This window comes from Pigmentiphaga sp. MLSB6-MA01, assembly GCF_058793475.1.
The window spans coordinates 110,981-215,989 of sequence record NZ_JBXAFV010000009.1; the positions used below are offsets into that span (position 1 = coordinate 110,981).

89 protein-coding genes, 3 tRNA genes and 1 riboswitch (1 of these 93 running past the window's edge) are annotated in these 105,009 nt (G+C 67.5%); of the genes, 64 read left to right on the top strand and 28 right to left on the bottom strand.

Going from position 1 to position 105,009, the window contains the following annotated elements; genetic code table 11:
* Together AC1Q6E_RS16120 and mdtD are read right to left on the bottom strand one after the other, a co-directional pair.
* A protein-coding gene (locus AC1Q6E_RS16120; RefSeq protein WP_152798240.1) for a recombination-associated protein RdgC crosses the window boundary here: on the bottom strand, nucleotides 1-466 show its 5' portion. 443 nt of this gene lie to the left of the window's left edge; only the first 466 of its 909 coding nucleotides appear in the window; its start codon is at nucleotides 464-466; its stop codon lies off the left edge, out of view.
* A 51-nt stretch (nucleotides 467-517) separates the two neighbouring features.
* A complete protein-coding gene (gene mdtD, locus AC1Q6E_RS16125) occupies nucleotides 518-1,939 on the bottom strand; it encodes a multidrug transporter subunit MdtD (RefSeq protein ID WP_492573131.1) in 1,422 nt (473 codons plus the stop codon).
* Between the two features lie 140 nt (nucleotides 1,940-2,079).
* On the opposite strand from mdtD, the gene AC1Q6E_RS16130 reads away from it, so the two are divergent.
* From AC1Q6E_RS16130 to AC1Q6E_RS16155, 6 genes are all read left to right on the top strand, one after another.
* The gene (locus AC1Q6E_RS16130; protein ID WP_130359644.1) at nucleotides 2,080-2,295 is read left to right on the top strand and encodes a dodecin; all 216 of its coding nucleotides are present in this window, start codon (nucleotides 2,080-2,082) and stop codon (nucleotides 2,293-2,295) included.
* A gap of 140 nt (nucleotides 2,296-2,435) precedes the next feature.
* Nucleotides 2,436-3,074 carry a PepSY-associated TM helix domain-containing protein gene (locus AC1Q6E_RS16135; RefSeq protein WP_492573095.1) on the top strand — a complete coding sequence of 213 codons (639 nt, stop codon included), beginning with the start codon at nucleotides 2,436-2,438 and terminating at the stop codon, nucleotides 3,072-3,074.
* Between the two features lie 13 nt (nucleotides 3,075-3,087).
* Nucleotides 3,088-3,600, top strand: coding sequence for a DUF2271 domain-containing protein (locus tag AC1Q6E_RS16140; protein WP_152798236.1), 513 nt, complete (start codon nucleotides 3,088-3,090; stop codon nucleotides 3,598-3,600).
* 51 nt (nucleotides 3,601-3,651) lie between these two features.
* Nucleotides 3,652-4,455 carry a DUF4198 domain-containing protein gene (locus AC1Q6E_RS16145; protein WP_492573132.1) on the top strand — a complete coding sequence of 268 codons (804 nt, stop codon included), beginning with the start codon at nucleotides 3,652-3,654 and terminating at the stop codon, nucleotides 4,453-4,455.
* A gap of 187 nt (nucleotides 4,456-4,642) precedes the next feature.
* Nucleotides 4,643-5,572 carry an FAD:protein FMN transferase gene (locus AC1Q6E_RS16150; RefSeq protein WP_492573096.1) on the top strand — a complete coding sequence of 310 codons (930 nt, stop codon included), beginning with the start codon at nucleotides 4,643-4,645 and terminating at the stop codon, nucleotides 5,570-5,572.
* Nucleotides 5,569-7,188, top strand: coding sequence for a sulfite reductase subunit alpha (locus AC1Q6E_RS16155; protein ID WP_296555649.1), 1,620 nt, complete (start codon nucleotides 5,569-5,571; stop codon nucleotides 7,186-7,188). The genes AC1Q6E_RS16150 and AC1Q6E_RS16155 overlap by 4 nt, the downstream gene beginning before the upstream one ends.
* Here the strand turns inward: AC1Q6E_RS16155 and AC1Q6E_RS16160 are convergent, their stop codons facing one another.
* Nucleotides 7,189-8,604 (bottom strand): MFS transporter, encoded by a 1,416-nt coding sequence (locus AC1Q6E_RS16160; RefSeq protein ID WP_152798232.1) that lies wholly within the window; start codon nucleotides 8,602-8,604, stop codon nucleotides 7,189-7,191.
* A gap of 141 nt (nucleotides 8,605-8,745) precedes the next feature.
* Here AC1Q6E_RS16160 and AC1Q6E_RS16165 point away from each other — a divergent pair, with 141 nt between their 5' ends.
* Nucleotides 8,746-9,936 carry an MFS transporter gene (locus tag AC1Q6E_RS16165; RefSeq protein WP_492573097.1) on the top strand — a complete coding sequence of 397 codons (1,191 nt, stop codon included), beginning with the start codon at nucleotides 8,746-8,748 and terminating at the stop codon, nucleotides 9,934-9,936.
* Between the two features lie 25 nt (nucleotides 9,937-9,961).
* Here AC1Q6E_RS16165 and AC1Q6E_RS16170 read toward each other — a convergent pair whose 3' ends face one another.
* Nucleotides 9,962-10,360 carry an ankyrin repeat domain-containing protein gene (locus AC1Q6E_RS16170; protein ID WP_152798230.1) on the bottom strand — a complete coding sequence of 133 codons (399 nt, stop codon included), beginning with the start codon at nucleotides 10,358-10,360 and terminating at the stop codon, nucleotides 9,962-9,964.
* A 341-nt stretch (nucleotides 10,361-10,701) separates the two neighbouring features.
* Here AC1Q6E_RS16170 and glgA point away from each other — a divergent pair, with 341 nt between their 5' ends.
* The 7 genes from glgA (at nucleotide 10,702) to AC1Q6E_RS16205 (ending at nucleotide 26,525) form a co-directional block, all read left to right on the top strand.
* Nucleotides 10,702-12,228, top strand: a complete 1,527-nt coding sequence (gene glgA, locus AC1Q6E_RS16175) for a glycogen synthase GlgA (protein WP_492573098.1) — start codon at nucleotides 10,702-10,704, stop codon at nucleotides 12,226-12,228.
* Nucleotides 12,228-15,278: an alpha-1,4-glucan--maltose-1-phosphate maltosyltransferase gene (locus tag AC1Q6E_RS16180; protein ID WP_492573099.1), complete on the top strand. Its 3,051-nt coding sequence runs from the start codon at nucleotides 12,228-12,230 to the stop codon at nucleotides 15,276-15,278. The genes glgA and AC1Q6E_RS16180 overlap by 1 nt, the downstream gene beginning before the upstream one ends.
* A gap of 42 nt (nucleotides 15,279-15,320) precedes the next feature.
* A complete protein-coding gene (treS, locus tag AC1Q6E_RS16185; protein ID WP_152798227.1) occupies nucleotides 15,321-18,695 on the top strand; it encodes a maltose alpha-D-glucosyltransferase in 3,375 nt (1,124 codons plus the stop codon).
* Nucleotides 18,676-20,877 (top strand): 1,4-alpha-glucan branching protein GlgB, encoded by a 2,202-nt coding sequence (gene glgB / locus AC1Q6E_RS16190; protein ID WP_492573100.1) that lies wholly within the window; start codon nucleotides 18,676-18,678, stop codon nucleotides 20,875-20,877. The genes treS and glgB overlap by 20 nt, the downstream gene beginning before the upstream one ends.
* Nucleotides 20,874-22,961, top strand: a complete 2,088-nt coding sequence (glgX, locus tag AC1Q6E_RS16195; protein WP_492573101.1) for a glycogen debranching protein GlgX — start codon at nucleotides 20,874-20,876, stop codon at nucleotides 22,959-22,961. The genes glgB and glgX overlap by 4 nt, the downstream gene beginning before the upstream one ends.
* Nucleotides 22,958-25,078, top strand: a complete 2,121-nt coding sequence (malQ, locus tag AC1Q6E_RS16200; RefSeq protein ID WP_492573102.1) for a 4-alpha-glucanotransferase — start codon at nucleotides 22,958-22,960, stop codon at nucleotides 25,076-25,078. Before glgX ends, malQ begins: the two co-directional genes overlap by 4 nt.
* Before the next feature lie 148 nt (nucleotides 25,079-25,226).
* Complete coding sequence (locus AC1Q6E_RS16205) at nucleotides 25,227-26,525, top strand: solute carrier family 23 protein (RefSeq protein WP_296555004.1); 1,299 nt, start codon at nucleotides 25,227-25,229, stop codon at nucleotides 26,523-26,525.
* A gap of 65 nt (nucleotides 26,526-26,590) precedes the next feature.
* On the opposite strand, the gene AC1Q6E_RS16210 is transcribed toward AC1Q6E_RS16205, so the two are convergent.
* Together AC1Q6E_RS16210 and AC1Q6E_RS16215 are read right to left on the bottom strand one after the other, a co-directional pair.
* A complete protein-coding gene (locus tag AC1Q6E_RS16210) occupies nucleotides 26,591-27,004 on the bottom strand; it encodes a hypothetical protein (protein ID WP_152800299.1) in 414 nt (137 codons plus the stop codon).
* Between the two features lie 111 nt (nucleotides 27,005-27,115).
* Nucleotides 27,116-28,684 carry a gamma-glutamyltransferase family protein gene (locus tag AC1Q6E_RS16215; protein WP_296555065.1) on the bottom strand — a complete coding sequence of 523 codons (1,569 nt, stop codon included), beginning with the start codon at nucleotides 28,682-28,684 and terminating at the stop codon, nucleotides 27,116-27,118.
* Nucleotides 28,685-28,976: 292 nt separating this feature from the next.
* Between AC1Q6E_RS16215 and gshA the strand changes: the two genes are divergently transcribed.
* Complete coding sequence (gene gshA / locus AC1Q6E_RS16220) at nucleotides 28,977-30,590, top strand: glutamate--cysteine ligase (RefSeq protein ID WP_152800298.1); 1,614 nt, start codon at nucleotides 28,977-28,979, stop codon at nucleotides 30,588-30,590.
* Nucleotides 30,591-30,665: 75 nt separating this feature from the next.
* Nucleotides 30,666-32,330 (top strand): Na+/H+ antiporter, encoded by a 1,665-nt coding sequence (locus AC1Q6E_RS16225; protein ID WP_152800297.1) that lies wholly within the window; start codon nucleotides 30,666-30,668, stop codon nucleotides 32,328-32,330.
* Between the two features lie 13 nt (nucleotides 32,331-32,343).
* Here AC1Q6E_RS16225 and cls read toward each other — a convergent pair whose 3' ends face one another.
* The 4 genes from cls to AC1Q6E_RS16245 all read right to left on the bottom strand — a co-directional run bounded on the left by cls (nucleotide 32,344) and on the right by AC1Q6E_RS16245 (nucleotide 36,312).
* A complete protein-coding gene (gene cls / locus AC1Q6E_RS16230) occupies nucleotides 32,344-33,783 on the bottom strand; it encodes a cardiolipin synthase (protein WP_296555005.1) in 1,440 nt (479 codons plus the stop codon).
* 9 nt (nucleotides 33,784-33,792) lie between these two features.
* Complete coding sequence (locus AC1Q6E_RS16235) at nucleotides 33,793-34,380, bottom strand: GTP cyclohydrolase II (RefSeq protein WP_296555067.1); 588 nt, start codon at nucleotides 34,378-34,380, stop codon at nucleotides 33,793-33,795.
* 210 nt (nucleotides 34,381-34,590) lie between these two features.
* Nucleotides 34,591-35,403 carry an undecaprenyl-diphosphate phosphatase gene (locus tag AC1Q6E_RS16240; protein ID WP_152800294.1) on the bottom strand — a complete coding sequence of 271 codons (813 nt, stop codon included), beginning with the start codon at nucleotides 35,401-35,403 and terminating at the stop codon, nucleotides 34,591-34,593.
* Nucleotides 35,404-35,496: 93 nt separating this feature from the next.
* The gene (locus AC1Q6E_RS16245; protein WP_152800293.1) at nucleotides 35,497-36,312 is read right to left on the bottom strand and encodes an inositol monophosphatase family protein; all 816 of its coding nucleotides are present in this window, start codon (nucleotides 36,310-36,312) and stop codon (nucleotides 35,497-35,499) included.
* A gap of 54 nt (nucleotides 36,313-36,366) precedes the next feature.
* On the opposite strand from AC1Q6E_RS16245, the gene AC1Q6E_RS16250 reads away from it, so the two are divergent.
* Both AC1Q6E_RS16250 and AC1Q6E_RS16255 read left to right on the top strand, forming a co-directional pair.
* The gene (locus AC1Q6E_RS16250; protein ID WP_152800292.1) at nucleotides 36,367-37,137 is read left to right on the top strand and encodes an RNA methyltransferase; all 771 of its coding nucleotides are present in this window, start codon (nucleotides 36,367-36,369) and stop codon (nucleotides 37,135-37,137) included.
* Nucleotides 37,124-38,278 (top strand): PrpF domain-containing protein, encoded by a 1,155-nt coding sequence (locus AC1Q6E_RS16255; protein WP_152800291.1) that lies wholly within the window; start codon nucleotides 37,124-37,126, stop codon nucleotides 38,276-38,278. Before AC1Q6E_RS16250 ends, AC1Q6E_RS16255 begins: the two co-directional genes overlap by 14 nt.
* Nucleotides 38,279-38,338: 60 nt before the next feature.
* On the opposite strand, the gene AC1Q6E_RS16260 is transcribed toward AC1Q6E_RS16255, so the two are convergent.
* The 4 genes from AC1Q6E_RS16260 to AC1Q6E_RS16275 all read right to left on the bottom strand — a co-directional run bounded on the left by AC1Q6E_RS16260 (nucleotide 38,339) and on the right by AC1Q6E_RS16275 (nucleotide 41,025).
* Entirely contained in the window at nucleotides 38,339-39,103 is a 765-nt protein-coding gene (locus AC1Q6E_RS16260) for a UDP-2,3-diacylglucosamine diphosphatase (protein WP_492573133.1), read from the bottom strand.
* A gap of 124 nt (nucleotides 39,104-39,227) precedes the next feature.
* Entirely contained in the window at nucleotides 39,228-39,731 is a 504-nt protein-coding gene (locus AC1Q6E_RS16265) for a peptidylprolyl isomerase (protein WP_152800290.1), read from the bottom strand.
* Nucleotides 39,728-40,294, bottom strand: a complete 567-nt coding sequence (locus tag AC1Q6E_RS16270) for a peptidylprolyl isomerase (protein WP_152800289.1) — start codon at nucleotides 40,292-40,294, stop codon at nucleotides 39,728-39,730. The genes AC1Q6E_RS16265 and AC1Q6E_RS16270 overlap by 4 nt, the downstream gene beginning before the upstream one ends.
* Nucleotides 40,291-41,025, bottom strand: a complete 735-nt coding sequence (locus AC1Q6E_RS16275; protein WP_152800288.1) for a tetratricopeptide repeat protein — start codon at nucleotides 41,023-41,025, stop codon at nucleotides 40,291-40,293. Before AC1Q6E_RS16275 ends, AC1Q6E_RS16270 begins: the two co-directional genes overlap by 4 nt.
* A 197-nt stretch (nucleotides 41,026-41,222) precedes the next feature.
* On the opposite strand from AC1Q6E_RS16275, the gene cysS reads away from it, so the two are divergent.
* From cysS to AC1Q6E_RS16310, 7 genes are all read left to right on the top strand, one after another.
* On the top strand, nucleotides 41,223-42,605 hold the full coding sequence (cysS, locus tag AC1Q6E_RS16280) for a cysteine--tRNA ligase (RefSeq protein ID WP_492573103.1): 1,383 nt from the start codon (nucleotides 41,223-41,225) through the stop codon (nucleotides 42,603-42,605).
* Between the two features lie 33 nt (nucleotides 42,606-42,638).
* On the top strand, nucleotides 42,639-43,316 hold the full coding sequence (locus tag AC1Q6E_RS16285) for a DNA-3-methyladenine glycosylase family protein (RefSeq protein ID WP_152800286.1): 678 nt from the start codon (nucleotides 42,639-42,641) through the stop codon (nucleotides 43,314-43,316).
* A 154-nt stretch (nucleotides 43,317-43,470) separates the two neighbouring features.
* Entirely contained in the window at nucleotides 43,471-44,439 is a 969-nt protein-coding gene (locus AC1Q6E_RS16290) for an acetyl-CoA carboxylase carboxyltransferase subunit alpha (RefSeq protein ID WP_152800285.1), read from the top strand.
* Nucleotides 44,408-45,844 (top strand): tRNA lysidine(34) synthetase TilS, encoded by a 1,437-nt coding sequence (gene tilS, locus AC1Q6E_RS16295; RefSeq protein ID WP_296555008.1) that lies wholly within the window; start codon nucleotides 44,408-44,410, stop codon nucleotides 45,842-45,844. Before AC1Q6E_RS16290 ends, tilS begins: the two co-directional genes overlap by 32 nt.
* A gap of 161 nt (nucleotides 45,845-46,005) precedes the next feature.
* Nucleotides 46,006-47,265: an aspartate kinase gene (locus tag AC1Q6E_RS16300; protein ID WP_152800283.1), complete on the top strand. Its 1,260-nt coding sequence runs from the start codon at nucleotides 46,006-46,008 to the stop codon at nucleotides 47,263-47,265.
* A 102-nt stretch (nucleotides 47,266-47,367) separates the two neighbouring features.
* Nucleotides 47,368-47,459: transfer RNA gene (locus tag AC1Q6E_RS16305), tRNA-Ser, on the top strand.
* 530 nt (nucleotides 47,460-47,989) lie between these two features.
* A complete protein-coding gene (locus AC1Q6E_RS16310; protein WP_492573104.1) occupies nucleotides 47,990-49,633 on the top strand; it encodes a tannase/feruloyl esterase family alpha/beta hydrolase in 1,644 nt (547 codons plus the stop codon).
* 63 nt (nucleotides 49,634-49,696) lie between these two features.
* Here the strand turns inward: AC1Q6E_RS16310 and AC1Q6E_RS16315 are convergent, their stop codons facing one another.
* Genes AC1Q6E_RS16315 through AC1Q6E_RS16330 form a run of 4 tightly spaced genes read right to left on the bottom strand, consistent with a single transcriptional unit; the run spans nucleotide 49,697 to nucleotide 52,924 of the window.
* Nucleotides 49,697-50,116 carry a carboxymuconolactone decarboxylase family protein gene (locus AC1Q6E_RS16315; protein ID WP_152800281.1) on the bottom strand — a complete coding sequence of 140 codons (420 nt, stop codon included), beginning with the start codon at nucleotides 50,114-50,116 and terminating at the stop codon, nucleotides 49,697-49,699.
* 60 nt (nucleotides 50,117-50,176) lie between these two features.
* Nucleotides 50,177-51,148 carry a tripartite tricarboxylate transporter substrate-binding protein gene (locus AC1Q6E_RS16320; RefSeq protein WP_296555010.1) on the bottom strand — a complete coding sequence of 324 codons (972 nt, stop codon included), beginning with the start codon at nucleotides 51,146-51,148 and terminating at the stop codon, nucleotides 50,177-50,179.
* A 28-nt stretch (nucleotides 51,149-51,176) separates the two neighbouring features.
* Nucleotides 51,177-52,052 (bottom strand): polysaccharide deacetylase family protein, encoded by an 876-nt coding sequence (locus tag AC1Q6E_RS16325; protein WP_296555012.1) that lies wholly within the window; start codon nucleotides 52,050-52,052, stop codon nucleotides 51,177-51,179.
* Nucleotides 52,049-52,924, bottom strand: coding sequence for a fumarylacetoacetate hydrolase family protein (locus tag AC1Q6E_RS16330; protein WP_152800278.1), 876 nt, complete (start codon nucleotides 52,922-52,924; stop codon nucleotides 52,049-52,051). The genes AC1Q6E_RS16325 and AC1Q6E_RS16330 overlap by 4 nt, the downstream gene beginning before the upstream one ends.
* Before the next feature lie 85 nt (nucleotides 52,925-53,009).
* On the opposite strand from AC1Q6E_RS16330, the gene AC1Q6E_RS16335 reads away from it, so the two are divergent.
* Complete coding sequence (locus AC1Q6E_RS16335; RefSeq protein ID WP_492573105.1) at nucleotides 53,010-53,675, top strand: GntR family transcriptional regulator; 666 nt, start codon at nucleotides 53,010-53,012, stop codon at nucleotides 53,673-53,675.
* Between the two features lie 60 nt (nucleotides 53,676-53,735).
* On the opposite strand, the gene ribB is transcribed toward AC1Q6E_RS16335, so the two are convergent.
* Nucleotides 53,736-54,401 (bottom strand): 3,4-dihydroxy-2-butanone-4-phosphate synthase, encoded by a 666-nt coding sequence (gene ribB, locus AC1Q6E_RS16340; RefSeq protein WP_296555015.1) that lies wholly within the window; start codon nucleotides 54,399-54,401, stop codon nucleotides 53,736-53,738.
* A gap of 110 nt (nucleotides 54,402-54,511) precedes the next feature.
* Nucleotides 54,512-54,662, bottom strand: a riboswitch (FMN riboswitch).
* 110 nt (nucleotides 54,663-54,772) lie between these two features.
* Between ribB and AC1Q6E_RS16345 the strand changes: the two genes are divergently transcribed.
* Nucleotides 54,773-56,011: an MFS transporter gene (locus AC1Q6E_RS16345; RefSeq protein ID WP_152800276.1), complete on the top strand. Its 1,239-nt coding sequence runs from the start codon at nucleotides 54,773-54,775 to the stop codon at nucleotides 56,009-56,011.
* A 148-nt stretch (nucleotides 56,012-56,159) separates the two neighbouring features.
* On the opposite strand, the gene AC1Q6E_RS16350 is transcribed toward AC1Q6E_RS16345, so the two are convergent.
* The 3 genes from AC1Q6E_RS16350 to AC1Q6E_RS16360 form a co-directional block, all read right to left on the bottom strand.
* The gene (locus AC1Q6E_RS16350) at nucleotides 56,160-56,738 is read right to left on the bottom strand and encodes a MarR family winged helix-turn-helix transcriptional regulator (RefSeq protein ID WP_296555018.1); all 579 of its coding nucleotides are present in this window, start codon (nucleotides 56,736-56,738) and stop codon (nucleotides 56,160-56,162) included.
* Between the two features lie 32 nt (nucleotides 56,739-56,770).
* Complete coding sequence (locus AC1Q6E_RS16355; RefSeq protein WP_492573106.1) at nucleotides 56,771-59,056, bottom strand: beta strand repeat-containing protein; 2,286 nt, start codon at nucleotides 59,054-59,056, stop codon at nucleotides 56,771-56,773.
* A gap of 278 nt (nucleotides 59,057-59,334) precedes the next feature.
* Nucleotides 59,335-60,858, bottom strand: a complete 1,524-nt coding sequence (locus tag AC1Q6E_RS16360) for a ShlB/FhaC/HecB family hemolysin secretion/activation protein (RefSeq protein ID WP_492573107.1) — start codon at nucleotides 60,856-60,858, stop codon at nucleotides 59,335-59,337.
* A gap of 536 nt (nucleotides 60,859-61,394) precedes the next feature.
* Between AC1Q6E_RS16360 and AC1Q6E_RS16365 the strand changes: the two genes are divergently transcribed.
* The 16 genes from AC1Q6E_RS16365 (at nucleotide 61,395) to AC1Q6E_RS16440 (ending at nucleotide 77,542) form a co-directional block, all read left to right on the top strand.
* Entirely contained in the window at nucleotides 61,395-62,192 is a 798-nt protein-coding gene (locus AC1Q6E_RS16365; protein WP_152800273.1) for an MHYT domain-containing protein, read from the top strand.
* Nucleotides 62,193-62,328: 136 nt separating this feature from the next.
* Entirely contained in the window at nucleotides 62,329-62,508 is a 180-nt protein-coding gene (locus AC1Q6E_RS16370; protein WP_152800272.1) for a Flp family type IVb pilin, read from the top strand.
* A 57-nt stretch (nucleotides 62,509-62,565) separates the two neighbouring features.
* The gene (locus tag AC1Q6E_RS16375; RefSeq protein ID WP_296555022.1) at nucleotides 62,566-63,111 is read left to right on the top strand and encodes an A24 family peptidase; all 546 of its coding nucleotides are present in this window, start codon (nucleotides 62,566-62,568) and stop codon (nucleotides 63,109-63,111) included.
* Nucleotides 63,112-63,129: 18 nt separating this feature from the next.
* Entirely contained in the window at nucleotides 63,130-63,762 is a 633-nt protein-coding gene (locus AC1Q6E_RS16380; protein WP_152800270.1) for a TadE family protein, read from the top strand.
* On the top strand, nucleotides 63,759-64,289 hold the full coding sequence (locus AC1Q6E_RS16385; protein WP_296555024.1) for a TadE/TadG family type IV pilus assembly protein: 531 nt from the start codon (nucleotides 63,759-63,761) through the stop codon (nucleotides 64,287-64,289). Before AC1Q6E_RS16380 ends, AC1Q6E_RS16385 begins: the two co-directional genes overlap by 4 nt.
* A gap of 48 nt (nucleotides 64,290-64,337) precedes the next feature.
* The gene (gene cpaB / locus AC1Q6E_RS16390) at nucleotides 64,338-65,300 is read left to right on the top strand and encodes a Flp pilus assembly protein CpaB (RefSeq protein WP_296555025.1); all 963 of its coding nucleotides are present in this window, start codon (nucleotides 64,338-64,340) and stop codon (nucleotides 65,298-65,300) included.
* 14 nt (nucleotides 65,301-65,314) lie between these two features.
* Nucleotides 65,315-66,634: a type II and III secretion system protein family protein gene (locus AC1Q6E_RS16395; protein ID WP_152800267.1), complete on the top strand. Its 1,320-nt coding sequence runs from the start codon at nucleotides 65,315-65,317 to the stop codon at nucleotides 66,632-66,634.
* Between the two features lie 33 nt (nucleotides 66,635-66,667).
* A complete protein-coding gene (locus AC1Q6E_RS16400) occupies nucleotides 66,668-67,951 on the top strand; it encodes a pilus assembly protein CpaE (protein ID WP_152800266.1) in 1,284 nt (427 codons plus the stop codon).
* Nucleotides 67,952-67,994: 43 nt separating this feature from the next.
* Nucleotides 67,995-69,350, top strand: coding sequence for a TadA family conjugal transfer-associated ATPase (locus tag AC1Q6E_RS16405; RefSeq protein WP_492573108.1), 1,356 nt, complete (start codon nucleotides 67,995-67,997; stop codon nucleotides 69,348-69,350).
* A complete protein-coding gene (locus AC1Q6E_RS16410; RefSeq protein ID WP_152800264.1) occupies nucleotides 69,350-70,288 on the top strand; it encodes a type II secretion system F family protein in 939 nt (312 codons plus the stop codon). Before AC1Q6E_RS16405 ends, AC1Q6E_RS16410 begins: the two co-directional genes overlap by 1 nt.
* 4 nt (nucleotides 70,289-70,292) lie before the next feature.
* Nucleotides 70,293-71,261 (top strand): type II secretion system F family protein, encoded by a 969-nt coding sequence (locus AC1Q6E_RS16415; protein WP_152800263.1) that lies wholly within the window; start codon nucleotides 70,293-70,295, stop codon nucleotides 71,259-71,261.
* 1 nt (nucleotide 71,262) lies between these two features.
* Complete coding sequence (locus AC1Q6E_RS16420; RefSeq protein WP_296555028.1) at nucleotides 71,263-72,291, top strand: tetratricopeptide repeat protein; 1,029 nt, start codon at nucleotides 71,263-71,265, stop codon at nucleotides 72,289-72,291.
* 66 nt (nucleotides 72,292-72,357) lie between these two features.
* Nucleotides 72,358-73,152: a DUF3613 domain-containing protein gene (locus tag AC1Q6E_RS16425; protein ID WP_492573109.1), complete on the top strand. Its 795-nt coding sequence runs from the start codon at nucleotides 72,358-72,360 to the stop codon at nucleotides 73,150-73,152.
* Nucleotides 73,153-73,162: 10 nt separating this feature from the next.
* A complete protein-coding gene (locus tag AC1Q6E_RS16430; RefSeq protein WP_296555030.1) occupies nucleotides 73,163-75,310 on the top strand; it encodes a TadG family pilus assembly protein in 2,148 nt (715 codons plus the stop codon).
* A gap of 39 nt (nucleotides 75,311-75,349) precedes the next feature.
* Nucleotides 75,350-76,708 (top strand): sigma 54-interacting transcriptional regulator, encoded by a 1,359-nt coding sequence (locus AC1Q6E_RS16435; RefSeq protein WP_152800259.1) that lies wholly within the window; start codon nucleotides 75,350-75,352, stop codon nucleotides 76,706-76,708.
* A 132-nt stretch (nucleotides 76,709-76,840) separates the two neighbouring features.
* Nucleotides 76,841-77,542, top strand: coding sequence for a DUF2968 domain-containing protein (locus AC1Q6E_RS16440; RefSeq protein ID WP_152800258.1), 702 nt, complete (start codon nucleotides 76,841-76,843; stop codon nucleotides 77,540-77,542).
* A 49-nt stretch (nucleotides 77,543-77,591) separates the two neighbouring features.
* On the opposite strand, the gene AC1Q6E_RS16445 is transcribed toward AC1Q6E_RS16440, so the two are convergent.
* Entirely contained in the window at nucleotides 77,592-78,803 is a 1,212-nt protein-coding gene (locus AC1Q6E_RS16445; RefSeq protein ID WP_492573110.1) for an MFS transporter, read from the bottom strand.
* A gap of 106 nt (nucleotides 78,804-78,909) precedes the next feature.
* Between AC1Q6E_RS16445 and AC1Q6E_RS16450 the strand changes: the two genes are divergently transcribed.
* Complete coding sequence (locus AC1Q6E_RS16450) at nucleotides 78,910-79,821, top strand: LysR family transcriptional regulator (protein ID WP_152800256.1); 912 nt, start codon at nucleotides 78,910-78,912, stop codon at nucleotides 79,819-79,821.
* 137 nt (nucleotides 79,822-79,958) lie between these two features.
* Nucleotides 79,959-80,035: transfer RNA gene (locus AC1Q6E_RS16455), tRNA-Arg, on the top strand.
* A 159-nt stretch (nucleotides 80,036-80,194) separates the two neighbouring features.
* Here AC1Q6E_RS16455 and AC1Q6E_RS16460 read toward each other — a convergent pair.
* Nucleotides 80,195-80,569 carry a hypothetical protein gene (locus AC1Q6E_RS16460; protein ID WP_152800255.1) on the bottom strand — a complete coding sequence of 125 codons (375 nt, stop codon included), beginning with the start codon at nucleotides 80,567-80,569 and terminating at the stop codon, nucleotides 80,195-80,197.
* Nucleotides 80,570-80,611: 42 nt separating this feature from the next.
* Here AC1Q6E_RS16460 and AC1Q6E_RS16465 point away from each other — a divergent pair, with 42 nt between their 5' ends.
* The 3 genes from AC1Q6E_RS16465 (at nucleotide 80,612) to AC1Q6E_RS16475 (ending at nucleotide 83,290) form a co-directional block, all read left to right on the top strand.
* Nucleotides 80,612-80,977: a hypothetical protein gene (locus tag AC1Q6E_RS16465; RefSeq protein ID WP_152800254.1), complete on the top strand. Its 366-nt coding sequence runs from the start codon at nucleotides 80,612-80,614 to the stop codon at nucleotides 80,975-80,977.
* A gap of 310 nt (nucleotides 80,978-81,287) precedes the next feature.
* Entirely contained in the window at nucleotides 81,288-82,016 is a 729-nt protein-coding gene (locus AC1Q6E_RS16470) for a cytochrome c family protein (RefSeq protein ID WP_152800253.1), read from the top strand.
* Entirely contained in the window at nucleotides 82,013-83,290 is a 1,278-nt protein-coding gene (locus AC1Q6E_RS16475; protein ID WP_492573111.1) for a c-type cytochrome, read from the top strand. Before AC1Q6E_RS16470 ends, AC1Q6E_RS16475 begins: the two co-directional genes overlap by 4 nt.
* Nucleotides 83,291-83,318: 28 nt before the next feature.
* Here AC1Q6E_RS16475 and AC1Q6E_RS16480 read toward each other — a convergent pair whose 3' ends face one another.
* Nucleotides 83,319-84,242: a DUF72 domain-containing protein gene (locus AC1Q6E_RS16480; protein WP_152800251.1), complete on the bottom strand. Its 924-nt coding sequence runs from the start codon at nucleotides 84,240-84,242 to the stop codon at nucleotides 83,319-83,321.
* Nucleotides 84,243-84,309: 67 nt separating this feature from the next.
* On the opposite strand from AC1Q6E_RS16480, the gene AC1Q6E_RS16485 reads away from it, so the two are divergent.
* From AC1Q6E_RS16485 to AC1Q6E_RS16520, 8 genes are all read left to right on the top strand, one after another.
* A complete protein-coding gene (locus tag AC1Q6E_RS16485; RefSeq protein ID WP_492573112.1) occupies nucleotides 84,310-86,388 on the top strand; it encodes an ATP-dependent helicase in 2,079 nt (692 codons plus the stop codon).
* 116 nt (nucleotides 86,389-86,504) lie between these two features.
* Nucleotides 86,505-88,898, top strand: coding sequence for a bifunctional salicylyl-CoA 5-hydroxylase/oxidoreductase (locus AC1Q6E_RS16490; RefSeq protein ID WP_492573113.1), 2,394 nt, complete (start codon nucleotides 86,505-86,507; stop codon nucleotides 88,896-88,898).
* A gap of 127 nt (nucleotides 88,899-89,025) precedes the next feature.
* Nucleotides 89,026-89,799: an SDR family NAD(P)-dependent oxidoreductase gene (locus AC1Q6E_RS16495; RefSeq protein WP_492573114.1), complete on the top strand. Its 774-nt coding sequence runs from the start codon at nucleotides 89,026-89,028 to the stop codon at nucleotides 89,797-89,799.
* A gap of 10 nt (nucleotides 89,800-89,809) precedes the next feature.
* The gene (locus tag AC1Q6E_RS16500; RefSeq protein ID WP_152800247.1) at nucleotides 89,810-90,352 is read left to right on the top strand and encodes a MarR family winged helix-turn-helix transcriptional regulator; all 543 of its coding nucleotides are present in this window, start codon (nucleotides 89,810-89,812) and stop codon (nucleotides 90,350-90,352) included.
* Between the two features lie 17 nt (nucleotides 90,353-90,369).
* Nucleotides 90,370-91,224: an enoyl-CoA hydratase family protein gene (locus AC1Q6E_RS16505; protein ID WP_152800306.1), complete on the top strand. Its 855-nt coding sequence runs from the start codon at nucleotides 90,370-90,372 to the stop codon at nucleotides 91,222-91,224.
* A 1-nt stretch (nucleotide 91,225) separates the two neighbouring features.
* Entirely contained in the window at nucleotides 91,226-92,413 is a 1,188-nt protein-coding gene (locus AC1Q6E_RS16510) for an acyl-CoA dehydrogenase family protein (protein ID WP_492573115.1), read from the top strand.
* 20 nt (nucleotides 92,414-92,433) lie between these two features.
* On the top strand, nucleotides 92,434-92,838 hold the full coding sequence (locus AC1Q6E_RS16515) for a RidA family protein (RefSeq protein ID WP_152800246.1): 405 nt from the start codon (nucleotides 92,434-92,436) through the stop codon (nucleotides 92,836-92,838).
* A gap of 77 nt (nucleotides 92,839-92,915) precedes the next feature.
* Complete coding sequence (locus AC1Q6E_RS16520; protein WP_296555049.1) at nucleotides 92,916-93,116, top strand: hypothetical protein; 201 nt, start codon at nucleotides 92,916-92,918, stop codon at nucleotides 93,114-93,116.
* Nucleotides 93,117-93,141: 25 nt separating this feature from the next.
* On the opposite strand, the gene AC1Q6E_RS16525 is transcribed toward AC1Q6E_RS16520, so the two are convergent.
* Together AC1Q6E_RS16525 and AC1Q6E_RS16530 are read right to left on the bottom strand one after the other, a co-directional pair.
* Nucleotides 93,142-93,447: a hypothetical protein gene (locus tag AC1Q6E_RS16525; RefSeq protein ID WP_492573116.1), complete on the bottom strand. Its 306-nt coding sequence runs from the start codon at nucleotides 93,445-93,447 to the stop codon at nucleotides 93,142-93,144.
* 85 nt (nucleotides 93,448-93,532) lie between these two features.
* On the bottom strand, nucleotides 93,533-94,498 hold the full coding sequence (locus AC1Q6E_RS16530; RefSeq protein WP_296555052.1) for a Bug family tripartite tricarboxylate transporter substrate binding protein: 966 nt from the start codon (nucleotides 94,496-94,498) through the stop codon (nucleotides 93,533-93,535).
* 227 nt (nucleotides 94,499-94,725) lie between these two features.
* Between AC1Q6E_RS16530 and AC1Q6E_RS16535 the strand changes: the two genes are divergently transcribed.
* The 6 genes from AC1Q6E_RS16535 to AC1Q6E_RS16560 all read left to right on the top strand — a co-directional run bounded on the left by AC1Q6E_RS16535 (nucleotide 94,726) and on the right by AC1Q6E_RS16560 (nucleotide 101,868).
* Nucleotides 94,726-96,999 carry an ABC transporter substrate-binding protein gene (locus AC1Q6E_RS16535; protein ID WP_492573117.1) on the top strand — a complete coding sequence of 758 codons (2,274 nt, stop codon included), beginning with the start codon at nucleotides 94,726-94,728 and terminating at the stop codon, nucleotides 96,997-96,999.
* Entirely contained in the window at nucleotides 96,996-97,973 is a 978-nt protein-coding gene (locus AC1Q6E_RS16540) for an ABC transporter permease (protein ID WP_152800241.1), read from the top strand. The genes AC1Q6E_RS16535 and AC1Q6E_RS16540 overlap by 4 nt, the downstream gene beginning before the upstream one ends.
* A 4-nt stretch (nucleotides 97,974-97,977) precedes the next feature.
* Entirely contained in the window at nucleotides 97,978-99,444 is a 1,467-nt protein-coding gene (locus AC1Q6E_RS16545; protein WP_152800240.1) for an ABC transporter permease, read from the top strand.
* A complete protein-coding gene (locus AC1Q6E_RS16550; protein WP_492573118.1) occupies nucleotides 99,441-101,351 on the top strand; it encodes an ABC transporter ATP-binding protein in 1,911 nt (636 codons plus the stop codon). Before AC1Q6E_RS16545 ends, AC1Q6E_RS16550 begins: the two co-directional genes overlap by 4 nt.
* 19 nt (nucleotides 101,352-101,370) lie before the next feature.
* Entirely contained in the window at nucleotides 101,371-101,721 is a 351-nt protein-coding gene (locus AC1Q6E_RS16555) for a GFA family protein (RefSeq protein ID WP_296555059.1), read from the top strand.
* Between the two features lie 59 nt (nucleotides 101,722-101,780).
* Nucleotides 101,781-101,868 (top strand) — tRNA-Ser (locus AC1Q6E_RS16560).
* A gap of 152 nt (nucleotides 101,869-102,020) precedes the next feature.
* Here AC1Q6E_RS16560 and AC1Q6E_RS16565 read toward each other — a convergent pair.
* Nucleotides 102,021-102,428, bottom strand: coding sequence for a GFA family protein (locus AC1Q6E_RS16565; protein ID WP_152800238.1), 408 nt, complete (start codon nucleotides 102,426-102,428; stop codon nucleotides 102,021-102,023).
* Between the two features lie 177 nt (nucleotides 102,429-102,605).
* Here AC1Q6E_RS16565 and AC1Q6E_RS16570 point away from each other — a divergent pair, with 177 nt between their 5' ends.
* Nucleotides 102,606-103,577, top strand: coding sequence for a Bug family tripartite tricarboxylate transporter substrate binding protein (locus AC1Q6E_RS16570; protein ID WP_152800237.1), 972 nt, complete (start codon nucleotides 102,606-102,608; stop codon nucleotides 103,575-103,577).
* Nucleotides 103,577-104,944 (top strand): MmgE/PrpD family protein, encoded by a 1,368-nt coding sequence (locus tag AC1Q6E_RS16575; RefSeq protein WP_296555063.1) that lies wholly within the window; start codon nucleotides 103,577-103,579, stop codon nucleotides 104,942-104,944. Before AC1Q6E_RS16570 ends, AC1Q6E_RS16575 begins: the two co-directional genes overlap by 1 nt.
* The last annotated feature ends 65 nt before the right edge of the window (nucleotides 104,945-105,009 follow it).

Genomic DNA, 105,009 nt, shown 5'->3' on the forward strand with positions numbered 1-105,009 from the left:
TCGCCCGGTTCAGAAGCTGCAACAGCTCGTCGCAGCGTGCCGCCGAGGAGGCGTCGATGCACAGCCAGCCATTGCGCGTGTCCATCCACGCGCGGGTGTCGCGCAGGATGCTGAAGGCGCGCGGCAGCAGCGTCTCCTTGACGGTCTCCTTGATCTCCTTCATCTGCTTGCGGCCCGGCTTGAAGCCTTGCTGCTCTTCGATTTCCTGGGCCTTGGCCTTGGCCACCTGGTTGATGACGGTGGTCGGGAGCAGCTTCTTCTCGGTGCGCAGCGTGATCAGCAACTGGCCGTTCACGCCATGGGCCAGCAGGCTGCCGTTTTCGAGCGGAGGCGCCCAGCCCTGCGTTTGCAGTTCCAGGCTGGAGCCGGGGCCGAAGACCTGGGGCCGGAGCAGTTCATCGAGCCCCTCGGGCGTCATGGGCCAGGGGGCGGGAAGGCGATAGATTTGCAGGTTCTTGAACCACATGGCGGGCCGCGCAAAAGGGTCGATTCTATACGACGCGGCCTTCGCCCTTTGTTACCCCAGGTCCAGCGAGTCATCCTTCTTGGATTCGCGCGGCACGTCGGGCGACAGTTGCCAGAAGATCCAGGCCGACGCCGCCGTGAGCAGGCCGATGCAGATGAAGGTGGCATGGAAGGCCGCCAGGGCGTCCTCGGGGGCGCCATGGTCCACGAAGTGGCTGAAGGCGGCGAGGATGCCGCCGGCCACCGTCACGCTCAGGCTGATGGCCAGCATCTGCATCATGGACAGGATGCTGTTGCCGCTGCTGGCGCCTTGCTGTCCCAGGTCCTTGAGCGTGAGTGTGTTCATGGCGGTGAACTGCAGCGAATTCACCGCGCCGAAAAAGGCCATCAGAACCACCTGGGCCCAGACGGGATGCGAGGCGTCGACCAGCGCGAACGAGGAGATGGTCAGGCCGACCAGCACCGTGTTGACCACCAGGACGTGACGATAGCCGTAGCGGGTGATCAGCGAGGTCGCGATGCGCTTGCTGAGCATGCCGGCCGCGGCCACGGGCAGCATCATCAGGCCCGAGTGGGTGGGGGAATAGCCAAGGCTGACCTGCAGCAGCAGCGGCAGCAGGAAGGGCATGCCGCTGCTGCCCAGCCGTGCGAACAGGTTGCCCAGCAGGCCTATCGTGAATGTGTGGATCTGGAACAAGGCGGGCGAGAACAGCGGCGCGGCCTGCCTGCCCGCGCGCAGCCAGTAGGTGACGATGCTGATCAGGCCGAACACCAGCATGAGCACGACGGTCGCGTGGCCCGTGGCGCGGCCCGAGAATCCGTCCAGCGAGAGCGAGATGGCCGCCATGCCGAAGGCCAGCAGGCCGTAGCCCACGCCGTCGAAGGAGGCCGGTTGCGCCTCGCGCTTGTCGATCATGAAGGTGCGCGTGGCGATCGCGCCGGCCAGTCCGACGGGAATGTTGATCAGGAATACCCAATGCCAGGAGAACTGTTCAGACAGCCAGCCGCCCAGCACGGGGCCGATCATGGGGCCGACCATGGCCGGTATGGCGACGAAGCTCAGCGCGGGCAGCAGCCGCTCCTGGGGGAAGCTGCGCAGGATGACCAGCCGGCCTACCGGCATCAGCATCGCGCCGCCGGCCCCCTGGAGCACGCGGGAGGTGACGAGCTGGCTCAGGTTCTGCGACAGCGCGCACAACACGGAGCCCAGCGTGAACAGGACGATGGCCGAGAAATAGACCTTGCGTGTGCCGAAGCGGTCGGCCAGCCAGCCCGAGGCGGGTATCAGCACGGCCATGGTCAGCGCGTAGGAGATCACCACGGACTGCATGCGCAGCGGGCTCTCGCCCAGGCTGGCCGCCATCGCCGGCAGCGCCGTGTTGACGATGGTGGTGTCCAGCGTCTGCATGAAGAGACCGATGGCGACGAGCCAAAGGGTGATGTTCAGCGTTTTTCTGTGGTCCACGGTCGGCATGCAGGGGGGCGGGCGGTGCCATAGGATAGCTTGATTCATGCCCGCGGCTTGGACTAAGGTGGTCTGGCCGGCTTCCGGAGCCGCGACGGTCCCGGGCATGGCCTTTGCTGGCCGGCACCCCAGGCAACCAGGAGACGACGATGTCGGAACACGTGTACAAGCAGCTCGAATTGGTCGGGTCCTCGACGAAATCCAGCGACGACGCGATCCGCAACGCGATCGACCGCGCGGCCCGGACGATGCGCCACCTGGCGTGGTTCGAGGTCACCCAGGTGCGGGGCCACATCGAGGACGGCAAGATTGCGCACTGGCAGGTCGCCCTGAAGGTCGGGGTGCGCCTGGAAGACTCGAAGTAGGACCCCGCGGCAGGGACGGCGGTGGGGGCCGCCGCGCCCGCGCCTCAAGGGGCGCCGGGCGGGCGCTGGCTACAGTGCTTGAGAATTGTTATCATTATTGATCTTAATCATCTCAAGCATGCAGTGCCGCGCACCGCCGTATGGAAAAACAGTCGGATCGCTTCCTGGAGCAGAAGCGTCGCTCATTCTGGTTGAAGCATCTGCATCAATGGCACTGGATCAGCTCGGCGATCTGTCTCGTCGGCATGCTGCTGTTCGCCGCCACAGGCATCACGCTCAATCACGCTTCCCAGATCGAAGCCCATCCCCGCGTCGTTTCCAAGGAAGCGCAGGTGCCGGCCGAACTGGCTCGCGCGCTGGCTCCGGAAGGCGGGGCCGACAAGGCGCCCCTGCCGGCCGCGCTGCGGCAATGGCTGGAAGCGCAGTTGTCGATCGCGATCGGCGACCCGGTGGCCGAATGGTCGCCCGACGAAATCTACGTTTCCCTGCCACGGCCGGGCGGCGATGCCTGGCTGAGCGTCGAGCTGCCCGACGGCGCGGTGAAGTATGAGAGCACCGACCGCGGGTGGATCTCGTATTTCAACGACCTGCACAAGGGCCGCAACACGGGTGAGGCCTGGAAGTGGTTCCTGGACGTCTTCGCGGTCGCCTGTCTGGTGTTCTGCGTGACCGGTTTCTTCCTGCTGCAGATCCATTCGCGCAACCGGCCCGTCACCTGGCCCATGGTGGCGCTGGGCGTCGCCGTGCCGCTGTTCCTGGCATTCGTATTCATCCATTGAAGAGGTTCTGGCTATGCGTACATTGATCCCGGTGGCCGTCACCGGCCTGATGGTCGGTCAGGTCCAGGCCGCCGACCTGGCGGTGAGGATCGAGATCCCGAGGCTGAACGTGGCCGAGTACCACCGTCCGTATGTGGCGGTGTGGGTGGAGGGGCCGGATCAGAAGGTCGCCGCCAACCTGGCGGTCTGGTACGACGTCAAGCTCAAGAACGACGAAGGCACGAAGTGGCTCAAGGACCTGCGCCAGTGGTGGCGCCGCAGCGGCCGCGAGCTGACCATGCCCGCCGACGGCATCAGCGGCGCCACGCGGCCCGTGGGCGAGCATCAGATAGTGTTCAGCGATGGCAAGGCCCCGCTGGGCAAGCTGGCCGAGGGCAAGTACGAACTGGTGGTGGAGGCCGCGCGCGAGGTCGGCGGCCGCGAATTGTTGCGCATCCCATTCCAGTGGCCGCCGCGCGCGCCCGAGAAAGGCGAGGTGCGTGGCCAGCACGAGCTGGGCCGCGTCGCGCTGGAAACCAAACCCTGATTCCCTGGCAACTCTTTCCTAGCAACCCCTTCCGAGGAAAAGAACATGAAGATGTCTCTCAAGTGGGCCGCGCTGGCCCTGGCGTTCAGCCTGCCCCTGTCGGCCCAGGCGCACCGCATGTGGATGCTGCCCTCGGCCACGGTGCTGTCGGGCGCGGATCCCTGGGTGACGGTGGATGCCGCGGTGTCCAACGATCTCTTTTACTTCGAACACTTTCCGCTGCAGCTGAACAACCTGTCGGTGACCGCTCCCGACGGCGCCGCCGCCAAGGCCGAGAACCCGTCCACGGGCCGTTATCGCAGCACCTTCGATGTGCACCTGACCCAGACCGGCACCTACAAGATGGCGGTGGTCAACAACGGCGTGTTCGCGTCGTACAAGGAAAACGGCAAGAACAAGCGCTGGCGCGGCACGCCGGAAAAATTCGCGCAAGAGGTCCCGGCCGACGCGCAGGACCTGCGGGTTACGCAGGCCAACAGCCGCCTGGAGACTTTCGTGACGGTGGGCAAGCCGACCGACACGGTGCTCAAGCCCACCGGCGTGGGGCTGGAGCTGGCGCCCATCACTCATCCGAACGACTTGTTCGCCAAGGAAGAGGCCAGCTTCCGGCTGCTGCTGGACGGCAAGCCCGCGGCCGGCATCGAGGTGTCCATCGTGCCGGGCGGGATCCGCTACCGCGACCAACTGCACGAAATGAAGACGCGCACCGATGCCGACGGCAAGTTCACGGTGACCTGGCCCGAGCCCGGCATGTACTGGCTGGAAGCCGAGACCAAGGATGACAAGACCACCTTCGACAAGGCGAAGGAGCGTCGGTCCAGCTATATCGCGACGTTCGAGGTCTTGCCTGAATAGAATGCCCCCCCCTACGCCCTTCGGGCGCCCCCCAGGGGGCGATGCGGGTGGACCGGCCCAGCCGGATCCACCGCATCCTGGGTCTGGCTCCGCTATCTTGGGGGGGCGCGGGACGCGAGTGCTCATCCCTTTGGCGGTGTCGGAGCAGGCGCGGCGGGGATATGGGGTTGGGGCTCGGGTGGTTTCCATGGGCGGGCCGACGATGGGGACGAGCTGGTCGGTCCGGCTGGTGGATGACGGCGGGTTGCCGCGGGATCTGGAAGCGCGGGTACGGGCGACGCTGGATGGGATCATCGACGAGATGAGTACCTGGCGGGACGATACGGACCTGAGCCGTTTTAATGCCGCGCCGGCGGGTAGTTGGCACGTCTTGCCCGATGCCTTGTTCGTGGTGCTGGAGCAGGCCCTGAGCGTGGCCCGCGAAAGCGGGGGCGCCTACGATCCGACCGTGGGGCCGCTGGTGGATCTTTGGGGGTTCGGGCCACAGGGACCGCGCGCCCGGCCGTCGGCGGACGAGGTCCAGGCCGTGCGGGGGCGGGTGGGCTGGGACCGGATCGAGCTGGACGTGGCGGGCCGCCGGGCGCGGCAGCCGGGCGGGGCCTATGTGGACCTGTCCGGCATTGCCAAGGGATATGCGGTCGATGCCGTCGCCCGCTGCCTGCGGCGCGCCGGCGTGGCTGGCTATCTGGTGGAGATCGGCGGCGAACTGATCGGGCACGGCGTGAAGCCGGACGGCACGCCCTGGTGGGTGGAGCTGGACCGGGCCTGGGACGCGGACGGCGAGTCGTCCGTGCCGTCCACGCTGGTGGCCCTGGAGGGCCTGGCGATCGCCACCTCGGGGGACTACCGGCGCCATGTGTCCGATGGACAGGGCATGTACAGCCACACCCTGGACCCGCGCACGGGCGCGCCCATCGGCAATGGCGTCGTCTCGGTCACGGTCCTGCATCCCGAGTGCATGGCGGCCGATGCGCTGGCGACGGCGCTCACGGTGATGGGGCCGGACGAGGGCCTGCGCTGGGCGGCGCGTCGCGGACTCGCGGCGCATTTCGTGCAGCGCACCGCCCAGGGATACCAGGAAACGATGACGCCCAATTTCGCGGCGATGATGGAATGAACGACAAATCTCGCGCGGTGTCCGCGCGCCAGGCGGGCGTGGCCGTGCTGTTGCTGCTGGCGGCGCTGATCGTGGTGGCCGCCGTGCTCCCGCTGCCGCCGGCGGCGCACCGGGCGGCGGCGGGTTCGCTGGTGGTCGCCTGCTATCTGGGGTTCTGCCTGTGGGTAGGATTGGCGAGGCGCGCGGCGGCCTCTCCGGCCGGCGGTCCGATCGCCGCCGATGCGCTGCTGGTGGCCTATGCCAGCCAGACCGGTTTTGCCGAGCAGATCGCGCGCCGCAGCGCGCAGGCGCTCCAGGCCGCGGGGCTGCCCGTGCATCTGGCCAACCTGGCGGAGATGGGCGGCTCGGCCTTGCAACGTTTCCGCAAGGCCTTGTTCGTGGTCAGCACCACGGGCGAGGGCGATGCCCCCGACGGTGCCGCCAGCTTCGCCCGCAAGACGCTGGCCGGCGATCTGGCCCTGGCGGGCCTCAGCTACGGCGTGCTGGCCCTGGGCGACAGCAGCTACCAGCGCTATTGCGCCTTCGGCCAGTCGCTCGCGAACTGGCTGCACCGGCAGGGCGCCGAGCCCCTGTTCGATCCGATCCTGGTCGACGATGGCGACGAGGGCGCGCTGCGCCACTGGCAGCATTATCTGAACGTGCTGGGGGCGAGCGCCGACATGGAAGACTGGGCGGCTCCGAGCTACCAGCCCTGGACCCTGGCGGAACGCCGCCTGCTGAACGAAGGCAGTCCCGGCGATCCCGCGTATCACCTGGCCCTGGTGGCCGCCGCCGCGTCGCCCGGCGGCTGGGAGGCCGGAGACATCGCCGAGATCGGGCCGCGCAACGATCCGGGCGACGTCGCGTCGCTGTTGGCGGCGCTGGACCTGGATGGCGCCATGCCGGTGGACGACGGGCCAGGCAAGGTGTCGCTGCGCGACGCGCTGGCGGCACGGGTCCTGCCCCACGACGAAGCCGGGCGCGCCGCGTTGCGGGGCCTGCCGCCGTCGCAACTGACGCAGGCGCTGCCACGTATTCCCCATCGTGAATACTCGATCGCCTCGCTGCCGGCCGACGGCCGCCTGGAGCTGCTGGTGCGGCAGATGCGCTATCCCGGCGGCCGCCTGGGGATGGGATCGGGATGGCTGACCCGGCATGTCCCGCAGGGCGGGCAGGTAGACGTGAGGCTGCGGCGCAACAGTGGTTTTCACCCGCCGCCTCCCGGGCGGCCCCTGATCCTGATCGGCAACGGCACCGGCATGGCCGGCCTGCGCGCGCACCTGAAGGCCCGCGCGGCGGTGGGGGCGCGTCGCAATTGGCTGTTGTTCGGGGAACGCACGCCCGACCATGACTTCTTCCATCGCGGCGAGATCGAGGCCTGGCGCGAGCAAGGCGTGCTCGAACGATTGGATCTGGCGTTTTCGCGCGCGGCCGGCTGGCCGCGCTACGTGCAGGACTGCCTGCCTGCCGTGGCCGGCGAACTCCGCGCCTGGGTGGACGAAGGGGCCGCGATCTACGTCTGCGGCAGCCTGCAGGGCATGGCGGCGGGTGTCGCGGCCGAACTCGAACGCATACTGGGCCGCGATCGCCTGGACGAACTGGCCGGGCAGGGCCGTTATCGGCGGGACGTGTACTGATCAGGCCGTGCCGCCGCTGCGCCGGTGTCCGCTGACCTCGGCCCCGGCGTCGCGGCGCAGCCGCACGAAACTCAGCAGGCTGCTCAGGGCCAGCAGGCCCACCACCAGGAAGGTAATGCGGAAGTCCGTGACGTCGTAGGTGGTGCCGCCGGTGTCGCGCGCGGCGGCCGTCAGGTGCAGCACCACGGCCCCGACCGCGATGCCCAGGCCCATGGACATCTGCTGGGTGGTGCTGAACATGGTGTTGGCGCTGCTCATCTGCGGGTGCGGGACCTCGGCGAAGGCCATGGAGGTCAGGCCGGTGAACTGCATCGAGCGGGTCAGGCCGCATACCACCATGATCGCCACGACCAGCGGCACCGGGGTGTCGGGAGACAGCACGGCGCACAGGGCGATGGAGGCTCCGGCCAGCGCGCCGTTGAAGACCAGCACGTTGCGGAAGCCAAAGCGGCGCAAGGCCTGCGTCGTGACCAGCTTCATGCCCAGGTTGCCGAGCATGCTGGCCAGATACAGCATGCCGGCCTCGAAGGCGTTCAGGCCGAAGCCCACCTGGAACAGCAGCGGCAGCAGGAAGGGCATGGCGCTGATCGCCGTGCGGGCGATCGTGCCGCCGACCATGACGGTGCGGAACGACGGCACGGCCATGATCGTGGGGTCGATCAGCGGATGCGGGTGGCGGCGCAGATGCGCGGCCAGCGCGATGCCCAGCGCGATGCTGGCGGCGACGAGCAGGGCGCCCAGCCGCCACCGTCCGCCGTAGCCCAGCAGTTCGACCCCGGCCATCAGGAAACTGAGCGCGAGGCCGCTCAGGGCGAAACCCATCACGTCCAGCGGCCTTCGCGGCTGCGGGGCGGATTCCGGGATATAGGCGCGTATCAGGAACACGCCGGCCACGCCCAGGGGTACGTTCAACAGGAAGATCCACTGCCAGCTCAGGTAGGTGGCCAGGAAGCCGCCCAGCGGGGGACCGATCACGGGGGCGATCAGCCCCGGCCAGACGATGAAGGCCATGGCCCGGACCAGGTCCTCCTTGCCGGTGTTGCGCAGCACGGCCAGCCGTCCCACGGGCACCATCATCGCGCCCGCCATGCCCTGGAATACCCGAGCGGCGGTGAACTGCGCGACGCTGGTGCTGAGCGCGCACAGGATGGAAGCCACGGTGAACGCGGCCACCGCCCAGGCGAAGACGCGGCGGGTGCCGAGCCGGTCCGCGACCCAGCCGCTGATGGGAATGAACACGGCCAGCGTCACCAGATAGGAGGTCATGCCTATGCTGAGGTTGACCGGGTTGGTGCGGAAGGTGGCGGCCATCTGCGGCAGCGCGGTCGCGATCACGGTGCCGTCCAGCGTTTCCATGAAAAAAGCGGCGGCGACGATGAGCCAGATAACGTTGGGCTTGGTGGTGGAAGCGGTCATGGGCGGCACGTGGGATAAGGCCGGATCGGGCCCGGGCAGTATATGCCGTGCGCCGCGATATTTGGCTGGGGCCGGATATCGGGTCCGCCAAATAACTTAGAATCATAAAAAACATCAGACCAGGGACGCGCGCGTACAAGCATGAATGCATTGACCGAGAAGGATGTGCGCCGCAACGCGCTGGTGCTCAGTTGTGCGCAATCGCTGGGCGGCGCCAATCCGTCCATCGTCATTTCGCTGGGCGGGCTGGTCGGGCAGATGCTGGCCACCGACAAGTCGCTGGCGACGCTGCCCGTCAGCCTCTATAACCTCGGCCTTGCGCTGGGCACGATTCCGGCCGCGATCCTGATGCGCAGGCTGGGGCGCCGGGCCGCCTACATGCTGGGCGCGGTGATCGGCGGCGTCGCCGGGCTGCTGGCGGCCTACAGCATTACCGCGGGGGTGTTCGCGCTGTTCTGCGTCGCCACCGCCATCGCCGGTACCTATGGATCGTGCGTGCAGAGCTACCGCTTCGGCGCCACCGACGGGGCCGATGGGGCATTCAAGGCACGGGCGATTTCCTGGGTCATGGTGGGGGGGCTGGTGGGCGCGGTCATCGGACCACAGACCGTCATCTGGACGCGCGACGCGATCGCCGGCATTCCCTTTGCCGGCAGCTTCGTCGGCCAGGCCGTGCTGGCGCTGGCGGCGCTGCCGGTGCTGATACTGCTGCGCGGGTCCGTGCGCCCCGCGGCCGAACAGGGCGGGGGCCGGCCGCTGCGCGAGATCGCGGCCTCGGGCCGCTTCGTGGTGGCGGTGGTCGCCGGTGTCGTCTCGTACGGAATGATGAGTTTCGTCATGACCGCCGCGCCCATCGCCATGGTGGCCTGCGGCCACACGGTGGGCGAGGCCGCGCTGGGCATACAGTGGCACGTGCTGGCGATGTATGGGCCGAGCTTCGTGACGGGCCGCCTGATCACGCGCTTCGGCAAGGAATGGGTCACGATGGCGGGGCTGCTGCTCATGGCGGTGTCCGGGGCGATCGCGCTGCACGGCCTGAGCGTGGGGCATTTCTGGCTGTCGCTGGTGTTCCTGGGCGCGGGCTGGAACCTGGGGTTCATCGGCGCCACCGCCATGGTCACCGATTGCTACCGGCCCGAGGAGCGCACCAAGGTCCAGGCCCTGAACGATTTCCTGGTGTTCGGCTCGGTGGCCGTCGCGTCGTTCTCGTCGGGCCGCCTGCTCAACGCATCGGGATGGGAAACCATCAACTGGCTGCTGTATCCCGCCGTGGCGATCGTGCTGGTGCCGCTGCTGTGGCAGGCGGGCCGCACGCGCCGCGCCGTGACCTGAGGCCGGCGCCCGGTTCCCGTCCCGTTCAGTTCAGGCTGCCGAGCAGATCGGCGCGTCCGAACATCCGCGCGGTTTCCCGCGCGGAGGGCGTGCCCAGATCGGGATTCGCCCCGCCGTCGAGCAGGGCCCGCACCACTTCCTCTTCTCCCTTGAACACGGCGCCCGCCAGCGGGCTCTGGCCCCGGTCGTTGACGCGGTTGGGATCCGCGCCGTGTTCAAGCAGCGTCCTGACCGTGTCGACGTGACCGTGATAGGCGGCCAGCATGATCAGGCTGTCTCCCTTGTGGTTGGTCAGGTCCGCGGGCGCGCCGGCCGCGAGATAGGCGGCCAGCGCTTCCGTCGCCCCCTCGCGGGCGAGATCGAACAGCTTGCTGGCCAGGGCGAGGACGGCATCGTTGGGCCGGTAGGAGTCGGTTGGGCTCATGGCGTTTCTCTTTTCGTGATCAAAGGCTTCCACGCGGCGAGCGGGAAGAAGGTCGTTACAAAACGTGGCGCGATGACCGGCTGCCAGGGCGCACCATGGCATGCATATTGCCCCTGTCCCGGCCAAGGGATGCCCGGCCCCGGGGAAGGATGCCGCGCCTGACGTGTACATCTTACTCACAGCGGTAATTTTTATCGGCGAGGATGGACATTATCCCGGCGCGGCGCCCGCCCGCCGTTCGTACCTGGAAGGTCCCAGCGCATGTGAAGTCCCATCGCCCATCCACCCGCTGCCCCTGAGGAAGCGTCTTTTGCCGGAGAAACATCTTGCTGCCGAGAGTCATGCTGGTAACGTCAGAAGCCTTGCCACTCGCCAAGACCGGGGGATTGGGCGATGCGGTGAGCGGCCTGTCGCGCGCCCTGCGCGAGGCGAACGTCGACGCGACGGTTTTCATGCCCGCCTATGAAAGCGCATTGGATGCCGCTTGCGGACTGGAGAAAGTCGCCGATCTGCCGGGGCTGGTCGGCGGCGATGCCGAGGTATGGGCGGGATGGGTCGCCGATACCGAAATACCGGTACTGTTGTTGCGCAACGATGCCCTGTACGTGCGTCCCGGCAACCCCTATCTGGATGCGGACGGCAGGGAGTTCGCCGACAACGGCATCCGTTTCGCGGCACTGGCCCAGGCGGCGAAGCGGATTTCGGTGGGCGAGACGCCGGTCAGGGTGCCGCACGTGGTACACGCGCACGATTGGCATGCGGGGCTGACACCGCTGTATCTGCATGCCGCCGGCGTCAAGCGGCCCAAGACGGTATTGACCATCCACAATCTTGCGTTCCAGGGCAATTTCCCGCTGCGCCTGGCGGACCAGCTCGACATTCCTCCGGCCTATCGCGGCAGCGACGGCGTGGAGTTCTGGGGCCACCTGAACTTCATGAAAGCGGGGCTGCGCTACGCCGACCGGATCACCACGGTCAGCGCCACCTATGCGCGGGAGATCCTGACGCCGGCGTTCGGCCATGGGCTGGATGGCGTGCTGGGCCAGCGCGCGCACGAGCTGCACGCGATTCCCAACGGCATCGACCCCGAGGTCTGGGACCCGAGTTGCGATCCCTATCTGTCCGCGCACTTTTCCGTCCTGGACATGCGCGGCAAGGTCCGCAACAGACTGGACATGCAGCGCGCGTTCGGCCTGCCCGCCGACCCGGAAGCGCCGCTGCTCGCCATGGGCAGCCGCCTGACGTCGCAGAAGATGGCGGATCTCGCCATCGAGGTGTTCCCCATGCTGCTGGCGGCGCATCCATGTTTGCAGATTGCCGTGCTCGGCTGCGGCGAGCGCGGGCTGGAGGAGGCGCTGCGCGAACTGGCGCGGCGCCATCCCCGCAACCTGGGGTTGCACATCGGCTACGACGAGCGTCGGGGCCACCTGCTGCACGCCGGCGCCGACATGCTGCTGCACGGCAGCCGTTTCGAGCCCTTCGGCCTGACCCCTCTCTATTCCATGCTGTACGGAACCGTGCCCATCGCTTCCCGTGTCGGGGGGCTGGCCGACAGCATCACCGGCCTGCAGCCGGGACCGGACACCGAGATCGGCGCGGCCACGGGCATCCTGTTCGACGGCGACCGGCCGGCCGACATGCTGGCCGCCGTCGAGCGCGCGCTGGCGACCTTTGCCCAGCGCCAGCGGTGGTCGGTCCTGCAGAGGAACGGCATGACCCGCCATTTCGGCTGGGAGGCCCCGGCCGCCCAATACGTCGAGTTGTACCGCATGCTCGCGCCGGTTGCCCCCGTGGGGGCGCCCATGGTCGCCCGCCGTCCGGAGACGGCCGGCGCCCTGGCCGGGACCGACATCCGGAAACGGGCCTGATGGCGGCGCGACATCGTCCGCTACGTGTCTACCATGCCGGGGCCGCGGCCTTGGGGCCGGTGCTGGACGGCGCGGGCGCGCTGGCGGCACCCTGGCGCGGGTGGTTGGAGACGGCCGCCGCCCTGGGGTTCGGACAGGTGCTGGCCGACGTGCGCGATGCCGGCGAGGAGGCCGCATGCGCGGCGCTGGCGAGTGCCGCGGCCCGGCGCCGGCTGGACGTCTATCTGGATTGTCCGCCGGTTCCGGCCGCCGGCGGGGCGGGAGCCATCGACTGGTCTGCGTGCGCGCCGGCGTGGCGCGAACGGGGGGTGAGAGGCCTCTTGATCAGGGGGCTCCCGCAGGGGGATCCCGGATTGTTGCGGGAGCGGCTGGCGGCGCTGCGGCGGTGCGACGACGGCCTGGACTTGCTGGCGTGGACCCCCGGCCTGTCGCGCGAGGCGCTGCGCGGCTTGCGCGGCATGGGCTTCTCGCATGTGTTTTCGTCCCTGGCGTGGTGGAATTTCCGCAGTGCCTGGTTCATGGACGAGTGGCACGCGCTGGTGGACAGCGGGTGCGCCGTGCTGGGTTTTCCGGCGGACCCTTATGGGCCGGGAGCGGCGGGCGTGGGGGTGCCGGATGCCGAGGTGCGCCGCCGCGCGTCGATCCGCGCGCTGTGGGCGGCGGCGACATGCGGTGCCGGCTGGCTGGTACCGATGGGCTACGAGCGGCATGGCCTGGACGGCGCGCCGCACGGCCAGTTGGACCTGAGCGAGGATGTCCGGGCGGCGAACCGCTGGCTGGCGCGGGCGCCGGCCGATGATGTGGCGCTGTCGCCGCTGGCAGGGGCGGACGCGCCCGTCGCCATGATGCTGCGCCGCGCCGTGGGGCCGCGAGGCCGGCGCAGCCATCTGTTGCTGTTCAATCCCGATCTGCTGGCCGCCGCGGCGGTGGACTGGCCGATGATCCAGTCGCGTTTGCCGGACCGCGTGCAGCGGCCGGTGGACGGCGGCCTGCCCGCCACGCTCGGGCCCGGGGCCGCGGAGGTGGTGGAACTGGGGCCCGCGCCGCCGGTGCTGGCAGGCCCGCCGCGCCGCCGGTCGCTGACCGCGGCCATGGGCGCGGCCCGGGTGGCGATCGAAGCGGTCGAGCCCGCCATCGAGCAGGGCCGGTTCGCGGTCAAGCGCACGCCGGGCGAGGCGCTGACGGTGAGCGCTGATATTTTCATGGACGGCCATGACAAGCTGGCCGCCGATCTGCTCTGGCGCGCCGCCGACGAGCAGGACTGGACCCGCGTGCCCATGGTCCACCTGGGCAATGATCGCTGGGAAGCTGTCTGCCGGCCCGATCGCGTGGGCATGGGCCATTGCGCGATCGAGGCCTGGCGCGACACCTACGCCACGTTCCTGGACGAGCTGCGGAAGAAGACGGATGCGGGCGTGGACGTGGCGGTGGAGGTCGAGGAGGTCCGCGACTGGATGCTGAAGGTACTGGGCCGCGCATCCCAGGCCGGGCGCGAGATGCGGGCACGGGCCGAGGAAGCCGCTCGCGGCGTGGCGGACCTGTCCACGGATGCCTGCCTGGCGTGGATACGCTCGCAGGAGGCCGCCGCGCTGGTGCAGGCGCTGGAGCCCCGCGAGTTCGCGTCGCGCTCGGCGGAGTACCCGGTTCGCGTGGAACGCCGGACCGCCCGGTTCGGCAGTTGGTACGAGTGCTTCCCGCGCTCGCAAAGCGGCGATGCGCACCGGCACGGCACTTTCGCCGACGTCGCGGCACGGCTGCCCGCCATACGGGACATGGGGTTCGACGTCCTGTACTTCCCGCCCATCCATCCCATCGGACACCGCAACCGCAAGGGCCGCAACAACAGCCTCGTGGCCGAACCCGGCGATCCGGGCAGCCCCTACGCCATCGGGTCGGAAGAGGGCGGGCACGACGCCGTACATCCCGAGCTGGGGACGCTGGACGACTTCCGCGCGCTGGTGGGCGAAGCGGCCCGGCACGGGCTGGAGATCGCCCTGGATTTCGCCATCCAGTGTTCGCCCGATCATCCCTGGCTGGCCCGGCATCCCGACTGGTTCGCCTGGCGCGCCGACGGTTCGCTGCGCCATGCCGAGAATCCACCCAAGAAATACGAGGACATCGTCAACGTCGATTTCTACGCGCGAACGACGGGGGGGCGCGCCGCGTCGGGCCTGTGGCTGGCGCTGCTGGACGTGGTGATGTTCTGGGCGGCCGAAGGGGTGCGGGTCTTCCGGGTGGACAATCCGCATACCAAGCCGCTGCCGTTCTGGGAATGGCTGATCGGCCAGGTGCACGCGCGCCACCCCGACGTGGTGTTCCTGTCGGAGGCCTTCACCCGGCCCAAGATGATGTACCGGCTGGCCAAGCTGGGTTTCTCCCAGTCCTATACCTATTTCACGTGGCGCGAGACCCGGCGGGAACTGACCGACTATCTGGAGGAAATCTCGCGGCCGCCTGTATCCGATTTTTTCCGGCCCAATTTCTTCGTCAACACGCCTGACATCAACCCGCGCCATCTGCACGCATCGGGCCGTCCGGGTTTCCTGATCCGCGCCGCGCTGGCCGCCACGCTGTCGGGCTCCTGGGGCATGTACAGCGGCTTCGAACTGTGCGAAGGCACGCCCATGCCCGGCAAGGAGGAGTATCTCGATTCCGAGAAGTACGAGATCCGGGCCCGGGATTGGGGCCGCCCGGGCAATATCGTGGCCGAGATCGGGGCCCTGAACCGGATACGGCGCGACAACCCCGCGTTGCATCTCCATACAGGCACTGGTTTTCTCAACACCGATAATGATCGGGTGCTGGCCTATACCCGGGCGACGCCGGAACGCGACAACGTGGTGCTGGTGGTGGTGAACCTCGACCCCCACGGTACGCAGGGCGCCAACGTCGAGCTTCCGCTGTGGGCGTTCGGGTTGCCGGACGATGGCACGCTGCATGCCGAAGACCTGCTGCGCGGGTATCGCTTCGACTGGCGAGGAAAGATGCAGCACGTGCGGCTCGAACCCGGCGGCCCCTACGCGATATGGCGTATTTCCCGACGATCCTAGGATCCCTTCTCCTGTGGAGGATCCATCGGCAGGCGAGGACGCATGAACCCCAAGCGCGAGACATCCGTGAATGCCGTCAACCGGGGCGATCCGCTCTGGTACAAGGACGCGGTCATCTACCAGTTGCACATCAAGTCCTTTTTCGATGCGAACAACGATGGCATCGGGGATTTTCACGGCCTGCTGGCCAAGCTCGACTACATCGCGCAACTGGGCGTGGACACGATCTGGCTGCTGCCGTTCTATCCCTCGCCGCGGCGCGACGACGGCTACGACATCGCCGAGTACCGGGGCGTGCATCCCGACTACGGGGAACTGGCCGACGCGCGGCGCTTCATCGCGGCGGCCCACGAGCACGGCATGCGGGTGATCACCGAGCTGGTGGTCAACCATACGTCGGACCAGCACCCCTGGTTCCAGCGCGCGCGCCATGCCAAGCCGGGATCGGCCGCGCGCAATTTCTACGTGTGGTCCGACAACGACCAGGCCTATGCCGGCACGCGCATCATCTTCCTGGACACCGAGAAGTCGAACTGGACCTGGGACCCGGTGGCGGGCGCCTATTTCTGGCATCGCTTCTATTCCCACCAGCCGGACCTGAACTACGACAATCCGCGCGTGCTCAAGGCCATCCTGAGCGTCATGCACTTCTGGCTGGACCTGGGGGTGGACGGACTGCGGCTGGACGCCGTGCCCTATCTGGTCGAGCGCGAGGGCACCAACAACGAGAACCTGCCCGAGACCCACGCCATCCTGAAGCGCATGCGGCAGGACCTGGAAGCGTCCTACGACGACCGCATGTTGCTGGCCGAGGCCAACCAATGGCCCGAGGACGCGCAGGAATACTTCGGGCAGGGCGACGAGTGCCACATGTCCTTCCACTTCCCGCTGATGCCGCGCATGTACATGGCCATCGCCAGGGAGGACCGTTTCCCGATCACCGACATCATGCAGCAGACGCCGGACATCCCCGGCAATTGCCAATGGGCGATCTTCCTGCGCAACCACGATGAACTGACGCTGGAAATGGTGACCAGCAGCGAGCGCGACTACCTGTGGGAGGTGTATGCCGCCGACCGCCGGGCGCGGCTCAACCTGGGGATACGCCGGCGGCTCGCGCCGCTGATGGAGCGCGACCGCCGCCGCATCGAACTGATGCACAGCCTTCTCCTGACCATGCCGGGCACGCCCGTCATCTACTACGGCGACGAGATCGGCATGGGCGACAACATCCACCTGGGCGACCGCGACGGCGTGCGCACGCCCATGCAGTGGTCGCCCGACCGCAATGGCGGTTTCTCGCGCGCCGATCCCGAGCGCCTGGTGCTGCCGCCGCTGATGGGCAACCTGTACGGCTACGAGGCGGTCAACGTCGAAGCCCAGTCGGGCGATGCCCATTCACTGCTGAACTGGATGCGCCGCATGCTGGGCAAGCGGCGCCAGTATCGCGTGTTCGGCCGCGGCGGCCTGCGGTTTCTCTATCCGGGCAACCGCAAGATCCTGGCGTATCTGCGCGAGCACGAAGAAACCACCATCCTGTGCGTGGCCAACCTGTCGCACACGCCTCAGGCGGTGGAGCTGGATCTGGCCGAGTTCGACGGCCGCGTGCCGGTCGAGTTGATGGGCGGGACTTCGTTCCCGGCCATCGGCCGCCTGACCTATCTGCTGACCTTGCCGCCTTATGGCTTCTACTGGTTCGAATTGAGCGGCTCGGCGGCGCCGCCGAACTGGCACCTGGCCACTTCGGACCAGTTGCGCGAGTTCCGGACCTTGGTGTTGCGTGGCAAGACGGGCTATGACCTGATGGCCGAATCGCGCCGGACGCTGGAGCATGCCGTCCTGCCGGAGTATCTGGCGCTGCGGCGCTGGTTCGCGGCGAAGCACGAACGCATCGTCTCGGGGCGCGTGGTCTACGGTGTGCGGCTGCCCGCCGCCGAGGAGCTGTACCTGGCGGAGGTCGAGGCCGATCTGGGCGAGCGGCGCGAGCGCTATGTGGTGCCGCTGGGGCTGATCTGGGAGGAAACCCTGCCGCAGCTCCAGCAGCAACTGGCCCTGGCCCGCGTGCGGCGCGGCGCCATGGTGGGCATGGTGACCGACGCCTTCAGCCTGCAGAGTTTCGCCATCGCGATGTTCGATGGCCTGAAGAACGGCATCGAACTGGAGTCGCGCAACGCCGCCGACGACGGCGGGGGCGCCCGCATACGCTTCCAGCCCGAGCCCGGCATGGAGACCGTGGCGGTCGATGCCGATACGCCCATCCAGTGGCTGTCGGCCGACCAGTCCAACAGCTCGCTGGTGGCCGGGACCATGGCCGTGCTGAAGATCGTGCGCCGGGTCACGGCGGGCACGCATCCCGAAAGCGAGATGACGCGCCATCTCACGCGGCTCGGGTTCCGCAACACGGCGGCGCTGTTGGGCGAAGTGGTCCGCACGGACGAGGACGGTACGCCGCATACGCTGATGCTGGCCCAGCAATACGTTGGCAACCAGGGCGATGCCTGGAACTGGACGCTGGAGTATCTGTACCGGACCCTGGACGATGCCGCCTTGACCGCCGAGAGTGCCGAGGACTATGGGCAGGAACTGCGCGGCTACGCGACGCTGGCCGCCGCCGTGGGCCGGCGGCTGGGTGAGCTGCACGCCGCCCTGGCGATGCCTTCCGACGATCCGGCCTTCGCGCCGGTCGAGGCGTCGGGCGCGGAGGTCGCGCGCTGGGTCGACGACGCCCGGCAAAGCCTGGACCAGGCATTGGCCATCCTGGCCGCGCGCCGCGACTGGGGCGACCTGGCGGCCGAGGCCGCGCTGCTGCGGGACAACCGCCGCCTGCTCGAAGCGGCCATCGACCGGCTGGGCCAGTCCGTCGGGGATGCCTGGCTGACACGCGTGCATGGAGACTTCCACCTGGGACAGGTGCTGGTGGCGCAGAACGACGCCTACATCATCGATTTCGAAGGCGAGCCGGCACGTACCATGGAGGAGCGGCGGCGCAAGCGCAGTCCGCTGCGCGACGTGGCGGGTCTCTTGCGTTCGTTCGACTACGCGGCGTCGGTGGTCGCGCGCGCGCCGGACGCCACGGTCCAGGCCGCCGGCGGCAACCCCATCGCCGGGCCGCCGGTCGATGCCGTGGCGGAGCGCCGCGACGTCCTGCTCGAACGGTTCCGCGTCAAGGCGTCGGGCGCATTCCTCGATGCCTATCGCGAAGCCGCGGCATCCGCGCCCAGGCCCTGGGTGGACGGCAAGGACGAGGAGGCGCTGCTTTCGCTGTTCCTGATCGAGAAAGCGGCCTATGAGGTGTGCTACGAGGCCGCCAACCGGCCGGCATGGATAGGGGTGCCGCTGCGCGGCCTGGTGGCGCTGGCGGTCCGGATCGAACCGGCGATACGCAGGGAGGAGGACCTTGACGGGCAAGCGCAATGAGTACGGGATCGCGTCCGGGGATATCGATGCCCTGGCCGCTGGCACGCACCCCGACCCTTGCTCGGTGCTAGGGCCGCAGCGGCGCGGCGGCAGGCTGTGGCTGCGCGCCTTCCTGCCCGGCGCCGTGACCGTGCAGGCGGTGTCGGACGCGGGCGGGGTGGTGGACCTGGCACCGCTGCGCGGCGGGTTGTTCCAGACGCAGGCGGAGTCCGGCTTCCTGCCGGACCGCACGGGCTATCGGCTGCGTATCCAGTGGCCCGATGCCTTCCAGGAGACAGAGGATCCGTATGCCTTCGGCCTCGTCCTGGGCGACGAGGATCTCGTCCGGTTTGCGCAAGGCAATCTCGACTGCCTGGAGACCTGCCTGGGGGCCCACTGCGCCACGATCGAGGGGGTACCCGGCGTGCGTTTCGCGGTGTGGGCGCCCAATGCCCGCCGCGTATCGGTGGTCGGGAATTTCAACGCATGGGACGGCCGGCGCCATCCCATGCGCTTGCGCCATGCCGCCGGTGTCTGGGAATTGTTCGTGCCGCGGCTTTCGCATGGCGAGTCCTACAAGTACGAACTGCTGGGCGCCGATGGCCGCCTGTTGCCGCAGAAGGCCGATCCCTGCGCATTGCAGGCCGAACCGGCGCCGGGCTCGGCCTCGGTGGTCGCCGACCCCGAGCCCTATGCGTGGACCGATGCGAACTGGATGGCGGGCCGTGCGGCGCGCCATGCGCCCGACGCGCCCATCTCGGTCTACGAGGTGCATACCGGTTCATGGCTCGAGAAAGCAGGGGGCGGAACCTGGGCCTGGAGCGAGCTTGCCGACCGCCTGATTCCCTACGTGGCCGGGATGGGGTTCACGCATCTCGAACTGCTGCCCATCATGGAATATCCCTTCGGCGGCTCGTGGGGCTACCAGCCGCTGGGAATGTTCGCGCCCACGGCCCGCCACGGCCCGCCGCGCGACTTCGCCGCGTTCGTCGACCGTTGCCACGCGGCGGGCCTGGGCCTGATCCTGGACTGGGTGCCCGCGCATTTCCCGACCGACCCCCACGGGCTGGCGCGTTTCGACGGCACGGCGCTGTACGAATACGAAGACCCGCGCGAAGGCTTTCACCAGGATTGGAACACCTGCATCTACAACTTCGGCCGCAACGAGGTGCGCAACTTCATGCGGGCCAGCGCGCTGTACTGGCTGCGCCGCTACCACGTGGACGGGCTCCGGGTGGATGCCGTCGCCTCCATGCTGTATCGGGACTACAGCCGCCGCGCGGGGGAGTGGTTGCCGAATGTCCAGGGCGGCCGGGAGAACCTGGAAGCCATCGCGTTCCTGCGGGACCTGAACGGCAGTGTGCGGCACTTTTTTCCCGATGCGATGATGATCGCCGAGGAGTCCACCGCCTGGCCGGGCGTGACCGCGCCGCCGGCGCAGGGAGGGCTGGGATTCCACTACAAGTGGAACATGGGCTGGATGCACGACACCCTGCGCTACATGCGGCGGGATCCCGTGCACCGGCACTATCACCACCATGACCTGACCTTCGGGATGGCCTACGCCTATTCCGAGCAGTTCGTGCTGCCGCTCTCGCACGACGAGGTGGTCCACGGCAAGGGCTCGCTGATCGGCAAGATGCCCGGCGACCGTTGGCAGCGTTTTGCCAATCTGCGGGCCTATTTCGGTTTCATGTGGAGCCATCCCGGCAGGAAACTGCTGTTCATGGGCGGCGAGATCGCCCAGCAACGGGAGTGGAACCACGACGGACAACTGGCATGGGAAGACCTGGCCGATCCGCTGCATGCCGGCGTGCAGCGGCTGGTGGGAGACCTGAACCGGACCTACGCCGGCAAGCGCGCGCTGCACCGCCTGGACGGCGATCCGGCCGGCTTCCGCTGGGTGGTCGGGGACGACGATCGCAACAGTGTCGTCGCCTATCTGCGCCAGGATGGCGAGCGTTGCGTGCTGGTGGTGTGCAACATGACGCCGGTTCCCCGCCGCGGCTATCGGCTGGGCGTGCCGCATGGCGGGAGGTGGCGCGAGATCGCCAATACCGACGCGGCCGGCTATGGGGGGGCGGGCGTGGGCAATGCGGGGGCCGTCGAGGCCCAGCGGCGGGCTTCGCATGGCCTGGCGCATTCGCTGGTGCTGACACTGCCGCCCTTGGCCACTTTGCTGCTGGAGCCCGAATCGCCATGAGCACCATCGCCGATCGACTGCTGCCCGGCCGTCCTTACCCGATGGGGGCCCATTGCGACGGGATGGGCGTGAACTTCGCCGTATTCTCGGCGCACGCGCACCGGATCGATCTGTGTCTGTTCGACGAATCGGGACGCAAGGAAATCGCGCGCATGCCGCTGCCCGAATGCACCGACGAAGTCTGGCACGGCTACCTGCCGCGCGCCGGCCCGGGGCAGGTCTACGGCTACCGGGCCTTCGGTCCCTACGAGCCGCAGCACGGCCACCGTTTCAATCCGCACAAGCTGCTGATCGACCCGTATGCCCGCAAGCTGGCCGGTTCGCTGCGCTGGACCGATGCGCTGAACGGCTTCCGGCGAGAGGACCGCGGCATGGATCGCCGCGATAACGCCGCCGCGGTTCCCAAGTGCGTGGTCGTGGACGATGCCTTCGATTGGCACGGGGACCAGCGGCCGGAATGGCCGTGGGGCCAGACCGTGATCTACGAGGCCCATGTAAGGGGGATGTCGATCTCGCGCGAGGACATGCGGCCCATCGAGCGAGGGACTTTCCGCGCGCTGACCGATCCCGCGCTGATCGATCATCTGCTGTCCCTGGGCGTCACGTCGCTCGAACTGCTGCCCATCCATGCCCATGTCAATGACCGCTTCCTGGTCGAGCGCGGCCTGCGCAACTACTGGGGCTACAACAGCCTGTCCTTTTTCGCGCCCGAACCCTGCTACCTGTCGCGCAACGAGCTGCGCGAGATCCGGACCGCCGTGCGCAACCTGCATGCGGCTGGCATCGAGGTGATCCTGGACGTCGTCTACAACCACACCTGCGAGGCTGGCGAGACCGGCCCGACGCTGTCGTGGCGGGGACTGGACAATGCCAGCTACTACCGCCTGGTACCCGGCGACGAGCGTCACTACGTCAATGACACGGGCTGCGGCAACACACTGAACCTGACGCATCCGCGGGTAGTGCAGATGGTGATGGATTCGCTGCGCTATTGGGCGGAGGCCTTTCGCGTGGATGGGTTTCGCTTCGACCTGGGGGTGACGCTGGGCCGCGAGGCCGGAGGATTCGACCCCGGGGCGGGGTTCTTCGACGCGCTGCTGCAGGATCCGCTGTTGTCGCGGCTCAAGCTGATATCCGAACCCTGGGATGTGGGTCCGGACGGCTACCACGTCGGCCATCATCCGCCGGGATTCGCCGAATGGAACGACCGTTTCCGCGATACGGTGCGCCGCTTCTGGCGCGGCGACGAGGGGATACGGCCGGAGCTGGCCACGCGGCTGGCCGGATCGGGCGACCTGTTCAACCACCGCCATCGCCGGACCTGGGCGTCGGTCAACTTCGTCACCGCCCATGACGGTTTTACGCTGGCGGATCTGGTCAGCTACGCCCACAAGCACAACGAAGCCAATGGCGAGGAAGGGCGCGACGGCAGCAACGAGAACCACGGCAGCAACTGGGGCGTGGAAGGACCGACCCAGGATCCCGCCGTGACCGGGACGCGGGCGGCGGTGGCCAGGGCCATGCTGGCGACGCTGTACTGTTCGCATGGCACGCCCATGCTCCTGGGCGGCGACGAATTCGGCCGTACCCAGTCGGGCAACAACAATGCCTATTGCCAGGACAACGGCGTATCGTGGTTCGACTGGCGGCTGGCCGCGTCCGACGAAGGCAGGGCGATGACTGGCTTCGTCTCGCGGCTGGCCGCGCTGCGGCACGAGTATCCGTCGCTGCGCAGCGAACGCTACCTGGCGGACCATCACTTCGTCGAGGAGGGCCTGGCCGAGATAGGCTGGTTCGACGAGCATGGGTCGCCGGTCGGCGACGAAGCGTGGAACGATCCGCAGCAACGCGCGCTGGCGCTGCGCAGGGTCTCCAGGGACGACGGCCGCATCGAGGCCACGCTGCTGCTGGTCAATGGCAACGGGTACGCCCTCCGGTTCGTCCTGCCCGCGCCGGCCGAGCGCTGGCGCATGCTGGTCGACAGCGGCAGGCCGGAGGTGCCCGAGACCGAGATGGCGGAGACGTCGATGGAACTCGCGCCTCGCAGCGTGGTGTTGCTCGGTCGCCGGACGAACATGCCATGAGCGGGCCCGATCAGGATCTCGAACGCCTGGCCGGCGCGGCCGGCATCGCGGTGCATTGGCGGGATGCCATGGGCCGGGAGCAGGTCGTGGCGCCGGAAGTGCTGCGCACCCTGTTGACCGAGCTCGGCTTCGAGGTCGACACGCCCGCGTGTATCGCCGACTGCCTGGAACGGCTCGCGCGGGGAGGCGGGCAGCGTTGGCCCGCGCTGAAGACCGCCTCGCGCGGAGAACCTGTCGAACTGCCCGGGGCCGGCGGCGAGGCCGAGATGCCGTTCCGCCTGCTGTTCGAGGACGGCGGGCGCATGAGCGGCATCGCCCGGCGTGGCGAGCGCGGTGCGTTGGTCCTGCCGGGCGTGGACAGGCCCGGCTATCACACGCTGCAACTGGGCGCGGCGTCCTGCACGTTGGCGGTCGCGCCGGACCGGTGCTTTGCCATCGCCGACGCCCTGCACGGCGCGCCGGGCCGGCTGTGGGCACTTGGCGTCCAGCTCTATGGCTTGCGCCGCGAGACCGCGGCCTCGGTGGCCGCGGGCAGCGCGGGGCTCGGCGACTTCACCGCGCTGCGCGTGCTGGCTGAACAGGCGGCCGCCCGTGGCGCGGCGGCAGTTGCCGTGAGCCCGGTCCATGCGATGTTCGGCGCCGATCCGGGGCGCTATAGCCCCTACTCGCCTTCCAGCAGGCTGTTCTTGAATGTCCTGTACGCGGATCCCTCCGCCTTGTTCGGGCCGCAGGCGGCGGCGGTCGTGTCGGCGCGGGGGCTGGAAGGTGAGTTGTCGCGGCTGTCCGGCCTGGACTTGATCGACTGGCCCGCCGCCGCGCAAGCCAAGATGGCGGTGCTGCGGACCTTGTTCGATGGTTTTCCGCGCAACGTGCAGCCGGGTGTCCACCGGGATTTCCAGGCTTTCGAGCGGGAGGGGGGCGAGCCGCTGCAGTCGCACGCGCGTTTCGAGGCCATCCACGCCTGGCGTACGGCACAGACGGGAGACCGGTCGGGCTGGCGGCATTGGCCCGCGGCGTTCCGGTCGCCCGCGAGTCCGGAAGTGGCGCGGTTTGCCGCGCGGCACGCGCGCGAGGTGCGTTTCCACGTTTTTCTCCAATGGCTGGCGTCGCGCGGGCTGGCTGGCGTCCAGGCCGCGGCTCGCCGGGCCGGTATGCCTATCGGCCTGATCTCGGATCTGGCGGTCGGCACGGATCCTTCGGGCAGCCATGCCTGGGCGCGGCAGGAGGAAGTGCTGGCCCGGTTGTCGCCGGGGGCTCCGCCCGATCTCTTCAACCCCAGGGGCCAGGCGTGGGGGGTGACGGCATTTTCGCCGCACGCGCTGGCCGCCAATGGCTACCGCGCCTTCATTGAACTCCTGCGGGCCAGCCTGGCGCATGCGGGCGGCGTGCGCATCGACCACGCCCTGGGACTGTCGCGCATGTGGCTCGTGCCGGAAGGCGCGTCGCCGCAGGAGGGGGCGTATGTGCGCTACCCCTTCGAGGACATGGCGCGCCTGATCGCGCTGGAGTCGTGGCGCCACCGCGCCATCGTGATCGGCGAGAACCTGGGCACGGTGCCCGAAGGCTTCAACGAGCAGATCGCGCGCATGGGCATGCTGGGCATGGACGTGCTGTGGTTCACGCGGGAAAGTGGCCGGCCGGGGGCGCCGTTCAAGGCGCCGCGCGACTGGTCGCCGCAGGCGCTCGCCACCACCACCACGCACGACCTGCCGACGGTGGCGGGCTGGTGGCGCGGCAACGATATTCGTTGGCGGGCGGAACTGGGGCTGCTGGCCGAGGGCCGGGATGTCGGGGCCGAGGAAGCGGAGCGCGAGCAGGACCGGACCCGGTTGTGGGAGGGCCTGGGGCGGGCGGGCCTGGCGGGCGTGGGCGATCCGGCGCCGCCGGAGACGCCGCTGACGGCGGTGCTCGATTTCGTGGCCGAGACGCCGGCGCCGCTGCTGGTCGTGCCGCTGGAGGACATGCTGGGCCTGGAAGACCAGCCCAACCTGCCGGGCACGATCGATACCCATCCGAACTGGCGCCGCCGCATGCCGCGGCCGGTGGAGTCGTTGTTCGAGGAGCCCGGCGCGGCCGGCCGCGCCGACTTGCTGGCCCGCGCGAGAGGGCGGGCATGAGCGTATCCGCCGTCCCGGCCGCCGGTCCTGGCGTTCGCTCGCGCGCCTGGTTCCGCGTTGGCCCGGGACTACCCGCCAGGCTGGGAGAACCTCTACACTTGCGCTGCTCCATGTGGGCAAAATCACAATAAAGCGAGGGAGTGTATCTATGGCGGGTTCTTACTTTCCGGCCTGGCGCGAACAGCCGGGCAGTCTGGAGGCGGGGCGCGTCATCGCGCCAGACGAGCGTCTGCCGTGGCCGCAGATGCTGGCCATGGGTGTGCAGCACGTGGTCGCCATGTTCGGCTCCACGGTGCTGGCGCCGCTCCTGATGGGCTTCGATCCCAACCTGGCGATCTTCATGTCCGGCATCGGGACGCTGCTGTTCTTCCTGGTGGTCGGGGGCAGGGTGCCCAGCTACCTGGGGTCGAGCTTCGCGTTCATCGGGCTCGTGATCGCGGTGACCGGATACGGGGGGTCCGGGTTGAACGGCAACATCGCCGTGGCGCTGGGGGGCATCATCGCCTGCGGCATCGTCTATGCGCTGATCGGACTGGTGGTGATGGCGTCCGGCTCGGGCTGGATCGAGCGCTTCATGCCGCCCGTGGTCACGGGGGCGGTGGTGGCGGTCATCGGCCTGAACCTGGCGCCGATCGCGGTCAAGGGCGTCTCCGCCCAGACCTTCGATGCCTGGATGGCGCTGGCGACGGTGCTGTGCGTGGGCGTCGTCGCGGTCTTCACGCGCGGCATGCTGCAGCGCCTGCTGATCCTGGTCGGCCTGCTGCTTGCCTATGTGCTCTACGCGGTGCTGACCAACGGCATGGGACTGGGCAAGCCCATCGATTTCACGCCGGTCGCGCAGGCCGCGTGGTTCGGGCTGCCCAACTTCACCGCGCCGGTGTTCAAGCTGGACGCCATCATCCTGATCGCGCCGGTGGCGGTGATCCTGGTGGCCGAGAACCTGGGGCACTTGAAGGCGGTGAGCGCCATGACGGGCTACAACATGGACCGCTACGTGGGCCGCGCCTTCGTCGGCGACGGCGTGGCGACCATGCTGTCGGGCAGCGTGGGCGGCACCGGCCTGACCACCTACGCCGAGAACATCGGTGTCATGGCGGTCACCCGCATCTATTCGACGCTGGTGTTCGTGATCGCCGCGCTGATCGCCGTCCTGCTGGGATTCTCGCCCAAGTTCGGCGCGATCATCCAGACCATCCCGGGGCCGGTGCTGGGCGGCGTGTCCATCGTGGTGTTCGGCCTGATCGCCATCGCCGGCGCGCGGATCTGGGTCGAGAACCGAGTCGATTTCTCCGACAACCGCAACCTCATCGTGGCCGCGGTCACGCTGGTGCTGGGCACGGGAGATTTCACCCTGCATTTCGGCGGCTTCGCGCTGGGCGGCATCGGTACCGCCACCTTCGGCGCCATCCTGCTCAACGCCCTGCTGGCGGGGACCCGCAAGCGCTGAATGCAAACACGGCCGGCGCGCGCAAGGCGTGCCGGCCGTTGCGGACCGCTATCCGGCCAGCGCCGTCACGAGGCCGGGAGCCGGGCCTCCCAGCGGCCTCCCTGCTGGTAGAACTCGTAGCGGTGGGTGCCCTCGCGGCGATTGCCCTTGACGTCGGCGCTGGTCGTGACGTCGCAGGTCACGCTTTGCGCGCTCGACGCGCTGCAATTGTCCAGGGCCTTGACCTCCAGCGAGCGCGTCATGCTGGTCGCCGAGGGGCCGTCGAAGCCCTGCTGGTTGTTCATGGACTGGATTTCCCTTTGCATGGCGTTCTGCAAGGCCTGGGTGGCCTGGTCCCGCGTCGGGGCCTGCTGGGCGTAGGCCGCGGCGCAGCAGCCGGCCAATCCGATGGCCAGGACGAAATGTTTCACCCCGGGGCCGCCCTGGGAAGGAATGCGGCCCCCGTGGGGGGGCGGCGCCGCATGATCGGTATGCTTCATCGCGTGCTCCTCGTAGATCGAAAACACCACATCTTTCAATCTAGTCGGCTTCGCGGCCACGCTGTGTAAGGTTTTACGTGGAATCTTGTCCGTTGGTAATCGGCGCTGCCTCTACCATGACGCCACGGAGCCGTCGCTGCGCGGGTCGGCGCCGCCTTCCAGCGTGCCGTCGGCATGCCGCAGGATCGCGCCGGCATGGCCCATGGTCTCGTCGTAGGGGCGCAGGATCTCGACCTCGTGCCCGCGCGCCCGCAGGGCCTCGGCCGTGGCGGCATCGAAGCGCGACTCCAGCTTCAGGGTGTCCGACGACTGGCCCCAGGTCCGGCCGAGCAGCCAGCGGGGCGCATCCACCGCGGCCTGGGGATTCATGCCGAAGTGCACGATGCGGGTGAAGACGGCGCTTTGGGACTGGGGCTGGCCGTCGCCGCCCATGTTGCCGTAGACCAGCGTGCGGCCGTCGGCCAGGTGGGCCATGGCCGGATTCAGCGTGTGGAAGGGCTTGCGGCCGGGCATCAGCGGATTGCGCGCGCGCGGGTCGAGCGAGAAGCTGCATCCCCGGTTCTGCCAGTTGACGCCCGATCCGGGCAGCACGACGCCGCTGCCGAACTCGTGGTAGATGCTCTGGATGAAGCTGACCGCGACACCCTGGGCATCGACCGCGCCCATCCATATCGTGTCGGCCGGCCCCTTGCCCTTGCCCCACGGAGCGGCCCGCTCCGTGGAGATCCGCGCGGCCATGGCGTCGAGTTCCCGGGGAGCCAGCAGCGACTGGGGATCGACGTCCATGTACGCCGGATCGGTGATGTGGGCATCGCGCACGCCGAAGGCCAGCTTGGTGGCCTCGACGCAAAGATGGACGTAGTCCGCGCCGGCGGGGTCCAGTTCCCGGGGCAGGCGGCGGTCCAACTGGCCCAGGATCAGCAGCGACACCAGGCCCTGGGTGGGCGGCGGTACGTTATAGACCTTGCCCAGGCTGTGTTCCAGCACCAGGGCCGTCTTCCAGACGGGCTGGTGCGCGGCCAGGTCGGCCGCGGCAAGCGGGCTGCCGACGGCGGCCAGGTCGCGGGCCATGGTCTCGGCCACCGCGCCCCGGTAGAAATCGTCCAGGCCGCTGCGCGCCAGGTGTTCCAGGGTATCGGCCAGCCGGGGCTGGCGGAACAGCGAGCCCGTCGCCGGGACCTGCCCGCCGGGAAGAAAGGTATCGGCGAACCCGGGAATGGACGACAACTCCTCGCGCTTGGCCTGGGTGCAGGCGGCCTGGCTGGCCGTGACCGGCATGCCCTGGCGGGCATAGCCGGCGGCATCGGCCAGCAGGCGCGCCAGCGGCAGGCGGCCGCCGAGTTCGCGGCGCGACCATTCGTAGGCGGCGTTCCAGCCCGACACCGTGCCGGCCACGGTATTGGCCGCCAGGCCGCCGCGGAAGGGGATCGTGTCCAGGCCGCGGTCGCGGTACGAGGCGATGTCCGCGGCGGCCGCCGCCGCGCCGCAGGCTTCCAGTGCCAGCGGGGGCTGGCCGGGGCGGCTGATCAGCCAGAATCCGTCCCCGCCCATGCTGTTCATGTGCGGGTACACCACCGCGATGGTGGCGGCCGCCGCGATCATCGCCTCGACGGCATTGCCGCCTTCGCGCATGACGGCCAACGCGCTTTGCGAGGCCAGCGCGTGCGGAGCGACGGCCATGGCGTGGCTGCCGCGTACGGGATTGGGGCTGAACGAGAGCGGCATCGACGCATTCCCATAGGCTGTGGAAAGCGTGATTGTGGCCCAGACCGCGGGCGTGCGGGGCATTTTCGCGGGGAGAACGGGGCAGGGGAGCGGCCGGAGTATGCTTGGCTCGGGCGAGTCCCGAAAAGAACGCAAGCCCGTAAGGGAATTCCAGGAGCATCCGGCCCCACACCTATAATGTGCCGCCCTGCCGCGTAGGCGCGTGGGCGGCAATTGGGATATAAACACGCCCATGCCGGCCGCGGCCATGCGAGACCGTACGAATTCAAGGACTTCCGTGAGTGATCTGCTAGACCGCCGCCTGGCGTTGCTGGACCAGCCCGCGCATCGCGCCGTGCTGGCCCGCAGGCTTCATGGCATCGAACGAGAAAGCCTGCGGGTCGATCCCCAGGGACACCTGGCGATGACCCCGCATCCGGTTGCCCTGGGCGCGGCGCTGACGCATCCCAGCATCACCACGGACTATTCGGAAGCCCTGATCGAGCTGATCACGGGTACCCATGCCGGCCACGAATCGCTGCTGGGCGAGCTGCGCGACATCCATCGTTTCGTCTACGGCGAACTGGATGGCGAACTGCTGTGGAACCAGTCCATGCCGTGCGGGTTGCCGCCCGAGAAGGACATTCCCATCGCGTGGTTCGGAACGTCCAACATCGGCATGCTCAAGCACGTGTACCGGCGCGGCCTGGCCTATCGCTACGGCAAGGCCATGCAGTGCATCGCCGGCATCCACTTCAATTTCTCGTTCTCCGAGGAACTCTGGCCGCTGCTGGCCGATGCCGGCGAACCCGCCGGCATCTCGGACAAGGACCGCCAGTCGGCCCGCTACGTCGGGCTGATACGCAACTTCAACCGCTACAGCTGGCTGCTGATGTACCTGTTCGGCGCCTCGCCCGCGCTGTCGGTCGATTTCCTGCAGGGCCGGCCGCACCGGCTCGAACAACTGGACGAGCACACGCTCTACCTGCCCCACGCCACCAGCCTGCGCATGAGCGACCTGGGCTACCAGAACAAGGCCCAGGCCGGCCTGAAACCCTGCTACAACGATCTGTCGACCTACGTCGCGCGCCTGTACGAAGCGGTCAGCACGCCCTGGCCCGAGTACGAGAAGATCGGCACGGTCCGCGACGGCGAATGGGTGCAGCTCAACACCAACATCCTGCAGATCGAGAACGAATACTATTCGAGCATCCGGCCCAAGCGCGTCGCCCGCAGCGGCGAGCGGCCCCTGCGGGCGCTGGCCGAGCGCGGCGTGCAGTACGTCGAGGTGCGCTGCATGGATATCGATCCGTTCCTGCCCGTGGGCATGGACGAGACCACCAGCCGGTTCCTGGACGCCTTCCTGCTGTATTGCACGCTGCAGGAAAGTCCGCTGTTCGGCGATGGCGGCCATTGCCGGCTCAGCGCCAACAACTTCCTGACCGTGGTCAAGCAGGGCCGCCAGCCCGGCCTGATCCTGAACCGCGACGGCAAGGAGATCGGCCTGCGCGCATGGGCCGACGAACTGCTCGATCGCATCGCCGCCTGTGCCGACCTGCTCGATCGGGTCCATGGCGAGACCGGCTATGCCGCTTCGGTGGCCGCGCAGCGCGCCAAGGTCGAGGCGCCCGAGCTGACGCCGTCGGCCCGCGTGCTCGACGCCTTGCGCGCCAGCGGGATGACGTTCCAGGCCTTCATGCTGGAAACCAGCCGGCAGCACGCGGCGCACTTCCGCGCCCAGCCCTGCACGGGCGAGCAGCTCGATCGCTTCCGCGGGCTGGCCGACCGCTCCCTGGCCGAACAGCGCGAGCTGGAACGCGCGCAGACGGGCGACTTCGGCGAATTCGTGGCGGCCTACCAGGCCGGTTTGCTGGGCAAGTAACCGGGATAGGGGCCGGGCCCGCTCTGGTTTGGTGGTAGGCTTGACGACGGTTTTTCCTCGCCGGGCCGCGTTTCCATGCAAATCGTCTTTACCGTATTGATGCTGCTGCTGGCAGTGGCGATGTCGGGGGTGGTGTCCAGGCTTTCTCCGATACGCCTGCCGTTGCCCTTGTTCCAGATCGCCATCGGCGCGCTGCTGGCGGCGCCGGCCTTCGGCCTGAAGGTGAGGTTCGACCCCGAGCTGTTCCTGCTGCTCTTCATTCCGCCGCTGCTGTTCGTCGATGGCTGGCGTATTCCCAAGCGCCAGCTGTACCAGTTGCGCGGCCCCATCCTCGCCCTGGCGCTGGGCCTGGTGATTTTCACCGTGGTCGGCGTGGGCTATTTCATCCACTGGCTGATACCCGCGATCTCGCTGCCCGTCGCCTTCGCGCTGGGCGCGGTGCTGTCGCCCACCGATGCGGTGGCGGTATCGGCCATCGTCGGCAAGAACCGGCTGCCCACCCGGCTGCAGCACGTGCTGGAAGGCGAGAGCCTGATGAACGATGCGTCGGGCCTGGTGGCCTTCAAGTTCGCCATCGCGGCGGTCCTGACCGGATCGTTCTCGCTGTGGCAGGCCAGCCTGAGCTTCCTCGTCATCGCGCTGGGCGGCCTGGCCGTGGGCGGTGCCCTGGCGTGGCTGCTGAGCCTGGGGCGCCGGATGGTGGCGCGCTGGACCGACGACGAACCGGCCATCCAGGTCGTGCTGTTGATGCTGACGCCGTTCGCGGCCTATCTGGTGGCCGAGCATTTCGGCGTGTCGGGCATCCTGTCGGCCGTGGCGGCGGGCATCGCCATGACCTATACCGAATCCGGGCAGGGGTCGTCGGCCATGCGGCTGCAAAGCAACAGCGTCTGGTCCATGCTGGAATTCGTGTTCAACGGCATGACCTTCATCCTGCTGGGATTGCAACTGCCCAGCGTGATCGGGCTCGCGCACGCCGACGCGAGGGAGGCGGGCAACGTGCCGGTCTGGCACCTGTTCGCCTATGTGGTGGCGATCACGGTGGCGTTGATCGCGCTGCGCTTCATGTGGGTCTGGATCACCTATCACCTCAAGAGCTTCCGCATGCTGTTGCAGGGCTCGCCGGTGCGCCGGGTCAATACCTGGGTGATCCTGACCACCTCGCTGTCCGGGGTGCGCGGCTCCATCACGATGGCGGGCGTGCTGACGGTGCCGCTGGAAATCTCCACCGGTATCCCGTTCCCCGGGCGGGATCTGTTGATCTTCCTGGCGACCGGCGTGATCCTTTGCTCGCTGCTGCTGGGCAGTTCATTGCTGCCGCTGGTGCTGCCCAGGGTTCCCACTCCGGCCGAGACCATGAAGGAAAAGGAAGAGCGCGAGGCGCGGCTCCGCCTGGCGCTGGCCGCGCAGGCCGGCCTGGAGCAGGCGCAGGTCCGTATGGACAAGGAACTGGCCGATGACGACGCGAAGGCCATGCTGGCCGACATCGCCGCCACGCTGGCCCAGATCTACCGCAACCGCATCGATGCCGAGAGCGACACGGCCGAGATCGCCCAGCGGGCCAACCAGCACCGCAATTTCGAACGCGACCTGCGCATGGCCGCGATCTACGCCCAGCGTACCGAACTGTACCGGCTGCGCGATGCGCGCCTGATCGACGACGACGTGTTCGCCGTCCTGCTGCGCGACGTGGACCTGGCGGAGAACTGGTTGTCGGGGCCGCTGGTCAGCAAGCACTGAGCGGCGGCGGGGCCTACAGCATGGGCGAGAACAGCCGCGCCGAGGCGTCGAACAGGCGGCGGACGAAGGTCGAGTGCCTGTCCTTGGGGACGCGGGCCGCATGGCGCAGGTCGAGTTCGAACTGCCGGCCCAGCTGGCGGGCCATGTCCTCGCCGTAGACCAGGGCGGTGACCTCGAAATTCAGCTCGAAGCTGCGGTTGTCGAAGTTGGCGGTGCCGATGAATGAATAGGTGTCGTCCACCAGCAGGGTCTTGGAGTGCAGCATCCGGTCCCGGTACTCCCAGACCTTGACGCCCGCGTCCAGCAGCTCGTCGAAATACGAACGCGAGGCCGCGGTCACCACCAGCGAGTCGCTGCGCCGCGGGACCAGCAGGCGCACGTCCACGCCCTTGCGCGCGGCGTTGGTCAGGCTCATCAGCGCCGCCTCGCTGGGAACGAAATAGGCCGTCGTCAGCCACACGCGCTCGGTCGCCGCGTTGATGGCCGCCACCAGGGCGCGATGGATGGACTGGCGGGGGTCGTCGGGGCCGGAGGTCAGGATCTGCAATTGATGCCGGCCACCCGGCATGTCGGGCAGCAACGCGTCGAGCTCGCAGTCGTCCGTGCGTTGTCCGGTGGTATAGGCCCAGTCCTCCAGGAACACCATCTGCAACCAGCGCACGGCCCCGCCCTCCAGGCGCAGATGCACGTCATGGTAGGCGTCGGGACGCACGCGTTCGTCCTCGTCGTCCGTGACGTTGAGTCCGCCGGTGAAGCCTATCCTGCCATCGCAGATCAGGATCTTGCGGTGATTGCGGTAGTTCGTGACGGGCCGCCAGCGGCGGCCGATCCGGACATTGTGGAAGAAATCCACTTGTGCGCCGGCCTCGCGCAGCGGCGCCAGGAAGCGGCGCCCCAGGCGGTCGGAGCCCAGCGCGTCCACCAGCAGGCGCACCGTGATGCCCTGGCGCGCCTTCTCGGCCAGCAGGTCGCGCATCGCGGTGCCGATGCGGTCGGGCTTGAAGATGTAGAACTCGAGATGGACGTGGTGGCGCGCTTGGGCGATGGCCTCCATGAAGGCGCCGTAGGTCTGTTCGCCTCCCACCAGGAGGCGGACGTCGGTGGCCGAGGACAGCGGGATGTCGCTGGTGGCGCGGGCCAGCGCCGCCATGCGTGCCACCGGGGGCGGGGTCTGGTGTTCGTGTTCGCGCAGCAGCGCGCGTTCGGTCTGGCTGGAGATCAGCAGGCGGCTGCGCAGCCTTTTCAGGCGCCGCCGTTTCAGGCGCTGGGGACCGAAGAAGTAGTAGACGGCATAGCCGATGTAGGGCAGTTGCGCCAGCACCAGTATCCACAGCACGGTGGACAGCGGCGGGCGCTTCTGCAGCACGATCCACACCGTGACGCTGGCGAGATAGAGGGCCCAGCCCACGGACCATGCATTGATCAGGTGGTGCTGCAGGTCGGCTTGGGGCATGGCACCTGCCTACAGGGGAATGGTGTGTTGCTTGTGGCGGACCTTGGCTTCGAGGTAGCGGCGGTTGTTGGGGTTCAGGTAGACCCCGGTGGGAATGATGCTTTCGATGTCGATGTCGTGCTCTTCGAGCTGGCTGGCCTTGTCCGGGTTGTTGGTCAGCAGCCGGATGCGAGCCACGCCAAGGGCCTGGAGCATCTGTGCCGCGGGCTCGAAGCTGCGGGCATCTTCAGGCAGGTTCAGGTGCCGGTTGGCCTCGAACGTGTCCAGGCCTTTCTTTTGCAGGGCGTAGGCGGACAGTTTGGCATACAGCCCGATGCCGCGCCCTTCCTGCCGCAGGTACAGCAGGATCCCGCCCTCGCGCGAGAAGCACGACAGCGCCTCGTGCAACTGCGGACCGCAATCGCACAGCTGCGACCCGAACACGTCGCCCGTCAGGCACTCCGAATGCACGCGCACCAGCGGCGGCGTGCCGCCCGGCTTGAGCTGCGGGAACACGATGGCCACATGTTCTTCCGTGAACCCGTTGAAAGTAATGAATTCCGGCGGAATCCCCCCCTCTTCGAGGGGAACGACAACCCGGTTCTTGATGGTCACCATACCGTTACTGTATTCCATGACAAGCGCCTTGCCCCGAGACATCGTCCGAGGACCCTGGATGCGGTGGATCCGGCTTTGCCGGTCCACCCGCATCGCCCCCCGGGACCCGGCGCCGGGCCGCCCCAAGGCGGAGTCCCGGCCCCCTTGGGGGGCTGCCGCGTAGCGGCTGGGGGTCCACCATTCGGGGCGCGCGTCAGCGCGTAGGGGGGATCAGAGCATCATCCAGAGGACGATGACCGTTCCAAGGGCAATACGATACCAGCCGAACACCCGGTACGAGTGGTTGGCGACGAAGCGCATCAGCGCCCGCACCACGACCAGCGCGGCGGCGAAGGCCGCCAGGAAGCCGATGCCGATGGCGGTGACGTCGTTGTTGGTCAGCGATTCGTGGTTCTTCCAGGCGTCGTAGACCGAGGCGGCCAGCATCGTGGGCATGGCCAGGAAGAACGAGAATTCGGTGGCGGTGGTGCGTTTGAGCCCGGCGGCCATGCCGCCGATGATGGTGGCGCCCGAGCGCGACGTGCCCGGGATCATGGCCAGGCACTGCGCCAGGCCCACCATCAGCGCCTGGAAGCTGGTGATTTCGCTGATGTTCTGGGTCTTGACCTCGCCCTGGGGCTTGCGCTCGACGAACAGGATGATGAAGCCGCCGATGATCAGGGTCGTCGCGACCACCCCGGGGGTGAACAGCACCGTCTTGATTTCCTTGATGAAGGTCACGCCGACGATGGCGGCGGGCAGGAAGGCGATGATGATGTTGCGCGCGAACTTCAGCGAGAACTTGTCGCCGGTAAAAATGCCCGCCAGGATGTGCGCGACCTTTTCGCGGAAGATCCAGATGACCGCCAGGATGGCGCCGAACTGGATGACGACTTCGAATACCTTGGCGTCCCCGGAGAAGAAGTGGATCCAGTCGCCCACCAGGATCAGGTGGCCGGTGCTGGATACGGGCAAGAACTCGGTCAGGCCCTCGATGATGCCGAGGAAAAAGGCTTTGATCAGGTAAAGCGTGTTTTCGGTCATGAGTGTCGGCGTCCGCGGGCGGACGAGGTGGATGGGCGCGGGTGGCGGCAAGGGGGCCGGGCTGGCCGTGGGGCCGGCCCGGTGGGGCTGTTGTCAGCCCCTTGCTTCCTTGAGAGGTTCCAGGAGGGACAAAAGCTGAGGGAAGACCTTGGGCGTGGCCGCGACGACCTCGCCGTTCCGCATCCAGCCTTGTTCGCCGTCGAAATCGCCGATCAGGCCGCCGGCCTCGAGGATGAGCAGGCTGCCCGCGGCCAGGTCCCAGGGCTTCAGGCCGCAGCCATAGTAGCCGTCGAGCCGGCCGGCGGCGACATTGGCCAGGTCCAGGACGGATGACCCCTGGCGGCGCACCCCCGAGGTGGTGGCCGATATCTGGCCGAAGGTCTTGGTCCACAGGGCCAGCCGCTTGCCGCTGGGGTCCGGGGCGAAACTCGTGCCGATCAGGGTCTCGGGCATGCGGGTGCGGCGCGAGACGCGGATGCGCCGGTCGTTCAGGAAGGCCCCGGCGCCGCGTGAGGCGGTGAACAACTCGTTGCGGGACGGATCGAAGATGCAGGCCTGGGTGACCTGGCCGCGTTGCATCAGCGCGATCGAGACCGCGTAGACCGGCATGCCATGGATGAAGTTGGTCGTGCCATCCAGCGGATCGATGATCCAGAGGTTTTCCTGCTGTCCGCTGGCATCGGCGGCGCCCAGGGCTTCACCGGACTCTTCGGCTAGAATTCCGTGGTCGGGGTAGGCCGTCTTCAAAATCTCAACAATGGCCGCTTCCGCAGCTTTGTCGACTTCGGTGACGAAATCGCCCGGTCCCTTCTGAGACACCTTGACCAGATCCAGGTCCAGGCTAGCGCGATTGATGATGGCGCCGGCGCGCCTGGCCGCCTTGACGGCGGTGTTGAGCATGGGATGCATAAGAGAGCCGATAAGGGCTGGGAATTGGTGAAACCCCTCTAGTTTAAAGGACACATGCTTTCCCGAGTCAGTTTCGTCATGGTCGAGCCCAGCCACCCCGGAAATGTGGGGTCCGCGGCACGGGCGATCAAGACCATGGGGTTCTCCCGCCTGGTGCTGGTCAACCCGAAAATTCCCGATACGCCGGCGCATCCGGAGGCGGTCGCGCTGGCCAGCGGCGCCACCGACGTGCTGGCGGCCGCGCGCGTCTGCGACTCCCTGGAGGAGGCCCTGGCCCCCGTCACCATGGCGTTCGCGATGACCGCCCGCCACCGCGACCTCGGCCCGCCGGCCTGTGACATGCGGCAGGCCGCGGAATTGGTGCGGGAGCACCTGGCCGGCGGCCTGGACGGGCAGGGCGGGGTCCAGGCGGCCGTCGTGCTGGGTACCGAGCGGTCGGGCCTGACCAACGAGCAGGTGGGAATGTGCCACCGGATCTGCCATATCCCGGCCAATCCCGAGTATTCGTCGCTCAACGTGGCGCAGGCGCTGCAACTGGCCGCCTACGAGCTGCGCTACGCGCTGCTGGGCGCCGAGGCGCTGGCGGTGGCCGGCCCGCGGGCCGAGCCGGCCTCGGGCGAGGCGGTCGAGGCCCTGCTGGTCCACTGGGAGCAGGCCCTGACAGCGGTCGGCTATCTGGATCCCAGGCACCCCAAGAAGCTGATGCCGCGGATGCGGCATCTTTTCGCCCGTGCCGGCCTGAGCCGCGAGGAAACCGACCTGTTGCGGGGGGTATGTACCGCAATGATCGCGCAATCCCGAAAGATTTCCCATGGCAGTTCTTAAGATTCCCGCCGTCTACATGCGCGGGGGAACCAGCAAGGGCGTGTTTTTCAATGCCCGGGACCTGCCCCGCGACCCCGAGCGGCGCGACCGCGTGCTGTTGCGCGTGCTGGGCAGCCCCGATCCCTATTCCCGCCAGACCGACGGCATGGGCGGGGCCAGCCCGTCCACCAGCAGGGTCGTGGTCGTGGATGCGTCCAGCCGCGATGATTGCGATGTGGAATACCGCTGCGGACAGGTCGCCATCGACCGTCCGGTCATCGATTGGTCCACCCGTGGCGGCAGCCTGGCCGTGGCGGTGGGGCCGTATGCCGTGCAGCAGGGGCTGGTCGCGGCGCGCGAGGGCACGACGGTGGTACGTATCTGGCAGCCGCATCCCGGGCGATGGCTGGCGGCCCATGTCGAGGTCCGCGGCGGGGAGGTGCTCGAAGACGGTGTCTTCACCGAGGATGGCGTGCCGTTTCCGGCCGCCGAGGTACGGCTGGACTTCATCGACGATGGCGCGTCCAGCCTGCTTCCCACGGGGCGCGTGCAGGACGTGCTGGACGTCGAGGGCATGGCGCCGTTGCCGGTCAGCCTGGTCCGGACCGACGCCGATGAGGCGACCATCTTCGCGCGCGCCTCGGACCTGGGGCTCAATGGCCGCGAGAAGCCCGATACCTTCAACCGCGACGCCAGGACGCTGGCCCGCCTGGAGTCCGTGCGGATAGCCGGGGCCGTGGCCATGGGCCGGTTGTCCCGCGCACGCGCGGAGAAACCGGGCGTGGCGCTGCCCAGGCTGATCTGGGTGGCGCCACCCATGTCGTACAAGAGCGCGGGGGGTGGCGACATCCCTCGCGACAGCATCGACGTGCTGGCTCGGAGCATGGCGGACGGGCGCATGCAGCGCGGCTTCGGGACCCGCAGCGCGATTTCGCTGGCGGTGGCCGCCGCCGTGCCCGGGTCGGTGGTGTCGCAGGTGGCGCGCACGCTGCCCGGCGTGGCGACCCGGATCGGCCATGCCAGCGGCGTGCAGGCCGCCTGGGCGACGGTGGTCAGCAACGGCAGCGGCTGGGGGCTGGAGCGGGCCACGGTATCCCGCACGGCGCGCTGCCTGATGAGCGGCTGGGTGCACGTGCCCGCGGGTCCGGGCCACCTGTTCTGACTGGATGCCGAGCCCCCGGGGAGGGGGCCGGGGAGGCAGGGCGAGGCATGCGCCCCGGTCTCAGTCGTCCAGCGCGATGTCGTGGTAGACCGGGCCGTCCTGGTCGATCGCCAGCCAGCCGCCGCGCGGATCGGCGGTATCGTCCAGGTCCCAGTCCTGCAGCACCCAGCGTTCGCAGCGCCGGCCGTTCATGTCGAACACCCGCCGGCCGGGCCGGTGCGTGTGGCCATGGATCATGCGGGTGACGCCGTGGGCGCGCAGCGCGGTTTCCACCGCCTGGGGGTTCACGTCCATGATGTCGGCCGCCTTGCGGCTTTTCTCTGCCATGCTGCGTTCGCGCATCTGGCGCGCGATGGCCTGGCGGGCCGCCAGCGGCTGGGCCAGGAACTGCGCCTGCCATTGCGGGTTGCGCACCATGGCGCGGAATTGCTGGTATTCCACGTCGTCGGTGCAGAGCTCGTCGCCGTGCGACAGCAGGAATTCGCCGCCGTCGGTGCGCAGCACGACCGGTTCGGGCAGCAAGCGGGTGCCCGTGGCCTCGGCCAGGCGTTTGCCCATCAGGAAGTCGCGGTTGCCGGGGCCGAGGTGGACCGGGATCCGCCCGGACGCGGCCCGCAGTCCGTCCAGGACCGCTTGCAGCCATGGCGCGGGCGTGTCGATCTCGTCATCGCCCACCCAGGCGTCGAAGATGTCGCCGGGCAACAGCAGGGCGCAGGCGCTGCCGGCCGCGGCCTGCAGGAAGGCCAGGAAGGCTTCGTGCGTGGCGGGCCCGTCGGGGCCCAGGTGCATGTCGGACGCCAGCCAGACGGGGCCGGCGAAAGTCAGGACGGAATGGGAAGCGGATGTCCCGGGAAGAGGGGAGCCGGTCACGGAAACTCTCGATGGGGCGGGGCCGGCAGCCGGCCGGCGCGGGAAGCGGGCGCTTCGCCACCGGCTCCGGCCCGTGGCGTTATTGGACGACTTCAGCCTTGGTGACGATGACGTCCTCGACGGGCACGTCCTGGTGGCCGGCGCGGCTGCCGGTCTTCACGCCTTTGATCTTCTCGATCACATCGGCGCCTTCGACGACCTTGCCGAACACCGCATATCCCCAGCCTTGGGGCGTGGGCGAGCTGAAGTTCAGGAAGTCGTTGTTGGCGACGTTGATGAAGAACTGCGCCGAGGCCGAGTGCGGGGCGTTGGTGCGCGCCATCGCGACGGTGTAGCGGTCGTTCTTCAGGCCGTTGGCGGCCTCGTTCTCGATCGGGGCCTGGGTGGGTTTCTGCGACATGCCGGGCTCGAAGCCGCCGCCCTGGATCATGAAGCCATTGATCACGCGGTGGAAGATCGTGTTGTCGTAGTGGCCGCTGTTGACGTAGGCCACGAAGTTCTCGACGGTCTTGGGGGCCTTCTCGGCGTCCAGTTCCAGGCCGATCAGGCCGTGATTGGTATGCAGGTTGACGCGGGTAGTCATTTGTTCAGGACCTCAGCTTTTTGGATCACGATGGGTTGGAGCGGGACGCCTTCGTTCTGGCCCCGCGTGGCGGTGGGTACGGCCTTGATCTTGTCGACCACTTCCTTGCCCTGTACCACCTTGCCGAACACCGCGTAGCCCCAGCCTCGGGTGGTGGGCTCGCGGTAGTTCAGGAAGTCGTTGTCGGCGACGTTGATGAAGAATTGCGCCGAGGCCGAATGCGGGTCGGGCGTACGGGCCATGCTCACGGTGTAGGCGGTATTTTTCAAGCCATTTGAGGCTTCGTTACGTATGCCGGGGCGCGTGGGTTTTTCCTTCATGTCGGCGGTCATGCCGCCGCCCTGGATCATGAAGCCGTTGATCACGCGATGGAAGACCGTGCCGTCGTAGTGGCCCTCGCGCACGTACTGCAGGAAGTTGGCGACGGTGCCGGGGGCGCGCGCGTCGTCCAGTTCGAGGACGATGCGGCCCATGGAGGTCTGCAGCGCGACCTGCGGCGCGGCCAGGGCGGCCGGGGAGGCCAGCGCGGCAGCCAGCGCCAGGCTGGAGAAAAGCAGTTTCATCGGGGTGTCCGGGGTAGGTGATCGGAAGACGCCGGTGCGCCCAGCAGTTTCCGGGTTTCGGTTTCCTTCTGGCTCGCGCTGGCGTCGCGCGGATTCAACTTGGTGGCCGTGCCATACGAGCGCGCCGCCAGCATGATATACAAATCGCCCAGGTTCTCGCGCGCGACGGCGTAGTCCGGAGCGGTCCGGATGGCCATGTCCAGGGCCACCTTGGCCTGGTCCAGCTGGCCGTCGGCCGCTTCCAGCGCGGCCAGGTTGTTCCATGGCTCGGGCAGTTCGGGGAAGCGCTCGGTCATGTCGCGGTAGACCGCCTTGGCCTCGTCGCGGCGGCCCAGCTGGCTGAGCGCGCGGCCTTTCAGGAAGAGCAACTGGGCGTTGGTGGCGTCGGGCGATTTCTGCTTGTCGGCGGCCAGGCGCTCGTCGATCTCGGCCAGGGTCTGGCCGGCCTTGCCCGCGTCCAATTGGTGTTCCAGCCGCTGCGCCAGGGCGCGTGTCGATTCGGGCAGGCTGGTGTCGACGCCGGGCTTGAGGGCTTCGAGCAGATTGCTGAGCCAGGGGATGGCCTTGTCGCCATCGGCGGAGGGCGCCAGCACCGGCGGCGTGGCCGTGGTGGTCTGGGCGGGAAGCGGGGCCGGCGCCAGCGCGGCGCCCAGCGCCAGCACGCCCGCCAGGACCGCCGCGCGGCCCGCGCCTGCGCGTGGGCGGAGGAAAGGTACGTGATTCGTGGTCAAACGATTCTGCCCGCAGATGGGGAGCGGCCAGGGCCGCTCCGTCCAGTTGATATAATCGTCATTCTAATAGCCCACAGCGCAACGCGCCCCTGTACCCCCACGCACCAGCCAGGGCACAGTGGATCCGGCTCCGCCGGCCCACCAGTGCCGCCCCCTCGAGGGGGCGCGCGAAGCGCGTAGGGGGTGGTCTCCCCCCCATGCTCCATATCTACAATACGCTCGCTCGTGCCAAGCAACCTTTCCAGCCGGTGGAACCGGGGTGCGTGCGCATGTATGTCTGCGGCATGACGGTGTATGACTATTGCCATCTCGGGCACGCCCGGATGCTGGTCAGCTTCGACGTCGTGCAGCGCTGGCTGCGGGCCAGCGGCTACCGGGTCACCTACGTCCGCAATATTACCGACATCGACGACAAGATCATCCGCAAGGCGGTCGAGACCGGCAAGCGGATTTCCGAAGTCACCGGCTTCTTCATCGATGCCATGCACGAGGACGAGAAGGCGCTGGGCGTGCAGCCGCCGGACTTCGAGCCGCGCGCCACCGAACACGTGGGCAAGATGCTGGAGATCGTGCGCCTGCTCGAGGACAAGGGCCTGGCCTACCGGGCCGGCGACGGCGATGTCAACTACGCGGTGCGCCAGTTCCCCGGCTACGGCAAGCTTTCCGGCAAGTCGCTGGACGACCTGCGCGCCGGCGAGCGAGTGCAGGTCGACACTTCCAAGCGCGATCCGCTGGACTTCGTGCTCTGGAAAGCCGCCAAGCCCACCGAGCCGCCGGAGTCCCGCTGGGAGTCCGAGTACGGGCCGGGGCGTCCGGGCTGGCACATCGAATGCTCGGCCATGAGCCGCGAATTGCTGGGCATGCCGCTCGACATCCATGGCGGCGGGCCCGACCTGAAGTTTCCCCACCACGAGAACGAGATCGCGCAGAGCGAGGGCGCCTACGGCGGCACGCTGGCCAATGCCTGGATGCACTGTGGCCCGCTCATGGTGGATGCCGAGAAGATGTCCAAGTCGCTGGGCAATTTCTTCACCGTGCGCGATACGCTCAAGCACTACGATGCCGAGGTGGTCCGCTACTTCGTCGTCCGCAGCCACTATCGCAGCCCGCAGAACTATGCGGCGGACAACCTGGCCGATGCCCGGGCCGCGTTGACCCGGCTCTACACCGCGCTGGGCAATGCCGAGCCCGACGCGTCGGGCGCCGATTGGGACGATCCGTCCGGGCAGGCCTTCCGGGCCGCCATGGACGACGATTTCAACACTCCTGAAGCCATCGCCGTGCTGTTCGACCTGGCCGCCGAGGTCAACAAGACCGCCTCGCCCCGCGCCGCCGGCCAGCTCAAGGCCCTGGGCGGCCTGCTGGGCCTGCTGCAACAGGAGCCGCGCGCCTTCCTGCAGGGCACGACGGCCGACCAGGATGGCGGCGCCGCGGATATCGAGGCGCGCATCGCCCAACGGGCGCAGGCCAAGAAGGACAAGGATTTCGCGGCCGCCGACCGCATCCGCGCCGAATTGCTCGCCGATGGCATCGTCCTCGAGGACAAGCCGGGCGGCGTGACCGTATGGCGTCGAGCCTGAGTGCCGCGAACCGCTGAACACCAGATGTTGAACATGAAGCTCCATGCCACGGCCGAGCCGGGCGGGTCCGAGCCCGCCGCTTCGTTTGCCGGCACCGACAAGCCCCCGTACTGGGACGCCGCGGTCGCGCACCTGCTCAAGCGCGACCGCATCCTGAAAAAACTGATCCCCCAGCATCCCGAGGTCCACCTGGCGGCCCAGGGCGAGCCCTTCCTGACGCTGGCCCGCGCCATCATCGGCCAGCAGATCTCGACCAAGGCCGCCGATGCCGCGTGGGAGCGCTGCCTGGCCGCCTGCGGCCGCCGCGTCACCCCCGGGGTGGTCGGCAAGCTGGGCCTGGCCGGCCTGCGTGAGGCCGGCCTGTCGCAGCGCAAGGCCGAATACCTGCTGGATCTGGCCGCGCATTTCCAGCAGCGCCTGGTGCATCCCGACCTGTGGACGGAGATGGACGACGAGGCGGTCATCGCCGAACTGACCGCGATTCGGGGCATTGGCCGCTGGACAGCGGATATGTTCCTGATTTTTAATCTGCGGCGGCCGGATATTCTGCCGCTGGATGATCCGGGGTTGCTGCGCGCCATTTCGCTGCACTATTTCAGCGGCGAACCGGTCTCGCGTTTCGAGGCGCGGGAAGTCGCCCAGGCCTGGAAGCCGTGGTGTACCGTGGCGACGTGGTATCTCTGGAAGAGCTTGCCCCCCCCTACGCGCTGACGCGCGCCCCCCAGGGGGCGATGCGGGTGGACCGGCGGAGCCGGATCCACCGCATCCTGGATCTGGGGCGGGGTGTGATGAGGGTTTGGAGTGATTGAGTTGTTGATGAACGAAGTTGGACGCCTGGGCGTCCGCTGCCCCTTGGGAGGGCCTGATGCGCAACGCATTTCTTGAATTCGAACAACCGCTGGCCGAGCTGGAGGGCAAGATCGAGGAACTGCGCTTCGTGCAGGCCGATTCCGCCGTCGATATCTCCGAGGAGATCAGCCGGCTGCAGCAGAAAAGCCAGGCGCTGGCCAAGGATATCTATTCCAAGCTGACGCCGTGGCAGACCGCCCTGGTGGCGCGTCATCCGCAGCGTCCGTATACGCTGGACTACGTGCGGGACATCTTCACCGATTTCCACGAGTTGCACGGCGACCGCATGTTCGCCGACGACCGTTCCATCGTGGGCGGCATGGCGCGGTTCAATGGCATGCCCTGCATGGTCATCGGCCACCAGAAGGGCCGGGACACGAAGGAACGCGCGGCGCGCAACTTCGGCATGCCGCGGCCCGAGGGCTATCGCAAGGCCCTGCGCCTGATGCGCCTGGCCGAGAAGTTCAGCCTGCCGGTCTTCACCTTCGTCGACACCCCGGGCGCCTATCCCGGCATCGACGCCGAGGCCCGCGGACAGTCCGAGGCCATTGGCCACAACCTGTATGCGATGGCCGAACTGCAGGTTCCCATCATCACCACCATCATCGGCGAAGGCGGCTCGGGCGGGGCGCTGGCCATCGCCGTGGCGGACTGCGTACTGATGCTGCAATACGCCACCTACTCGGTCATCTCGCCCGAAGGCTGCGCGTCCATCCTGTGGCGCAGCCAGGAGAAAGCCTCCGAGGCCGCCGAGGTGCTGGGCATCACGGCGCATCGCCTGAAGGCCCTGGGCCTGATCGACAAGATCATCAGCGAACCCGTCGGCGGCGCTCATCGCGATCCCAAGCACATGGCCCAGTTGCTGCGGCGTGGCCTGTCCGACGCGCTGCGCCAATTCCAGGGCGTCAAGGCAGGCGACCTGGTCACCACGCGCCTCGAACGGATCATGGCCTATGGCCGCTTCAAGGAAACCGTCCAGTCTTGACGCCGGCACGGACGTAGCGGCCCTGCACGCGTCCGTGCTGCTGGATCGGGCGCTGGAGGGCATGCCCCCGGTTGCCGGGCGATTCGCCGTCGCCCTGAGCGCCGGCCCCGATTCGGCCGCGCTGGCCGTGGCGGCCGCCGCATGGGCCGCGCGGCGGGGCCTGGAAATGAGGTTGTTCCACGTCCATCACGGCCTGCATCCCGACGCGGATGCCTGGGCCGGGCGGGCGGCCGACCTGGCCGGGCGCCTGGGGCTGCCGCTGGACGTGCGCCGGGTGCGGGTGGACCCCGCCGATTCCGCCGGCACCGAGGCCGCGGCGCGCGAAGCCCGCTACCGGGCCCTGGCGGGGATGGCGGCCGAGGCCGGCATCGATACCATTCTTCTTGCCCATCACCTGGACGACCAGGCCGAGACCGTGCTGCTGCGGCTGCTGCGGGGAGCGGGCACCGATGGCATGGGCGCGATGGCGGCGGAGACGCTCAAGGAGGGGATTCGTTACCTTCGGCCCTGGCTCGCCGTGCCCAGAAGTCGGATACTGGCGTACATGCACGCCTACTCGGCGCGCACCGGTTATGAGGCGGTCCAGGATCCGAGCAACCTCGATGCCCGCTATGCCCGGGGCATCCTGCGCACGGAGGTGCTGCCCGCCATCGAGCGCCACTGGCCGGGGTACCGCGCGACCCTGGACCGCTATGCGCGCCGGTCCGCCGAGGCAGCGGCTTTGCTGCGGGAAGTGGCGCAATCCGACCTGGACGGGGTCCAGGAGTTGCGTCCTCCCTACGGCAGCGCGCTGCGCCTGTCGGGGCTGAACCGGCTGGCGCCCGCGCGCAGGGCAATGGTGCTGCGGCTCTGGCTGGCCGGCCACGACATGGCCGCTCCGCCGGAAGCCCGCTTGCGGGAAATGGCCAGGCAATTGCAGGACGCGGCGCACGACAGGCAACTGTTGCTGCGCCATGGCGACAGGCAGGTGCGCCGTTATCGGGATCATGTCATCGTGGACAGCAGGGAGAAAGCGTCGTCGGGGGGGCTGGCGGCCGGAGTCGAGTTCAGGTGGGCCGGTGAACCCTCGATCCGGCTCGAGGCCATGGGCGGCACGCTGGTGTTCGCCGCGGAGGAGTCGGGCATCGACCCGGACTGGTTGCGCAACACGGCCTTGACCATGCGTTGGCGCCGAGGCCGGGAACGGCTCAGGGTCACCCCCCAGAGTCCGAGCCGCAGCCTGAAGAACCTCTACCAGGAGCGGGGCATTCCCACCTGGGAACGCGAGCGGCTGCCGCTCCTGTACCGTGGCGAAATGATGATTTTCGCCGCTGGACTGGGCGCCGACGCGCGGCTGCCGCAGGCCGCGCCGGGCATGCGCCTGGAGTGGGTGCCCGATCATCCCGGCGCCACCGTGACCTCCTGACGGCCGGAACCCGGCCCCCGGGCGCATGGCCCTATCCCGCTGTTTTGCGGAATTATCGTAGCTGGGCTACCATTTATGGTTAGCTTTTTCCCGGCCAACCGGCTTGGCAGGCCATGCCGCACGGCATCCAGGCTCAAGCATGCGTTAAGCGATACAAGACAATGGCACTAATCGTTCACAAGTATGGCGGTACGTCGATGGGCTCGGTCGAGCGCATCAAGAACGTGGCTCGGCGCGTGGCCAAATGGCACGCGGCCGGGCACCAGGTCGTGGTGGTCCCCTCGGCCATGTCGGGCGAGACCAACCGGCTCATCGGCCTGGCCAAGGAAATCCAGGAACAACCCGATCCGCGCGAACTCGACATGATCGCCGCCACCGGCGAGCAGGTCAGCGTGGGGCTCCTGGCCATGGCGTTGAAGGCGCAGGGCGTGGACGCCCGCAGCTACGCCGGCTGGCAGGTCCCCGTGCGCACCGATTCTTCCTACACCAAGGCCCGCATTTCCTCCATCGACGATACCCGCGTCCGTGCCGACCTCGATGCCGGCCGCGTGGTCATCGTCACCGGGTTCCAGGGCGTGGACGACGCCGGCAACATCACCACCCTGGGCCGGGGCGGCTCGGATACGTCGGCCGTGGCCGTCGCTGCCGCGCTCAAGGCCGCGGAGTGCCTGATCTACACCGATGTCGACGGCGTCTACACCACCGATCCGCGCGTCGTGCCCGAGGCCCGGCGCCTGAACGTCGTGTCCTTCGAGGAAATGCTGGAGATGGCCTCGCTGGGCTCCAAGGTCCTGCAGATCCGCTCGGTCGAGTTCGCCGGCAAGTACCGCGTGCCCACCCGCGTGCTGTCGTCGCTGACCGATCCGATGATTTCGCTCGACGAAGAAATGAAGTCGGGCACCCTGATTACTTTTGAGGAAGACGAGAAAATGGAAGCCGCCGTTGTATCCGGCATCGCATTCAGCCGGGACGAAGCCAAGATCACGGTCGTGGCCGTGCCGGACAAGCCCGGCATCGCCTTCTCCATCCTGGGCCCCATCGCCGACGCCAACATCGACGTCGACATGATCGTCCAGAACCAGTCCGTCGCCGGCACCACCGACTTTTCCTTCACCGTCAATCGCGGCGAGTTCAAGAAGGCGCTGGACGTCCTGAACGGCAAGGTGGTCCAGGCCATCGGCGCGCGCGAAGTCGTGTCCGACGACAAGGTCTGCAAGGTCTCCATCGTCGGCATCGGCATGCGTTCGCATGCCGGCATCGCCAGCCTGATGTTCCGGACCTTGTCGGAAGAGGGCATCAACATCCAGATGATCAGCACCAGCGAGATCAAGACCTCGGTGGTCATCGAAGACAAGTACATGGAACTGGCCGTGCGTGCGCTGCACAAGGCGTTCGGCCTGGACCAGGTCGCCGCGCAATAATCGCGGCGCCGCGGCGCGCCCGGCACCGAGGGAAAACTGCAAATTTTTCAGCCGTCCGCGGCTGGATCCCTCCTCGGGCCGTGGTACACTGCCGGCTCTTTCGGAAGCGTGCCCGAGTGGCCGAAGGGGCTCCCCTGCTAAGGGAGTATGCGGCTAAAACTGCATCGTGGGTTCGAATCCCACCGCTTCCGCCAGCTTCATCGAAAAACCCCTTGAGAAATCAAGGGGTTTTTTGTTTGTGCTGTCTCCTTCATCTCAGGGATGGACGGTTGCCGCGAGTCGCTACCGGTGGCGCCGGCTGGTCGTTCAGCGAGGTCCCGCCGTCCTTTCTCAAGGCGAAGCAGCCCCCCGACCGCACGAGACCGTTTGATGGCAATGCCGGGCCGCATCACCGGCGCCGCGCTACGGGCGAATCGACGGCAAGTGTCGGTTGGCGCTCGATATCGTTGCCGTCAGGACTAACCCTATTCGCGTAATTCTCAGTTATATGTAAGGTATTTTTATATCAATATTCTTTACAAAGGTCGCTGGCTGGATGCAGTGGGGCCGCATCCGTGGCGCTGGCCCATGCCAGGCGCGCCTTCACATAACAACGGCCAATGCCGTAGACACCAATGAAGGGGACAGCACTGTGCATGCATCAGGTAAATGTCTGGCGGTGGGGTGGGGCGCCGGAGGGTTGGCGGCGATTCTGGCGGTTGCCGGTTGCGGAGGGTCGGGCGCGGTGCCTGAACCCCAGGCGCTGACCGGGGAGGCGGCCTGTGCGGCCGTCAAGGGTTTCAGCGGCACGGAGCACAAGGGTGCCATCACCGGCGCTACGTGGGTGCCGGCTGGCACGGAGAAATCCGCACCGACCGCGACCGCGTTTCTACCCGCTCACTGTGTGGTCAAAGGTTCCCTTGAACCCCGGACAGGTGTCGACGGCAAGAGCTACGCGACAAAGTTCGAACTTCGTCTGCCTCTCGATTGGAACCAGCGCTTCTTCTTTCAGGGTGGCAGCGGACTGGAGGGCACCCTGGCTCCCGCGTATGGCCCGACAGGTGGATCGAAGACGGCTCTGGAGCAAGGCTTCGCGGTGGTTTCCCAGAACGGCGGCCACGACAATGCCGATCTGCCGGCGCCCGAGGCCTTCGGCTTGGATCCCCAGGCGAGGGTGGACTTCGGCTACGGATCCATCATCAAGACCTCGAAGGCCGCCAAGAGCCTGATCGCCAACTACTATGGCGACGCGGCCGAGCGATCCTATTTCGACGGATGCTCCACCGGGGGGCGGCAGGGCATGACTTTTGCACAGCGTTTCCCGGACGAATTCGACGGCATCGTCGCGGGCGCTCCGGTATTCGACTTCGGCCGGGTCGTGGCAGCCCGGATCTGGGGCTGGCAGCAGGCCGCAGCGGTGGTGTCTCGAGAGCCGACCGGCATGCCCCGTTTTCACGAGGCGATGCCCCAGGCGGATCGCCAGTTGTTCCAGCGCGCGCTTCTGGCTGCCTGCGATGCGCAGGACGGAGTGGTCGATGGCATGATGAGCAACGTGGCCGCATGTACTTTCCGTCCCAAGGAGCTGCTTTGCGCCGGAGAAAAGACCTCGGAATGCCTGTCGGCCGATCAGGTGCGCATCTGGGAAGCCGTGCTGGATGGGCCGGTCGATTCCGCCGGCGCGGTATTCAAGGTGCCGGGCTATCGATCGCCCGGAGAGGTGCCGGTCCGCGGATACCGCATCGACGCCGCGTGGATGACGTCCGCCGGTCAGGCGGCCCGCATCACGGGGCAGGGACCGATTCTGGATATTCAATGGAAGCTGAATATCGACCCGACACCCATCCTGTTCATGACCCCGCCCCAGCCAGGATTCCAGCCTCTCGATGATATCAATTGGGATACCTGGGGCAACTCGATGACCGTCAATGCGCCGTGGCTGGCGTCGGACCCGGATCTGGGGCGCTACCGTGACGGAGGGGGCAAGATGATCTTCTATCACGGCACGGGAGACAGCGGACCGAACGCCGTCGACACGATCGACTATTACGAATCCGTCGTGGCACGCAATGCGAGTCGCGAGCAGACGGGCAAGTTCGCCAGGCTTTTCCTGGTGCCGGGCATGGGCCATTGCCGAGGGGGGCCCAGCACCGACACCTTCGATCGCCTGGCACCGATCATGGATTGGGTTGAGCGCGGCAAGGCGCCCGATTTCATCGTTGCGCAGGCAACGCCGGGGAACGCCGACCTCGCCGCGGTGACACCTGCGATTCCGGCCAACCGGACACGTCCGCTTTGCCCGTATCCCTCGTACGCACGTTACAACGGAACCGGGTCGATAGATGACGCCGCCAACTTCAAGTGCGCGCCACCTGCCGCCGACCCGGCCTGAACCATGCACGAGCCGGCGGGGACGCCTTCGCGCTTGCCCCGCCGCGCCGGTCGTGGTTTTTCCTCAGATCCCCATCTCCGCGAACACTTCCAGCATCACCCGCTGGCTGTCCAGCGCCGCGGGCACGCCGCAGTAGATGGCGGCCTGCAGGAAAACTTCGTTGATCTCTTCCTTGGTCAGGCCGTTGTTGATCGCGCCGCGCACGTGCAGCCGTAGCTCGTGCGGGCGGTTCAGCGCCGTGATCATGGCCAGGTTCAGGAAGCTGCGGGTGCGGCGGTCCAGTCCCGGACGGTTCCAGACATCGCCCCAGCAGTGTTGCGTGACCAGTTGCTGGAGCTCCATGCGCAACGGATCTTCGGCGGCCTTGGCCAACGAGGCGTCGACGTACTCGCGGCCGAGCACCTCGCGGCGGGTGGCCAGTCCTTGTTCGAACAGGGCTTCGTTGTAGCTGCCGCCGAGCGCGGTGCGGTTCGATTGGGTCATGCTCGTCTCCTGGATCGGTACTGCGCGAGCATAACCCTTCCTTTTGCCGCGGACCGTTGGTCAGTTCACCTGGGCGCCGGTTTCCTTCACGACCTTGGCCCACTTGGCCAATTCGTCGTGCAGGTACTTCCTGGCTTCGGGCAGCGTGCCGCCCAACGGCTCGAATCCGGTGGCGGCCAGTTTCGCCTGGAAGTCGGGGTCGCGCTGGATGCGCGCGACTTCCTCATTCAGCCGCAGGAGCACCGCGTCGGGCGTCTTGGCAGGCGCGAACACGCCTACCCAGGTGACGTCCGCGAAGCCGGGGAAGCCGGACTCGGCCACGGTGGGCACGTCGGGCAGCGCCGCCGAGCGCTTGCTGCCGGTCACGACCAGGCCGCGCACCTTGCCGGCCTTGACCAGCTCCACCGCCGCCGGCAGGGCCACGCTGGCGAGCTGGGTCTGCCCGGCCGCGGCCGCGGTCAGGGCGGGACCCGCGCCCTGGTAGGGGATGTGGGTGACGGGCGTGCGGGCCAGCACCTTGAACAGGTACTCGGCGGTCAGGTGCGGCGTGGTGCCGGCTCCGGCCGTGCCGTAGTTGTAGTCGCCGGACTTCGCCGCGGCGATGACGTCCTGCAGCGTCTTGGCCTTCAGGTTCGGCGCGGTCACGATCAGGTTGGGGCTCGAGGCCACCAGCGCCGCCAGCGTCAGGTCCTTCTCGGCGTCGAAGCCGAGATTGCGCTGCATGGCCGGATTGACGGCATAGGAGCTGGTGTTGATCAGCAGGGTATAGCCGTCGGGATCGGCGCGCGCCACGGCCGCCGAGGCCACTGAGCCGCCGGCGCCCGGGCGGTTTTCCACCACGATGCTCTGCCCCAGGACTTCACCCAGTCGATGTCCCAGCAGGCGGGCGATGATGTCGGCCGGGCCGGCGGGCGCGAACGCGACGACGAAGCGGATGGGCTTGGCCGGCCAGGCGGCTTCGGCCAGCGCCAGGGTGGGGGATGCCAGGCCGCAGGCGGCCAGCGCGGCCGCGGCCATGCGTAGGGATGTCATGTTGTCTCCTCCTTGCGCGATGCGCTGTTCAGATCGTGTCGAGGACGTGGCGGGCCATCTCCTGCCGCGTGCAGATCCAGACGTCGCCGGCCTTGGCCACGCGGCCCATGATTTCGTCGTAGACCCAGGCACCCGAGGGGCGGCCCATGACGTGCGTGTGGGCGGTGACGTCCAGCATCAAGGGGGCGGTTTCGCGTTCCCTGAAGGCCGCGAAGCAGTCCTCGAAAGTCTCCAGCATGTGCCGCGGCCCCTGGCCGTAGCGGATGCAGGTGGGCAGGTCGTTGACGTCCATGGTGAGCGGAATGGCGACGATGCGGTGCTGGCCGAAGCCCATGACATAGGGCCGGTCGTCGTCGTTCATGTCGCCGTGGTGCAGATAGCCGGCCTCGGCCAGCAGCCGCGAACTGATGAGGCTGCCGGTGCCGCGCGGACTGATCCAGCCGGTGGGGGCGGTGCCGGCCGTGCTGGCCAGCAGCTCGTGGTTGCGGTGCAGGTTCGCGCGTTCGGCTGCCTCGTCCAGGTAGACCGGGATGACGTCCATGCCCCAGGAGTGGTTGACGATCTCGTGGCCCGATTCAGCGATGCGGCGCACGGTGGCGGGATCGCGTTCGCAGATGACGCCGTTGACCATGACGCTGGTCTTCACGCCGTGCTTCTCGGCGATGCCGATCAGGCGGTGGATGCCGCGGTTGACGCCGAACGAGGCCCATGAGTGCGCGTTGGTGTCGAAGTAGCCTGGTTTGAGCACGTTGCCCATGGGGCCGATGCCCGGCGCCTGGCCGTCCGACCAGGCCTCGAACGCGATGTTGAAGACCACGGCGATGCGTTTGCCGCCCGGCCAGCGGAAATCGTCGGGCAGGCGGGTGATGCGCGGGCTGTCCGCCTTGGCTGCGGTGTCGGTCATGCGTCGTCCTTGATGGTGTTGGCGAGGATGCCCAGGCCTTCGATCTCGATCTCGATGCGGTCGCCGGGTTGCATCCAGACCGGCGGCTTGCGCGCGTAGCCGACGCCGGCGGGGGTGCCCATCGCGATGACGTCGCCGGGCTCCAGCGTCAGCGCCTCGGTCAAGAGGCACAGGGTCTCGGCCACCGGGAACAGCATGTTGGAGGTGTTGTCGCTCTGCATGACGCGGCCGTTCAGGCGCGATTCGATCTTCAGGCCCGCGGCGCCGGGGGGCACGGCGTCGGCCGGGACCAGCCAGGGTCCGAAGGCGCCGGTGCCGTCGAAGTTCTTGCCTATGGTCCATTGCGCGGTGCGGCGCTGATAGTCGCGCAGGGTCGCGTCGTTGAAGCATGCGTAGCCCGCCACCGCCGACAGGGCGTCGTCCGGGGTGAGGTGCCGCGCGCGCCTGCCGATGACCACCGCCAGTTCGGCTTCGAAGTCCAGCTTGTCCGATGCCCGCGGACGCAGCAGCGGCGCGCCATGGGCGATGAGCGAGGTGGCGCCGCGCATGAAGAAGCTCGGGTACGAAGGCTTGGCGTTGCCGCCTTCGGCGGCATGGTCCGCATAGTTCAGGCCCAGGCAGATGATCTTGCCGGGTTGCGGTATGGGCGGCAGCAGACGGACTTCGGCCAACGGGACGCGTTTGGCGCCCGCCAGGGCGCGGTCGGCCGCTTCCCGCATGGCTTGCGGGCCTTGCGCGGCCAGCGCCGCCAGGGCTCCGGGCATGAACGGATGGCCGGGATCCGCGATTTCGGCGACGCTGTTGTCCGCGACCACGCCGATGCGGACCGTGTCTTGGCCTGGGAGTATGAAAGAAACGAAAGGATGAGCCATTGTCGATAAAACTCCATATGGAGAAAAATATCGACAAAATTCTATCGAGCTAAAATAATGTCGGTAACCTGAGGAAAACCCCTGCATGCTAGATGCCGATATCGCTCCCAGCATGACCGTTCAGATCTACGAACGCCTGCGCGCCGATCTGCTCGACGGTCTGTGGCCCCCTGGGCAGAAGCTGCTGATGCATCGCCTGAGGCAGCACTACGCCATAGGCGCGAGTCCCTTGCGGGAGGCGCTCAGCCGCCTCGTGGCCGAGGGCCTGGCCGTCCACAACGACCAGCGGGGATTCGCGGCCGCGGCGGTGTCGGCGGACGAACTGGAGGACATCCTGCGCAACCGCGTGGCGCTGGAATCGCTGGCGCTGGAGCAGGGGCTGGCCAGGCGCGGCCCGCAATGGGAGGAAGCGCTGCTGATCGCCTTCCACCGTCTGTCGCGCACGCCGCGCTCGGTGGACGAGGACAGCTATGAAGAAAATCCGGTCTGGGAACGGCAGCATCGCGCGTTTCACCTCGCGCTGTTGTCCGCCTGCGAATCGCCGACCCTGATGGGGTTCTGCGAGCAGCTCTATGACCGCGCCTACCGGTATCGGCAACTGGCGGCGCGCAAGGCCTACAAGCGGCGCAACGAACTGGATGAGCACCGGGCCATTTTCGAGGCCGTGATGGCGGGAGACCTGGAGTCGGCCAAGGGGCTGCTGGCCCGGCACTACGAGCGGACCGCCACGTTGTCGGGCCAGCAGGGGTAGGGGACTGGCGGCGGGTCCGGCCTGCCAGATGCCCTCGCACCAGGGGGCGGGGGCATGGCCTCAGGCCGCGATGGCTTCCTCGGCCGGCAGGTCGGCGCGCGAGCGCCAGGCGACGATGTCCTCGATCGTCAACAGCGGCCAGCCGTGCTCGCGGGCATAGGCCAGCGCCGCGTCGCCGCGCATCATGCTGCCGTCTTCGTGCATCAGCTCGCACAGCAGCGCGGCGGGCGCGAGGCCGGCCAGCGCCGCCAGGTCCACCGATCCCTCGGTATGGCCGCGGCGGCCCAGCACGCCGCGCGGGTCGGCGCGCAGCGGGAACATGTGGCCGGGGCTGACCAGGGCCGCGGGGTCGCCCGTCAGCGCGGCGCGCACCGTGGTGATCCGGTCCGCCGCCGATACGCCCGTACTGACGCCGTCGCGGGCTTCGATGCTGACCGTGAAGGCGGTGCCGTTGCGGCTGTGGTTGCGCGAAGTCATCTGCGGCAATCCGAGCGCTTCCACGCTGTCAGGCGTCAGGCACAGGCAGACGATGCCGCTGCAATCGCGGATCATGCGCGCCATGATGGGTTCGGTGATGGATTCGGCGGCGATGATGAGGTCCGCTTCGTTCTCGCGATCCTCGTCGTCCAGCAGCACGACAGGCTGGCCGAGCTTTAGCGCGGCCAGGGCCGCGAGCAGCCGCTGTTCGGCGGTGGTGGCTTCGAAGTACTGTTGCAGGGACTGCATGAAAACGCTCCGTAGGAAACAGGAAGCGTTCAGGGCATGGCGCTCGCGCGAGCGCCGTAGGAGCGCGCCGCCCGTGGCCGCGCGGACGCAGGCCGGTACATGGCGCGTGTTCCCGTCTTCTTTCATCCGGACTATGACCGTCGGCTCCGGCATCGAACCGGATCTGCTGACCTTGCCGGGAAACCGGCAAGCGCTCGCGGGCTCGGCGCCCGAGGGCACCCTACCGCCGGTGGGGATTTCCACCCCGCCCTGAAGACGCACCGCCCAGACAGGCGGCGAGGCTATCGTAGCAGAAGTGGCGCGCCGGCCTGCCGGAACGCCCTCACGCCGCCTCGGGTATTCTTGCCGTTCGAGGAGACCGGTCTTTGCCCATGCACAGCGATAACGATACGCGGCCGCCCCAGATTGGCGGACGGCAGTCCTTGTTGATCTTCGCCTGTTTCGCCGCAGCCTATTTCTTTTCCTACGGACTGCGCTCGGTCAATGCCGCGCTGGCGCCTTTCATCACGCAGGACCTGTCGCTCGGCAAGGCGCAGCTCGGCTGGCTGTCGTCGGCGTTCTTCGTTTCCCTGGCGGCCATGCAGGCGCCGCTGGGCGTCTGGCTGGACCGGTACGGCGCGCGGCGGGTGGAGGCCTGTTTGCTGGCGGTCGCCGCCCTGGGGTCTTTCGTCATGGTCTGGGCCGGCAGCTTCGCGGTCACGTCGGTAGGGCGCATTCTCATCGGTGCCGGTGTGGCGGCCAGCCTGATGGCGCCGTTCTCGTATTTCCGGCGCTGCTATCCGGTCGAGCGGCAGGCGCAACTGGGATTGTGGCTGCTGGTCGCCGGAACCGGCGGCGCCGTGTTCTTCACCTCGCCGGCGGCCGCGCTGGCGGGGCATTTCGGTTGGCGCAGCGTGCACTTGTTGTCGGGGCTGTCGCTGGCGGTGGTTGCCGTCCTGCTCTGGCGCGTCGTCCCTGATCACGACGTGAGCGTGCTGGGCACGGGCCGCCCCGGCGCATCGCCGGTTTCGCTGTGGGGGCTGCTCAGGCATCCGGAAATCCTGCGCGTGATGCCGCTGTCGGCCATCGGGCAGGGCGGCATCATCGCCTTGCAGACGCTGTGGGCCGGCCCGTGGATGACGGATGTGCTGGGCATGAGCCCCGCTGGCAGCGCTTCGATGCTGCTGGCCATGATGGTGGTGATGACGCTGGGCTATGTGGCGATGGGTTTCGCCAGTCCGCCGTTGCAGCGGCGCTTCGGCCTGCTGAACGTCGCGTTGGCGGGCTACCTGTGCTGCTTCGTCGTGATCTTCCTGCTGGCCTTCGTCGGCGGACCGCTGGCCTGGCTGCTCTGGCTGGTGATGGCGGCGGGCGTGGCCCCCATCATGCTGATGCAACCCTATCTGTCGACGCAGTTTCCCCGCGAGGCGGCGGGGCGGCTCGTGACGCTCTACAACATGTTCGTGTTCGTCGGCGCGTTCGTCATCCAGTGGGGCATAGGCCTGGTCGTCGACGGACTGGCGCAGGCCGGCCTGGGCCGCGGTGCATCGTTCGCGGTGTCGTTCGCCGGCCTCGGGGTGTTGCAGATGGCGTCGTTGGGGTGGTTCGTCCGCGGCCGCAAGCGCGGCTGAGTGCCCTGGAGCGGCCCGGCGATAAATGGTACCCCCACGCTTGCCGCCGCGCGGCGCTGCCCCCCGGGGGCCTTTTTGCCTTGGGGCGGCCCGGCGATAAAAAAACCCGCTTGCGCGGGTAGATGGAGATGTTGATGAAGTCGGGAGATCAGCCTCGTCGTTTGTCGTCCGCGGCGTGGCGGCGTCCTTCCAGATGGGGGCCGTTACCGCCTTCTCCCAGCATGCCCAGGGCTTCGGTTTTCAGCGCATGCACGCATTGCGCGAGAAAACCGTGGACCGCGGACAATTGCTCGCGTTCGTAGCGGGCGCCGATGTGCGCGACATCTTCGGCCACGGCGCGCATATGGCGTTCGATTTCCGCGCACTTTTCGCGCACCGGCCGGATGACGACGATGCGCCGGTCCAACGGATGTTTGTCGCGGATCACGAAGCCGGTGGCCTCCAGTCTGTCGATCACCGCAGTCGTTCCGCCAGAGCTGATGCCGGCCAGGCAGGCCAACTGGCCGGTCGTGATGGGCTCGAACTCGATGACGAGTTCGAGCGCCTTCACGTCGACCATGCCCAGCCCGAGTCGTTCGGCCAATGCTGTCTGGTATAGCGAGGTGTAGACCGTCAGGCGGCGGCCGAGCATCGTGACGATGCCGTTGAGCATCTCCTGGCTGTCGCTGTCCGTCTCTTCGGGTTCCCGGGGTATCGATCCGTGGACCGAATGGCTCGAGGAACTCATTACGTTCTCCCAGTGAAGCATGGCCTCTCCTTTCAATGCTTGCCCAAGCCGCCAAGCAACCCGCCCAGCAGCCCGGTAACCGGGTTCAGCAGGCCGCCATTGCCTTCGCCACCTCCCGTACCGCCGCCCAGGCCGGTACCCTGTCCGACGCCGGCGGTCAGGCTGTTGACGGCGCCGGTCAGGTTGGTCAGGACGTTGCCGACGGGATTGGTGTTCTCAGGCGTGGCATGCACCAGGCCACCCACGCTCGAGACGGTCTGGCCCAGGCCATTCACCAGGCCGCCGAGGCCCGTGCCGACCCCGGGCACGCTGCCGCCCAGGCCGGTACCGACGCCACTCAGGCTGCCGCCCAGCGAGGTCAGGAGACCGTTGACCGGTTCGCCCAGGCCCGTGGCCGCGCCCACCGTCTGGGTCGTGCCCGATACCAGGTTCGCCACCGGGGTGACGACCGGGTCGAGCGCCGTGCCGACGTTGCCCAGTGTCGTCTGGGCGTTGAGCGGCACGAGGTTGTCGACCGCGCTGCCGGTGTTGGCCAGGGAAGGATGGAGAATGGGTTTGGTGTCGCTGCCGATGCCGCCCAGGAGACCGCTGGTGATCGGAGCGAGGAGCCCGTTGCTGCCGCCCAGCAGGCCTTCGAGGTTGCCGGACAGGATGGGCTGCAGCAGGCCGCCGCCTTCGCCGCCCGTGCCGCCGGTCAGGCCGCCGAGCAGGCCGGTGACGGGAGCCAGGATGCCGCCTTCGCCGCCGGTGGCACCGTTCAGCAGGTTGGTGACGGGAGCCAGGAGACCGCCTTCGCCGCCGGTCACGCCGCCGAGCAGGCCGGTGACGGGGGCCAGGATGCCACCTTCGCCGCCGGTGGCGCCGTTCAGCAGGTTGGTGACGGGAGCCAGGAGACCGCCCTCGCCGCCGGTCACGCCGCCGAGCAGGCCGGTGACGGGAGCCAGGATGCCGCCTTCGCCGCCGGTAGCGCCGTTCAACAGATTGGTGACCGGCGCGAGCACGCCGCCATCACCGCCCGTGACGCCGCCAAGCAGGCCGGTGACGGGGGATAGCAGTCCGCCGCTGGCGGCCGACGGGGCCGCGGTCGCGCCTGCCTTGTCGACCAGTCCGCCTTCCACGCTCAGCCCCAGGCCGGCGGTCAGGCTGTCTACCGAGCCAGTCAGGTTGCTCAGCACGTTGCCGACCGGGTTCTTGTTGGCGTCGGAAGCGTGCAGCAGGCCGCCGGCGCTGGCGACCGTCGCCCCGAGTCCGGATACCAGTCCGCTCACGCCGGTGCCGGCGACGGGAAGGTTGCCGCCCAGGCTCGTACCCAGGTTGGAAACGGCGCCGCCTACCGAGACCAGGAGGTCGTTCATCGGTGCGCCGAGTCCGGTCTTGTCGCCCACCTGCTGGGTGAGCTGCGTGGCCGTCCCGACGATGGGGCTGACCGCCGGATCCAGGCCCGCGCCGACCTGGCCCAGCGTCTGGCCGAGCTTGAGGTCCACGAGATTGTCGACGGCATTGCCGGTGTTGGTCAGTGCCGGCTGCAGAACCGGGTTCTGGACGGTGCCGCCTTCACCCAGGCCGTTGAGCAGTTGCGCAACGGGGCTGAGCAGGCCGTCGTCGGAGGCCAGCGTGCCGGTCAGGGTGGAGACCGTGCCGGTCAGGTTGTTCAGCACATTGCCCAGCGGATTGGGATTGCTCTCGGATGCGTTCAGCAGGCCGCCTGCGCTGGCGACCGTATCGCCCAGGCCTGCGACCACGCCGCCCAGGCCCAGCTTGATGGGCAGGCCGGTGTCGTCCAGCGATTGACCCAGGTCCTTCACCGTGCCACCGACCGAGGTCAGCAGGTTGTCGACGGGAGCACCCAGGCCGGTGGCGGCGCCCACTTGCTGCGTGAGGCCCGTGACCGTGTTGCCCACCGGCGCGACCACGCCGTCGAGCTTGGTGCCGACGTTGTGCAGCGTACCGGCCAGTCCGGTATCCACGAGGTTGTCGACGGCTTGGCCGGTGTTGCCCAGCGCGGGTGCCAGCACGCCGGTGACAGGAGTGCCGCCCGGGTTGCCGGGATTGCCCGGGTCGCCAGGATTCCCGGGATTGCCAGGGTTACCGGGGTTGCCAGGATTTCCGGGGTTGCCAGGATTTCCGGGATTGCCAGGGTTGCCAGGGTTGTTGGGGTCGCCCGGATTATTGGGATTGTTGGGGTTGGTGGGGTCTGAGCCTCCTCCCAATCCGGAAGTGATCGCACCGGATCCGGAGCAACCGGCCAATGTCGAGAGTGCGAGCACCAACGCGGCGACCAGGACACGAGGGCCCGGCTTCGTTTGTTCTTTATGCATGATTGTTCCCCTTATCGCTGAAGCGGCGACACTGCCTGCTGCGCCTATTGAGCAAAAGCTGTGCCAATGTGCGGCGAGCGGTGCGCAGGAGAGCAGGAGGGGCACCCGGCAACACCCGGAAAACCTTGCAAACAGGGGATAAATCGAAAACTCAGGGAATTCGTGCGGCTGAGACGATGCGCTGAAATACCCTGGGATGCAGGGCGAAAAGACGGGGGAAGAGGGGTTTCGTTACGTAGCAGGGAACCCCCTGTTACGTAACGAAGACCGCGTGCGGATCAGTCGAACCGCAGCGAGTAGTTGGCGTTCAGGCGCAGCGGCCGGCTGCTGCTGTTGACCGGCTTGTCGCCGACGGGCTTGGCCAGGTTCACGTCGAATGCGTAGTGGCGCTGGTCGGTGACGCGCAGGCCCAGGGCCAGCGACGTGAGCGTGTCCGTCGCCAGTGTGAAGTTCTTGTTGTTCAGGCTGACGTGCGCGTAATCGGCCAGCACGTAGGGCGTCACGCTTTGCAGATAGGGCAGGCCAACCGTGAAGCGCCGGTTCACCTCGATCGAGGCGCCGTAGCCCTTGTCTCCGCCCAGTTCGCCGGCGGGATAGCCGCGACCGAAGCGCTGTCCGCCGAACGTGGCCTGTTCGGAGGTGGGCAAGGAGTCAGAGCTGTACTGGCCCAGCGCCGCCAGCGACAGGCCGAACTGGTAGGGCAGCGCCACGTTCTGGCTGGCCGCCAGCGTATAGCGAGTGAAGCCGAGGTCGTAGCTGCTGTTCGCGCTCTGTTCCGCGCCCAGTCCGTCCACGCCCTTGTAGATCGCCGCGGTGATGCGCCGCGATTGCTTGTCGGTGGCCTGGACATAGGCCAGCTCGCCGCGCAGTACCCGCAGGTGGTTGCTGAGCGTGACCTGGTTGCCTGTGATCCGGCTGCTGTAGGTGTCGTTATTGCGCGAGGCATAGAAGCCCGCCGTGCCCATCAGCGATTCCCGGTTGGCCAGCAGGAAGGGATAGCTCACACTGAGCCCGGCCCGCTGGTTGCGGACCCGGCGGTCGATGTTCTGAGCGTTCAGGCTGTCGTTCTCGGGATTGGCGGCATAGCTGTAGGCTTCCGCGCGCACGGTCATGCCGTCGTTGCCTACGGGCACGGACACATTGGCGGCGTAGTACTCCAGATGATCGCTGCCGCGCGGCACCGCCGTCGTGACCTGGATCTGTTCGGCCAGCGGCGTCAGGCTGTTGGCCGTCGCGGTCAGCATGGCATGGACGCCGGTGCCGAGGTTGCCGATGCCGGCATCCAGGCGGAAGGCCTTGTGCTCCATGTTCACGACCAGTTCCGTGGAGCCGTCGGCGCGTTTGGGCAGCGAGAGTTCGGGCTTGATCGTGGCGCCGGCCACCGTGGTCATCAGGTTCAGGTAGCGCTCCAGCGTGGCCCGGGTCAGGGGCCGCTCGGCCTCGATGCGCGCGGCATAGTCGCGGATCTTGGCGGCGGCATTGCCGGCATCGCCTTCGATGCGGGTGCTGCCCACATAACCCTCGACCACCGTCACCTTGACCAATCCGTCGCGGAAATCCTGTGACTGGATCAACGCGAACGACAGCGCGTAGCCGGCGTCGCGATAGAGCTGGGTAATGGCATCGGTGCGCTGGATCAGCTCGGCGACGGTGATCTCCTTGCCCGCCAGCGGTTCCAGCAACTCGACCACTTTCTGGAAATCGAGCGCGGTAACGCCCGAGACGTCGAACTGTTTCGGCACCAGGCGATGCGCCAGCAAAGCCTGGATCGCTTCATTCTGCGCGGGTACCGGTATGGACACCGACGGGGCCGGCGGCGGCGCCGGCACGGATACCGGCGGCAACGACTCCGCAGGGTTTCCCCGCAGTGGACTATCGGCCGCCTGCGCCGCTAATGCAGAGGTGGCTCCTGCGACGAGCAGGGCCAGACGAAGAGCGCGGAATTCGGGTTTTCCCGATGAAAACGAGGTCATTGGGGAATATGGGCCAAATAAACGTAAACGAGCGTCATCGCGCGCAGTGTGCCATACGAATACTGTCCTAGGGTGCGTCGGCCAGGGGTAGGGAAGGGTTTTGAGAGGATTTTTCGCAGTGGGACGTTTGTAGGACGTTACCGGAAGATACTAAAACTCTTTTAATCGATCGGTTTTCGGCTGAAAAAAATATTCGCAAGTTTGAGATTATCCGGCGATTAACCAGGATGCTAGGCCATCAAAGCGATTTCCTGGCTCTTGCCGTCATCGGATTAATAGAAACTCTTGAGAAAGCAGATATTGACAAGCTCGGAGCGATGCCTGTACGGTGTGCGTAACCGAGCGTTACATGATGAGAGCCTGCAATGCAGCCTGGAGATATTCTCCCTCTGAGGTTTGACGCCAGCTTGGTCGCGCTGTCCTTTGTGATTTCGGCATTGGGCGCGTATGTGGCGTTACTGGCTGCCAGTCGTATTCGAACGCTGGATGGCGGCGTGCACGTGGGATACGCCATCGTTGCCGGTGTCGCGCTCGGCGGCGTGGGTATATGGAGCATGCATTTCATCGGCATGCTCGCCCAGATCATTCCGTTGGGGGTGGCGTACGGGCTCTGGCTCAATCTGCTCAGTCTGCTGGTGGCGGTGTTATTCGCCGGCGCCGCGCTCTGGTACGTGGGCAGCGCCCGATTTTCCCTGGACCGCTGCCTGACGGCGGGCGTGCTGGCGGGATTCGGCGTGGCCGGCATGCACTACATCGGCATGAGCTCCATGCGCATGGATGCCTTCTTCGACTGGAATATCGGCCTGGTGCTGCTTTCCGTCGCGATCGCCATGGCCGCCGCCACCGCGGCCATCTGGCTGGCGTTCAACCTGACCAACGAACTGCAGCGCGTCTGTGCCGCCCTGGTCATGGCGTTGGCCGTCTGCGGCATGCATTACACGGGCGTCGCCGCCGGCATCATCATCTGTTCGACCCCCCGGACTTTCACCGGCTGGCAGCTGGACGGCAGCGTGCTGCCCTACGCCGTATTCCTGATTTCCATCGTGACTCTGGTCGTCATGCGCATCGAACTGCACCGCAGTTCCGAGGAAGTGCGGGCCAACGCCGCCAGCCGGGTCGACCACGTCATTTATTCACGCCAGCGGCCGGAAAATCGCAAATAACCGCCTGTAGAGATATTCGTTTTTCTGGCATTTTCTTTGAGGAGGTGTCATCGAAAATATAGGAATGCAGTCGTGGGTAAATCGGCTGATAATGCCGAGGTAAATGTTTCCTTTTTTTTCAGAGATGGAGATTAGAATGAATCAAGTGATGAAATTCCTGAAGGAAGACGATGGCGCCACCGCTATCGAGTATGGCTTGATCGCGGGCCTGATCGCCGTGGTGATCATTGGCGTGCTTACCCTGCTCGGTACCGGGCTCAGGGATATGTTTCAGAAAGTGGTCGACAAGCTGCCGACCACGCCTACGACCCCTTGATGGTGGCGGGTTGAAAGCTCACCCCGGGTCTATATGGCCCGGGGGAGCGGAAAATATATGGTTAATAGCAGCCAGGCTCTCGCGTTTCTCGTTTTCTGTACCTTGGTCATAGGCAGCGACCTGCTCTTTCGCCGTGTTTTCAATTGGCTGATTCTGGCGGGATTGTTGCTCAAACTGGGTTGGCTGGTCCTGGGCGGAACGGCGCAGGAAGGATTTACCAGCCAGTGGACGAGTGCCGGCATGGGGGTGCTGCTGGCGTTGCTCTTCCTCGTGCCGCTCTACGTATTCAGGGCGATGGGGGCGGGGGATGTGAAGTTTTTCGCGGTATTGGGTTTCTGGCTGGAGCCGACGCCTTTGCTCGTTGCCTGGCTGTTGGGCAGTGGAATGGCCGGTCTCCATGCCGTGGTTTCGATGGTTCACCGGAACCATCCGTTGGGCACCTGGGCGGCGCTGCAATTGGCGGGCGTGCAGGAAAGGATCAACAGTCCCGGCGTGGTGCAGAGGATGGCGTCCTGGGTGGCCGGGGTCCGGGCGGGCCGTGTCGGGATTCCCTATGCGGCCTATCTCGCCCTGGGGGCGATCTGGGCCTTGTATTCGACATAGATGGCGGAATTCGAGGAAATGGTGAAAAGCGCTGACATACGCACCGTGGCGAAGGATCGATGGCATGGCGCCACTTCGCAGCAAGGCGCCTATGCGACCGAGTTCGCCCTGATCTTCCCCATTTTTTTCCTGGTTTTCTATGGCGTGTTGAGCTTCGGCCTGATCTTCACGACCCAGCAATCGCTGACGCTGGCGGTCGAGGAAGGAGCTCGTGCGAGCCTGAGGTACTACCTTCCTTCCGCGGCGGGTTCCGGCTTCATGGCACAGATGCAGGGGCGTCTCGCACATGGCTGCGAAGTGGCGAAACTGCGCGCGGCCTGGTTGGGAGAGGTCGGAGGCGGAACCATCACGCCGACCTGCACCGCTTCGATCAAGGGGCCGTGCGTCAAGGCGGACGGCACCATGGATACGGCGTCGTCATGCACGACGACGCTGGGCGCGGCGTCCGCCGGCTCGTCGGTGGCCTGCGGCTATCGGCAGGAAGAGATGTGCTTTGCGACGCTGAACGTGAGCTACGCCTACAGCGCGAATCCGCTCGTGCCGTCGTTGCCCGGCACGTTTCTCGTCATTCCCGATGTGTTGAGCGCCACGGCCAGGGTGGCGCTGGATCCGGGCGCGCTGCAACTGGGTTCGTCCGGGGGGGGAGCATGAGCGCTGCCCTGTTCGAGGCCGTCCGCATGGGCCGAGCGCAGCGCGGTGTCGCGGCGCTCGAGTTCTCGCTGGTCTGCGTGCTGTTTCTCGTCATCCTGTTCGGGATCATCAGCTACGGCTGCATCTTCGTCGCCCAGCAATCGCTGTCGCGAGCGGCGGAGGAAGGCGCGCGCGTGGCCTTGCAGTCGACGCTGGCGGGATTGAAGGAGGGCGCATCGCTGCAGGCCGAGGCATGCGGCGCGGTGGCGCAGTCGGTCGACTGGCTGACCCGGCGCCGCGCGTCGATGGGGCAGGCGCCCGTGGCCTGCGAGCTCAGGGCGTCCCAGGCGTGTACCTATGCCGCGGGCCTGCGCTGCGCCTCGCTGGTCGTGACCTATATCGATTACCGGAAGTATCCGCTGATACCGGAACTGTTGCCGCTGGGCAATTGGCTGCAGTCCTTGTTCGGCGAAAACACGGCCTGGATCCCGCGGGACCTGTCGGCCGTGGCGACTGTGCAATTGGGACGGAATACGTCGGGCTCGTGACAGGACCCGGCGCGTGAAGATTTTTTCGAGTATCGAGGCGACAAGCTGATGAACAACGTAACCAAGATCGTCGCGGCCATGCTGGTGTTGCTGGCGGTGCTGCTGGGGGGCTATGCCTTCGTGCTGGCGACCAAGCCCGCTCCGGTCGCCAAGCCGGCGGCCGCACCTGCGCCATTGTCCGAGAACCGGATCCCGGTGGTCGTGGCGGACAAACTGCTTCCCGGCGGGGTGCCCATCGATACGGGCGCGCTCAAGGTCGTGGAGCTGCCCATCGATCCGGCCGGTGCCTATCGGGCAACCAGCGATCTCGCGGGCAAGATCCCCAAGTTCGATATCGGTCCCGGCACGCCGGTCACCGAAAGCATTCTGGTTAAGGGGCTCACGCTGCTGCTGAACGATGGCGAGCGGGCCGTGGCGGTGCCGGTCGACGAGGTCGTCGGCACGGGCAACCGCGTTTCGCCGGGGGATTTCGTGGACGTGTTCTTCACGCTCAGGCAAGGCCAGGACGTGACCAGGACGCAGGCGAGGTTGCTGCTGTCGCGTCTGCGCGTGCTGACATACGGCAGTGCGTCGGCCGCCGGCGATGCGCCGTCGGACGATGGGGCGACGGTGGTGCGGAGCAATAATCCGCCCCCGCCGGCCCGTACCGCGGTGCTGGCCGTGCCGACCGCCGACGTCAACCGCCTGTTGCTGGCCACGCAGAACGGCAAGCTGCAATTGGTGCTGCGCAATCCCACGGACGCGACCGCGCCCGATGCCAGCCTGTTCCCGGAACCGCCGCCGGTGCTGGCGGGCAAGAACGGATTGACCAAGGAGCAGCGCGAAGCGCTCGAACAGGCCGACAACCAGGCCTATGCCGGCCTGGAGTTGACCGGATTGTCGGGCGGCGCGGCCAAGCGGCCCGCGCCGGTGGTGCAGGCCCGTCCGCGGCAGCCCGCCGCCGCGCCCAAGGCCGAGGGCAATACGGTGGAAGTGGTGCGCGGCACCAAGCGTGAAGTCGTCGGGTTTTAACGGGTAGAACCTCAATGAAAATCAGCAATCAGGCTTTCGTGCGGCGTCTGGCACCCCTGGCCATGGCATTGACGCTGTCCTTCGCCGTGCCGGCCGGCGCGGCCGACGAAGGCGGTCCGCGCCAGATATCGGTGGCGGTGCGCGATCAATACCAGCTCAGCATTCCGGGCAACCTGGAGCGTGTGTCGGTAGTCGATCCCGATGTGGCCGACGTCGTGATCCAGAAGGGCAGCGGCAACCGCAAGGGCGGGGTGCTGGTGGTGGGCAAGAAGCCGGGCACCACCATGGTATCCGTCTGGCCGCGGGGCGCCGCGGCACCCCAGGCCTACCTGGTCCGCGTGACGGGCGACCTGGCCACCTTGCTGGGCGAGGGGGACGGCGCGAAGGCCCAGGTCTATGGGGAGGCAGCCGTGCTGAGCGGGCAGTCGCCATCGTTGCTCTCGCATCACCGCGCCGTCTCGGCGGCCAGCGACGCGGTGGGGGCGGAAAACGTATTCGACGCCTCCACCATCGAAACCGGTGGCGTGGTCCAGGTGGAAGTGAAAGTCGTGGAGTTCAGCAAGCAGGTGCTGAAAGAGGCCGGCTTCAATTTTTCCGCCTCCGACCGGCGCGGCAGTTTCAGCTTCGGCCTGGCCAGCGATCTGGCGCCGACCGGCAAGGCGTTCGACCTGACCATGGGGCTGAATCGCGGCAACTTCCTGCTCAATACCAATCTGCGCCTTCTGGAAACCAACGGCCTGGCGCGGGTGCTGGCCGAGCCTACGCTGGTCGCGTTGTCCGGCCAGAGCGCCAAGTTCCTGGCGGGGGGCGAGCTGCCGGTGCCGCAGGCCGGTGGCCTGGGTACCACCACGGTCATGTACAAGCCGTTCGGCATCGGACTGACGCTGACGCCCACGGTGCTGGCCAAGGACAGGATCGCGCTCAAGGTCGCTCCCGAGGCCAGCGACCTGGACTGGACCAACGGCATCACCCTCAACAATATCCAGATTCCGGCCATCATCACCCGCCGGGCCGATACCACGGTCGAACTCGGCGACGGCGAAAGCTTCGTCATCGGCGGACTGGTGTCGCGCTCGACCACCTCGAATCTGGACAAGCTGCCGTTCCTGGGCGATCTGCCCATCATCGGCTCCTTCTTCCGGAACATGAAATATTCCCAAAAGGAAAAGGAACTGCTGATCGTCGTGACGCCGCATCTGGTCAAGCCCTTGGCCAAGGGCGTCAAACCGCCCATGCCCGGGGCGAACGAGAAGCGTGACTCCGCGACCAACGCCTGGGGGCATTTCCTGCTGGGCATTGCGAGCAATGATGAACTGCCGGGCTTTTCCAAGTAGCCGGTTGGTGCCAAGTATTTGTAGGAGTCGTATATGAACGCCCCGAGCAAGGAGTTGGCGAGCCTGTTGGATACTCGTCGTTTCCTGTTCTTCACCGGCGATAGTTCATCGGCGCAGCGGTTGGCCGCGGTGCTGAGGCATGATGGCGTGGTTGTGCAGGAGGATGTGGTGCCGGACCGGCTGTCGGCGCGCCTGGCCGAGCTTGGGCCGCAGATGGTGTTGCTGGATTTCGGCGCCGACGACCACGAGCCCGGCAAGCTGCTGCATGCCAGCGACCTGGCGAAGACGCTGGCACGCGTCGCGCCCGCGTTGCCGGTGGTCGCCGTGGGCAGCATGACGCGGCCGCAGGGGGCCGTGGCCGCCCTGCGGGCCGGCGTGCGTGATTTCATCGATCCGGCGGACGAAAACGAGGTGCGGGATGTCGTCCGGCGCGTGTTGCAGTCCCATGCGGCAAGCGGTGTGCCGGGGCGCGGCCAGATGGTGGTGTTGCTGGGTGTGCGGGCGGGGCTGGGTACGACCACGCTGGCCGCGCACCTGACCACCATGGCGCAATTGCAGGGCGAAGGCGGGCACATCGCGGAAGGCCAGCCGTCCGGCAGCCTGCGCGGTCCCGCGGCGCTGTTGGATCTGGGCTTGCCCGCGGCCGACGGCCAGCTTTACTTGAACGTGTCCGGCAATTTCCATTTCGCCGAGGCGGTACGTAATCTGCGTCGTTTCGACGAGACCCTGGTCAATACCGCGCTCACGCGCAGCGCCAGCGGGGTGGCGGTGATCTCGCTGCCGCGCGACCTGGCCGAGATGCGCACGGTATCGCATGCGGATTCGCTGGGCCTTCTGGACCGGTTGCGGCAGCATTTTGGCCTGCTGGTGGCCGACGTGGGCGGATTTTCCAATGCGGATTTCGTCGCCAGCATGGTGCGGGCCGCCGACCAGACATGGATCGTGACCGACCAGTCGGTGGGGGCCTTGGTATCGCTGGCGGACGTCTTGCGAGACCTGGACGGGCGCGACGTGGATCGGGCCCGGATGCGGCTGGTGGTGAATCGCTATGACGAGCGCTATGGCATGACCGCCGATCAGATCGCCCAGCGCTTCGATGTGCAGTTGTTGGGCACGCTGCCCGATCGCGCGTTGGCACTGATGAACAGCACCAACCAGGGCCGGTTGCTGCACGAGGTGGCGGATCGGGACCCTTATGTCCGGGCGGCGCAGGCGTTGGTGGACTCGCTCGGGGCGTACGACCAGGCCATGCCGCCGGGAGCGAAATGGCTGTCGCGGTGGCTGCCCAATCTGCACAGGCATCTGGTGACGCGATGAAGAAAGACACGGATTTGAAGCGCGCAAACATGCAGCGGAGAGTGTGATCATGACGGCATCGATCGAGTTTGCCGACGATAGTCCGGCGTTTGCCAACACCCAGCGCTTCCAGGACGTCAAGGCCGCGGCGCACGAACACCTGCTGTCGCGTATCGAAGAACTGGGCGCGGAGTTCGGGCGCTGGTCCCGGACCGCGATCCAGCAGTTCGTCGACCTGGAGGTCGACAGTTTCGTGCGCCTGCGGCGGGTTCCCATCAACGAAGCCGAACTCCGGCAGGTCGCGGCCTCGCTGACGAAGGAACTCGCCGGACTGGGGCCGCTGGAAGACCTGCTGGCCGATGCGGCCGTCGAGGATATCCTGATCAACGGCCACGACAATGTGTTCGTGTCGCGACGCGGGGTGTTGCAAAGGGAAGTCCTGCGCTTCAGCGACAACCAGCACCTGCTGCGTATCGTGCGCCGCATCCTCGCGCCGCTGGGCCGGCGGCTGGATGAGTCCAGCCCCATGGTGGACGCGCGCTTGCCGGATGGCGGCCGCCTGAACGTGGTCATCGAGCCGCTGGCGGTGGACGGGCCCATGGTGTCCATCCGGAAATTCCGCCAGGATCCGCTCAAGCCGGCCGACCTGCTGGCGCTGGGCACCTTCAACGAGGAAATCCACCGCCTGCTGAGCCTGGCGGTGCGGGAACGCTGCAACATCCTGGTCTCGGGCGGGACGAGTTCCGGCAAGACCTCGCTGCTCAATGCGCTGGCGTTCTTCGTTCCCGAGACCGAGCGCGTGGTCACGGTCGAGGATACGGCTGAACTGTCGCTGAACCACCCCCATGTGGTCAGGCTGGAATCCCGCCAGGGCGGCTTCGATGGCGCGGGCCACATCAGCATCCGCGATCTGATACGCAACAGCCTCCGGATGCGGCCGGACCGCGTGGTCGTCGGCGAAGTCCGGGGGCCCGAGGTCATGGACATGCTGCAGGCCATGAATACCGGCCACGAAGGGTCGATGGCGACCATACACGCGAACTCCCCGCGCGAATGCCTGTACCGGATGGAGATGCTGGCGGGGTTCGCTGGCTTCCAGGGCAGCGAGGACAGCCTGCGCCGACAGATCGCCAGCGCGCTGGACTTCATCGTGCAGATCGCCCGCCTGTCCAACGGCCGCCGGCGCATCGTGTCGATCTCGGAAGTCACCGGCATGGGTGACAACGTGATCTCGACGCAGGAACTCTATCGCCACGAGAGTTTCGTCGGCCCCGATGGCGAAGAGAAAGACCGCTGGGTGTCGCTTGGCATCCATCCGCACACGCCCAAGCTGGCCAAGTACCGTGACCAACTGCGCGTGACGATGGCCCCGGAGCCGCCCCAGGGCGGCGGGGGCGGTTTCTGGTCCAGGGGGCGATGATGTCGGCCCTGCTTCTTTCGGTCTTGTGCATCGCGCTGCTGCTGGTGGCGGCGGGACTGTGGCTGTGGCAGAGCGCGAGCGAGCGGGGACGCCGGCAGGCGACCAGCGCCTTCGTCGAGGAACAGCTCAGCCGGTCCTTCGACCCCACCCGCGCGGTGGTGGCCGCGGCCCAGCAGCTCTACCCGCCCGTGCGCCCTCGGGGCGTGCGCGGGCGATTCCAGAACATGCTGCTTCGTGCCGGCGTCGAGCCCGGCCCCGCTTTCTACGGCCCCTGGCTCGCGGCGCTGGTGGCCATGCCTGTATTGGCCCTGCTGTTCAGCGGTGGTCTGGCTGCGATGGTGATGCTCGTCCTGGTGGTGCTGGCGGTCCTGTTCCAGCTCTGGTGGCGGGCGGACAAGCGCCGGCAGAAAATGGTGCGGCAGTTGCCGGGTTTCATCGATGCCCTGGTGCGGCTCATCACCATCGGCAACAGCCTGGGATCGGCTTTCCAGACCGCGGTTTCCTCGGTCGATGCGCCCTTGTTCGAGGTGCTCGAGCGGGCCAATCAATTGAACCGGGCGGGCATGGAGCTGGATGCTTCACTGGTGCATGCCGCCAGGCTCTATCGTTCCTATGAACTGGAACTGGTCGCCGCCGTGATCGGCGTGGCACTGCGTTTCGGTGGCCGCAGCGATGTGGTGCTGGAACGCATGGCGTCTTTCATGCGCGACTTGCAGCAAGCGCGAGAGGAGTTGCACGCGCTCTCCGCCGAAGTCCGGTTGTCGGCCTGGATCCTGGGGCTGCTGCCGATTTTCGTCGCCGGGTTCATCGTCATCTTCAACAACGCCATGTTCGTGGGCATGTGGACCGACCCGGTTGGCCAGAAGATGCTGATGGGCGCTTTCGCTCTGCAACTGGTCGGCTCTTTCTGGCTGTACCGCATGGCCAAATCGGTTTGAAGCTATGTCTACACAATTATTGACCGTTGCTTCCCTGGTTCTGTTCGCCGCCGCCGCGTTGCTGGTGGGCGTGGCGGTCTTGATCCGCGGCTCGCGGCAGAGTCGAAGCCGCCTGGTCGTGGACAGCGCCATCACCGCGCGGACCAATCCCGTGCTGGAGGACGCCCTTGCCAATGTGGCGTCGCCTGTCCGGCGAGGCCGGGTGAGCGCCATGTTCGATGGCGCGGCGCAATTGGGCGAGAAATGGGAACGGGGGCGGCTGGGCAACTATCTGCTCGAGGCCGAGGACCGGCAGTTGATCGATCGCTGCGGCTTCGGCGACCAGGGACGGGCGCGCTCGCTGTTCATCTTCGCGCGTGTCGTGCTGGCCATCGTCGTGCCTGTCCTGGCTTGGACGCTCGGCGGCGGCGGTGCATTCGGCACGATGCTTTCCCTGTTCCTGGGGTTCGCGCTCGGCTACATGGTGCCAAAGTGGGCGCTTCGCCGGGTGGCCGCTTCGCGTGGCCGCAGGGCCAAGGAAGAACTGCCGTTGTTGATCGATTTGCTGCGCTTGCTGCAAGGCGTGGGCTTGTCGATCGACCAGAGCCTGCATGTGATCGTCACCGAGTTCCGCATGGTGTTGCCGGTACTGGCAGTCGAACTGGAGATCGCCGTCAACCAGCATGCCCGGGGCCTGTCCCGCGAGCAGTCGTTGCAGCGGTTGGCCACCGGCTTCGGCAACGAGGATCTGGCGGCCGTGGCGCGGCTGATCGTCCAGGTGGATCGGCACGGCGGCGCGGTCCAGGAGCCCCTCAAGCAGTTTTCCGAGCGTGTGCGCGAGCAGCGGCGGATGGAGTTGAAGGAGCGCGTCGGCAAGCTGACGGTCAAGATGACCGGCGTGATGGTGCTGACGCTGCTGCCCGCCCTCATCATCGTTACGGGTGGGGCGGGTTTCCTGGCCGTTTTCCGCGGTCTGGCGAGAATGGGAGGCTGATATGACCGGGTCGATTCATTGCCCGGCGCGCGTGGCCGGGTTGCTCGGGGTTGCGCTGCTGGCGGCGGGGTGCAGTTCCACCGCGCCCTCGGGCTACGGCGTGTCGGCGCCCAAGTTCAACGATGAAGCCATGATGCGCCAACAGGTCGCGAACGACGAACCCACGGTGGACAGCCGTGGCATGTATCTGTCGCTGATCAAGGAGATGCAGGCCAAGGGGTTGTACTTCGCGTCGCTGGCCCACATCGATGCGTTCGAGCAGCGCCACGGCGTCGCGCCGGACGTCGAGCTGCTGCGGGCCCATGCGCTGCGCGAGGCCGGGCAGTCCGAGGAAAGCGCGGTGGTCTATCGCCGCTTGCAGAAGACGGACGTCGGCGCGGCCGCATCGCAGGGATTGGGGCTGTTGGCGGGAGCGCGAGGCGATTTCGCCGCCGCGGTGGTGTCGCTGCGCGAGGCGGCACGCCTCGATCCCACCAACGCGCTGATCGTCAGCGACCTGGGCTATGCCTTGCTGCGCAATGGGGAGACCGCCGCCGCCCGTCTGCCCATGGCACAGGCCGCCGAACTGGCGCCGGAGAATTCCAGGATCCTGGCCAATCTGGCCCTGCTGCTGCTGGTGTCGGGCGATGCAGGGCGCGCGGGAACCGTCATGGACAAGGCGGGCCTCTCGCCCGATGCGCGCGCATCGGTGCGCAAGCTGGCCGACGATATCGTCCAGCGGGCGCACCGGTCGTCCCGCCCGGTCGCGGTGGTCAAGGCCGATCCCGCGCCGGCCACGGCTCAGGTTCCGCCGCCGGTGGCCAGCCCGTTCCCGGTCTCGTCGGTCGCGCCTGAAATGTCCCGGGTGCCGGCGGCGGAGCGGGCCCCGGCACCGCCGAGGGCTTCCCTGGTCCGGACCGCCACGCAGGATGCGGTGGCCGCGGACACCGCGCGCGAACCCGTGGTGCGGCCGGTCGCCGCCCCGATCCTGCAGCCGGTACGTGCCCCCATGCAGTCCATGATGGACCGGTTCAACTCGGCCATTCCCTGACGCCGGCCCGCCGATACGACCGGATCTTCTTCAACGATGACGAATACAAGTGGAATCAAGGCGATCATGAAATCTACCAGCCATTGCCCGCACGGACAGTTCGCTTCCCGGCGCGCCAGCCGCTATCTGGTATGGGCCGCGCTGCTGGCGGCGCCGATGGCGCAGGCCCAGAACAATACCCCGGTGACAGGCTCCATGCTGCAAGAGACGCCCGAGCAACGGGCGCGCATGGAACAGGCCGCGCGCCAGGCCCAGGCGGACGAGCAGGCCCGCCGCGCGGCGGCCGCGCAGCAGCAAGCCGCGCAGCAGCAAGCCGCACAGCAGCAAGCCGCACAGCAGCAAGCCGCACAGGCTCAACGCGAGGCACAGTTGCGCGCCGCCCAGCAAAGGGCCGCATCGACATCGGCGGCCCCGGCCGCCGCGCGGCCCGCTTCGTCGGTCGTACGGCAGGTGCCCGGGCCGAGCCAGGCGCCGGCTGCCGCGGCCCAGGCGGCGCCTGTGGCGCCCGTGGCGCGCCCCCAGGTGGTGCAAGCGCCTGAGCAACGCGTGACCACCGTGGTCACGCCGCAAGCGGCCGCGCCCGCCCAGCCCGCGCCGGCCGTCGTGGCGCCCGCCGCCACCGCGGCTGCGCCTCGGGCGACCCCCGTCGTGGATACGGCATCCGTTGCGCCGCAGGGCAAGAGCCGGCCCAACGGCGATGTGACGAGCGAAGTGCTGCGCATGCAGGCCGAAGGGCGCCAGGCTGGCCAGGCGCTGCCCATGCTGGGCGCGACCGCGTCCCCCAGCTGGAAGCGCTACATCGAAAGCTATTCGCATGCCATTCCCCAGTACTACGAGACGACCTCGCAGCCGAAGCAATAGGCAGGTTTTCATGACACCGCATCGCCGTATCTCCTCGTTCGTTTCCGTTTCCCGGGCGCCTCTGGCGCGTCAGCGGGGATCGGTGCTGATCGCGGCCGCGGCGGCGATGCTGGTATCGGTCACCCTGCTGGCTTCGGCGGACCTGGGCTATCTCTTCTACATGAAGCGGGAGCTCCAGAAGACCGCCGACCTGGCCGCGCTGGCGGGGGCCCAGCAACTGGAGCGCGACAGCTGCGTCGCCGCGGCGGCGGCCGCGCGCGGCAACGCCAACCTGAACCTGCAACGCTTCGCGCTGTCGATGGCATCGTCGCCCGCACCGGTGTGCGGCCGGTGGGATCCGAATCCGGACTCGTCCAAGAACACCGTGCAGACCATGGAGGCTCCTTCCGAGGCCTACAGCGGCGACGGTGGCAAGAAGTATTTCGGTACGCCCAAGTCCTCGGTCGGCTTCAATGCGATCAAGGTCGCGATCTCCCAGCAGGTCCCCATGGTGCTGCCGTTCCTGGGCAACCGCGCGCTTTATGCCGAAGCCATCGCCGTCCAGGAAGCGCCGGTCGCCTCCTTCTGGGTCGGCTCGAAGCTGGCGACCACGAACTCGCAGACCGCGCCGCTGTGCGTGCTGCTCCGGGTCGTGGGGGCGAACCTTTGCGAGGATCTCAGCATCGGGACCTATGCGGGGCTGGCTGGCGTGAAGATCACGCCCAGTGGGTTGCTCAAGCAACTGGGCATCCCGGTGGGCGCGGACCTGAGCGTGGGCGAGTTGAACAGCCTGCTGGCCGCCCGCAAGGTCGAACTCGGGCAGTTGCTGAACGCCATCGTCAGCCTGGCGAACCAGAACAGCCTCCTGGGCCTGAACGCCTCGCTGCTGAACTCGCTGACCGCCAAGCTGGGCGTCGATAAACTGTTGGTCCAACTGGGATCCAACAGCGTCGCGAATGGATTGTTCGCGATGATCCAGGCCCCCAGCGCCGGATCGGCGCTGAACGTGGACCTGGACGCGCTGGGCCTGTTGACCGCCGCGGTCGGCGTCGGCGTGTCCAATCATGCGGTGACCGTCAACCTCGGGCTGCCGGCGGCAGTCAGTTCCGCCGTCGGGCTCAAGACCAACGTGCGCGCCAGCATCATCGAGCCGCCGTCGGTCGGCATAGGCGGTCTGGGGACCAAGGCCTATACCGCCCAGATCCGCACCTTCGTCGACATCGCGACCGACGGCGGACTGGTCGGGGGGCTGCTGGGCCTGCTCGGCACGCAGATCAAGCTGCCCATCGTGCTGGACGTGGTCAGTTCACAGGGCACGCTCACGGGCATGAGCTGCACGGCGCCGGCCACGGCCACCATCAAGGTCGATTCGTCCATCGCCAAGCTGTGCATGGGCAAGATCAACGAGTCCACGCTGTGGTCCACGCATGACGTCTGCGCGACCGGCCTGCAGGACGAGACCTTCGTCAAGTTGCTGGGCATCAATCTGCTGCACGGGCAGGTCAAGCCCGACATCCTGGCACAGGACCCGGTCTACACCACCCTGAAGGTGGACGAGACCAAGACGGTGGGCAGGAACGACCTGCGCCTGGGCGACACCGTGCAGGACCTGATCAATCAACTGCTGGCCCTGCTGCTGGCCCAGTCCTCCGCGGGCGAGGGCGCCAAGCTCGAAGCCTTCCCGGCCGATACGGCCACGCAGGTGGCGGACAAGTACCTGAACCAATATGGCTACAACCCAAGCCTGATCGAACAGAAACTGCTCGGCGACGGCATCACCTGGCCCCGGCCATGCGGCCTGCTGGGCCTGGGAACCTGCCCCATGCCGACGCTCTGGCGCCAGACCGTCACGCCGCTGCTGGGGTCCTGCAACCAGGCCTGCATGCGGACCGAGCTGATCAAGTCCCTGCAGACGACCGCGACCAACGGCCTGCTGGGCGGCCTGCTCAACGCCGTGGGCGACCTGTTGGGAAGTTTGCTGGGAGGCGGGGGCGGCGGGCAGTCGCAGAACCTGCTGCAGGCCATCCTGAGTCCGCTGGTCGGCCTGCTCAAACCCCTTCTGAACGAGGTGGGCAAACTGCTGGCCGATCTGCTGGATGGCTTGGTGGGCATCAAGATCGGACAGACCGACGTGCATCTCATGTCATTGGAATGCGACAACGTCCGCCTCGTCTATTGAGCGCGGGCGGCAACGATGGAGGGCAACAGGCGTAGCGCCATGAAGACACGACCTTCACAAGATGATCTCGACGTTTACGTCTGGGAAGGCAAATCGGATATCGCCGACCGCGTCGCACGGGCGCTGGCCAATTTCGACATGGACGTGATCCGCGCGGACAACATCGCCGTGTCACGCGATGTCACGAGCGTGCGCATGTCGGTGGCGATCATTTCGGTAACGGTGATCGACCGGCCGAGTTTCAGCATCAGCGACTGGCAGGCCGGGCATGGCATGCCGGTGGTCTGGGTGGCGGCCGAGGCCCGCAACTGCGACCCGCGCACCTATCCGCCCGAGTATTCCAACGTCCTGACGGCCGATTTCACCGCCGCCGAACTGCGCACGCTGGTGTTCAAGGTGGCGGGAGTGGTGCGGGAGCAGGGCTCGCGCGCCAAGGCGGCCGAGCCGCTCATCGCCACCTCCGCCTGCATGCGGGTCTTTCTGTCGGAGGTGGAGGCTTTCGCCGACTGCGATTCGACGGTGCTGATCCGGGGCGAGACGGGGGTGGGCAAGGAGCGGGTGGCCAGGCTGCTGCACGAGGGCCATCGCAGCTACGGGAAAGGCCCCTTCGTGGCGGTGAACTGCGGCGCGATTCCCGATGGACTGTTCGAGTCCCATTTCTTCGGCCACGCCAAGGGTGCATTCACGGGTGCGACCTTCGCACACAAGGGATATTTCGAGCAGGCGCACGAGGGTACGCTTTTCCTGGACGAGATCGGCGACCTGCCGCTCTACCAGCAAGTCAAATTGTTGCGTGTCCTGGAACAGAGCAGCGTGACCCGGCTGGGCTCCACGGTCGAACTCCCGGTCGATTTCCGCCTGGTGGCCGCGACCAACCGCGACCTGCGTGAACTGGTGCGCCAGGAACTGTTCCGGGCCGACCTGTATTACCGCCTGGCGGTGATCGAACTACAGGTTCCGAACCTGGAAGAGCGCGGGGCCGTGGACAAGATCGCCATCTTCAAGGCTTTGCTGGGGCAGATCCTGCCCGAGCAGGAGGACGAGGTGCCGGATTGGCTGGCGGCCCTGGTCACGCGTACGCGCTTTCCGGGAAACGTGCGGGAACTGCGCAACGTGGCCGAGCGGGTGGGGGTGATGGTCAGGCAGTTCCGGGCCTGGGACAGGGAGCGGATCGGCCGCATTTTTGCCTCGCTGGCCGAAGGCGTGATACCGGCCAACGAGCGCAGCCCGCAGGAATTGGCCGAGCGCAACCGGATCGTCGGCGCGCTGGACGCCCACGGCTGGCGGCGCCAGGATACCGCCAGTTTCCTGGGAATCAGCCGCAAGGTGCTGTGGGAGAAGATGCGCAAGTACCAGATCGTCGGCCAGGACGCGGAAGTGGCGGGCGAATTGGACTGATTCCGGCAAAAAAGAGCTCAATAAAGAGCCCACGACGCCGTACTTTCATTAAAATCGGACACGCTTTGTTACGGCCTGTCCGACGAACTCGATATGACCAAGGAAGCTGGAATGAAAATGAGGACATGCAGAATGTTCCGACAAGTGGGGATCGTACTGTTGTTTTCCGCGGCGTCCGTGGGGGCCTCTGCCCAGGTGGTCCAGAACACGACCGCACGGCCGTCGGCCGCCCAGGCCCAGACCCCGGCCCAGGCCGCGCAGGCCCGGCCTGTCGATGGCGGCCAGTCGGCTTCCAACAACAGCACGATGGCGGAACTGCAGCAACTCATACAGAACCGCACGTTGAACGAACTGCGCACCACCTATAACGGCAACTACGGGGCGAGCCTGCTGTTCAAGGCGGACGACCTGACGTATTACGTGGCGATGTTCCAGCAGAAGAATTTCTGGCGCGTGGTCAAGACCACGTCGGAGTCGCAGGCCGAGCAGACCTACAAGGCTTTCGTCGAGCAGACGGTGCAATTGGCCGATGTGGACATCCGCCGCATCAAGCTCGACGCCGAGCGTGCCGTGACCGAAAAACAGATCAGCGCCAACGAAACGCGCCTGAACGCGCTGCAGAACGACCTGAGCATGCAGCGCCAGCAGGAGCAGCAGGTGGCGGCCCGCCAGGAGCAGGCCCGCCAGGAGGCCGCCGCGCTGGCCAACGAGCGGCAGGCCGCGCGCGAGCAGCTCAATACCCTTCAGCGCCAGATCCGCGTGCTGGAGGAACAGCAGACCAAGCTGGATGGCTCCTCCGGCGTGACGAGCCAGGACGTCCGGCGCGGCCGCTGAGTCTGGACCGCCGCGCAGTGCCGGAACCGGGGCCCCAGGGCCCCGGTTGTCATTTCGGGGTGCCAGGAACCAGCAAGGCCGCCAGTCCCAGCGCCGCGCCGGTCGCGCATATCGCCTGCCACTGGCCCAGGCTCCATGCCACGCCGGCCAAGGCGGATCCGGCCGCGCCGCCAAGAAAGAACAGACCGACGAACAGCGCGTTGACGCGGCTGCGGGCCGCGGGGTCCAGCAGATTGACGGCGCGCCGTCCCAGGGTCTGGTCGCCGGTGACGCCGGCATCCAGGACGATGGCCGCCAGGCCCATGGCGATCCAGGCCGCATGGCCACCGTGCCAGGCGCTTCCGGCCCAGGCCGCCAAGGCAAAGGCGCCGACCATGCCGAGATGGGAGATCGCCGTCACCGGCCGCGTCCAGCCCCGGTCGCCGGCCCGGCCCACCCAGGGCGTGATGAAGGCGGCGGCCGCGCCCACCAGCGCGAACACGGCGATGCCGCGCTGTCCCACGGAGTAGGGCGGCTGTGCGAGGCGCAGCGCGACGGCGGTCCAGAACAGGCTGAAGGCCGCCATGCTGAGGGCGGCGCTGGCCGCGCGCCGGCGCAGGACCGGTTCGCGGCGCAGCAGCGATCCCAGCGACACGATCAGATCGAGGTAGCGCGGACCGGGCGGCGGCAGCCGGTCGGGAATGCCGCGCACCAGCGTCAGGCCGAGCGCCAGCGACGCCACGGCGCTGGCGGCATAGAACGCGCGCCAGCCCAGCGTGTCGGCCAGCAGGCTGGCCAACGGCCGGGACAGCAGAATGCCCACCATCAGGCCGCCCATGATGTCGCCGATCACCCGCCCCCTGATATCGGGGCCCACCATGGCGGCGGCGATGGGCACCAGCACCTGGATGACGGAACTGGCCGCGCCCAGGACGAACAAGGCCGCCAGCAGCAGCGCGGCGGAGGGGCTGCACGCGGCGGTTGCCGCGGCCGCCGCGGCAACCGCCAGCATCGCGCGCACCAGGCGGCGGTGGGGCGCCACGTCCGCCAGGGGGACGAGCAGGAACAGCCCGGCCGCATAGCCCAGCAGCGTGATCATCGCCATCAGGCCCGACGACATCGGTGCGAGGCCCAGCGAGGCGCCCATGACGCCCACCAGCGTCTGCGGCGCGAAGAGATTGGTGACGAGGACGCCGGTGGCGGTGCCGAACAGCAGCACCGGGGGCCGGGTCGATGGAGACGCGGGCGGGGCCAGGGCCCCGGATTTGCCGCAGGTGGTCATGCGAAGCTCCGTTTGATAAATTAATTGCATATCGAACGGAAACTTTATTTTTCTATCGCATGATCAAGCAATTCAATCCTTCGCATCATCATTATGCGCGGATGTCATGAACATCCATGACCTGGAAGCCTTCGTGGCGGTGGTGGAGACCGGTTCCATCGTCGGCGCGTCGGCCCGCCTGCACCTGACGCAGCCGGGTGTCACGCGTCGCGTGCAGAACCTGGAAGAGCGCCTGGGCGCGACCCTGCTGGACAGGCAGTCCAAGCCGCTGAAGCCGACGGCGGCGGGCCGCGAGGCCTACGAGCACGGCCGCCGGGTGCTGCGCTCGCTGGAAGACCTGAAGGCCGGGGTGTCGCCCCACGGGGAAGTGCGGGGCGAATTCCGGCTGGGCATCATGCCCTACCTGTCCGAAGCCGCGCTGATGCAACCCTTCGATCGGCTGCGCACCGATTTCCCTGCGCTGACCCTGCGCGTGACCTCGGGCTGGTCGCCGCGCCTAGTGGAGCAGGTCGCGCGCAGCGAGCTGGATGCCGTCGCGGTATGCCTGGCCGATGGCGTGCCGCCGCCCGAGTCCCTGGTGTGCGACGACCTGGGCGCCCAGCGGGTGCTGCTGGTCGCCGCGCGTTCGCTGAAGGTGCCGCGCCGTCCGGATCTGGAACAGTTGTCCCGTTTTTCCTGGGTCATGAACGAGAACGGTTGCGGCTTCCGGGCTTACATCCGCCATCGGTTCGAGGCCGAGCGGCTGCCTTTCCAGGTAGCGGTCGAAGCCCTGAGCGTGGACCTGAGGATGTCGCTGGTGGCGCGCGGCTTCGGCATCGGCATCGTGACGCCCGCCGCGTTCGCGGGCGGCGCGTGGCGCGACGAGGTCGAGGTCATCGCGTCGCCTGATTTCCGTCCCCGCGTGCGCGCCTGGCTGTTGCACCGTGAGCCGGCGGGCCGGCTGGCGCGGCCCATCGCCGCGTTTCGGCAAGCGCTGGTCGAGGTGTTGAAGGAGCCGGACTCGCTGCGCGAGCCGTGACCGGGGGGCCGATCAGTGCGGAGCAGGCAGGGGAGGCGCGGCAAGGTATCCGGGCGGGTTTGATGCGGGGTTTGCCGGGTTTTCAGGCCCCGATTTGCAAGCCGAAAAAAGTGTCGCTATAATCTTATTTCTTTGCAGCGCCCGTAGCTCAGTTGGATAGAGTACTTGGCTACGAACCAAGGGGTCGTGGGTTCGAATCCTGCCGGGCGCGCCAGTTGTATAAGGGTGTTAGTGATAGTGGTCACTAACACCCTTTCCTTTTGCGCAGTCTTTTGCGCGACGTTTTCTCCCCCTTCATCCGTTCACCGCGCGCAGCAGGGATTACCTGATCCCGAGTTCCGCTGACCCGGTTTGCCTGTTCGATCCTGGTGGATCACCGACGCCGATCCCGCACGCGCGCGGAAGGAAGCGGAAGGCCCGCATGGGTCGTCAGCCAATGGCCGTACTTCGCTTCCAGGCCGCCAAACCAATCGCTTCCCAGCTCCACAACGAGCGCGTCCCTGGTATCGGAAAACTCGCCCTTGATCGAGGTGTCGAACATCGCGGCGTAGATATCGACCGCGGGCATGTCGGTGGCAACGAATACGCCGATGCCTTTGGAATCAATCCACAGCGGCGCGGCCTTGCTGTAGACCTTCTCTTGCAAATTGCGCAATGCCTTTTGAACCATGGCCGCGTTGTCTTTCGACGCGGACATGAGTACCAGGTACCGCTTCAGTTCTTCCGTGCTGCCGAATGGGTTTTCCATAGCTGACTCCTTTGCCAGGCGGGTGGGGGCGGCTCCCATTCTATGCGCCTGGGGCCGGTCGCTCGTCAGCGCACTACCCGCGTCGGCCTCGATGGTCGTTATTGCCGCATCGGCATCGGCTTTTTTCCGATTTCAGCGCACGTTCTTGAAAATGGCCGCCAGGAACGACAGTTGCTGCCCATTGCCACTTTCGAGGAGGTCGACATGCTGACACTCAATGACGTTCAGGATGCGATGCGCGTTTGGGACGAGGCTCATGCCGCGGTGCATGACTATTTCGGGAACAACGACATTCTTGATCCGCACTGCCGGATGGGATGGCAGGATCTGGTCGAAACCGAAAATCTGGCGCGGACGCAGGCCTTGACGGCCGTCAACAGTTATCGCGGCCAGGAGCAGGCAAAGTAGGCTACAAGCGGCGTCGCAGTCTTGCCGGTTGGACGCCGAGCTGCCCTGGATTGGGGGATGCCCGGGCGCTCTGCAACTCGGTTTGAGTGAACTCCACCTGTTCGCGCCGCGCGCGAAGAGGGGTCGCTCCGTCCACGGTTCGGCTGATCACGCCATGCGGTATCTGCGCCTTGCCGATACCGCGACCTACTTACCCATGCGACGATCGGTCGCGTGCCATCCCCCGCACTTCGCCCACCAACCCCGGGTACACTGCCTGTGTCGAAACGCTGCCCCGAGGCGCGGCTTTACGCCGTTGCCTCACTGACCCATGCCATTCGTCAACTACAAATACAAAATCCTGGGGGGACTTGCCGCGGTGGCCTTGTCGGCGCCGTTGGCGGCTCAGCAGCCCGAGAAGCTCGAACCGGGCACCATGGCGGGACGCATGGCGGCCTGTACGGCCTGTCACGGCGCGCAAGGCCGCGCCGGGCCCGATGGCTATTACCCCCGCATCGCCGGCAAGCCGGCCGACTACCTGTACAACCAGCTCGTCTATTTCCGCGCCGGCCAGCGCCAGTACCGGCCGATGCAGCATCTGCTCGAGAACATGTCGGACGATTACCTGCAACAGATCGCCGTGTGGTTCTCCGACCAGCATCCTCCTTATCCCGACCCCAGGCCTTCCCGCCTGCCCGCCGCCACGCTGGAGCACGGCCGGCAGCTCGTGATGGAGGGAGACCGCGCGCGCGGGGTGCCTGCTTGCGTGTCCTGTCATGGGCAGGCGCTGTCCGGTGTGTTGCCGGCGGTGCCGGCGTTGCTGGGGCTGCCGCATGATTACCTGAGTTCGCAGTTCGGCGCGTGGACCAACGGCCTGCGCAAGGCGATCGCGCCCGATTGCATGGCGGATATCGCGCGCCGCCTGACGCCCGAGGACGTCAGCGCGGTGGCGGGGTGGCTGTCATCGCAGCCGGTGCGCGAGGTGGTTCCGGCCGCCAGCCTGCCCGGGCCGATGCCGATGGAATGCGGCAGCCAGGTGCACGTGGGGAGCCGGCGATGAACAAGCGTGGATTCCTGTTGGGTGTGCTGGCGGTGGCTGTCGCGGCGGTGGGGACGGTGTTCTGGATGGGGCATCGGGAGTACGACGCGCCCGCCCAGGCCGCTGCCGCGGAAGAGGGCGGGCAGCAGGTGGAGCGCGGGCGCTATCTGGCGCGCCTGGGCAATTGCGTGGGATGCCATACGGCGCCGGGCGGCGAGGCCTTTGCCGGCGGCCGGGCGCTGGCCACGCCGTTCGGCACGTTCTATGGCCCGAACCTGACGCCTGATCCGGCGAACGGCCTGGGCAAATGGAGCGCCGACGATTTCTGGCGCGCGCTGCATCAGGGCAAGGCGCCGGACGGCAGCCTGTTGTATCCGGCCTTTCCGTATCCGAGTTATCGCCATGTCTCGCGGGCGGATGCGGACGCGCTATTCGCCTATCTGCGTTCGCTGCCGCCGGTGGCGCGGGCGAACCGGCCGCATGAGCTCGAGTTCCCCTACGACCAGCGCTGGCTGGTGGCGGTGTGGCGGGCCTTCTATTTCCGGCCGATGTCGGACGAACCCGCTCCGGCGGAGCCGTCCGAGGCCTGGCTGCGCGGACGTTATCTGGTCCAAGGCCTGGCCCACTGCGCGGAGTGCCATACGCCGCGCAACCGCCTGGGTGCGATGGCGCCGGATGCGGGGCTGGCCGGCTCGCTGATCGGCGGGCAGTCGTGGTATGCGCCGCCTTTGACGGGCGATCGTGTGACCGGTCTGGGGGAGTGGACCCGGCAGGATGTCATCGATCTGCTCAAGACCGGCATCGCTCCCCGCTCGCATGCGGCAGGGCCGATGGCCGAGGCGGTTCATCAGGGCTTCCAGTATGCGAACGATGCGGACCTGGAGGCGATGGCGGTCTATCTGAAGTCGCTGCCGGCGGTCGGCACCGATCCCGCCTCGGTATCCGCCGCCGCCTCGCCCGCGCTGATGGCCGCGGGAGGCAAGCTCTACGAGCAGCATTGCGCCCAGTGCCACGGTGCCGATGGACAAGGGCGGCCGCCAGCTTGGCCGCCGCTGGCGGGCAATATCTCGGTCGTCGCCGCTTCGTCGGACAACGCGGTGCACATGGTCCTGTCGGGCGGTTTCGCGCCGGCGACGGCGGGCAACCCCCAACCGCACGGCATGCCGCCGTTCGGCCAGTCGCTGGGGGACCAGGATGTGGCGGCCGTGGTGTCGTTCATCCGCCAGAACTGGGGCAACCAGGCCAGCGCCGTCAGCCTGCCCGAGGTGCGCCGCGTGCGCGAGGCCGTGCGCTAGTGAACCCGCGCACGGCTCCGGTCCGGCTTCAGCGTGCCGTGCCGGAGCCGCGGGCACGGCGCGGCTGCCGCATCGTGCCGTCGAAGGCTTGCGCGTTGCGCATGCCCTGGTCCTCGAAGTTGGTGTTGAACAAGACGTGGACGTTGGCCGCGGCCTGCGTGAGCCGGCGTACCAGTTCGGCGATCCGTTCCAGCTCCCCGGGGGTGTATTCGTAGACGAAGCGGCCCGACGAGGCGGCGATGCCCCGGCGGTTCCAGGCTTCCTCATTGCGTCCGTGCAGGCGTACCACCGCCAGGTCGGGGCGCGTCGCCGTCCAGACGGCGGGCACGCTGTTCACGTGTTTGTCCGGGCTGTCGACCACGGTATGGGCCGCGCCGAGGTCGCGCAGCAGGGCCAGCGTGCCGGCCCGGCCCGCCGGGTCCAGCCAGCCGCGATGGCGGAATTCCACCGCGTGGACCTGATCCTCCATGCGGCGCGCGCAGGCGCGCACGAGGGCGCGGCCGGCGGCGTTGTTGCGCACCCGGGGGGCGTACTGGAAATGGACCGCGGCCAACTGGCCGCTCTGGCGCAGCGGCTCCAGGCCTTGCAGGAAACGGCTCCAGAGTTCGTCGCGCAGTTCACCCGGCAGGGTGGCATGGTCGACGATGCGGGCCTCGGGGGGAAGCTCCCCGGCGATATCGGCCGGCAGCGCCGCGGCCGGGGTCAGATGCCCGGTGAAGAGGCGGAAGGCCTTCAGGTGGAAGACGAAGTCCGGCGGCGTGCGCTGGGTCCACAGGTGCGCCGTGCGTGCGGCCGGCAGCCGGTAGTAGCTGCTGTCCACCTCGACCAGCGGGAAGCGCGAGGCGTAGAAGCGCAGCCGGTCCTCGGCCGTGCGGGCCGAGGCGGGATAGAAGCGGCCGCAGGCCAGCAGGGTGGGGTCGGTCCAGGATGAGGTGCCGACGCGGACGGTCATGGCGGGAAATCCGGCGGAAGGTGCATGGGCGTTTATACTGGATGAATATACAGTTTTCCTGTGTCCCATGTCACATGCTCCCGACACGCCGGCCCACGATCCCTGGGCCGACCTGAATCCCCGCCAGCGCGAGGCCGTCGAGTACGGCACGGGCGCCGATGCCGGCCTTTGCGGACCGTTGCTGGTCATTGCCGGCGCGGGCTCGGGCAAGACCAGCACGCTGGCCCACCGGGTGGCGAACCTGGTCCTGAAGGGGGTCGATCCGCACCGGATCCTGCTGCTGACATTCTCGCGCCGGGCCGCCATCGAGATGGAGCGCCGCGCGGGCCGGGTGATGCAGGCCGTGCTGGGCATGGGCGGGCAGCCGCCATCACTGCCCTGGTCCGGGACGTTCCACGCCGTGGGGGCGCGGTTGCTGCGCGACTATGCTCCGCGCATCGGCCTGTCCGAGGCGTTCACCATCCATGACCGGGGAGACGCCGAGGACCTGATGGGCTTCGCGCGGCACGAACTGGGGTTTTCCGGCACCAAGTCCCGCTTTCCCTTGAAGGGCACCTGCCTGGCCATCTACTCGCGCGCCGTCAATAGCCAGGCGCCGCTGGATGGCGTGCTGGCCCGGCATTTCCCCTGGTGCGCGCAATGGGAAGAGCAACTGAAGACGCTGTTCGGCGCCTACGTGCAGGCCAAGCAGGACCAGCACGTGCTGGATTACGACGACCTGCTGCTGTACTGGGCCGAGATGACGAAGGAGCCCGCCATCGCCGCCGAGCTGGGCGCCGCCTTCGACCATGTACTGGTCGACGAATACCAGGACACCAACCGTCTGCAGGCGGAGATCCTGCTGGCCATGAAGCCGGACGGCCGCGGCCTGACGGTGGTGGGGGACGATGCCCAGTCCATCTATTCGTTCCGCGCCGCCACCGTGCGCAACATCCTGGATTTTCCCTCGCAATTCTCGCGGCCCGCGCACCTCGTCACGCTGGACCGCAACTATCGCTCGACCCAGCCTATCCTGGACGCGTCCAACGCGGTCATCGCCGAGGCGCCCGAGCGCCACGCCAAGCAACTCTGGACCGACCGTGCCTCGGCGCAGCGGCCGCAACTGGTCTACGTCAGCGACGAGCCAGGGCAGGCGAGATGGGTGGCGGACCAGATCCTGGCACGGCGCGAGACCGGCGTGCGGCTGATGTCGCAGGCGGTGCTGTTCCGCGCGGCCAGCCACAGCGCCGGACTCGAGCTCGAACTCACCCGCCGCAACATCCCTTTCGTGAAGTTCGGCGGCTTGAAATTCCTCGAGGCCGCCCATGTGAAGGACGTGCTGGCCCTGTTGCGTTGGGCGGCCAACCCGCTCAGCCGCCTGTCCGGTTTTCGCGTGGCGCAGTTGATGCCCGGCATCGGTCCGGCCAACGCCGCCCGCCTGCTCGATGCCATGGCCGGGCCCGGGCAGGCGGTGCGGGCCCTGGCCGATTTCTCACCGCCCGCCGCCGCGGCGGAAGACTGGAAGGTCTTCGCCGATACTTTCGTGGCGCTCAGCGACGCCGGCCTGGCCTGGCCCGCGCACCTGGACCTCGCGCTGCGATGGTACGGCCCGCACCTGCAACGGCTGTATGACGACGCGGTGGTGCGCCTGGCCGACCTCGACCAGCTGGCGCGCATCGCCGGCACCTACGGGTCGCGCGAGCAGTTCCTGACCGAGCTGACCCTGGACCCGCCCGACGCCACCAGCGCGCAGTCGGGGCAGCCGCTGCTGGACGAGGACTACCTCATCCTGTCCACCATCCATTCGGCCAAGGGGCAGGAATGGAAGGCCGTCTACGTGCTGAACGTGGTCGACGGCTGCATTCCTTCCGACATGAGCACCGGCGACGCCGACGAGATCGAAGAGGAACGGCGCCTGCTGTACGTGGCCATGACCCGCGCCAAGGAGGATCTGCAGCTGGTCGTGCCGCAGCGCTTCTACGTGCACCAGCAAAGCGGGGTGGGCGACCGCCACGTCTACGGTACGCGCAGCCGCTTCATCCCGGAACGCATGCTGCCGCTGTTCGAGGTCCTGCCCAAGGCGAGGCAAGGCGCGGCCGCGCCCGCGCCGGTCCAGCCGGCTGTCCGCGTCGACATCGCGAGCCGCATGCGCAACGCCTGGAGCTAGGCGGCAAAATGCTTGACGCAAAAATATTTTAAGTATGAAATAATAACCACCAGGCAGGCGGTTCCGTGCGTTCCGCGGCCACTTTCCCAGCCATCGATCCGCCCTGCGGAGGACTCATGAATATCGCGTGCATCGGAGGGGGGCCCGCCGGGCTGTACTTCGCGCTGCTGATGAAGAAGCGGAATCCATCATCCCGCATCGTCGTCATCGAGCGCAACCGTCCTTACGATACCTTCGGCTGGGGCGTGGTCTTCTCGGACCAGACGCTGGGCAATCTGGTGCAGGCCGACGAGACCACCGCGCGCCGCATCCTCCAGTCTTTCAACCACTGGGACGACATCGACGTCCATTTCAAGGGACGCACCATCACCTCGGGCGGCCACGGCTTCTGCGGCATCGGCCGCAAGCGCCTGCTGAACATCCTGCAGGACCGCTGCCAGGAACTGGGCGTCGAGCTGGTGTTCGAGACCGAGGTGGACGACGACCAGGAAGCCGCCCGTCGCTACGGGGCCGACCTGGTGATCGCCTGCGATGGGCTGAACAGCAAGATCCGCAAGCGCTACGAGGACGTTTTCAAGCCCGACATCGAGACCCGTGATTGCCGTTTCGTCTGGCTGGGCACCAAGAAGCTGTTCCCGGCCTTCACCTTCGCGTTCGAGGAGACCGAGCACGGCTGGTTCCAGGCGCATGCCTACCAGTATGACGGCGATACCTCCACCTTCATCATCGAGACGCCCGACGACGTCTGGCAGCGGGCCGGCATCGACAAGATGAGCCAGTCCGAAGCCATCGCTTTCTGCGAACGGCTTTTCGCCAAATACCTGGACGGCCAGCCTCTGCTGAGCAATTCGCCCCACCTGCGCGGTTCGGCGAACTGGATCCGTTTCCCGCGCATCGTCTGCGGGAACTGGGTCCATTGGAACGACATCGACGGCCGGCGCGTGCCGGTCGTGCTGATGGGCGACGCGGCCCATTCGGCGCATTTCTCCATCGGCTCGGGCACCAAGCTGGCGCTCGAGGACGCGATCGAGCTGGCGCGCTGTTTCGACACCTACCAGGGACAGGAACTCGAGGGCGTGATGGCCGGCTACGAAGCCGTGCGTGCCATCGAGGTGCTGAAGATCCAGAGCTCCGCGCGCAATTCCATGGAATGGTTCGAGAACGTCGACCGCTATGTCGACCTGGAACCCGAGCAGTTCGCCTATTCCATGCTGACGCGCAGCCAGCGCCTCTCGCACGAGAACCTGCGGCTGCGCGACGCTTCCTACGTCGAGGGCTACGAGCGCTGGTTCGCGCACAAGGCGTTCGCGGCGGCCGGCCTGGCGGAGCCTCCCGAGGCGCGCGGCAAGCCCGTTCCCCCCATGCTGACGCCGCTGCGCGTGCGCGATCTGGTCCTGAAGAACCGCATCGTCATGTCGCCCATGGCCCAGTACTCGGCGGTGGGCGGCACGGTGGGCGATTTCCACATGGTGCACCTGGGCAGCCGCGCGATGGGCGGGGCCGCCATGGTCGTCGCGGAAATGACCTGCGTGTCGGCCGATGCGCGCATCACGCCGGGGTGCCCCGGGCTTTACCGGCCCGAGCACACGGATGCCTGGAAGCGCATCGTCGATTTCGTGCATGAACACACTGACGCCCGGATCGCCATGCAGATCGGGCACGCCGGCCCCAAGGGATCGACCAGGCTGGCCTGGGAAGGTACGGACCTGCCGCTGGAATCCGGCAACTGGCCGCTTGTCGCCGCGTCCGATGAACAGTACCTGCCGGGCGTGTCGCAGGTGGCCCGCGCGGCCTCGCGCGACGATATGCGCCGCATCCTGGGCGACTTCGTGCGTGCCACCCTCGAAGCCGGGAAGGCGGGGTTTGACTGGCTGGAACTGCACTGCGCCCACGGCTACCTGCTGTCCACCTTTATTTCACCGTTGACCAATCGCCGCACGGACGAGTACGGCGGCAGCCTGGAGAACCGTTGCCGCTACCCGCTCGAAGTCTTCGCCGCGATGCGCGCGGTGTGGCCCGCGCACAAGCCCATGAGCGTTCGCATCTCGGCGCACGACTGGGTCGAGGGCGGGATCACGCCCGACGACGCGGTGGCGATCGCCGGCCTGTTCAAGGTCGCCGGCGCGGACATGATCGATTGTTCGTCGGGCCAGGTCAGCAAGCGCGAACAGCCGGTGTACGGGCGCATGTTCCAGACGCCGTTCGCCGACCGCATCCGCAACGAGGCCGGGATCCGGACCATCGCGGTGGGCGCCATTTTCGAGGCCGACCACGTCAATGGCATCATCGCGGCGGGGCGCGCCGACCTGTGCGCGCTGGCCCGGCCGCATCTGGCCAATCCGGCGTGGACGCTGCTGGAATCGGCGAAGATGGGGTGGGACGTGGAGTGGCCCAAGCAGTACTACGCGGGCCGCCTGCAACTGGAACGCAACCTGGAGCGCGAACGCCAGATAGCGTCCGCGACCCAGGGCATGTCGCCGCGCGAAATCGCGGCGCGGCTACTGGAGTGAGAATGGGACCACCCCCTACGCCCTTCGGGCGCCCCCTGAAGGGGGCGGCACTGGCGGACCGGCAAAGCCGGATCCGCGGTGCCCTGGGTCTGGGCATGAGTCATACGATGGAGTGGTGACATAGCTCATGGATCAATTGAACGGAAAGCATGCGCTGGTGACCGGCGGAGCGCGGGGCATCGGCCTTGCCGTCGCGCGCGGGTTGCTGCGCCACGGCGCGGCGGTCACGCTGACAGGTCGCGACGCGGCGGCGCTGGATGCCGCGGTCGCCGCGCTGGCGCCGCTGGGCACTGTGCGCAAGGCGCGGATGGATGTGGCCGATCCGGTCTCTGTCGAGCAGGGCATGGCCGAGGCGGTGCGCGCGGCGGGCCGTATCGACATCCTCGTCAACAACGCCGGCCAGGCGGAATCGGCGTCCGTGGGCAAGACCGACGACGCCCTGTGGGCGCGCATGCTGGCGGTCAACCTGAGCGGCACCTTCTATTGTTCGCGCGCGGTGCTGCCCGGCATGCTGGAGGCCGGCTGGGGGCGCATCGTCAACGTGGCCAGCACCGCCGGCCTGATCGGCTATACCTACACGGCGGCCTATTGCGCCTCCAAGCACGGCGTCGTCGGACTGACGCGCGCGATGGCGCTGGAGGTCGCCACCAAGGGTGTCACGGTCAACGCCGTCTGCCCCGGATTCACCGAAACCGACCTGGGCCGCGAGGCCATCGCCAATATCTCCGCCCGCACCGGCCGCAGCCAGGTCGAGGCCACGGCGGCGCTGGCCGCGTTCAATCCGCAGAAACGGCTGGTGCAGCCCGACGAAGTGGCCCATGCCGCCGTCTGGCTGTGCCTGCCGGCCTCGGCCGCGATGAACGGCCAGGCCATCGCGGTCGCGGGCGGCGAAGTCACTTGAAGGAGCAACGATGGCTCGCAAGCCCATCGACGAGACGAACGGCACCGGCGCGGGGCGCGACCCCGCGCCGGTGCTCGACCTGGAAGCCCGGCTGACCGAGGACCATCATCAGTCGCTGGTGCTGTGGTTGCGCATGTTGTCCTGCACGGTGCGCGTCGAGACCGAGATCCGGTCGCGGCTGCGCGCCGATTTCGGCATCACGCTGCCGCGTTTCGACCTCATGGCGCAGCTCGAGCGGCATCCCGAGGGATTGCGCATGGGCGAGTTGTCGCAGCGGATGATGGTGACCGGCGGCAATGTCACCGGCATCACCGACCAGCTGGAGGAAGAAAAGCTGGTGGTGCGCGAGCCCTCGCCCGAGGATCGGCGCGCTTTCGTGGTCAAGCTCACGCCGTCCGGCCGCAAGGCCTTCGCGAAGATGGCGGCCGTGCACGAGCAGTGGATCGTCGAGCTGTTTTCGACCCTGCCCGCGGCCTCCAAGGACACGCTGATCGAACTGCTGTCGCAATTGAAACAGGGGCTGACCGACCGGTTGCCCGCCGAACGCAAATAGAACGGGGGATGACGACCATGCGCCATGTTCATGGGGAAAGACAGATGCTGCACGGCGGCCGCACCGTCATGGCCGACTACGAGGCCCGGCATTTCTCGCTGCAGGTGCGCGACGCGGTCGCCATCGTCACGCTTGACCGGCCCGAGCGCAAGAATCCGCTCACCTTCGAGTCGTACGCCGAGCTGCGCGATTTCTTCCGCGCGCTGGCCTATGCCGACGACATCCGTACGGTGGTGGTGCAGGGCGCCGGCGGCAATTTCTGCTCGGGCGGCGACGTGCACGACATCATCGGTCCGCTCACCCGGCTGGACATGCCGTCGCTGCTGGCTTTCACGCGCATGACGGGCGACCTGGTGAAGGCCATGCGCGCCTGCCCGCAGCCCATCGTCGCGGCCGTGGACGGCGTCTGCGCCGGCGCCGGCGCCATCCTGGCGATGGCCTCGGACATGCGCCTGGGCACCGCGCGCAGCAAGACCGCCTTCCTGTTCACCCGCGTCGGCCTGGCCGGCTGCGACATGGGCGCGTGCGCGCTGCTGCCGCGCGTGATCGGACAGGGCAGGGCGTCCGAGCTGCTGTACACCGGCCGCTCGATGGGGGGAGACGAGGGCGAGCGCTGGGGCTTCTTCAACCGCCTGTGCGAGCCGGACGCCTTGTCCGATCAGGCCTGCGAACTGGCGGCCAGCCTGGCGCAGGGGCCGGTGTTCGCCCACGCGATGACCAAGCGCATGCTGCACCAGGAATGGAACATGGGTATCGAGCAGGCCATCGAATCGGAGGCGCAGGCCCAGGCCATCTGCATGGCCACCAACGATTTCCATCGCGCCTACCACGCCTTCGTGGCCAAGCAACGCCCGGTCTTCGAAGGGGATTGAAGTGAGCGACGCATCGAATTCGAGCAGGGCGCAGCACCTGGCCTGGCCGTTCTTCGAACTGCGGCACCAGGAACTGGTGGCGGAACTGGATCCCTGGGCGGCTCGGCGGGTGGCGCATGCGGATGGCGGGGATACCGATGCGACGTGCCGGGAACTGGTGCGCGTGCTGGGCGAGGATGGCTGGCTGCGATATGCCGTGGCGGGGCTGGCGCATGGCGGGTTGACCGATGCCATCGACACGCGCGCCGTCTGCCTGATCCGCGAGACGCTGGCCTATCACGACGGGTTGGCGGATTTCTCCTTCGCCATGCAGGGCCTGGGATCGGGTGCGATCAGTTTGTTCGGGACGGACGAGCAGCGCGCGGGCTATCTGCCGCGGGTGGCGTCCGGCCGGGCCATCGCCGCCTTCGCGCTGTCCGAACCCGAGGCGGGCTCGGACGTGGCCGCCATGGCCTGCGCGGCCACGCCGGACGGTTCGCACTACGTGCTGAACGGCAGCAAGACCTGGATTTCGAACGGCGGCATCGCCGATTTCTATGTGGTGTTCGTGCGGACAGGCGAGGCGCCAGGGGCACGCGGCATCACCGCGCTGGTGGTCGATGCCGATACCCCCGGGCTGGAGATCGCCGAACGCATCGACGTGATCGCGCCGCATCCGCTGGCGCGGTTGCGTTTCGACGGCTGCCGCGTGCCGGTGTCCCGGCGGCTGGGCGAGCCGGGGCAGGGCTTCAAGGTCGCGATGGCCACGCTGGACGTCTTTCGCACCTCGGTGGCGGCCGCGGCGCTGGGCTTCGCCCGCCGGGCCCTGGACGAGGCGCTGGCGCGCGCCACTTCGCGCCGCATGTTCGGCCAGACGCTGGCCGATTTCCAATTGACCCAGGCGAAGCTGGCCGACATGGCCACCGGCGTCGACGCCGCGGCGCTTTTGACCTACCGGGCGGCGTGGATGCGCGACGGCGGGGCGCGCATCACGAAGGAAGCGGCGATGGCCAAGATGAGCGCCACCGAGACCGCGCAGCGGGTGATCGATGCGGCGGTGCAGATGTTCGGCGGGCAGGGCGTGGTCAGCGGCGAGACGGTCGAACGCTTGTATCGCGAGATCCGCGCGCTGCGCATCTATGAAGGCGCCACCGAAGTCCAGCAACTGATCATCGGCCGCGAACTGCTGCGAGCGGCGGGCGCGGCCTGAAGAACGAGAAAGGAGAACCCATGGCATCGAACATCGAGACCCTGCAGCCGGCCGGATGGCCCCGCCCCCGCGGCTACAGCAACGGCCTGGCGGCCCGCGGCAAGCAGATCTTCATCAGCGGGATGATAGGCTGGGAGCCCGACGGCGTGTTCCGCGCCAAGGACTTCGCCGGCCAGGTCCGGCAGGCGCTGGCCAACATCGTCGAGGTGCTGGCCGAGGCCGGCGCGGGGCCGGAGCACATCGTGCGCATGACCTGGTACGTGCTGGACAAGCGGGTCTACGTCGCGTCCTATGAGGACATCGGCAAGGCCTATCGCGAGATCATCGGCCGCCATTTTCCCGCCATGACGGCGGTGCAGGTGGCCGGCCTGGTCGAGGACGAGGCCCAGGTCGAGATCGAGGTGACCGCGGTCATTCCGGATTGACCGTATTCCCGGTCGCGCGGCGCGGGGGGGATGGGTATCATTTCATGCATGGACATTCGCAGATACGGAGAACCATCGTGAAAGATGCCCCCCACAGCCTCAAGTCCGGGTACTACTGGTACTTCATCGACACCGATCCGCCGTCGGTCATCCATATCCACGACACGGGCGCGGCCAGCCTGATGGGGACCGACTACGAGGTGCCGCCCGAAGACGTGGCGGAAATGCTCAAGCGCGGCGAAACCTTCGTCTGGATCGATCCGCCGCTGGTGCCCTAGCGGCTGGCGTCGGCGGCCGCGCGGGTCAATGCCATTCGCCGGCCTCGACGAAGATGTGCCGGCTGGCTTCCAGCAGTTCGGCGCGGGGCGCTCCCAGCTTGATGGCTTCGCCCACCTGCAGCGGCACGTACTTGGTGGCGGACACCAGCACCAGCTGTCCGGCCGGCTGGCCCGGCCAGGTCAGGGCCAGGCAATGCGGGTGATGCGGCTTCTCGCCTTCGTACTTGGCAACCACCACGCCGCTGCGCAGCTCGATGGCGGTGCCGGCATGATGGTCGATCTCGAACTGCGGCAGACCGCCCAGGAACCTGATGTAGGGATGCAGCGCCATCGTCGTCTCCCCCGCGTGCCGGGTGAGGCTATCCTACTTCAACGGGGGATTTCGTCCAATGCCCGCGCGGCAGCGCGGGCCGGCATCAGTCCTGCGCGCTGAAACCGGTCTGGGCCACGATATCGCGCCAGCGCGCGATTTCGCTCAAGGTGTAGCGGTCCAGTGCTTCGTGCCCGGCGAAGGCCGGATTCACGCCCTGTTCCACCAGCTTGCGCTGGACGTCGGGATCCTTCATCACCTGGCCCACGGCGGCTTCCAGCTTGTCCACCACGGCGGGGGGCGTGCCCCGGGGCGCGTACAGGCCGTACCAGCCGGTGGCGTTCACGTCGGGATAGCCGGCCTCGGTCATGGTCGGGATGGTGGGGGCGGCCGGCTGCCTTTGCTTCCCGGTCACGGCCAGGATCTTCAGTTTGCCGCCCTGGGCCAGTTGCTGGGCGACCTGCAGGACGACGAAGCCGAACTGCACCTGGCCGCCGACGAGGTCGGTCACCAGCGGCGCCGAACCCTTGTAGGGCACGTGCTGCATGTCCAGTTGCGCCTTGCGGTTGAACATGTCGCCCGCGAACTGCGACGGCGAGGCGGCGCCGAACGATCCATACGAATACTTGCCGCGTCCGGCCTGGAGCCAGGACACGAGCTCTCCTAGGGATCCCGCGGGCACGCTGGCCGGGGTGGCCAGGGCCAGCTCGAAATCCACCAGCCGCGCCACGGCGGTGAAGTCCTTGACGGGATCGTAGGGCAATTTCTTGAAGGTGACGGGATTGACCGCCATGGTCTGGGCAAAGCCCATCAGCAGCGTATAGCCGTCGGCCGGGGCCTTGGCGGCGGCGGCCGAGCCGATGAACCCGTTGGCGCCCGCCTTGTTCTCGATGATGATGGGCTGCCCCAGTTGGGCGCGCAGCTTGTCGGCGATCATGCGGGCGACGACGTCGGGCGTGCCGCCCGCCGGACCTGGCACCACCAGTGTGACGGGGCGGGAAGGGTAGGTGTCGGCCTGCGCGGCGAACGCCGGCAGCAGGCAGGAAAACGTCAGGATGGCGTGGCGTAGCATGATTTCCCTCGTTGCTGCGAACATTTCATCCTAAGGGTGAAAGCACTGGACCGGGTAATGAAAATCCCCGGCCGGGATATGCCGATTGCCTATACCAGCGTACGCGCCACCCGGAGTTTCGGGGTATTCCTTAGCGAAAGCGGTGTGGGTAGCGGTATGGTTTTTGCTATCCTCGGAAGGATGCTACTCCGGGGAGGTGGTCGATGCGCCTGACGCGCGCTGAGGGTTTGAGACAGGGCGCACAGGGCGCGGGCGGTTGGGCCAGAAAATTCCTGCTGGCGGTGGCGGCGGTCGTCGCGGCGGGCTGCTCTCCGGGCGGGCCCGACGGCGGTACGCCGCTGAACAGCCCCTATGCGGCCGGCGCCGAGCGCGAGAACGTCATGTATACCGCGTTCACGCAGCGCTCGCCCAAGTACCTGGACCCGGCCAGTTCCTATTCGGTCGACGAAACCCCCTACACCTATCAGATCTACGAGCCGCTCTACGGCTACGACTATCTGAAACGGCCCTACCAGCTCGTGCCGCGGGCGGCCGTCCGGGTGGTCGATCCGGTCTACCTGGACGCGCAGGGCAACCGCCTGCCGGACAGCGTGCCGGGCGAACAGGTGGTGCAAAGCGTCTACGACATCCCGATCAAGCCCGGCATCCGGTACCAGCCGCACCCCGCGTTCGCGGTGGACGAGGCCGGCCGGGACGTGTACCGGCACCTGGTCCCGGCGGACCTGGAAGGCAAGTACGCCATCCCGGACTTCCCCCGCACCGGTTCGCGCGAGCTGACCGCCGACGACTACGTCTACGGCATCCGCCGCCTGGCCACCACCCGCGTGGTCTCGCCCATCTACGCGCACATGACCGACTACATCGTCGGTTTCAAGGAATACGGCGACCGCATCCGCGCCGCCGACGCCGAGCTGCGCAAGGGGCTGGCACCGACCACGCGCGACCTGCCGTGGCTGGACTTCCGCCAATATGCCTTCGAAGGCGTGGAGGCGCTGGACCCCCACACGCTGCGCATACGGATCAAGGGCAAGTACCCGCAGTTCAAGTACTGGCTGGCGATGACCTTCTTCTCGCCCATCCCCTGGGAAGCGGACCAGTTCTACAGCCAGGCCGGCATGACCGAGCGCAACCTGACCCTGAACTACTGGCCGGTGGGGACGGGGCCCTACATGTTGACGGAGTACCGCGAGAACCGCCGCCACGTGCTGTCGCGCAATCCCAATTTCCGTGGCGATCCCTATCCCTGCGAGGGCACGGACGAGGACCGCGCCGCCGGCCTGCTCCAGGACTGCGGCAAGCCCACTCCCTTCATCGACCGCATCGTCTTCAACATCGAGAAGGAAAGCGTGCCGCTGCAGGGCAAGTTCCTGCAGGGCTACTATGACGTGCCCCAGGCCGAGCGTGGCGAGTACGGCGTGGCCTATCTGGTGGCGGCGGGCGACTCCAAGGAGAAGGCGGCGCTGTACGCCGAGCGCGGGCTGAAGCTGCCGACCACGGTCGAGACGCAGAACTGGTACATGGGCTTCAACTGGCTGGATCCGGTGGTGGGCAAGGGCGACAACCCCGCCCAGGAAGCGCGCAACCGCAAGCTGCGCCAGGCCATCAGCATCGCGGTGGACTGGGAAGAGTACGTCACCATCTTCGAGAACAGCCAGGCGCAGGTCGCGCACGGACCGCTGCCGCCGGGCCTGCTGGGCTACCGCGATCCGCCCGCCGGCGCCAACCCGGTGGTCTACGACATCGCCGGCGACAAGGTGACCCGCAAGCCGCTGGCCGAGGCCCAGCGGCTGCTGGCCGAAGCCGGCTACCCCGACGGCCGCAACGCGCAGACCGGCCAGCCCCTGGTCCTGAACTACGACGCGATGGGCGGCGTGTCGCCCGGCGCGCGCTCGCAATTCGACTGGCTGCAGCGCCAGTTCGGCAAACTGGGCATCCAGCTCGAAGTCCGTTCCACCGACTACAACCGCTTCCAGGACAAGATGCGGCGCGGCGTGGCGCAGATCTTCATGTGGGGCTGGAACGCCGACTATCCCGACGCCGAGAACTTCCTGTTCCTGCTCTACGGCCCGAACGGCAAGGCGAAGGAAGGGGGCGAGAACGCCTCGAACTACGTCAATCCCGAGTTCGACAAGCTGTTCGAGCGCATGAAGTACCTCGACGACGGGCCCGAGAAGGAAGCCCTGATCGCCCGCATGGTCGCCATCGTGCAGACCGATGCGGCATGGATGTTCGGCTACTTTCCCAAGTCCGGGGGCGCCTACCAGCAATGGGTGGGCAACGGCAAGCCGACCCAGATGATACGGAACAACCTGCAGTTCATGAAAATCGATGCCGCCCTGCGGACCCGCAAGATCGCCGAGTGGAACCAGCCGGTCTGGTGGCCGGTGGCGCTGGCGGTGCTGCTGCTGGTCCTTCTGGCCGTGCCCGCGTGGCGCATGGTGCGGCGCCGCGACCGCGCCGTGGCCGTCCATACCGACCGTTCCCCGGGAGATGCGGCATGACCGCCTACATCGTGCGCCGGATCCTGTACGGGGTCCTGATCCTGATCGGCGTCAACCTGTTCACTTTCATGCTGTTTTTCGCGGTCAACACGCCGGACGACATGGCGCGCCTGTCCATAGGCGGGCGCCGGGTCACCGCCGACGCCATCGAGAAATGGAAGGTCGAGCGCGGCTATGACAAGCCGCTGCTGGTCAATGCCCAGGCCGAGGGCGCGCGGCGCTACACCGACACCATCTTCTTCGACCGCTCCGCCCGGCTGTTCGTGTTCGATTTCGGCGCCTCGGACGCCGGCCGGGACATCGGCTACGAGATCCGGCAGCGGGTGGGACCCAGCCTGGCGCTGGCGGTGCCGACCTTCCTGCTGGGCCTGTTCGCCAGCGTGGCGTTCGCGCTGCTGCTGGTGTTCTTCCGCGGGACCTATCTCGACTTCTGGGGCGTGGTGCTGTGCGTGGCCATGCTTTCCATCTCGGCGCTGTTCTACATCATTGCCGGGCAGTATCTCTTTTCCAAGACCCTGAGGCTGGTCCCGCTGTCGGGCTTTGCCGGCGGCCTGGACGCCATGCGCTTCCTGGTGTTGCCCGTGCTGGTGGCCATCATCGCCAAGCTGGGGCCCGAGGCGCGCTTCTACCGCGCGCTGTTCCTGGAGGAAATCGGCAAGGACTATGTCCGCACGGCCCGCTCCAAGGGGCTGTCCGAGCGCCTGGTGCTGTTCCGCCACGTGCTGCGCAACGCCATGCTGCCCATCCTGACCAGCACCATCTCGGCCATTCCGCTGCTGTTCATGGGCAGCCTGATCGCCGAGTCCTTTTTCGGCATACCCGGGCTGGGCAGCTACACCATGGACGCCATCAACGCCCAGGACTTCGCCATCGTGCGCGCCATGGTGTTCATCGGTTCGGTGCTCTACATCATCGGCCTGATCCTGGCCGACATCTCCTACACGATCGCGGATCCGCGCGTGCGTTTCGAGTAAGAACATGCCCAAGATCGTCTTTCTGTGGACCGACGTCGCGCTGTTCCTGCTGGTGCTGGGGATCGCCTGCTATGCCTGGCACGCCCGCCGCACGCCCAATCTCCGGGCCACCTGGGCCAGGGTGGCGCGGGACACGCCGGCCATGTGCGCCGTGGTGGTGCTGAGTGTGTTCGTGGTGATAGGCGTGCTCGACTCCATGCACTACCGGCCCTTGCTGGAGTCGGTGGAAGTCGATGGCGGGAAGGGCGCGCGCGCCTATTCCCCGGTCACGCGCTCGGTGCTCGACGCCCTGCTGGAAAAACCCATGGCCGGGCGCGAGAAGACCTACTCGGCGCCGTTGGCGGTGCGCCAGTTCACCAAGGAATCCATGCTGGTCGACGGCAAGCCGGTGCGGGACTATCCGCGCCTGCGCCACGGCGGCGCGCACCTGACCGACCCCGATACGCAATGGCTGGGGGATGTGCTGCGGCGGACGGCCGTGGGCGTCGTGGCCGGCGGCCTGCTGGCCGGCGCCGTGGCCCTGCTGGTGGCGGGCGCCCTGGCGCATCGCGGCGGGCGGACCTTTCCCGTGGCGTGGCGCGACATCGTCCAGCGGCGCACCGCGGTGCCGGTGGCGGCCATGCTGCTGACCTTCGGCATCATCGCCATCCTGGCGGGCGCGGCCGTGTCGCTGTCCACCGGCTATCACGTCATGGGCACCGACAGTACCGGCAACGACGTCCTGGTACAGACGGTCAAGAGTTTCCGCACCGCGCTGGTCATCGGCAGCCTGACCACCCTGGCGACCCTGCCGCTGGCCCTGGCGCTGGGCATCATGGCGGGCTATTTCAAGGGCTGGGTCGACGACATCATCCAGTACGTCTACACCACGCTGACCTCCATTCCGGGCGTGCTGCTGATCGCCGCCTGCGTGCTCATGGTGCAGGTCTTCATCGACAACAATCCCGACCTGTTCGAGACCGGCGCCGAACGGGCCGACCTGCGCCTGTTCCTCTTGTGCATCATCCTGGGCGTGACGGGCTGGGCGGGGCTGTGCCGGCTGCTGCGGGCCGAGACGCTCAAGCTGCGCGAGCTCGACTATGTGCTGGCGGCGCGCGCCTTCGGCGCGTCGTCCGTGCGCATCATGGCCCGCCACCTGCTGCCCAACGTCATGCACATCGTGCTGATCACCGTCGTGCTCGATTTCTCGACCCTGGTGCTGTACGAGGCCGTGTTGTCCTACCTGGGCGTAGGGGTGGATCCCTCCATGAACTCTTTCGGGTCCATGATCAACCTCGCCAGGCTGGAGATGTCGCGCGATCCCATGATCTGGTGGAGCCTCTTGTCCGCCTTCGTCTTCATGCTGGCCCTGGTGCTCTCCGCCAACCTGTTCGCCGACGCCGTGCGCGAGGCCTTCGACCCGCGCGCCCGGGCCTACCGGCCGGCGTGGGCGCGGGCCCGTTCGGCCAAAGCGCTGGAGGACCGCCGATGAACGCCCCCGCTGAAACCGCCATGCTGGACGTGCGCCAGCTGGACGTCCTGCTCGACAGCGACCACGGAGTCGTCCATGCCGTGGACGCGCTCGACCTGGCCATCGCGCGTGGCCAGACTTTCGCGCTGGTGGGCGAGTCCGGCTGTGGCAAGAGCATGACCGCGCTGGCCCTGCTGCGCCTCCTGCCCGACGCCGGACGGATCGAGCGCGGCCAGACCCTGCTCGAAGGCGTGGACCTGAACCGCCTGCCCGAACGCGACATGCGCACCGTGCGGGGCCGCAAGATCAGCATCATCTTCCAGGAACCCGCGACCAGCCTGAATCCGGTGATGCGGGTGGGCGACCAGATCGTCGAAACCATCACCACCCATACGGCGCTGCGCGGGGCCGCCGCCCGCGCCAAGGCCGTCGAGTGGCTGCGGCGGGTCGGCATACCCGAGCCCGAACGGCGCGTGGACGACTACCCCTTCCAGCTGTCGGGCGGCCAGAAACAGCGCGTCATGATCGCGATCGCGCTGGCGGCCGAACCGGAACTGCTGATCGCCGACGAGCCCACCACCGCGCTGGACGTCACCATCCAGGCCCAGATCCTGGAACTGCTGCGCACCTTGCAGACCCAGCTCGGCATGGCGATGATGCTCATCACCCACGACCTGGGCATCGTGCGCAGCATGGCCCATCACGTCGCGCTGATGTACGCCGGCCAGATCGTGGAATCCGCCCCGGCCGGCGAATTCTTCCGCCATCCCCGCCATCCCTATGCCCGGCTGCTGTTCGGCGCGCTGCCCAGCATGGGGCGCCGGGGCGAACACCTGGCCGCCATTCCCGGCACCGTGCCCGCCCTGAACCAGGCGTTCGGCGGCTGCCGTTTCGCCCAGCGCTGTCCGGCCCACGCGGCCGAATGCGACGCCGCGCCGCCGCCCCTGGCCCAGGAGGCTCCCGGCCACGCGGTGCGCTGCGTGCGGCTGGTCCAGATCGACGCCGCCCGCGCCGCGGGCAGGGGAGAGCCGCTGCCCGAGGTGCATGTCGTGGAACAACCCGCCGCATCCATGGCGGCTCCCGCCGCGGTGGCCGAAGCCTCTTCATCCACATCGGGAGCCGGCCTGCTGAGCGTGACCGGCCTCAAGGTCCATTTCCCCATCCGCAAGGGCCTGCTGCGCCGCACGGTCGGCTGGGTCAAGGCAGTGGACGGCGTGAGCCTGTCGCTCGACACCGGCAAGACGCTCGCCCTGGTCGGAGAGTCCGGCTGTGGCAAGACCACCACCGGCAAGGCCCTGCTGCGCCTGCTGGACGGCGTGGCGACAGTCTCCGGCCAGGCCAGCCTCCAGGGGCAGGACCTGCTGCGGGCCGGCGGACGCCAGCTCAAGCGCCTGCGGCGCGACATCCAGATCATCTTCCAGGACCCCTATGCCTCGCTGAATCCCCGGATGCGCGTGGGCGAGATCCTGGACGAGGGCCTGGCCTCGCTGCGCCCCGACATGGACGCGGCCAGCCGCCAGGCCGCCTTGCTTCGCCTGCTGGACCAGGTGGGGCTGCGCGCCGACGCCCGCGACCGCTACCCGCACGAGTTCTCGGGGGGGCAGCGCCAGCGCATCGCCATCGCCCGCGCCCTGGCGCTCGAACCCAAGCTGATGGTGTGCGATGAACCGACCTCGGCGCTGGATGTCTCCGTGCAGGCGCAGATCCTCAACCTGCTGCACGCGCTGCAGCGGGACATGGGCATCGCCTACCTGTTCATCACCCACAACTTCGGGGTGGTCGAATACCTGGCCGACGACATCGCCGTCATGCAGGGCGGCCACATCGTCGAGAGCGGCCCGGCCGAACGTGTCCTGACCCGGCCGGAACATGCCTATACCCGGCAGTTGCTGGACGCCGTGCCGCGCTTCGACGTCGCGGCGGCCTGAACGGACAAGGAGAGCAAGCATGTCGTACGAAGGAAGTTGCCATTGCGGGGCCGTCGCGTTCGAAATCGACGCCCCCGTGCCCACGCAGGCCATGAGCTGCAATTGCTCCCATTGCCGGCGCAAGGGCTTTCTGCTGAGCTTCGTGCCCGAAGGCCAGTTCACGCTGAAGCAGGGCCAGGACCAGTTGCGGTCCTATTTCTTCCATGCCCACAAGATCGAACACATGTTCTGCGCGACCTGCGGCACGCAATCCTTCGCCCGGGGCGCCATGCCCGACGGGACGCCCATGCGGGCGGTGAACCTGCGCTGCGTGCCGGCTATCGACCTGGACGCGCTGCAGATCAAGCGGGTGGATGGGGCGAGCTTCTAGGCCGGCCGGCGGGGCGGGGGGCCAAAATGGATTATCATTCCGCTCTTGGCGCCGCATCGGGAAGCGTGGCAGAGTGGTCGATTGCACCGGTCTTGAAAACCGGCAACGGGAAACCGTTCGTGAGTTCGAATCTCACCGCTTCCGCCAGCGATTTTGAGAAACCCCTTGATTTCATCCAGGAATCAAGGGGTTTTTTGCCGATGGGACGCCCCAAGGCAAGAAGCGCCTCCTCGGGGGGCCGCAGGCCGGAACCCCGACCGACGCAGATCCTGGCAGATGGAAAGGCCCACGCGCCGGCCTCATGGCTGCATGTCGCATTCCACGGGGCTGTCCACTTTCGGCAGCCACTTCAGGCGGCGCCTGGTCCAGGTTTGCCGCCGCACGGGCCCGAGCACATCTCGTTCCGCCAGCGCGCCGACGCGCAATGTGTATGTCCTTGGAGTGCCGAGGTCGGTGGCGTAGACCGGACCGCCGCAGATTTCGCAAAACCCGTGCGCGCGTTTCGCGCCGCTGGCGCCGGTCTTGATGTACTGGCGCGGAGTGCCGCTCAGGAGCCGGAATGTGTCCGCGGGCGCCAGGACATTCAGCCGGAAGGCGGACCCGGACAGGGTTTGGCAATCCAGGCAATGACACATGTTCACCACGGTGGGGTCGACCTCGGCTTCGTAGGTGATCGCGCCGCAATGACATTGGCCGTGTACCTTCATGTTGGGCTCCTGGGCAGGACGAACGGGTGTGCTGCGGGGATGGTACCTTGATCTCTTTTTTTATGGTTTTGATGAATGGAACCGGTTCCTAAAATTTGACATGTGTGCGTGCCGTCGATAAAGTCCTCGGTACCCATGGCAACGGTGAATTGCCAACAAGAGGACAAGGAGACCTGAGTGTTCAAGAAAAGCATCGCCGTGTGCCTGGCGGCGGCTGTATCCGGTGGGCTGACGCCGGCGTCGGCCCAGGAAGGAGGCCGGGCACCGGTCCGTATCGTGGTGGCATCGGCGCCGGGAGGAAATATCGATGTGCTCGGCCGCATTCTGGCGGAACACCTGTCCGCGCTTACGCATCAGAACTATTACGTCGAGAACCGGGCTGGCGCCGGCGGAAACATCGGCACGGCCTACGTGGCGCAAGCCAGGCCCGACGGACAGACGCTCCTGATCGTGTCCACCAGCCATACGAGCAATGTCCACCTCTACCGCAAGGTCGGCTATGACCCGATCAAGAGCTTTACCCCTATCTCGAGCCTGGCCCAATCGGCATTTGCCATAGCCGTGCCCACCGGCTCGAAGTATCAGACGCTCCAGGATTTCGTCGCCGATGCGCGCGCCCATCCAGGGAGAATCAATTACGGGTCCGCGGGCGTGGGGCAGGGCAACCACCTTGGCATGGAACTGCTGAAGTCTGATATAGGAATAGATCTCATGCACGTCCCCTTTACATCCATGGGGGCCGTTGTCACGGCACTGATGGGAGCGCAGGTGGATGTGGCGATGCTGACGCTGCCGGGGGCCCTGGCAGCGTCGGACGCGGGGAAAGTGCGCATTCTCGGGGTCACCGGCCGTCAGCGTGTCGCCAAACTGGCCATGGTTCCCACGATCCGGGAAGCCATCGGCCATGAGTTCGATCTGACCTCGTGGCAAGGACTGCTCGGACCTGCCGGATTGCCCGACAAGCAAGTCGCGGATCTGAATGAGAACGTACGGAAGGTCATGTCTTCCCCTCAGGTCGTGGAGCAGCTCGATCGGGTGGCTTTGACGCCGGATGTTTCGACACCAGCGGAGTTCGGGCGGTTTCTGTCATCGGAAACCGCTCGCTGGGGCAAGGTGATCGGTGACGCGAAGATCGGAGTGGACAAGTAATGGCGCAACCAACCTTGGCCCGGCGGTACGGGGAATTCATCGTTTCCACGAAGCTGGCGGCCATGCCGCCGGATGCCGTGCGGAATGGCCAGATGCTGGTCGCCAGTACCCTGGCCAGCGCCGCGCTTGGATCCACGCTCGAGTCGAGCCGGGTCGTCCGGCGACTGGAGGCCGAGCGGGGAGGTAAGCCGCTTTCGACCGTCTGGTTCGGGAACTGGGAGGACTTGCCCGCCGTGGCCTGCGCCAGGGTGAACGCGCTGATGAGCGACGCGGCGGCCTCGGATGACAGCGATCTGAGGAATATCGTCCATAGTGGCACGCCCGCATGCGCGGCGGCTCTCGCCGTCGGTCAGGAGGTCGGCGCGTCGGGCGCGGACGTCACCGAGGCGATCATCCTGGGGTACGAGGTCGCGGGAAACATCAACACGGCCATGATGGGCGGGCTGCAGCGCAAGGGGTTCCATGGAGGCATCGTTGCGACATTCGCGGCGGCGGCAGCCGCCGCGCGCCTGATGCGTTTGAGCGCGGAGAGCGCGGCGCATGCCTTGGCGCTGGCCGCGACTTCCATGGGAGGGTTGCATGCGGCCGCGGCGACCAGCCTGGCGCGGGAATACATCGCGGGCAATGCCGCGATGATGGGTGTCCAGTGCGCCCAGGCAGCCAGGCTCGGCTACACAGGAGAGATCGCGACATTCGAGATGAGCCGGGGATTCTTCCAGACGCTCGGACCCGGGCACGACGCCAATGCGGTCATCGGGGAGCTGGGAGAGAAGTGGAGCATATTGAGCGAGCTCGGAATCAAGCTCGTGCCGGGAGGCTCTCCGTTCCATGCCGTCGCGGAAGCCGCCGCCATGGCTGCCCGCGAGGGCGCATTGCAGGTGGAGGATATCAGGCAGATCACCTTTACGTTGCCGGACTATCCGTTTCCCGGACCCAAGCACCCGACGGACTTGATCGGCATTGCCCATAGTCCCTTCTACTTCGCGGCTGCCGGTGCCGCGGATCACGACTACCACTGGGCGCATGCCTTTCCCGAGAAGATCAGGGATCCGCGCATCCGGTCCTTGTTCGACCGGATAACGCGCCTGGATCAGGAAGTCCCCGACAAGTCGTCATACAAGAGCGGCGCCATCGTAAGCGTGGAGACGACGGACGGCCGTCTCATCGAGAAATCCGTGCGGCAACCGAAAGGCGCGGCCTTGCGCGGTATCGGATGGAACGAGATCCATGACAAGTATCAGGCACTCATCCCGTATGCCGGCGTCGAGCGCGCCGCGGTCGATAGTAGTTTCGAGTTGATTCGAAAGCTGCCGGATGTGCCGGACATTCAGCAATTGATCGATTCACTGCGTCTGCCTGCGCGGTAGGACGAGGTCCGGCGGGGGGGGGGGGGGGGGGGGGGGGGGGGGGGGGGGGGGGGGGGGGGGGGGGG

Coding starts and splice junctions, on each gene's coding strand:
- AC1Q6E_RS16525 (WP_492573116.1), bottom strand. CDS start 93,447: ATGGCGCTGCATCCCTACATCAGGTTCCTGGGCGGTCTGCCGCAGTTC.
- AC1Q6E_RS16205 (WP_296555004.1), top strand. CDS start 25,227: ATGGCGGGTTCTTACTTTCCGGCCTGGCGCGAACAGCCGGGCAGTCTG.
- AC1Q6E_RS16145 (WP_492573132.1), top strand. CDS start 3,652: ATGTCTCTCAAGTGGGCCGCGCTGGCCCTGGCGTTCAGCCTGCCCCTG.
- AC1Q6E_RS16335 (WP_492573105.1), top strand. CDS start 53,010: ATGCTAGATGCCGATATCGCTCCCAGCATGACCGTTCAGATCTACGAA.
- AC1Q6E_RS16565 (WP_152800238.1), bottom strand. CDS start 102,428: ATGAAGGTACACGGCCAATGTCATTGCGGCGCGATCACCTACGAAGCC.
- AC1Q6E_RS16250 (WP_152800292.1), top strand. CDS start 36,367: ATGCTTTCCCGAGTCAGTTTCGTCATGGTCGAGCCCAGCCACCCCGGA.
- AC1Q6E_RS16505 (WP_152800306.1), top strand. CDS start 90,370: ATGCGCCATGTTCATGGGGAAAGACAGATGCTGCACGGCGGCCGCACC.
- AC1Q6E_RS16400 (WP_152800266.1), top strand. CDS start 66,668: ATGAACGCCCCGAGCAAGGAGTTGGCGAGCCTGTTGGATACTCGTCGT.
- ribB (WP_296555015.1), bottom strand. CDS start 54,401: ATGCAGTCCCTGCAACAGTACTTCGAAGCCACCACCGCCGAACAGCGG.
- AC1Q6E_RS16345 (WP_152800276.1), top strand. CDS start 54,773: ATGCACAGCGATAACGATACGCGGCCGCCCCAGATTGGCGGACGGCAG.
- AC1Q6E_RS16225 (WP_152800297.1), top strand. CDS start 30,666: ATGCAAATCGTCTTTACCGTATTGATGCTGCTGCTGGCAGTGGCGATG.
- AC1Q6E_RS16235 (WP_296555067.1), bottom strand. CDS start 34,380: ATGGTGACCATCAAGAACCGGGTTGTCGTTCCCCTCGAAGAGGGGGGG.
- glgX (WP_492573101.1), top strand. CDS start 20,874: ATGAGCACCATCGCCGATCGACTGCTGCCCGGCCGTCCTTACCCGATG.
- AC1Q6E_RS16270 (WP_152800289.1), bottom strand. CDS start 40,294: ATGAAACTGCTTTTCTCCAGCCTGGCGCTGGCTGCCGCGCTGGCCTCC.
- AC1Q6E_RS16475 (WP_492573111.1), top strand. CDS start 82,013: ATGAACAAGCGTGGATTCCTGTTGGGTGTGCTGGCGGTGGCTGTCGCG.
- AC1Q6E_RS16460 (WP_152800255.1), bottom strand. CDS start 80,569: ATGGAAAACCCATTCGGCAGCACGGAAGAACTGAAGCGGTACCTGGTA.
- gshA (WP_152800298.1), top strand. CDS start 28,977: ATGCGAGACCGTACGAATTCAAGGACTTCCGTGAGTGATCTGCTAGAC.
- AC1Q6E_RS16290 (WP_152800285.1), top strand. CDS start 43,471: ATGCGCAACGCATTTCTTGAATTCGAACAACCGCTGGCCGAGCTGGAG.
- AC1Q6E_RS16430 (WP_296555030.1), top strand. CDS start 73,163: ATGACACCGCATCGCCGTATCTCCTCGTTCGTTTCCGTTTCCCGGGCG.
- AC1Q6E_RS16355 (WP_492573106.1), bottom strand. CDS start 59,056: ATGCATAAAGAACAAACGAAGCCGGGCCCTCGTGTCCTGGTCGCCGCG.
- AC1Q6E_RS16555 (WP_296555059.1), top strand. CDS start 101,371: ATGTCGTACGAAGGAAGTTGCCATTGCGGGGCCGTCGCGTTCGAAATC.
- AC1Q6E_RS16385 (WP_296555024.1), top strand. CDS start 63,759: ATGAGCGCTGCCCTGTTCGAGGCCGTCCGCATGGGCCGAGCGCAGCGC.
- AC1Q6E_RS16135 (WP_492573095.1), top strand. CDS start 2,436: ATGGAAAAACAGTCGGATCGCTTCCTGGAGCAGAAGCGTCGCTCATTC.
- AC1Q6E_RS16480 (WP_152800251.1), bottom strand. CDS start 84,242: ATGACCGTCCGCGTCGGCACCTCATCCTGGACCGACCCCACCCTGCTG.
- AC1Q6E_RS16415 (WP_152800263.1), top strand. CDS start 70,293: ATGTCTACACAATTATTGACCGTTGCTTCCCTGGTTCTGTTCGCCGCC.
- tilS (WP_296555008.1), top strand. CDS start 44,408: ATGGCCGCTTCAAGGAAACCGTCCAGTCTTGACGCCGGCACGGACGTA.
- AC1Q6E_RS16410 (WP_152800264.1), top strand. CDS start 69,350: ATGTCGGCCCTGCTTCTTTCGGTCTTGTGCATCGCGCTGCTGCTGGTG.
- AC1Q6E_RS16515 (WP_152800246.1), top strand. CDS start 92,434: ATGGCATCGAACATCGAGACCCTGCAGCCGGCCGGATGGCCCCGCCCC.
- AC1Q6E_RS16500 (WP_152800247.1), top strand. CDS start 89,810: ATGGCTCGCAAGCCCATCGACGAGACGAACGGCACCGGCGCGGGGCGC.
- AC1Q6E_RS16140 (WP_152798236.1), top strand. CDS start 3,088: ATGCGTACATTGATCCCGGTGGCCGTCACCGGCCTGATGGTCGGTCAG.
- AC1Q6E_RS16315 (WP_152800281.1), bottom strand. CDS start 50,116: ATGACCCAATCGAACCGCACCGCGCTCGGCGGCAGCTACAACGAAGCC.
- AC1Q6E_RS16365 (WP_152800273.1), top strand. CDS start 61,395: ATGCAGCCTGGAGATATTCTCCCTCTGAGGTTTGACGCCAGCTTGGTC.
- AC1Q6E_RS16165 (WP_492573097.1), top strand. CDS start 8,746: ATGAATGCATTGACCGAGAAGGATGTGCGCCGCAACGCGCTGGTGCTC.
- AC1Q6E_RS16530 (WP_296555052.1), bottom strand. CDS start 94,498: ATGCTACGCCACGCCATCCTGACGTTTTCCTGCCTGCTGCCGGCGTTC.
- AC1Q6E_RS16350 (WP_296555018.1), bottom strand. CDS start 56,738: ATGAGTTCCTCGAGCCATTCGGTCCACGGATCGATACCCCGGGAACCC.
- AC1Q6E_RS16425 (WP_492573109.1), top strand. CDS start 72,358: ATGAAATCTACCAGCCATTGCCCGCACGGACAGTTCGCTTCCCGGCGC.
- AC1Q6E_RS16375 (WP_296555022.1), top strand. CDS start 62,566: ATGGTTAATAGCAGCCAGGCTCTCGCGTTTCTCGTTTTCTGTACCTTG.
- AC1Q6E_RS16240 (WP_152800294.1), bottom strand. CDS start 35,403: ATGACCGAAAACACGCTTTACCTGATCAAAGCCTTTTTCCTCGGCATC.
- AC1Q6E_RS16545 (WP_152800240.1), top strand. CDS start 97,978: ATGCCCAAGATCGTCTTTCTGTGGACCGACGTCGCGCTGTTCCTGCTG.
- AC1Q6E_RS16130 (WP_130359644.1), top strand. CDS start 2,080: ATGTCGGAACACGTGTACAAGCAGCTCGAATTGGTCGGGTCCTCGACG.
- AC1Q6E_RS16320 (WP_296555010.1), bottom strand. CDS start 51,148: ATGACATCCCTACGCATGGCCGCGGCCGCGCTGGCCGCCTGCGGCCTG.
- AC1Q6E_RS16395 (WP_152800267.1), top strand. CDS start 65,315: ATGAAAATCAGCAATCAGGCTTTCGTGCGGCGTCTGGCACCCCTGGCC.
- cysS (WP_492573103.1), top strand. CDS start 41,223: ATGCTCCATATCTACAATACGCTCGCTCGTGCCAAGCAACCTTTCCAG.
- AC1Q6E_RS16215 (WP_296555065.1), bottom strand. CDS start 28,684: ATGGCCGTCGCTCCGCACGCGCTGGCCTCGCAAAGCGCGTTGGCCGTC.
- AC1Q6E_RS16370 (WP_152800272.1), top strand. CDS start 62,329: ATGAATCAAGTGATGAAATTCCTGAAGGAAGACGATGGCGCCACCGCT.
- AC1Q6E_RS16285 (WP_152800286.1), top strand. CDS start 42,639: ATGAAGCTCCATGCCACGGCCGAGCCGGGCGGGTCCGAGCCCGCCGCT.
- AC1Q6E_RS16465 (WP_152800254.1), top strand. CDS start 80,612: ATGCGCCTGGGGCCGGTCGCTCGTCAGCGCACTACCCGCGTCGGCCTC.
- treS (WP_152798227.1), top strand. CDS start 15,321: ATGAACCCCAAGCGCGAGACATCCGTGAATGCCGTCAACCGGGGCGAT.
- AC1Q6E_RS16155 (WP_296555649.1), top strand. CDS start 5,569: ATGAACGACAAATCTCGCGCGGTGTCCGCGCGCCAGGCGGGCGTGGCC.
- AC1Q6E_RS16470 (WP_152800253.1), top strand. CDS start 81,288: ATGCCATTCGTCAACTACAAATACAAAATCCTGGGGGGACTTGCCGCG.
- AC1Q6E_RS16325 (WP_296555012.1), bottom strand. CDS start 52,052: ATGACCGACACCGCAGCCAAGGCGGACAGCCCGCGCATCACCCGCCTG.
- AC1Q6E_RS16265 (WP_152800290.1), bottom strand. CDS start 39,731: ATGACTACCCGCGTCAACCTGCATACCAATCACGGCCTGATCGGCCTG.
- malQ (WP_492573102.1), top strand. CDS start 22,958: ATGAGCGGGCCCGATCAGGATCTCGAACGCCTGGCCGGCGCGGCCGGC.
- AC1Q6E_RS16300 (WP_152800283.1), top strand. CDS start 46,006: ATGGCACTAATCGTTCACAAGTATGGCGGTACGTCGATGGGCTCGGTC.
- AC1Q6E_RS16170 (WP_152798230.1), bottom strand. CDS start 10,360: ATGAGCCCAACCGACTCCTACCGGCCCAACGATGCCGTCCTCGCCCTG.
- cpaB (WP_296555025.1), top strand. CDS start 64,338: ATGAACAACGTAACCAAGATCGTCGCGGCCATGCTGGTGTTGCTGGCG.
- AC1Q6E_RS16330 (WP_152800278.1), bottom strand. CDS start 52,924: ATGGCTCATCCTTTCGTTTCTTTCATACTCCCAGGCCAAGACACGGTC.
- AC1Q6E_RS16550 (WP_492573118.1), top strand. CDS start 99,441: ATGAACGCCCCCGCTGAAACCGCCATGCTGGACGTGCGCCAGCTGGAC.
- AC1Q6E_RS16445 (WP_492573110.1), bottom strand. CDS start 78,803: ATGACCACCTGCGGCAAATCCGGGGCCCTGGCCCCGCCCGCGTCTCCA.
- AC1Q6E_RS16210 (WP_152800299.1), bottom strand. CDS start 27,004: ATGAAGCATACCGATCATGCGGCGCCGCCCCCCCACGGGGGCCGCATT.
- AC1Q6E_RS16420 (WP_296555028.1), top strand. CDS start 71,263: ATGACCGGGTCGATTCATTGCCCGGCGCGCGTGGCCGGGTTGCTCGGG.
- AC1Q6E_RS16150 (WP_492573096.1), top strand. CDS start 4,643: ATGGGCGGGCCGACGATGGGGACGAGCTGGTCGGTCCGGCTGGTGGAT.
- AC1Q6E_RS16435 (WP_152800259.1), top strand. CDS start 75,350: ATGAAGACACGACCTTCACAAGATGATCTCGACGTTTACGTCTGGGAA.
- AC1Q6E_RS16540 (WP_152800241.1), top strand. CDS start 96,996: ATGACCGCCTACATCGTGCGCCGGATCCTGTACGGGGTCCTGATCCTG.
- AC1Q6E_RS16485 (WP_492573112.1), top strand. CDS start 84,310: ATGTCACATGCTCCCGACACGCCGGCCCACGATCCCTGGGCCGACCTG.
- AC1Q6E_RS16380 (WP_152800270.1), top strand. CDS start 63,130: ATGGTGAAAAGCGCTGACATACGCACCGTGGCGAAGGATCGATGGCAT.
- AC1Q6E_RS16245 (WP_152800293.1), bottom strand. CDS start 36,312: ATGCATCCCATGCTCAACACCGCCGTCAAGGCGGCCAGGCGCGCCGGC.
- AC1Q6E_RS16450 (WP_152800256.1), top strand. CDS start 78,910: ATGAACATCCATGACCTGGAAGCCTTCGTGGCGGTGGTGGAGACCGGT.
- AC1Q6E_RS16575 (WP_296555063.1), top strand. CDS start 103,577: ATGGCGCAACCAACCTTGGCCCGGCGGTACGGGGAATTCATCGTTTCC.
- AC1Q6E_RS16255 (WP_152800291.1), top strand. CDS start 37,124: ATGGCAGTTCTTAAGATTCCCGCCGTCTACATGCGCGGGGGAACCAGC.
- cls (WP_296555005.1), bottom strand. CDS start 33,783: ATGCCCCAAGCCGACCTGCAGCACCACCTGATCAATGCATGGTCCGTG.
- mdtD (WP_492573131.1), bottom strand. CDS start 1,939: ATGCCGACCGTGGACCACAGAAAAACGCTGAACATCACCCTTTGGCTC.
- AC1Q6E_RS16160 (WP_152798232.1), bottom strand. CDS start 8,604: ATGACCGCTTCCACCACCAAGCCCAACGTTATCTGGCTCATCGTCGCC.
- glgA (WP_492573098.1), top strand. CDS start 10,702: ATGCTGGTAACGTCAGAAGCCTTGCCACTCGCCAAGACCGGGGGATTG.
- AC1Q6E_RS16180 (WP_492573099.1), top strand. CDS start 12,228: ATGGCGGCGCGACATCGTCCGCTACGTGTCTACCATGCCGGGGCCGCG.
- AC1Q6E_RS16440 (WP_152800258.1), top strand. CDS start 76,841: ATGTTCCGACAAGTGGGGATCGTACTGTTGTTTTCCGCGGCGTCCGTG.
- AC1Q6E_RS16495 (WP_492573114.1), top strand. CDS start 89,026: ATGGATCAATTGAACGGAAAGCATGCGCTGGTGACCGGCGGAGCGCGG.
- AC1Q6E_RS16490 (WP_492573113.1), top strand. CDS start 86,505: ATGAATATCGCGTGCATCGGAGGGGGGCCCGCCGGGCTGTACTTCGCG.